Here is a 115,343-nt window from a genome sequence, read left to right on the forward strand (position 1 = left end):
CGACGGCGCATGCATGGCGGATTACGCTGCGCTAATCCGCCCTACGTGATTCCGATGTGTTGCTGGCGATGGCGTCCTTCGGCAGCTTTAGCAGCAAGGCCAGTAGCGACGCCAATTCGGCGCGCATGTCGCGGCGGTCGACGATCATGTCGATGGCGCCGCGTTCGAGCAGGAATTCCGAACGCTGATAGCCCTCCGGCAGTGTGACCCCCAAGGTGCTTTTGATGACGCGCGCGCCGGTGAACGCGATCAGCGCCTTCGGTTCGGCGATCACCAGGTCGCCCAGGAAGCAGAACGAGGCTGATATGCCACCCGACGTGGGATCGGTCAGCACCGATACGAAGGGCAGCTTTTTCTCCGCCAGCCTGGCCAGCATGGCTGTGGTTTTCGCCATCTGCATCAACGACAGCAAGCCTTCCTGCATGCGCGCGCCGCCGCTGGCGGTGATGCAGACGAATGGCACATGCTGGTCGATGGCGGCCTGCACGCCGCGCACGAAGCGCTCACCGACCACCGATCCCATCGAGCCGCCCATGAAGTCGAATTCGAAGCACGCCACCACCACCGGCACCGACAGGACAGCGCCGCCGATGACGATGATCGCGTCGGTCTCGCCGGTCGCTTCCATCGCCGCTTGCAGGCGCGCCGGATAGCTTTTGCTGCCTTTGAACTTGAGCATGTCGACCGTAAGCACTTCCTGGCCGATCTCGTGACGGCCGCCTGCGTCGAGCAGGGCGTCGAGACGGGCGCGCGCGCGAATACGCAGATGGTGGCTGCATTTGGGGCAGACGTGCAGGTTGGTTTCGAGGTCGGCGCGGTACAACACCGCCTCGCACGCGGGACACTTGATCCACAGGCCGGCCGGTATCGATTGGCGCGGTTCGGCGCCGTTGCGGTTGAACCGCGGGGGCAGCAGTTTTTCGATCCAGCTCATGGCATCCTTGATAGTGTCGGAGATGCCGGAATCGTAAAGCCTGACGTTACGTCAGGATCAAGCGGAATCTTTGTCGTCGCTGTCGCCGCGCGGGTGCAGGCTGGCCCACAGGTGGGCGGCGGCCATCGTTCGGTGGGGCGCGTAGCGGGCCAGAATTTGTTCGGTGCGCGGCATGTCCGGTTTCGTTTCTTCACCCAGCAGCTGCTGCAGCGCGGCGCGGATGGCGACGTCGCCGTGCAGCGAGCAGTCGGCGTGGCCGTAGCCGCGCAGCAGGCCGTAATTGACCGTCCAGGGCCCGATGCCTTTGACGGCCAGCAGCGCCGCCGAGATCTGTTCGATGCTGTTGGTGGGCGTGACGTCCAGCAGTAGTTCGCCGCTGGCGACCAGGTTCGCCAGCCGCAGCAAGGTCTCCGCCTTGGCGCGCGAGAACTTGCGGCTGGTAAGATCGTCGATGCCCAGTTTTACCGCGTCGGCCGCCTCCGGGTAGCACCACAAGCCGCTGCTGTGCTGGCGGCCGGCCTGCAAAATGAACGTGCGGCGCAGCGAGATGGCGAACGACAGGTTGATTTGCTGGCCGATGATGGCCCAGGTCAGCGTTTCGAACACGGTGGCCGATTGCACGATGCGCAGGCCCGGCTGCGCCACGGTCAAGGGGCCGAACATGTCGTCCTTTGCGGCGAAGGCGCAAAATGGTTCCGGATCGATGCGCAGCCCGAGGATGCTGAGCGCCGCTTCGCGCACGCGTTGTTGCGAGGCTTTGGACAGTTTGCCGTCGGTGTGCACCGTGCAGCTGGCGCTGGTGGGCGCCAACGCAATGTCCAGCACCACCGGCACGCCGTCCAGCACTACGCCTTTGCGCAGGCGCGTGTCGCTGACTTCTTCGGCGACGCTTTCGGTGTCGCGGCTGTGGAAGGCCAGTACGTCATGCAGGCGGTAGTTGGCCGGCAGGTCCAGTGTGAAGCTTTTCATACGGGTTTGGTTTTGCGCAGTGGGCCGAAGTTGGGACGGAAGCCTGTGACCAGCGCCGTGCCGGCGATGACGATGGCGGCGCCGGCGATGGTGTACCAGCCGACGGTCTCGCCGAGGAACAGCGTGCCCCACAAAATGCCGAACAACGGGCTAAGGAAGGTCACCGTCAACGCCGACGACGGGCCGACATCCTGGATCAGGCGGAAGTAGATCAGGTAGGCGATACCGCTGCACAGCACACCGAGCGCGATCACTGCGCCCATGATGCCGACGGTCGGCTCGCCCGGCGCCGGGAAGAAAGGCACAATCGGCAGCACCAGCAGCGTGGAGGCCCACATCGAGCCGTGCGCGTTGGACAGCGGCTCGACGTCCTTGACCGATTTGGCGTAATTGCTGGCGATGCCGTAGTTGAAGGAGGCGAACAGCACGGCGGCGATCGCGAGGCCGGCGCCGGGTTTGGTACTGATATGGTCGAAGCCGACCAGCAGCGCGACGCCGCACGCACCCAGCACAAGGCCGAGCATGACTTTGCCGCCGACCATCTGGCGGGTGAGCACGGCGGCGATCAGGGTGCCCCAAAGCGGCGTGGTGGCGTTCAGCACCGCCAGCAGGGAGGCCGACAGCGTGCGGGCGGCGAAGGCGAACATCAGGAACGGTAGCGCGGAGTTGAACAGGCCGAGGATGAGGTAGTGCTTCCAATGCTTGCGCAGGTCGAGCGGCTTTTTCAGCACGACCGCGATCACCGCCAGGAAAAGGGAGGCGAACAGCACGCGGTATTCGATCAGGACGGCGGCGCCCAGCACCGGGGCGGCGATCCGCATGAACAGGAAGGAGCCGCCCCAGATGGCGGCCAGGAAGATCAGGCGGAGGAGGTTGGCGGTGCTCATGCAGTTTTGATTGGTTGTTTGGTAGATGTTCGTAGGGCGGATTAGCGCGCAGCGCGTAATCCGCCATGAGCCGCCGATGACGCATGCATGGCGGATTACGCTACGCTAATCCGCCCTACGTGTTTCCGTCTCTCCGCTTCTTGCTTTTGAATTTATACCGCGCCGGTGTCGACCGCACACACCGTGTCGCCCGGCGCCACCGGCGAGGCGGCGTGCGGAATCAGCATCGTCGTCGGCACGCCGTTTTTGATCGCCGTCAGCTCCGCCAGAATCGAGATGGCGATCTCCGACGGCGTTTTGCTGCCGATGTACAGTCCTATCGGCCCGTGCAGGCGCGCCAGCTGTTCCGGCGTCAGGTCGAATTCCAGCAGCCGCTCGCGGCGCTTGCTGTTGTTCAGGCGCGAGCCGATTGCGCCGACGTAGAACGCGTCCGACTTCAACGCCTCCATCAGCGCCAGGTCATCCAGCTTGGGGTCGTGCGTCAGCGCCACCACGGCGCTGCGGTGGTCCAGCTTCATCGACAGCACGATATCGTCGGGCATGTCGTGCACCAGCTGCACGCCGTCGACGTGCCAGCCGGCGCGATATTCCTCGCGCGGGTCGCAGACGATGACGTGGTAGTCCATCGCGGTGGCGATTTGCGCCAGGAAGCGCGAGAGCTGTCCGGCGCCGATGATCAGCAGCCGCCAGCGCGGCCCGTGCAAGGTGACCATGGCCCGCTCGCTCACCTGCATCTGGGCGCCCGCCGCCGCCTTCGACAACTCGACGTCGCCGGTTTGCAGATCGAGCCGGCGCTGCACCAGTTCGTGCTGGTCGAGACGTTCCAGCAGCTCGGCGACGCGGCTGCGCTCCGACAGCGGTTCGATCGACAGTTCGATGGTGCCGCCGCAGGGCAGGCCGAAACGGTGCGCCTCGTCGGCGGTGATGCCGTAGCTGACGATTTCGGGCAAGGTGCGGCTGATGCCCTCGTCGCGCACGCGCGCGATCAGGTCATCCTCGATGCAGCCCCCCGAGACGGAGCCGATCACCGTGCCATCTTCGCAGATGGCCAGGGTGGCGCCGACCGGACGGGGACTCGAGCCCCAGGTCTTGATGACGGTGATAAGTTCGCAGCGGCGCCCGGAGGCGATCCACGCGGCGCTGGTTTTGAGTACTTCGAGATCGATGCTGTCCATGGATGGAATATACTACGGCTCTCCAAAGCTTGCAGGAACTGCCATGACCGACCACAAGGAAGACGACGGCTCACCCAAATTCGGCCGCCTGCTGATCGTGCTGATTATCGCCGTGGTGTTCTGCGGCGGCCTGACCTGGCTGATGGGTACCGTGTTCCCGGATTTCCCGAATTTCCGCTAAAGCCTGCGCGAAGTTAGCGCTTGCACACCCTCGTAAGCGCCTTTTCGAACGGGCTGCCCGGCGCTACTTCCTCGGGGCTGAATTTCTCGTAGATATAGTTTTCGACCGGTTCGCCCCTGCCCATCGTCTCGGGATAGAACACTTGCGACAGCATCACCGCCGTGCGGTCCTCGCAGGAATACAGGTGCTGCGCCTTGACCGAGCGGTAAGGCTTGCCCTCCGGCGTCTGCTGCGCCTTGGTGTAGGAGTGCAGCGACCACACCTTGCGGGTCTTGTCTTTTTTGACGACCTTGGTGCTGTCGATGTAGAAGACGTTGCCCGGGCCGGAACTGACTTTGCGCCATTGCGCCGCCTGGGCCCCGCCCGATACGGCCATCGACATCAGCAGGACCGCCACCAATGCCGGTTTTTTCATCGGGATCACGGCACCAGCGGCTTCTTGGCCGCCTGCTTGCCCTTGATTTCGGCGACGGTCTTGTCGATCGCGGCCAGGCGGTAGTTGATGCCGGGGTGGTTGGCGGTATAGCCGTTCAGCACCGAAGCCGGATACTGGCTGGCCAGCCGCTGCCAGAAGGCGCGCGCCTGCGCGGTGCTGTAGCCGGCCCGCGCCACCATATACAGCGACAGCGAATCGGCCGCCGCGTCCAGCTCCTGCGGCATCGGCTTGATGCCGGCGCTGCCGATCAGCATCGACAGGTCCGGCCGCACCGCGACCAGGTTGTCGATGATGCTGCCGACCGTGTAGGCCGACCGCGTTTTGGCGGCGTGGCCCAGCACATTGTGCGCGATGTCCTTGGCCAGCACATAGGCGATGGCTTCGTCGGTCTGCGCGAAGTTGACCATGCCGCGCGTGATCATGACGCGCTGGCCGTCCGAGTAGGCGTTGATATTGTCCGAATTGCCGATGTCGATCTTGAAGGCGCAGGCGCGCGTGACCGGCACCCTGAGCGCCTGGTTGCTGCCTTTGCGTTCGACGATCAGATTGAGCGACTGGTTGTTGGCGACCAGCGGTCCCAGCACGCCTGCCGCCTCGGTCTCGGCGTGTTGGCCGGTGGGCAGGCTTTTGCCTTCGGCCGCCAGCAGCACGTCGCCCTTGCGCAGGCCCACGCGCGCGGCGCCGCTGCCGGCCAGCACGCTGGCCACTTCCAGGCGGTCGCCGTAGTTCAGCACCGCCTGCGCGGCGTCGACGAATTCGCCGGAGTACGAGTATTTGTTCTTGGCGGTGAAGCCGAGCAGGTTGCGGGCCTGGTTGCGGCACAGGTCCGCGTTGTTGATCAACAGCGGACCGGCGATGCGGTACAGCCGGTCCTGCAACGCGACCATTTGTCCCAGTGCCTGGCGTGCCGCCGCCATTTTGGCGGTGACCACCGGCGCGCCTTCGTCGACGGTGCGCGCGACCACCGGACCCTGTTCGGGTTCGGCCGTCCTGGAGGTGAAGGTCGAACAGGCCGACAGCAGCAGCGCCGTGGCCAGCAGGGATATAGTGGCGAATTTCTTCGAATTGTTTTGCTGGACCATCCCTAGTCTCCGTATTTTTTTAGTGTTTTCCGGTGCTTCCAAAACCGCCGGCACCGCGTTCGCTGGTGTCGAATTCTTCGACGACGTTGAAACCGACTTGCAGGACCGGAACGATGATCAGCTGCGCCAGGCGCTCCATCGGGTTCAGGGTGAAGGCGCTGTTGCCCCTGTTCCATGTCGAGATCATCAACTGGCCCTGGTAATCGGAATCGATCAAGCCTACCAGATTCCCCAGTACGATGCCGTTCTTGTGGCCCATGCCGCTGCGCGGCAGGATCATGGCGGCGTAGCCCGGATCGGCGACGTGGATCGCCAGGCCGGTCGGGATCAGCACGGTCTGGCCGGCTTCGATGGTGATCGGCGCGTCGATGCAGGCGCGCAGATCGAGGCCGGCGGAACCCGGGGTGGCGTAGGCCGGCAACTGGTCTTTCATGCGCGGGTCGAGGATTTTGACGTCGATGTTTTTCATGCGTTTTGCTCTATTTTTTGCTCTATTATTTTGCGAACAGCGAGTGCTGCGAGATGCGTTTGGAGATTTCGGAAATCAGCTGGCGCGCCAGGGTCAGTTTGTCGGCGCGCGGCAGGATGGTGTGGCCGTTCTCGTCGAACAGGATGATGGTGTTGTCGTCCTGACCGAAGGTGTGGTGGCCGATGTTCCCGACCAGCAGGGGGATGCCTTTTTTCTCGCGCTTGTCGGCGCCGAACTGGATCAGGTTTTCCGATTCGGCGGCGAAGCCGACGCAGTACGGATGGCCGGCCAGCGAGGTGCGGGCGGCGACGGTGGCGAGGATGTCCGGGTTCTGTTCGAACTTCAGGTCCGGCACCGAGCCGTCCGGATTCTTCTTCAGTTTCTGTTCGCTCGAATTGGACACGCGCCAGTCGGCGACGGCCGCCACGGCGATGAAGATATGCTGGTGGTCGACGTTGGCCAGCACGGCGTCGTGCATCTGCACCGCGCTTTGGACGTTGATGCGCTGGACGCCGAACGGCGCCGGCAGCGCGGTCGGGCCGGACACCAGCACCACTTCGGCGCCGGCTTCACGCGCCGCGCGCGCCACCGCGTAACCCATCTTCCCGGACGACAGATTGGTGATGCCACGCACCGGGTCGATCGGCTCGAAGGTCGGGCCGGCGGTGATCAGGATGCGTTTGCCGGCCAGGACTTTCGGCTGGAACGACGCGATCAATTCTTCCAGCAGCTGCGCCGGTTCCAGCATGCGGCCCATGCCCACTTCGCCGCAGGCCTGGTCGCCGGCGGCAGGGCCGAAGATGACGATGCCGTCGTCCTCCAGCTGCCTTGTGTTGCGCTGGGTGGCGGGGTTCTGCCACATTTCCACGTTCATCGCCGGCGCCACCAGCAGCGGCACGCGGCGCGGGCGCGCCAGGCACATGGTCGACAGCAGGTCGTCGCAGACGCCGTGCGCCAATTTATACATAAAGTCGGCCGAGCAGGGCGCGATCAGGATCGCGTCGGCGTCGCGGGTGACGTCGATGTGGGCCATGTTGTTGTCCACGCGCGGGTCCCACTGGCTGCTGAATACCTTGTTGCCCGACAGGGCCTGCATTGTGACGGCGGTGATGAAGTGGGTCGCGGCGTCGGTCATCACCACTTGCACCGAGGCGCCGGCCTTGGTCAGCGCGCGGCACAGTTCCGCCGCCTTGTAGCAGGCCACGCCCCCGGACAGGCCAAGGACGATTTTTTTACCAGTCAATTCCATGATGCCGCTCTCCCGCTTATTTGTTCACGCGCCGCAGTTCGTCGAGGATGAACAGCGCCGCGCCGATGCAGATGGCCGCGTCGGCGATATTAAACGCCGGGAAGTGGCCCCAGCCGGCCCAGTGGAAATCGAGGAAGTCGATCACGTGGCCGTACAGCAGGCGGTCGATGACGTTGCCGATCGCGCCGCCGAGCACCAGCGACAGCGCCCAGGAGAACATGCGTTGCCCACCGTGTTTTTTCAACAGGTAGATGATGTAGACGGCGGCGGCGATGCCGATGCCGGTAAAGAAATAGCGCTGCCAACCGCCGGCGTTGTGCAGGAAGCTGAAGGCCGCGCCCTTGTTATAGGCCAGCACCAGGTTGAAGAACGAGGTGACGAATTTTTCCTCGCCCAGCTGGAAGGTCCGGGTAATGGTGATCTTGGTCAGCTGATCGACCAGCATGATGATGAAGGCGATGCCGAGCCAAGGGATCAAACTGGAGGACGACTTGGTCGGGAAGATTTTTTTAGTGGCCATAAAATATCAGAGAGGTTCGTGGCGACGGCGCCGCCGATTTCTTGTGAAAATCGGCGGCCCCAATATTAAGCGAACTTGCGTTTTTCGCCCGCACCAAACAGATTGCTGTGGCAACGGCCGCAGAGCGTCGGATGGTCCGCGTGCGCGCCGACGTCGGCACGGTAGTGCCAGCAGCGTTCGCACTTCTCGGCCGTGGAGGCGGCCACTTCGACCGCTTCATCGGCTTCGGCGCCCACTTCGACGGCTTGCGCCAGCGACGTGATGAAGACGAATTTGAGGTCGTCCTCCAGGCTCGCCAGCAGCTTGTACTTGTCGCCGGCGGCCTTGATGGTCAGCTCGGCCTGCAGCGACGAACCGATCGCGCCCGAAGTGCGCAAATCTTCTAGCTGCTTGGTCACGTCGGTGCGCACCGCGCGCAACGTGGTGTACTTGGCGAGCAGCGCGTCGGCGTCCGCCAGTTCCGGCAACTGCCACCAGGTTTGCGTGAAGATGGTCTCGTCGCTGGCCTTGAACGCTTCCTCGCCGGCGAAGATCGCCCACGCCTCTTCGGCGGTGAACGACAGCGCCGGCGCCATCACGCGCAGCAGGCTTTGCGTGATGTGCCACAGCGCGGTCTGCGCCGAGCGGCGCGCGGGCGAGCCGACGGCCGACGTGTACAGGCGGTCCTTGAGGATGTCGAGGTAGAAGCCGCCCAGGTCCTCGGAGCAGTAGTTTTGCAGCTTGGAGTAGACCGGCTGGAACTCGTACTGTTCGTAGTGGGCTTCCATCTCCTTCTGCAGCGCGGCCATGTTGGCGATCGCGTAGCGGTCGATTTCCAGCAGCTCGGCCACCGGCACGGCGTCGCGCGCGTGGTCGAAGTCCGAGATGTTCGCCAGCAGGAAGCGCAGCGTGTTGCGGATGCGGCGATAGGCTTCGGTCACGCGCTTGAGGATCTCGTCGGAGATCGACAGCTCGCCGGTGTAGTCGGTCGAGGCGATCCACAGGCGCAGGATGTCGGCGCCGAGCGTGTCGGAGATTTTTTGCGGCGCCAGCGTGTTCCCCAGCGACTTGGACATCTTCTTGCCTTCGCCGTCGACGGTGAAGCCGTGCGTCAGCAGGGCTTTGTACGGCGGCGTGCCGTTCAACATCGAGGATGTCAACAGCGACGAGTGGAACCAGCCGCGGTGTTGGTCCGAGCCTTCCAGATACAGGTCGGCAGGGAAGGCCGACTGCTCCTTGTGCGAGCCGCGCAGCACGGTCTGGTGGGTGGTGCCGGAATCGAACCAGACGTCGAGCGTGTCCTTGTTCTTGGCGTAGACGGCCGCTTCGTCGCCGATCAGGTCTTTCAGGTCGAGCGCCAGCCAGGCGTCGATGCCGCCTTTTTCGATCAGTTGGGCCACTTGCTCGAGCAGCTCCGGCGTGCGCGGATGCAGCGCGCCGGTTTCCTTGTGCACCACGAAGGCCATCGGCACGCCCCATTGACGCTGGCGCGACAAGGTCCAGTCGGGACGGTTGGCGATCATGCCGTGCAGGCGCGCCTGGCCCCAGTCCGGGAAGAATTTGGTCTCGGCGATGCCTTTGAGCGCGGTTTCGCGCAGCGTGGCGCCGCCGTCCTTCGGCTTGACGTCCATGCCGGCGAACCATTGCGAGGTGGCGCGGTAGATCACCGGCTTCTTGTGGCGCCAGCAGTGCATGTAGCTGTGGTCGAACATCTTCAGTTCGAACAGGGCGCCGGCGGCCGTCAGCGCGGCGCAGATCGGCTTGGAGGCGTCCCAGATGCTCATGCCGCCGAACAGCGGCAAGGTCGACACGTAGTTACCGTCGCCCATGACCGGGGTCAGGATCTGGTCGTCCTTCAGGCCGTGCGCTTTGCACGAGATAAAGTCGTCGACGCCGTAGGCCGGCGCCGAGTGCACCACGCCGGTGCCGCTGTCGGCGGTCACGTAGTCGGCCAGGTACATCGGCGACAGGCGGTCGTAGAACGGGTCCGACGCGTGCAGCGGGTGGCGGAAGCTGATGCCTTCGAGCGCAGCGCCCAGGCAGGTGCCGATGGTGACGCCTTCGAGCTTATAGCGGGCCAGGCACGATTCGACCAGGTCCTGGGCCAGGATCAGCAGCAAGGGCTGGCCATCGCGCTCGGTTTTCACCAGCGCGTAGGTGATCTCCGGATTGACGTTGAGCGCCTGGTTGGACGGGATGGTCCATGGCGTGGTGGTCCAGATCACGACGAAGCCGTTCTCGGTCGGCAGGCTATCGAGGCTGAAGGCTTTGGCCAGCTTGTCGAATTCGGCGAACTTGAAGCCGACGTCGATGGCCGGGTCGCGCTTGTTTTCGTATTCGATTTCCGCCTCGGCTAACGCCGAGCCGCAATCGAAGCACCAGTTGACCGGCTTCAGGCCGCGGTAGACGTAGCCCTTGTCGAGCATTTTGCCCAAGGCGCGCAGTTCGTCGGCCTCGTTCGAGAAGTTCATCGTCAGGTAAGGGTTGTTCCATTCACCCAGCACGCCCAGGCGGATGAAGTCCTTGCGCTGGCGGTCGACCTGTTCGAGCGCGTAGGCGCGGGCCTTGGTCAGCACGTCGGCGGTCGGCAGGTTTTTGCCATACAGTTTTTCGATCTGGATTTCGATCGGCATGCCGTGGCAATCCCAGCCCGGCACGTAGGGTGCGTCGAAACCGGCCAGCGAGCGCGATTTGACCACCATGTCCTTGAGGATCTTGTTGACGGCGTGGCCGAGGTGGATGTCGCCGTTGGCGTACGGCGGACCGTCGTGCAGGATGAATTTCGGACGGCCGGCGGCGGCCTTGCGCACGCGCTCGTAAATTTTCTTTTCCTGCCATTGCTGCACCCAGCCCGGCTCGCGCTTGGCCATGTCGCCGCGCATCGGGAACGGGGTTTCGGTCATGTTGACCGGATATTTGCTTTCAGGCTTCTTTGGGGCTTTGCTTTTATCGGACATGTTTTTTCTTCAGTGATGTATGCGGGAATTCTGGATAGCCGGCGCGCGTAGCTGATCGCGCGCTCAAATTCGGTCGGTGGCGTTGGTCGCGCTGATGAGGTCGCCGGCCGCGCCGGTGGTGGCGCCATCCCTTTGCGCGAAGTAGGCGCGGGCGATGTCGGCGTCGCGGTGGATGGCGGCCGTCAGGGTTGGCAGGTCGACGTATTTTTCCTCGTCGCGGATCTTTTGCAGGAATTCGACCCGCACCTGCTTGCCGTAGCAGCCCTGGTTGAAGTCGAACACGTGCACTTCCAGCAGCACACGGCCGCTGTCGTCGACGGTCGGGCGTACGCCCAGGCTGGCGACGGCCGGCAACGGCTGCTCGGCCAGGCCGTGCACCTGCACGATGAAGATGCCGGACAGCGCGGGCCGGTGCGGCACGCGCAGGTTGAGGGTGGGGAAGCCGAGGGTGCGGCCCAGCTTCTGGCCATGGATCACATGGCCGGAGATGGCGTACGGATGGCCCAGCAGCGCCTCGGCGTGGCGGAAGTCGCCCTCGGCCAGCGCGGCGCGCACGGCCGACGACGAGATGCGCGTCGTGCCGTTCATCACCGTCGGCAGGGTCTCGACGTGGAAGCCGTATTGTTTGCCCGCCTCCAGCAGCATGTCGACGTTGCCGGCGCGGCGCGCGCCGTAGCAGAAGTCGTCGCCGACCATCAGCCATTTGACGTGCAAGCCCTCGACCAGCACCTTTTCGGTGAATTCCTGGGGCGTGAGGGCGGCGAACGGCGCCGAGAAGTGCTCGACGATGACGCGGTCGATGCCGTTGTCGGACAGCGATTGCAGCTTGTCGCGCAGGTTGGCGATGCGCGGCGGCGCCTTGGACGGGTCGCCGGCCTTGTTGGCGAAGAATTCGCGCGGATGCGGCTCGAAGGTCATCACCGCCGCTTCCAGGCCGAGGCCGGTCGCGGCGCCGCGCACGCGCGCCAGCAACGCCTGGTGGCCGAGGTGGACACCGTCAAAGTTGCCGATCGTAAGCGCGCACGGCGCGCGCGCCGCTGCGTTGGGGAGACCTCGAAATACCTTCATGGGAATCTGGGGGAACTATCGCTAAATGGAGGATTATACGGTTTGTTTCGGCGATGCACACTGTTAACCCCTCGTGCGGTTGCCGCGACGCGGGCTGCGCCGCTTAGGGGTCGTACCCCGAGGGGTACGACCCCGCCTGGCAGTGCGGGTCTGCGGGCCAAAAAAAAGCGCCGCCTGCCGGAGCAGACAGCGCTTTCAGGATCAAACGCGGCCGAATTAAGCGGCTTTGTTCAGGCCCAGGGTCCAGTAGCGGGCCAGGTCGGCGGTGCCGTCCGTGCCTTTGACCGATTTCAAGGTCGACAACGCGGCCGATTTCTTGCCGGCGATCGATTGCGCGATACCGTAGTGCAGCTTGATGGCTTCCGGATTGCGGCCGGTGCCCAGCTTGACGGCTTGTTCCATCAGCGGCAGGCCCTTGTCGGCCTTGCCGGCGGAAACCAGCGCGTAGCCCATGTTGGCCAGCGCGTCGGCGTCCTTGTTCTTGACGGCTTCGGCTTCGTTGGCGGCCTGCTTGGCGTCGAACTCGGCCTGGGTCTTGGCGGCCAGGTCTTTCAGGCGCTGGTGGCGGGCGGCGTCGGAACCGGTGCCCAGCGCGCCTTTTTTGTAGCCTTCGTTGATGATCTTGATCGCTTCGGCCGGGTTACCCGCCTGCAGCGCCAATTGGCTCATCTCCATGTATTCCGACGGCTTGGTCAGCAGGCCGTTGGCCAGGCGCAGGCGCAGCACGTCCAGCGACAGGGTCGACGAGAAGCCAGGCTTGGCTTGTACGCGTTGCAGCAGGTCGGCCCAGGTTTGCGGCTTCGGATAGCTGGCGGCCATGCGTTCCAGCGTCTGCACGTAGCCGGCCTTGTCGTTCTGCTTGAGCTGGATGTTGGCCAGCATGCCCAGTTGGGCTTCGTTCAGGTTCTTCGACGCTTGCAGTTCCTTGGCGGCCTCGGTGTACTTGCCGCTGATGTAGTAGGTCTGGATCAGCAGTTCGTGCATGGCGCCGTCGTTCGGATTGTCTTTCAGCGCGCGCTGGATCCAGGTGATGGCTTTCGGGTAATCCTTGATGCGGTAGTAGATACCGGCCAATGCCTGGGTGAATTTCGGTTGTTCGGCGGCGGACAGCTTGCCCGAGTTGATCACGCTCTCGAAGGCGCGCGCGGCGGTGTCGTAATCGCCAGCGGAAGCGGCGGCCGAGGCGCGGGTGCGTTCGATCAGATAGGTCTCGTTGGCGCTTTTATTGCCGACCGAATCGGTTTCCTTCAGTTTTGCTACTGCTTCTTTGTTCTTTCCTGCCGCAGCCAGTTTCTGTGCTTCCTGCAATGGTTTGCCGATTTCAGCGCGCACCGCTTCGGCAGCGTAGGCGACCGACGAAAAACCTGCAATAGGAGCTGCTGCTGTAAAACCAATAGCGGCCATTACCAGGCCGAGATGAGCGAGACGAAACTTGGTCATGGGTAAGTTTTCTTTCTTCAAAATGCGAAATAGGCAGGAATGGTCCTGCCTATCGTTGAACATAGAACTGATTTATTGGAACTGTTCGTTGCCGACCAGGCCAATTTTGGTCACGCCGAGACGCTGTGCGGCAGCCATGACGCCTGCCACGGCCTTGTATTCGACCAGCTTGTTCGGACGCAGATGCACCTCCGGCTGATCGGGTTGGGCCGCGACATCGGTCAGTTTCGCTTCCAGGGCGCTGCGGTCGGGAACGACCACGTTATCCCACAGAATCGTACCGTCGAAGTCCACGTCGATCGTGATGACCACTGGGTCCTTGGTCGGTGGCGGCGGGGTGCCGACCGGCATGTTCAAGTTGACCGAGTGGTTGGCTTTCGGAATCGTAATGATCATCATGATAATCAGCACCAGCATCACGTCGATGAGGGGCGTCATATTCATTTCCATCATTGGTTCCGGATCCGCGCCTGCGGATGGGGAGCCGACATTCATACTCATGATGTTTCCTTTTTAGAAGGGCAGGCCGTATTCCGGCCTGCGATGCACTAACGGGGATTAACCCTTATCAGGCGGTTCGGTGATGAAACCGACCTTCTGAATACCAGCGCGCTGGGTAGTGTAAATAACCTTGCCGATCGATTCGTAGCGTGTTTCTTGGTCACCACGAACGTGCACTTCCGGCTGCGGCACTTTCACTGCTTCCACCTTCAGATTGTCGAACAACTCATTCGCGTCGCGCATCTTCTTCTGGTTCCAGTAGATGTCGCCATCTTTGCTCACAACGATGTTGACATCTTCCGGCTTGGTCTGAATAACCTGGTTGGTTTCCTCTGGCAGCTTGATCTTGATCAGCTTCAGAACAACCGGGCTCGTGATCAGGAAGATAATCAGCAGAACCAACATGATGTCCACGAGGGGCGTCGTGTTGATCTCTGACATGACTTGGTCTTCTTCTCCGCTATCGGAGCCTACGGACATCGACATGATTAATTATCCAATCTTTTTAGCGCCAGCCAGACGGCCGGCTTCGCTGGTGGACATCGCGCCGGAGATCAGCACCGAGTGCACGTCAGCCGAGAACGAACGGACATCTTCCATTGCTGCCTTGTTACGACGCACCAGCCAGTTGTAACCCAGAACGGCTGGAACGGCGACGAACAGACCGAAAGCGGTCATGATCAGCGCTTCACCGACTGGACCTGCAACCTTGTCGATCGATGCGTTACCCGACATGCCGATGGCGATCAGTGCATTGTAAATACCCCAAACGGTACCGAACAGACCGATGAACGGCGAGGTCGAACCGACGGTTGCCAGGAACGACAGGCCATCTTGCAGACGCGACTGAACTTTGTCGACAGCGCGCTGGATCGACATCGTCACCCAGGTCGACAGGTCGATTTGTTCCAGCAGGGCGCCGTCGTGGTGCACGGTGGCCTTGGTGCCGGTTTCAGCGATGAAGCGGAATGGCGAGCCTTCTTTCAGGGCAGCCGAACCAGCAGCGATCGACGAAGCTTTCCAGAACTTGGCCGAGGTTTCTTTCGACTGTTTGAAGATCTTGGCTTGGTCGATCAGCTTGGTGATGATGATGTACCACGAACCCATCGACATGATCGTCAGGATGATCAGGGTGGCGCGCGAAACGAAACCTGCATCCCACACTGCCTTGAAGCCGTATGGGTTTTCCACTTCTTCATGGCCGCCGGCGGCTGCCGGTGCGGCCGCTGGCGCTGCTGCGTCGGCTGCTGGAGCAGCAGCTGCGTCAGCTGCTGGTGCTGGTGCTGCTGCCGCATCCGCTGGAGCGGCTGCTGGAGCCGAAGCTGCCGAGGCTGGCGCGTCAGCGAAAGCTGGGGCGCTTACCAGGGCGGTGGCTGCGGTCACGGAAAACAGCACTGCGGCCAGTACAGCGGACAAACGGGTATTCTTAAACATGCTTCCTCCAAATTGATAAAATAATCAGATCGCTGAATGTATGACAACGAAACTTACTAAGTGAGACGTAACAGCTGCCTCGGTTTTTACTCCAGCGTCCAGACGTATTGCATCTGCATCCACGCTTCCGTCGGTTTCCCGTCGGTCAGACCCGGTTTGAAACGGCATTTGCTGATGCCGCTAACCGCTGCCTTGTCCAGATCCCTAAAACCACTCGATTTGACGACTTTGGAGTCGGCAACGCGGCCGTCGGCGGCAATCAGGAACGACAACGTGACCGTTCCCGTTTCTTCGTTACGCAGCGACGACTTCGGCCATTCCGGCTTGGCGCAAGTGCTGAAGTCGGCTACGGCGGCGACGTTGACCGCCTTCGCTGGGCCTGGTGTCGGCGGCGCCGGTGGTGCCGGCGGCGCTTTTTGCAGGTCGGTCGTTGGCGGCTTCACGTTGGTCGCGTTAGCGATTACGTTCTGCTGCGGTGGCGGCTGCTGCACGTTCACCTCGACTGGCGGGATGAATGGTGGCGGGGGAGCCTTCATCTCTGGCGGAGGTGGCGGTGGTGGGAGTTCCTTTGGTGGAGGAGGTGCTACTTCCTCGATGATCTTTGTCTCCACTGGGGCGATCATCTTTGCCACCAGGCGGGTTCCCAGGCCCGTTATGATTCCATAAGCAACCAGGACGTGCAACAAAACGACAATGGTAATGCCTGTAAAGTTCTTCCCGGTGCTTTTCTCGTTGTGCGTGAAATTCATGCCTGCTTTCTCCAATACCAACTCTTTTTGTTGCTACTAAACCCCAAAATGGCGACATAAAACAACAGCCGCATCCGGGACGTCGGCGAATTATACATACGAATTCTTGATTTTACATAGAATTTTCATCCCTAAAACCGGTTAAATTTCATAGGGTTTTCCTATGTGATAGCGCTCACTTTGCACCAAATTGGTTCGCCGGGCAAGCGTGCGCGGCGCAGAATTGGGGCATTACGGGCTACCACGTTACTTAGTTTTCCCTTAAGCGCAATCACGGAATATTATCAGCGTAATTTTACTACCAACAGTTGATAATTTGGCCGCGAATGTTTCGTTCACGAAATTGTTGCGGCAGGTAATTTCAAAAAACATGCAAAAACCTGTTGACTTCCGGATCGCGCCATGCATTCACCAAAAAAAACCGGGGCCAGAGCACCGCCCCTGACCCCGACTTAGACCTTGCAAGAGCCGTGCCTGAAGCCGCACGGCTGTTCGCGACAGCACTATATATATGTTGGTCAACCTCCCCGGGCGCGTTTCTCCCGTTTGACCTCCATCGTGCTGACCACTTCGCCGTTCGGCGCCACCGTTTCCAGATGGACGTCGAAGCCCCACAAGCGCGCCACATGTTTCAGCACCTCGCCGGCCTGCTGGTTCAGCGGACGGCGCTGGAACTGCGTATGGCGCAGGGTCAGGGCCCGGTCGTCGCGTGTATTGACGGACCAGACCTGGATGTTGGGCTCGCGGTTGCCGAGATTATATTGTTCCGCCAGCTGCTGGCGCACGTAACGATAGCCGAGGTCGTCATGGATGGCGGAGATCGCCAGCTTCTCGTTGTTGTCGTCGTCGAGCACGGCAAAGAAGTGGAACTCGCGGATCAGCTTGGGCGACAGGTACTGGGCGATGAAGCTCTCGTCCTTGAAGTTGCGCATGGCGAAGTCCAGGGTCTTGCGCCAGTCGCTGCCGGCGATGTCGGGGAACCATTCGCGGTCCTCGGCGGTCGGATTCTCGCAGATGCGGCGGATGTCCGTCATCATCGCGAAGCCGAGCGCGTACGGGTTGATGCCGCTGTAATAAGGACTGTTGACGGGCGGCTGGTAGACCACGTTGGTATGGCTCTTGAGGAACTCCATCATGAAGCCGTCGGCAACCACGCCCTCGTCGTACAACTGGTTGAGGATGGTGTAGTGCCAGAACGTGGCCCAGCCCTCGTTCATCACCTGGGTCTGGCGCTGCGGGTAGAAGTACTGGCTGATCTTGCGCACGATGCGCACCATCTCGCGCTGCCAGGGCTCCAGCAGCGGCGCGTATTTCTCAATGAAGTACAGCAGGTTTTCCTCCGGCTCGGGCGGGAAGCGCGGCGCGGCCTTCTCGGCCTCTTCCTCCTCGCGGCGCGGCAGGGTGCGCCACAGGTCGTTGATCTGCGATTGCACGTAGGCCTCGCGTTCCTTCTGCCGCGCCCTTTCCTCCATCATCGACAGCTTGGCCGGGCGCTTGTAGCGGTCGACGCCGTAGTTCTGGATCGCGTGGCAGGAGTCGAGCAAGGTCTCGACGGCGTCGATGCCGTGGCGCTGCTCGCACTCGGCGATGTAATTCTTGGCGAACACCATGTAGTCGACGATGGCTTCGGCGTCGGTCCAGGTGCGGAACAGGTAATTACCCTTGAAGAAGGAGTTGTGGCCGTAGGCCGCGTGCGCGATCACCAGCGCCTGCATGGTCAGGCTGTTCTCCTCCATTAAATAGGCGATGCACGGATCGGAGTTGATGACGATCTCGTACGCCAGGCCCATCTGGCCGCGCTTGTAGCCTTTCTCGGTCGACAGGAAGTGCTTGCCGAACGACCAGTGGTTGTACGACACCGGCATGCCGACCGAGGTGTAGGCGTCCATCATCTGTTCGGCGGTGATGATTTCGAGCTGGTTGGGATAGGTGTCGAGGCCGAAGTTCTCGGCGACCCGGCGGATTTCCTGGTGGGCCTGCTCGATCAGTTCGAACGTCCACTCGGACTGTTCGGGCAGGGCGCGCGGATGGCGCGGCTTGGGGGAGGGCTGGTGCGTCATGTCGTTCATGGGGCGCTCGCTAGGTGCGCGGCCGGGCGGCCGCCTATTTCGGCTGTTTCTTGAACAGTTCGCGGAACACCGGATAGATATCGGCCGGCGTGACTATTTTCTGCATGGCGAAGTTGGCGTGGTGGTCCGGAATCTGCGAGTACTGCTCCCACAGGTTTTGCGGCGGGCCGTCGGTGATCTCGACATAGGTGTAGTACTGCACCTTGGGCATGATGGTGTTGATCAACAGCTGGCGGCACAGCACCGAGTCGTTGTCCCAGTTGTCGCCGTCCGAGGCTTGCGCCACGTAGCTGTTCCAGGCGCCGGCGCCGTAGCGCTCCTCGATGATCTTGTCGAGCAGGTGCAGCGCCGACGACACCACCGTGCCGCCGGACTCGCGCGAGTGGAAGAATTCCTCCTCGTCCACCTCGGCCGCGGCCGTGTGGTGGCGGATGAAGACCACGTCGATCTTGTCGTAGGCGCGCTTGAGGAACAGGTACAGCAGGATGAAGAAGCGCTTGGCCGTGTCCTTGCGGGTCTCGTCCATCGAGCCGGAGACGTCCATGATGCAGAACATGACCGCCTGCGTCATCGGCTTGGGCACCTTGATGCGGTTGCTGTAGCGCAGGTCGAACGGGTCGATGAAGGGAATGGCCAGCAGCCGCGTGTGCAGGTGGTGAATCAGTTTCTTCAGCTCGACCACGTGGGGTGCGTCGAGCGGCTCGCCGTCGAGCAGCAGTTGCTCCAGTTCGGCCTCGGCTTCTTCCAGCCGCTTGCGCGAGTTGCCGCCGACGGCGATGCGCCGGCCCAGCGCGCCGCGCAGCGAGCGCAGCACGTGGATGTTGGACGGCGTGCCCGACATGTTGTAGCCGGCGCGCTGGTTCTTGAATTCGGTCGTCGCGGTCAGCTGCGTCTTGACCATGTGCGGCAGTTCCAGGTCCTCGAAGAAATAGTTCATGAACTCTTCGCGCGACAGCTCGAAGATGAAGTCATCCTCGGTCATCTGGTCGCTATTGCCGGCCTTGCCGCGCCCGGACCCGCCACCGCCCTTGGGCCGGTTGATCAGGTCGCCTTTCTGGTATTCCTGATTGCCCGGGTTGATGGTTTCCCACACGCCGCCGTGGGCGTGGCCGAAGGATGGCTCGCCCACGTCCTTGACGGGGATCGAGACTTTTTCGCCGTTTTCAATATCGGTGATGGAACGGCCCTTGATGGCCCGTCCCACCGCGTCCTTGATCTGCGACTTGTAGCGCCGCAAGAAGCGCTCGCGGTTGACCGCGGATTTGTTCTTGCCCTGCAAACGTCGATCGATGAGGTAAGTCAAAAGATGCCTCCTGCTGCGATGGGTCGGCGCCGCGCCGGCCGCCGCCGTGGCGGCGCGGCTGCGGCAATACTGCTTAAGAGGACTTCCTCACGCGCAAATACCATTCGCACAGCAAGCGGACCTGTTTGGCCGTATAGCCTTTTTCCACCATGCGCGCGACGAAGTCGGCGTGCTTGTTGGCGTCCTCGGCGCTGGCCTTGGCGTTGAACGAGATCACCGGCAGCAGTTCCTCCGTATTGGAGAACATCTTCTTCTCGATCACCGTGCGGAATTTCTCATAACTGGTCCAAGCGGGATTCTTGCCGCCATTATTGGCGCGCGCCCGCAGGCCGAAGTTGACGATCTCGTTGCGGAAATCCTTGGGGTTGGAAATGCCGGCCGGTTTCTCGATCTTCTCCAGTTCGTTGTTGAGCGACTCGCGGTCGAAGCTCTCGCCGGTGTCCGGATCGCGGTATTCCTGGTCCTGGATCCAGAAGTCGGCGAACGTGACGTAGCGGTCGAAGATGTTCTGGCCGTATTCGGAATAGCTTTCCAGGTAGGCGGTCTGGATTTCCTTGCCGATGAACTCGACGTACTTCTGCGCCAGGTGCTCTTTAATGTACGAGAAGTATTTCTGCTCGGTCTCGGGCGGGAACTGCTCGCGTTCGACCTGCTGCTCCAGCACATATAAGAGGTGGACCGGATTGGCCGCCACTTCGGTGTTGTCGAAGTTGAAGACCTTGGACAGGATCTTGAACGCGAAGCGCGTCGACAGCCCGTTCATGCCCTCGTCGACGCCGGCGTAGTCGACGTACTCATGCATGGACTTGGCCTTCGGATCGGTGTCCTTGAGGTTTTCGCCATCGTAGACCAGCATCTTGCTGAAGATACTGGAGTTCTCCGGGTCCTTCAGGCGCGACAGGATCGCGAACTGCGCCATCATCTTCAGGGTGCCGGGCGCGCACGGGGCCTGGTACAGCGACGAGTTGGCCACGAGCTTGTCGTAGATCTTGATCTCGTCGGTCACGCGCAGGCAGTACGGCACTTTGACGATGTAGATACGGTCAAGGAAGGCCTCGTTGTTGCGGTTGTTGCGGAAGGTTTTCCATTCCGACTCGTTCGAGTGCGCGAGGATGATGCCGTCGAACGGGATCGCGCCGAACCCTTCGGTGCCCTTGTAGTTGCCTTCCTGCGTGGCCGTCAATAATGGATGCAAGACCTTGATGGGCGCCTTGAACATCTCGACGAATTCCATCAAGCCCTGGTTGGCCAGGCACAGGCCGCCGGAGTAGCTGTAGGCATCCGGATCGTCCTGCGAATAATCCTCGAGCTTGCGGATGTCGACCTTGCCGACCAGCGAGGAGATGTCCTGGTTGTTTTCGTCGCCCGGCTCGGTCTTGGAGATGGCCACTTGTTTCAGCACGGAAGGGTAGCGCTTGACCACGCGGAACTGGTTGATGTCGCCGTTAAATTCGTGCAGGCGCTTGACGGCCCACGGGCTCGGGATGTTGCGCAGGTAGCGGCGCGGGATGCCGTAATCCTCTTCCAGCAGCACGCCGTCCTCTTCCTCGTTGAACAGGCCGAGCGGCGATTCGTTGACCGGCGAGCCTTTGAGGCAATAGAAGGGCACATGTTCCATCAGCGACTTGAGCTTTTCGGCGATCGACGATTTGCCGCCGCCAACCGGACCCAGCAGATAAAGGATCTGCTTGCGTTCCTCCAGGCCCTGCGCCGCGTGGCGGAAGTAGGAGACCACTTGCTCGATCACTTCCTCGGTGCCGTAGAACTCGCGGAACGCGGGATAGATCTTGATGACCTTGTTGGCAAAGATGCGGGACAGCCGGGTATCGTTGCGGGTGTCGACCAGGGTCGGTTCGCCGATGGCGGCCAACATGCGCTCGGGGGCGCTCGCGTAAGTGAGTCGATCTTTTTTGCAGAGTTCGAGATATTCCTTCATGGACATCTCTTCTTCCTTGGTCCGTTCGTACCGTGCGGCGTAGTTGTCAAAAATGGTCATTTGGGTGTCCTTTAATGTAAGCCTACTAGTCACGGGTCACCGGCAGTTGCGGCTGCCCTGGCCCTAATTTGTGCGTTCCCTTCTCTCTTATTTTTCTTGTCTCCAGCTTCCTTTGATGGCACGGATTGCCCGTGTCCTTGAGCTGGCTTTATTGCCGCTGGCTGCGTGCCGGTGGACGGCTTTTATGTGTTGGTCGTAATGCTTCTTACGTCTATGAAATTTATTATTGCTCTATTGCTGCAGGAAGTCAAAAGATATGTCGTAATATCGTTAATACTCTTTCGTAACATGCTGATTTTAAAGAATATTATTGCGCAATTTTTGAGATTTCCCGTGAGTTTTATGGCATTTTTTTCGCTCGTTTTTACCACACTAATGCCACAGTATCATGCCTGTGCGCGCCGTGCTGATCGCGCCTCATAATAGATAAATTTTGCCGCAAGTCGGCGCCCGCTGTCGCACCGCGCGAGCGGCCGCGATGAGCCCGACGCCGGGATAAGATAAGATAGCCAAATTACGTCCCCCCATCGTCACCGTATCAGGAAAAAGAACATGTTGAACCCCCAATTGCGCGCCGTTCTCGAGGGCATGCCCAAAGCCGAGCTGCATATCCACATCGAGGGCTCGCTGGAGCCGGAGCTGATCTTCGCGCTGGCCCAACGCAACAACGTCAGCTTGCCATACGCGTCGGTCGAGGACTTGCGCGCCGCCTATGCCTTCACCGATTTGCAATCGTTCCTCGATATTTACTACGCGGGCGCCAGCGTGCTGCTGCAAGAGCAGGACTTTTACGACATGACGGCCGCCTACCTGAAGCGCGCCGAGGCCGACAACGTGCGCCACACCGAGATCTTCTTCGATCCGCAGACGCACACGGCGCGCGGCGTGCCGATCAAGACCGTCATCGACGGCATCCACCGCGCTTGCCAGGACAGCCCGGTCAGCGCCACCCTGATCCTGAGTTTCCTGCGCCACCTGTCGGAGGAGGACGCCTTCGCCACCCTGGAGGAGGCGCTGCCGTACCGCGACAAATATATGGGCATCGGCCTCGATTCATCCGAGCTCGGCAATCCGCCGGAGAAGTTCGCCCGCGTGTTCGCGCGCTGCAAGGAGCTCGGCTTCCGCCTGGTCGCCCATGCCGGCGAGGAAGGCCCGCCGGCGTACATCGAAACGGCGCTCGACGTGCTCAAGGTCGAGCGCATCGACCACGGCGTACGCTGCCTCGACGACGCCGCGCTGACCCAGCGTCTGGCGCGCGAGCAGATCGCGCTGACGGTGTGTCCGTTGTCGAACGTCAAGCTGTGCGTGTTCCAGCACATGGGCCAGCACAACCTGCTCGAACTGCTCGACGCCGGCATCGTGGCGACCGTCAACTCCGACGATCCGGCCTATTTCGGCGGCTATATGAACGACAACTTCATCGCCACCTTCGAAGCCTTGCCGCTGGGGCTGTCCCACGCGCACCGGCTGGCGCGCAACGGCTTTGCCGCCGCCTTCCTGCCGCCGGAGGAGAAACAGCGGTTCCTCGACGAGGTGGATGCCTACTTCGCCTCAGTCGCTGTATAAGTAAACTGTAGGGCGGATTAGCGCAAAGCGCGTAATCGGCCGTGAGCCGCCGGCGGCGCATGGCCGATTACGCTGCGCTAATCCGCCCTACGTGACTCTGTGTGTCGCTGCGCCGGTTAAAAATGGAGATGTAATGTTCAAGCTTGCTCTGAAAATGACGGCGCGCGACTGGCGCGCCGGCCAGTTGCGCTTCCTGCTGATCGCGCTGACGGTGGCGGTGGCCGCGTTGTCGGCCACGGGCTTCTTCGTCGACCGCCTGCGTAGCGGCCTCGACCGGGATGCGCACCAGTTGCTCGGCGCCGACGTCGTCATCAGCGCCGACAATCCGGTGTTTCCGACGTGGCGCGCCGAGGCGCTGCGGCGCGGCCTGGTCGTGACCGACACCGTCACCTTCCCCAGCATGGCGCAGGCGGGCGAGGGCGAACAGTCGACCTCGATGCTGGCCTCGCTCAAGGCGGTCGGCCCCGGTTATCCGCTGCGCGGCAAGCTGAAGCTGACCACCGATCCGGCCCAGGCCGAGCAGAGCTATGGCACCCCGGCCGCCGATATTCCGGCGCCCGGCACCGTGTGGATCGACGCCGGCTTGCTGGGCAGCCTGAACACCAAGGTCGGCGACGCGCTTAAACTTGGCGACAAGACCTTCAAGATCGCGCAACTGATCGCGTCGGAGCCGGATCGCGGCGCCAACTTCCTGGCCTTCGCGCCGCGCGTGATGCTGGCGCTGCAGGATCTGCAGGCGACCGACCTGATCCAGCCCGGCTCGCGCGTGACCTACCGCCTGTTGCTGGCGGCGCCGGCCACGCTGGCCAACGGCCCGGCCGTCGCCGCGTCCTTCCAGAAATGGCTCGATGACAAGATCAAGGCCGACAACATCAAGGGCGTGCGGGTCGAGTCGCTGGAAAACGGCCGCCCGGAAATGCGCAATACCCTGGACCGCGCCGACCGCTTCCTGTCGCTGGTGGGCCTGCTGTCGGCGATGCTGGCCGCCGTGGCGGTGGCGATGGCCGCGCGCCGCTTCATGCAGCGCCATCTGGACGCTTGCGCCATGCTGCGCTGCCTGGGCCTGACGCAGAACCAGGTGACGGCGATGTACTTATATGAATTCCTGATGGTCGGCCTGGTCGGCAGCGCCATCGGCGTGGTCGTCGGTTTCGGCGCGCACTACGTGTTGCTGGAAGTATTGGGCAAGCTGGTCGCGGCCGATCTGCCGGGGCCGACGATCTATCCTGCGCTGCAGGGCCTGGCCATCGGCATGCTGCTGCTGGCCGCGTTCGCGCTGCCGCCTATCCTGCAATTGCGCAAGGTGCCGCACAACCGCGTGATCCGCCGCGAGCAGGACCCGCCGCAGGTGGCGGCGCTGGCCACCTACGGACTGGGCATGGGCGGCTTCGGCTTGCTGTTGCTGTGGCAGGCGGGCGAAGCCCAACTGGCGGCGTACACGGCGGCCGGCTTCCTCGGTGCCTTTGTGGTATTCGGGCTGGTGGCCTGGCTGGGGCTGAAGGCGCTCAAGCCGTTGCGCGGCGCCATCGACCATCAAAGCTGGCGCTTCGCCATCACCTCGCTGCAACGGCGTCCGGGCGCAACCATCGTGCAGGTGGTGTCGCTGGCGCTGGGCATGATGGCGCTGCTGGTGCTGACCGTGGTGCGCGAGGATTTGATGTTGGCCTGGCGCAACGCCACGCCGCCGGACGCGCCGAACCGCTTCATCATCAATATCCAGCCGGAACAACGCGAGCAGGTCGCCAAGCGGCTGGAAGCGGCCGGCGTCAGCTACGCGCCGCAGTATCCGATGATACGCGGCCGCCTGACGGCGGTGAACGGCCAGCCGATCACCGCCGAGACCTACACCGAGGACCGCGCGCGTGGCCTGGCCGACCGCGAGTTCAATCTGTCGACGATGGCGCAGATGCAGGCGGAGAACAAGATTAGCGCCGGCAAGTGGTTCGCCGACACGCCGGGCTCGGCCGAGGCGTCGGTGGAGGAGGGCATCGCCAAGACCTTGCGCTGGAAGCTCGGCGACAAGTTGCGCTTCGACATAGCCGGCGCGCCGGTGGACGTGACCATCACCAGTCTGCGCAAGCTGGAGTGGGGATCGATGCGGGTCAATTTCTTTGTGATTATCAACCCGGCGGCGATGAAGGAAGTGTCGCAGAGCTGGATCACGGCCTTCCACCTGCCGCCGCAGCAGGGCGGGGTGATGAACGCGCTGACACGCGATTTCCCCAATTTGACGATCGTCGATGTCGGCGGCTTGTTGCGCCAGGTGCAGTCGGTGCTGGACCAGGTGGTGACGGCGATCGAGTTCCTGTTCATCTTTACGTTGGCGTCCGGATTGCTGGTGCTGTACGCGGCGCTGATGGGATCGCAGGATGAGCGAACGCGCGAGTCCGGCCTGTTGCGGGCGCTGGGGGCCACGCGCAAGCAGTTGTCGCAGGCGCAGCTGATCGAGTTCTCGCTGGTTGGCGCGCTGTCGGGTGTGCTGGCGGCGACGGGCGCGGCGGCCATGGGGTGGGCGTTGGCGACGTATCAGTTCAAGTTCGCCTGGGCGTTCAGTCCGTCGGTGTGGCTGGTTGGGTTGGTGGCCGGCGCGGTGTGCGCCATCGCCGGTGGATGGCTGGGCTTGCGCAACGTGTTGCGCCAGCCGCCGTTGCAGACTTTGCGTGAGGCGTGATACGGGTGACAAGCGCCGATGGCCGTTCCCGTTGAGAATCCACGGATCCACGTAGGGCGGATTAGCGTAGCGTAATCGGCCATGGCCGAGCCGCCGTCAGCGTACACATGGCCGATTACGGCGTTCCGCCTAATCCGCCCTACGTGGAACCGTGGTAACTGGACGATTCCCCATCGTCGAGGATTTACGCGGCCACGCTTTCCTGCGCCGCGTGCTCCTTCAAAAACTGCGCATACGCATACGGCAGCTTGTCGAAATAATGCCCCGGTAAATCGAACAACGCCCAATAATACGTTTCGCTGCCCTGACACACCTGCGGCGCGGCACAATAACGGTGCCAACTGTCGCCGACCTGGCGCGAATACATCCCATCCCCCTCGGCATCCGAGAAAAACGGCAACACCCGCCGCGCCAGCAGCGCGTCGAGCAACGACGGCGGCGCGTCGCTGTCGCGGGCGATCTCGTATTGCGCGTACATGCCTTGCTCGGTCTCGATCATCATCAGCTTGGCCTTGCCATGCTTGTCGAGGAACAGGATGCCGGTCGGATTCGGGAAAATGTAGTGCTCGACAAATCCCATCGACGCCATCAAATGCTGCACCAGACCCGCCAGCACCGGGTCGCCCAGGAAATGGTAGTTATGCAGCAGCACCAGCTCGCGCAAGGTTTCCGATTTGTCGTCGAAATAGCTGCGCTGCAACGCGGCGATTTCCACTTCCAGGATATCGAGCGCGTGGTCGTCGCTCTTTTTGATGTAGCGGTCGATCAGGCCCCGGTTGAAGGCGCTGACGGCGATCTTTTCATCGGCCGTGCCGGTGAACAAAATCTTCTTGCACGGCAGGTGACTGACCGCCTCGCAAAATTCCAGCCCGTTCATTTGCGGCATCGAATAATCGATCACCAGCACCGATGGCGTGGAGAAGCGCCGGCGCTGCTCGCCGATGCGGTAGATGCGCTCCAGGTCGAGCGCGATGTTGCACTGGTCGCCGGTGAGGTTTTGCATGTCGAAGTTCACCTGCAGCAGCACGCCGTCGTCCGCTTCGCTTTGGCGCAGCCATTGCAGCGCGGCGGAGGTGTCGTGGAACGTTTTGCTCGCCAGCATGGGATCGAGCTGGAACGACAGGCTTTTGAGGAAGGAATCGCTGTCGTCGACGAGGACGGTCAGCGTGGGATGCGAGTAGACGGGCAGATGCATTGGATTTCACCTTGAAGTGGACAGCTGCTGGGGAAACTCCAGCACGAAGATGGCGTACGCGCTCTCGCGCGAGACGCAGCGTATGGTGGCGTTCCACGCTTCCATGATTTCCTGGCACAGCGCGAGGCCTATCCCTGCGCCGTTGTGCGGCGGGTAGGAGTAGAAGCGACGAAAAATCAGCGACATCTGCGGCGCCGGGACGCCGCAGCCGGTGTCGATGAACAGCAGGCGCGGCGGCTCGTGGGCGCCGTCGACGACGATGCGCACGCGGCCCTTGCCGGCGCGCTGCACCGCCTTGAGCGCGTTGCGCAGCAAATTGAGCAGGATCACCACCGACAGCTCGGCCTGGCCGGCGAAGCGGAAGTTGTGGCGCACCTCCAGCGTGACCATCTTTTGCTGGCCGGTGCTGGAGAACGGATAGCGCTTGAGCACCGCCTCGACCACCGTTTCCATCGACACCGTCTCGACCGGGCGCAGGTTTTGCCGCACCGCCGTGGCGCTGAGCAGGAACAGGTCGATCATGTGGTTCATGTGCCGCACCTCGAACTGAATGCGGGCCAGCGCGTCGATCGTGCCGAGCCGGTCGTCCGCCACCCGGCCGTTGATGTCCGAGAACAACCTGAGCAGGCCGCGCACGTTGGCGTCCACGCTGGTCAGCGGCGTGCGCAGCTCGTGGGCGACGGTGGCCAGGCCGGCGCCGAGCCCGGCCAGCTTTTCCTGCGCCAGCACATTGCGGCTGATCTTGGCCGCCGACAGCACGGCGATGGTGAACCAGTGCACCGGCAATTGCTGCAACACCGGCTTGCTGAGCAGGGTGGCGGTTTCACCCAGCGCGACGACGGCGACGCACGCCAGCGCGGTGCCGATCACGTAGGCCCGCAACGCCAGGCTGGTATCGAAGTGGAACAGCACGACCAGCCCGATCAGCAGCGATTCCCCCCACACACCCGAGGCGTGGTTCATTACGAACATGAAGGTGAAGAAGAAGGGAAAGATGTAGCTCAGCGCGACCAGCAGGTACAGCTCGAGCATGCGACGGGTGAACTGGCGCGCGAACAGGCCCAGCGCGCACAGCAGGATGCCGACCATGCGCAGCGGCAGGCTTTCGTATTCTTGCGGGAAAAAATGCTGCCAGATCACGTAGTACAGCGGCATGCCGACCGTGCCGATGCACGCGAGCAGCAGCACGCGCACGGTCGCATGGTCCTCACGGCCATGATAAAGCAGCAGCGACTGGACCACTCCGTGTTGCCAACGTTTCCAGCGTGCTTGCAGGGGATGCTTCATGGCCGATATGACGTGTATCAAGCTTGCATCATCGCCTGAAATTGAACCGAGCTCGGCCATATCAAATCACAAGTTGATTTGTATCAATCTCTCGCTCTTTATTTGCTGCAAGGTGCGACATGAGATTCACAAATAGCAACCTTTCAACTTCTAAGGAGAACAAGATGTCAAACGCTATCGCTGGTCACCGCACCCATTCCGATCCCGCTTCTTTCCGCGCCATCACGCTGTCCGCCGAGCAGGTGATGCCGGACTATGTCAACGCCCGCATGGACGAGCACTACGTCACCCGCATCGAGCAATTGCTGGGCGGCGAGCATCCGCACGCGTGGCAGCCGACGCCGCGCGGCGCCGTGTTTTTGGCCGGCAACGATTATCTGTGCCTGGGCGGGGAGCCGGCGCTGGTGGGGGCGCAGATCGCCGCGCTGCGCGACAGCCAGGGGGAAATGCTGATGTCGGCCGTGTATTTGCAGGAGGGCAGCGCCCAGCATCGGCTGGAGCGCAAGTTCGCCGCGTTGATGGGCGCGCAGGACGGCATCCTGGCGCAATCGGGCTGGGCCGCCAATGTCGGCCTGGTGCAGACCCTGGCCGCGCCCGGCATCCCGGTGTACCTCGACATGCAGGCCCACGCGTCCTTGTGGGAAGGCGTGCAATCGGCCGGGGCGACGCCGGTGTCCTTCCTGCACAATGACATGCAGCATCTGCGCAAGCAGCTGGCGCGCCATGGACGCGGGCTGATCGCCGTCGATGCGCTCTACAGCACCAACGGCAGCCTGGCGCCGTTGCGGGAACTGGTGGAGATCGCGGAGGAGTACGGCTGCCTGCTGATCGTCGACGAATCGCATTCGCTGGGCACGCACGGGCCGCGCGGCGCCGGGCTGGTGGCGGCGCAGGGGCTAAGCGAGCGCGTCCATTTCCGCACGGCGTCGCTGGCCAAGGCGTTCGCCGGGCGCGCCGGGTTCGTCACTTGTTCGAGCAAGTTCAAGGGGTACTTCCTGTCGGAATCGCGACCGGCCATTTTCAGCTCCTGTCTGCTGGGTCACGAGCTGGCGTGGTTCGACGCCGCCATCGATTTTGTCGCGGCCGCCGACGACCGCCGCGCCGCGCTGCACGCGAACTCGCTGGAGTTGCGCGAGGATTTGGGCGCGCTCGGCTACAACGTCAGCGAGGGCAGCGAGCAGATCATCGCGCTGGAGCCGGGCCCGGAGCCGAAGACGCTGGCGCTGCGCAAGCTGCTGGAGACGCACGGCATCTATGGCGCCATGTTCTGCGCGCCGGCCACGGCCAAGAACCGCTCTTTGGTGCGGCTGACGCTCAACTCTGGTCTGGACAGTTCGCAGCTGGCGCGCATCGTCCAGGCGTGCGAGGATATCCGCTCCCGGGTCGATCTGGAGAACTGGTCGTCGACGCGGCGCTTGAACCGTCTGGCGCTGGTGTAAGGCGCGTGTCGTTCCGCGTCGCCGCGCGGGCGGCGCGGTGCGCGCGTGGGGCGCGCTGTAAGCGATGGTGCGCTATCATGACGGCTATGACTGAACCACAAACCCTTTATGAAGTGATCGGCGGCGAATCGCGCGTGCGCGAGATGGTCGACCGTTTTTATGATCTGATGGAACTGGAGTCCGAGTTCGCGCTGCTGCGCGCGGCCCATCCGCCGACCCTGGACAACGCGCGCGAGCGTCTGTTCATGTTTCTCAGCGGCTGGATGGGCGGGCCGGACCTGTATATCGAGGCACATGGACATCCGCGCCTGCGGATGCGGCATATGCCGTTCGCCATCGGCACGCAGGAGCGCGACCAGTGGCTGCGCGCGATGGCGTGGGCGATGGAGGATGTCGGCATCGACGAGGCGCTGCGGGTGCGGCTGATGGAGTCGTTCTACCAGACCGCCGACTGGATGCGCAACAAGCCGGATTGATACGATGACCCAGACCGAATTTTTTGTCCTGCTGGCGGCGTTGGCCATGGTTTTGGTGATGCAGGTGGTAGTGCTGTTGCGCGGGCGCGCCGGCGGCGCCCAGGCCGACGCCGGCCTGGCCGAGCGCATCGAACGGGTCGAGCGCGAGGTGCGGATGCAGCTGCAAACGACGGCCCAAACCACGCACGCCGCCACGGTGCAGCAGTTCGAGGACATGCGCCGCCAGTTGCAGGCGCAAGGTCTGGTCGGACGCGAGGAGCAGAGCCGGGGCTTGAAGCAGTTCGCCGACAGCATGAACCAGGCGCTGGCCCGGCTGACCGAGTCGAACGCGGCGCGCATGCAGGAGGTGCGCGCAACTTTGGAAGCCAAGATCAAGGATCTGCAGGCCGACAACGGCGCCCGGCTCGAAGAGATGCGCAAGACCGTCGACGAGAAGCTGCACGCGACCCTGGAGACGCGGCTGACCGCCTCGTTCCAGCAGGTGTCCGAGCGGCTCGAGCGCGTCCACCAGGGATTGGGCGAGATGCAGCAGCTGGCGCTGGGCGTCGGCGATTTGAAGCGGGTGCTGACCAACGTCAAGACGCGCGGCACCTGGGGCGAGGTGCAGCTGGAGATGCTGCTCGAGCAGGTGCTGACGCCGGAGCAGTACGCGAAGAACGTCGAGACCATCGCCGGCAGCGGCGCGCGCGTCGAGTTCGCGCTCAAGTTGCCGGGCCAGGTGGAGGGCGGGGCGCCGGTGTGGATGCCGATCGACGCCAAGTTCCCCAAGGAGCAGTACGAACGATTGCTGGAAGCCGCCGACCGCGCGGACGCCGAGGGCGTGGCGCTGGCCGGGCGCGAGCTGGAACGGGCGGTGCGCGGCGAAGCCAAAACGATCTCCGAGAAATACGTGTCGCCGCCGCACACCACCGATTTCGCCATCCTGTTCCTGCCGACCGAGGGGCTGTACGCGGAAGTGATGCGCCGTCCGGGGCTGGCCGATGAGCTGCAGCGGCTGCACCGCATCAGCATCGCCGGGCCGTCGACGTTGTCGGCGCTGCTCAACAGCCTGCAGATGGGCTTCCGCACCCTGGCGCTGGAAAAGCGCTCGTCGGAGGTGTGGCAGGTGCTGGGCGCGGTGAAGACGGAGTTCGCCAAGTTCGGCGACGTGCTGGCGGCGACCAAGCTGACGTTGGAGCGCGCCGCCAAGAACATCGAATCGGCCGAGACCCGCAGCCGCCAGATGGCGCGCAAGCTCAAGACGGTGGAGGCGCTGCCGAGCGAGGCGGCGCAACTGCTGCTGGGGCCTGAACTGGATAAAACAGAAGTCGATACGGATTAAAAAACGGAGCCGATCATGCCAGGACGTAGCCTTGATTTTTCCACCGTCGGCATGCCGGCTGTCCAGCGCAACAAGATCGTCAGCGCGGCCGACGCGGTCGGCCTGATACGCGACGGCGACACCATCGCCACCGGCGGGTTTGTCGGCGTCGGTTTCGCCGAGAATATCGCGGTGGCGCTGGAGCGGCGCTTTCTGGCGCCGGCGTCCGAGGGCGGCGGCCACCCGCGCGACCTGACCCTGGTCTACGCGGCCGGGCAGGGCGACGGCAAGGATCGCGGTCTCAATCACCTGGCGCACGAGGGCATGCTCAAACGGGTCGTCGGCGGCCACTGGAGCCTGTTGCCCAAGCTGCAGCAGCTGGCCATCGGCGGCAAAATCGAAGCGTACAACCTGCCGCAAGGCGTCATCAGCCAGCTGTTTCGCGACACCGCCGCCGGCAAGCCGGGATTGCTCACGCACGTCGGCCTCGGGACGTTTGTCGATCCGCGCCACGGCGGCGGCAAGATCAACGACCGCACCACCGAGGAGCTGGTGGAGGTGGCGACCATGGGCGGCAACGAATACCTGTTCTACAAGGCGCAGCCGGTGCACGTGGGGATCATCCGCGGCACGACGGCCGACGCCAACGGCAACGTCACGATGGAGCGCGAGGCGCTGACCCTGGAGGCGCTGGCGATCGCGATGGCCGCGCACAATTCCGGCGGCATCGTCATCGTGCAGGTCGAGCGGATCGCCGAGCGCGGCACGCTCAACCCGCGCCAGGTCAAGATACCCGGCATCCTGGTCGACTGCGTGGTGGTGGCGGAAAAGCCCGAGTACCATATGCAGACCTTCGCCGAGCCTTACAGCCCGGCCTTCGCCGGCGAGCTGCGGGTGGCCTTGTCGGCGATGGCGCCGATGCCGCTGTCGGAGCGCAAGATCATCGCGCGCCGCGCGCTGATGGAGCTGCGGCCGAACAATGTCGTCAATCTCGGCATCGGCATGCCGGAGGGCGTGGCCAATGTCGCGGCGGAGGAGAAGCTGCTCGACCTGGTGACGTTGACGGCCGAACCGGGCGTGATCGGCGGCCTGCCGGCCGGCGGCTTGAACTTCGGGGCGGCCACCAACGCGGACGCCATCATCGACCAACCCTACCAGTTCGATTTCTACGACGGCGGCGGGCTCGATGTGGCCATCCTCGGCCTGGCGCAGGCGGACCGGCACGGCAACCTGAATGTCAGCAAATTCGGCAGCAAGCTGGCCGGCGCCGGAGGCTTCATCAACATCAGCCAGAATGCGCGCAAGGTGGTGTTCGTCGGCACCTTCACCGCCGACAAGGGACGCACGCGAAAATTCATCGATGAAGTCGAGCATCGCACCTATAGCGGCGAGTATGCCGCGCGGCGCGGCCAGGAAGCCTTGTTCGTCACCGAGCGGTGCGTGTTCAAGCTGGTGATCGACGGCGGCATGTCGGGGCTGGAGTTGATCGAGATCGCGCCCGGCGTCGACCTGGAGCGCGATATCCTGGCGCAGATGGATTTCAAGCCTGCGATCAGCGCGGATCTCAAGCTGATGGACGCGCGCATTTTCTGGCCGTTGCCGATGAACTGGCGGGTCGACTTCCTCGCGCAGCCGTTGGAGCAGCGGCTTATGTACGACGCGCAGCAGGAGCTGTTCTTTGTAAACTTCGAAGGTTTCGAGGTGAGCGACGCGGCGACCATCGAGCGTATTTGCGAGCTGGTGTCGGAGCGCCTGGCGCCGTTGGGACGCAGGGTGCCGGCGGTGATCAACTACGATAATTTCTCGATCGCGCCGGACTTGATGGACGAGTATGTGGAGGCGGTCGACCAGCTGGCGGAGCGCTATTACAGCAAGGTCACGCGCTACGCACACAGTACCTTCATGCGCGCCAGTTTGGGACGGGCGTTCCGCCGCATCGAGAAGGACGCGGCGTTGTTCGCCAATTCGGCCGAGGCGCTGTTGCGGTTAAGGCAGGAGGACGATAACGGAGATACGCGCGTATGAAATTCCGGATACACGTAGGGCGGATTAGGCGGAACGCCGTAATCGGCCATGTGCGAGCCGCCGACGGCGCATGCATGGCCGATTACGCTTCGCTAATCCGCCCTACGTGGTTCCGTGGTTACGCGATGGCCAATGGCCGGAATATCGAGGTTAAATCAAACCGTCGAACAAAATGACATCGACCATCTCGCCAACGGCGACACTGGCCTGCTCATGCCGCAACACGACGATGCAATTCGCCTCCGTCATCGAACTGAGAATGCCCGAACCCTGCGCTCCGGTGAGCCGCACCCGCGCCTCGCCATCGGCGCCTGTGGTCACGACACCGCGCTGGTACTCCGCGCGGCCGGGACGCTTGCGGATCGCTTCCGTGGCGCGCGCCCGCATCGTTTGCGGCATCGCCCGCGCCTCGTCCACGCCCATCATGCGCAACAGCGCCGGCCGCGCGAACATATAAAACGACACCATCACCGCCACCGGATTGCCGGGCAAGCCAAACAGCCACGCGGCGCCGTCGTCGGTCCGCACCTGGCCGAAGGCGAGCGGCCGGCCAGGCCGCATCGCCAGCTTCCAGAAGGCCACATCGCCAAGCAGCGCCATGATGTCGCGCGTGTAATCGGCCGCGCCCTCGGACACGCCGCCGGAGGTGATGATGGCGTCCGCATCCCGGCACGCCACGCGCAGCGCCGCTTGCAGCGCCGCCGGGTCGTCGCGCACGATGCCCAGGTCGACAACCTCGCAGCCCAGGCGCGTGAGCATCCCGAACAAGGTGTAGCGGTTGCTGTCGTAGACGCAGCCCGTATCGAGCGTGTCGCCCAGCGAGCGCAGTTCGTCGCCGGTGGAGAAGAACGCCACGCGCAGGCGGCGGCGCACCGTCACTTCGGCGATGCCGAGCGACGCCACCAGACCCAGGTCTGCGGGCCGCAGGATTTTTCCCTGCTCCAGCGCGACGCCGCCGGCTTTCAGATCTTCACCCGCGAAGCGGCGATTGGCGCCGGCGCGGATCGTGCCATGCGCGATGGTGACGCTCGATTCGCCGATTGCCGCCGCCAGTTCCTGCGGCAGCACGCTGTCGCAACCGGGCGGCATGGCGGCGCCGGTCATGATGCGAACGCATTCGCCGGGCGCCGCCTTTTGTTCGAACGGGCGGCCCGCATAGGCGGCGCCGATGACCTTCAGGGTGACCGGCCCGGAGCCCGCGTCGAGCGGCAGGTCGGCGCCGCGCAGCGCGTAGCCGTCCATCGCCGAGTTGTCGTAGGCGGGAACGTTGATCTGCGAGATGATGTCTTCGGCGAGAACGCGGTCCAGCGCGGAGCATAAAGCGACTTTTTCGGTCGCCGCGACCGGCGTTATGCGCTGCGCGATCAGCCGGCGCGCCTCGTCGACGGGCAGGGCGTCCGGGTCGCCTGTCACGCCCGCCGGGGATGCTGCGGGGGCGGATGTCGGGGCGGGCTTGGCTTGTTCGGGCTCGTGTCGCTTCAGGTCTTCCAAGGTATTGATATTGCGGAAGGCGGAGGCGTCGTCGAACATCACCTCTGCCACGCGCAGCGACTTGTGCCAGCCCTCCACGCGGCGCGCGCCGGTGGCGAGGTAGGCCTCCAGTTGCGGCAGCAGGCTGGCCTTGAGCAGGCTGAATACGGGATGCTGCTGGCGATAGGGGGCGCCGCCATCCTGTTCGTCCGTTTCCATGGTCACGGCGACGGCCAGGTCGGCGTCCTCCGTCTCCAGCGCGGCGTACAGGCGCGAGGCCAGGTCGGCCGGCAGGAAGGGCGAGTCGCACGGCGCCGTCAGCAGCAGCTCGGTGGCGCAGTAGTGCAAGCCCGCTTGCAGGCCGGCCAGCGGACCTTCGAAGCCGCTCATCCGATCGGGCATGACGACCGTGTCGGCGCCTGCGGCGGCCTGGTACTGCGGCAAATTGCGGTTGGCGTTGATGGCGACGGTGTCGACCTGCGGCGCCATGCGTTGCAGCACATGGGCGATCATGGTCGAGCCACGGAACGGTTGCAAGCCCTTGTCGACGCGGCCCATGCGGGTGCCGCGCCCACCCGCCAGTATCAGCCCGGTGATCTTGCTCTTCACTGAACTACCCTCCGATATAAGACATTTCGACCTTGTTGGCGCTGCGCGGCAGGCCGTCGGTATTGTTGGTGCGCAGTTCGGAATAGCGGTCGCCGCGCGCGCGCCACAGGTGCGCCAGCACGGTGCTGATTTCCGCGTCGCTGCGGCCCTCGCGCAGCAGCGCGCGCAGATCGTGGCCGCTGGTGGCGAACAGGCAGGTGTAGAGCTTGCCCTCGGTCGACAGGCGCGCGCGCGAGCAGTCCGCGCAAAAGGCCTGCGTGACGCTGGAGATCAAGCCGATCTCGCCGCCGCCGTCGCCGTCGTTGCCCACATAGCGCCAGCGCGAAGCCGTTTCGCCGGCGTAGTTGGCGGCGATCGGCTCGAGCGCCATCTCGGCCTGGATGCGGCGCACCACCTCGGCCGACGGGATCACCTCGTCCATCTTCCAGCCGTTGGAGGCGCCGACGTCCATGTATTCGATGAAGCGCAGGATGAACGGCGTGTTGCGGAAGTGGCGCGCCATCGGCAGGATCTGGTCGTCGTTCATGCCGCCCTTGACCACCATGTTGATCTTGATCGGGCCCAGGCCCACCTGGTGCGCCATGTCTATGCCCTTGAGCACATCGTCGACCGAGAAGTCGACATCGTTCATGCGCTGGAAGGTGGCGTTGTCGAGCGCGTCGAGCGACACGGTCACGCGTTGCAGGCCGGCGTCCTTGAGCGACTGCGCCTTGCGCGCCAGCAGCGAGGCGTTGGTGGTCAAGGTCAGGTCGAGCGGCTTGCCGTGGATGGTCTTGAGTTCTGCGAGCATGCCGATCAGGCGCTCGAGGTTCTTGCGCAGCAGCGGCTCGCCGCCGGTCAGGCGGATTTTTTCGACGCCGTGGGCGATGACGGTTTTGGCCAGCCGCGTGATCTCCTCGAACGACAGCAGGGAGGTATGCGGCAGGTACTGGTAATCGTTGTCGAACACCGCCTTCGGCATGCAATAGACGCAGCGGAAGTTACAACGGTCGGTCACGGAGATGCGCAGGTCGTGCAATGGCCGGGCCAACTGATCGCTCAGCAGGCCGGTCGGCGCTTCCAGGATCGCGGGAATGGCGGGCGCGCTGCGGCGCTGCTCGGCCATCATGATGATTTTTTCTGCCATGACTCTACAATATTGCTGTTTAAGAAATTGAATTACCGCCGAAGAAGCTACGATAGCACGATGGCGCCGGCCGGGTTTAGCGGCCATATCAAACAACGCGGAGAGGATGAAAAAAGGGAAGCGCGCGGCTTCCCTTTTTCGCTACGACATCACCGGGTTAGCGGCGGGTGTCGACTTGAACCAGCGGTTCGTCGGCTTGCGGTGGCAGTGGCTTGCGTTCGCGTGGAACGCGCACCGGGGCAGCTACCTTGGCGGCTGCCTCCTGCGCCGCGCGCAGCTTGGCCGGATCCGTGGCTGCCAGGGTCAGGCCGGCGGAGCCGAGCACTGCCTGCAGGTCGATCGGGGCGGCTGGAGCGGCGGCTGCCGGAGCTGGTGCCGGGACAGGCGCTGCCACCGGTGCCGGCGCCGGGGCTGGCACTGGTGCTGGAACAGGCGCGGCGGCGACTGGCTCGGCGACGACTGGCGCCTCAACAACTGGCGCTTCAACCGGGGCTTCGACCTTGGCTTCCACCGGGGCTTCGACCTTTGCTTCCACCGGCGCTTCGACCGGAGCAACCTCGGCTGCCACTGGCGCGGCGGCTTCGGCAACTGCCGGGGCTGGCGTTGGCTCGGCGACCGGGGCCGCGAAGGCGTCCTCGGTTTGAACCGGCGTCGCCGCTTCGACAGGCGCTTGGGCTTGCATCACCACGGTGCCGTCGAGCGAGGCGGCGACCGGTTCGGCGATTGGCGCCGATTCGATCACCGGCGCAGGGGCTGGCGCAGGGGCAGCAGCCGCCTCAACCACAGGCGCCGGCTCTGCCGCTTTGACTCCAATAACATGCTCGGTGGTGAACGACGCTTCGACCGGTGCCGGCGCGACGTCGACGACCTCTGCCACGACAGCCATCTCGGCAGCCGGAGCGACGCTGAAGCTCGGCGCTTTGTGCTCGCCGTGCTCGCCGGCTGCTTCGGTTTCCTGGCCGTCAACACCTTCGACGCCCTCGCCACCTTCGCGGTCGCGGCGATTGCGGTTGCGACCGCCACGACGACGACGGCGGCGCGGCTCTTCACCGTCGGCCGTCACTTCGTTCTCATCGCCCTCGGGACCGGCGTTCGGCGCGGTTTTCAGGATGCTGGTAGCGGCGTCGACACCGGTCAGCGGACCGGTCGATGCCAGGCCCGCGTTCAATGCCAGTTCTTCCACTTTGGCTTCGACCGGGGCCTTGTCGGCGCGCGGTTCGCGTGGTGGACGCGGGGTGCGCTCGGCACGCTCAGGACGCTCGGCGCGTTCAGGACGCTCGGCGCGCTCGCGCGGCGCCTGGCCTTCCGCAGCAACGGCGGCGTTCTCACGCGGCTCGCGCGGTTCGCGCGGCGGACGTGGTGGACGGGCAGGGCGGCCGGTGGCGTCGACCGGCTTGGCTTCGTCCGCTGCCGGACGGGCCGCGCCTGGTTCACGCTCTTCGCGCTCGCCACGGGCGCCTTTGCCGTTACGGCTGCGGCCGCGCGGGCCACGGGCGTTGCGGTCGCCACGGTCCGGCGACGGCGCCTTGACGACGATGGTCGGTTGCTGCGGTTGGGCGACCGGGGCAGGTTTCGGGCTCAGGAAGCTAAACAGCTTGGCGAAGAAACCTTGCTCGGCCGGTGCCGGCACGGGGGCCGGGGCAGGCGTGATGACGGTTTCGGCCGGCTTGCGCTCGACCAGCGGTGCCGGCTGGTCAGGGGTGATGGTCTTGACCATGGCTTCCTGGCGCGGCTTGGCTTCTTCCTTCTGGCGCTTGCTGTAGGCCATGTCGGTTTCGGCGGTCTCGGCCAGGGTGTAGCTGGCCTGGCTGTCTTCCAGACGCGGATCGTCGTGCTTGATGCGCTCGAGCTTGTAGTGCGGCGTGTCCAGATGCTTGTTCGGGATCAGGATCACGGCGATGCGGTGGCGGTTTTCGATCTTCAGCACTTCGCCGCGCTTTTCGTTCAGCAAGAAGGCGGCGACGTCCACGGGAACCTGCACGTGGATGGTGGCCGAGTTTTCCTTCATCGCCTCTTCCTGGATAATGCGCAGGACTTGCAGGGCCGACGATTCGGTGTCGCGGATGTGGCCGGTGCCGGAGCAGCGCGGGCACGTCACGTGCGAGCCTTCCGACAGCGACGGACGCAGGCGCTGACGCGACAGTTCCATCAGGCCGAAGCGGGAAATCTTGCCCATTTGAACGCGGGCGCGGTCGTGGTGCAACGCGTCCTTCAGGCGCTGTTCCACTTCGCGCTGGTTCTTGGCCACTTCCATGTCGATGAAGTCGATCACGATCAGGCCGCCCAAGTCGCGCAGGCGCAGCTGGCGGGCCACTTCTTCGGCCGCTTCGCAGTTGGTGTTGAAGGCGGTCGTCTCGATGTCCGAGCCGCGCGTGGCGCGGGCCGAGTTGACGTCGACCGACACCAGCGCTTCGGTGTGGTCGATGACGATGGCGCCGCCCGATGGCAGCGGCACGGTGCGCGAGTACGCCGTTTCAATCTGGTGTTCGATCTGGAAACGCGAGAACAGCGGCACGTCGTCGCTGTAACGTTTTACACGGTGCACCATGTCGGGCATCACGTGGCTCATGAACTGGTGCGCTTGTTCGTAGATATCGTCGGTATCGATCAGGATCTCGCCGATATCGGGCTGGAAGTAGTCGCGGATGGCGCGGATCACCAGCGACGATTCCTGGTAGATCAGGAACGCGCCGGAGGCCGACTTGCCGGCGCCTTCGATCGCGCGCCACAGTTGCATCAGGTAGTTCAAGTCCCACTGCAGCTCGTCGACGTTGCGGCCGATGCCGGCGGTGCGGGCGATGACCGACATGCCTGGCGGCAGGTCCAGCTTGTCCATGGTTTCGCGCAGTTCCTGGCGCTCTTCACCTTCGACACGGCGGGAAACGCCGCCACCGCGCGGGTTGTTCGGCATCAAGACCAGGTAACGGCCGGCCAGCGAGACGAAGGAGGTCAGGGCCGCGCCCTTGTTGCCGCGTTCTTCCTTTTCGACCTGGACCATGATTTCCTGGCCTTCGCGCAGCGCTTCCTTGACGGAAGCGGTGCGGACGTCGACACCTTCACGGAAATAAGTGCGGGCTACTTCTTTGAAAGGGAGGAAACCGTGGCGATCTTCGCCGTAACTGACGAAGCACGCTTCCAGCGATGGCTCGATGCGGGTGATCACGCCTTTGTAGATGTTGGACTTGCGCTGTTCGCGTCCGGCGGTTTCGATGTCGATATCGATCAGTTTCTGACCGTCGACAATCGCTACGCGCAGCTCTTCTTGCTGCGTAGCATTAAACAACATGCGTTTCATTTTTATTAACTCCGCGACCCGTAGGCCATCTCTATGCCGTTCGCCCTGGAGCGGAACGGCGAGGTACAGGGATATACGCGAGAATTAAGACGATTGCGGTGGGTATGCCCATCCTGTGCGGCGCAGCGACGCGGGCGGTGAGCCAGCATCGCGGCCGCAACTGGGCGCATGAGGTCGATCGACATGCCGAGTGCTCGCATCACCTGCAACTCTTCCATGCGGCCCGTAGGGGAGGCAGAGAAATGCAGGCGGTGAGCAACGTCGTTGAAAGCCAAATCCTGACCAGGCTTACGTACTACAAGTATTACAACTTCGATTTTACAACTTCGCGAAGTTGCAATGTAACCAGGCTGGTTTTAGCCTTCCGTCGCTTGCAGCAAAGCATGGGGTCTGGCGAAAACGGCAAGCGTTATCAACTTCATCAACCGGCCAGCCTGGCTCGAAACCAGGCTGGCCGGACTTTATCCTTACAATCCAATCATTTTAATTCTGCATCCATGCCGGCATCCGATTACAACAACGGTGCAACCTTGATTCCCGCATGGCTGGTGCGTATACATATTTTCCTCTGAATTTGCAATTTGGCGAGGCCAGTGGAGACGCCCCTGTGTAAAATGTGCTTTTATTCTTACACTTGCCGCAGTTCGAACCGCAGCGAAACAATTATATATTCAAAATGAAGGACTTAGAGAGATTTCTGGGAAGACAGAGCAAATGAAGATGCAAAATGATGTTGTTCCCCCTTCAACACCGCTGCCGCTGCAAGCACAATTCGTCACCATCACTGAAGAAGAAGCCGGTCAACGCATCGATAACTACTTGTTGCGTATTTGCAAAGGCGTGCCGAAAAGCCACGTTTACCGCATCCTGCGCTCGGGCGAAGTGCGCGTCAACAAGGGCCGTATCGACCAGCTGTACCGTCTCGTGCAGGGCGACGTGGTGCGCATTCCGCCGGTGCGCATCGCGGAAAAAGCCGACACCACGCACGTGCCCGCAGCCGAATTCAAGGTGATTTTCGAAGACAGCCACTTATTAGTGATCGACAAACCGGCCGGCGTGGCCGTCCACGGCGGCTCCGGCGTCTCGTTCGGCGTCATCGAACAGCTGCGCGCCTCGCGTCCGGACGCCAAGTTCCTCGAGCTGGTGCACCGGCTCGATCGCGACACGTCCGGGTTGCTGTTGCTGGCGAAGAAACGCTCGGCGCTGACCAACCTGCACGAGCAGATGCGCGATGGCCATACCGACAAACGCTACCTGACCATGGTCGCCGGCGACTGGAAAAACGCGCGCCAGCACGTCAAGCTGCCGCTGCACAAGTACACCACGGCCGACGGCGAGCGCCGCGTGGCGGTGCAGGCCGACGGCTTGCCGTCGCACACGGTGTTCTCGCTGCTGAAGAAGTTCAAGGATTTCGCGCTGCTGGAAGCCGAGCTGAAGACCGGCCGCACGCACCAGATCCGCGTTCACCTGTCATCGTCTGGCTTCGCCATCCTTGGTGACGACAAATACGGCGATTTTGCCTTGAACCGGGTGCTGCTGAAGGCCGACGCCACGCGCGGCGCGCTCAAGCGGATGTTTCTTCACGCCCATCAAATTACGTTCACCCACCCTGATTCCGGAAAAATCATGACGTTGAACGCGCCATTGGCCGCCGAATGTGAACGATTCTTGGTAAGCTTGGGAAAACCTCTTAACTAATCGCAAATATTCTAAGGAGCCGGCCGCGATCCGTGGCCGGAACACATGGCAAGAAAGCAATTTGATCTGATCGTCTTCGATTGGGATGGAACATTGATGGATTCCACCTCAACGATCGTGAAGTGTATACAGGCGGCGGCGCGGGATCTGTCCCTGCCGATCCCGCGCGACGATGTGGCCGCGCATGTCATCGGTCTCGGCCTGCACGAAGCGATGCAGGCGGTGCTGCCGGAGATCGATCCATCGTACTATCCGCGCATGGTGGAGCGTTATCGCTACCATTTCCTGTCGCGTGATCATGAGCTGGTGCTGTTCCCCGGCGTGCACGATATGCTGATGGAACTGTCCCAGAACGGTTATTTCCTGGCGGTAGCCACAGGCAAAAGCCGGGTCGGCTTGAACCGTGCCATGAACGACGTTAAGCTGTTGTCGATGTTCGATGCTACCCGTTGCGCCGACGAAACGTTCTCCAAGCCGCATCCGGCCATGTTGCAGGAGTTGACGCGGGAGTTAGGCCAGGATATGCGTCGTACGGTGATGATCGGTGATACTTCCCACGATTTGCTGATGGCAAACAACGCCGGCGCGGCCGGCATCGCGGTGCAATATGGCGCCCATCCGGTCGACCAGTTGGCGGCCTGCAATCCGCTGTATTCGGCGGCGACCGTGGCCGAACTGCATCAATGGTTGAGCGAGCACGCTTGATGAACGAAGAAATACTGGTTTGCGCGTCGGACACGGTGCTGGAGGGCGGCAAGGGCGTGCGCTTCGCCGTCACAGCCGGCGGCGCCGGCGGTACCGGATTCGTGGTCCGCTACGGCGGCAAGCCGTATGCCTACCTGAACCGCTGCGCCCACGTGCCGATCGAACTCGACTGGGCGGAGGGCGAGTTTTTCGAGTCCAGTGGCCTGTACCTGATGTGCTCCACCCATGGCGCGATCTATGTGCCGGAGAGCGGCTTGTGCGCCGGCGGCCCGTGCCGGGGCGGACGCCTGCGGCCGATCGGCGTGGTCGAACACGATGAGCGCATCTTCTGGCAACCCGACGACTACGTTCGCTCGCCCGTCCCCAAAACGCCTGAAAACCTCCAACCTAAGTAATCCATGAGCGATAACATCGACAGCCACCACACCCCACCGACGCCGGCGCAGCCGGTCACGCCGACCGTGCCCGCTTCCAACTGGGAGCGCGAAGTGCTGGAAAAACTGGTGTTCGCCACGCTGAAGGAACAAAAGTCGTCGCGCCGCTGGGGGATCTTCTTCAAGTTCGCCACCTTGCTGGTGATCGTCGTCGCCCTGAGCACCTACTTCGATTTCAGCTGGACCGGTTCCGAGGAAACGCTGGGCCGCCATACGGCGCTGATCGAAATCGACGGCGCCATCGAATCGGAAGGCAGCGGCGCCGCCTCGGTGGTGATCCCGGCGCTCAATAAGGCGTTTTCCGACTCCGGTTCGGTCGCCGTCGTCATGCACATCAACAGCCCGGGCGGCAGTCCGGTCCAGGCCGGCATGATCGTCGACGAGATGAACCGCTTGCGCAAGGGCTATCCCGGCAAGCCGCTGTACGTGGTGGTCGATGAGATCTGCGCCTCCGGCTGCTATTACATCGCCGCCGGCGCAGACCGCATCTACGTCAACAAGGCAAGCATCGTCGGTTCCATCGGCGTGCTGATGGACGGTTTCGGCTTCACCGGCTTCATGGACAAGGTCGGCGTCGAGCGCCGCCTGCTGACGGCCGGCGAGAACAAGGGGTTCATGGACCCGTTCACGCCGCTGACGGACAAGCATAAACAATATGCGCAGGCGATGCTCGACGAGATCCACCAGCAGTTCATCCAGGTGGTGCGCAACGGCCGCGGCAAGCGGCTCAAGGAAAGCCCGGAAATGTTCTCCGGCCTGTTCTGGACCGGCGCCAAGTCGATCGACATGGGCCTGGCCGACGCCCTGGGCACGGTCGACAGCGTCGCGCGCGATGTCATCCGCGCCGAAGACATCGTCGACTACACCCAGCATGAAGGCCTGCCCGAGCGCGTGCTGAAGAAATTCGGCGCGGCGATGGGCGCCGGCGCGATGAAATCGGCGGTGCAGACCGTGACGCCGAGCCTGCGCTGACGCGTTAGGCGCCATTGGCGTATTTCTGGCGGGGCGATAAACATTAACAATCCGGTCTTATTTCGGCTTGCATATCCGACTTGGTGGACTATAGTAAGGGGGTAGTTCTTTCCAAGGGAGGCCGATATAAACAGTTTATCTCGTTGTCAGCAGATCTTGATTCAGTGTGATTGAACTACTTAAACCGCATCATGGATGCGGATTTGAGAGAATTTCGATTCCTCGTCAGAGTCCTTTCATGGGACTGAAAACAGCGGCGCAATGCCGCTGTTTTCTATTGGGCGCAGCATGGCCGGGTCGACATCGGCCGGCGCGTCCGCCGCCGGGCCGCCGTCGCGCAGCGCGTGTCCGTCGCGCTCCTGTTCATGCCGCTCGGGATACGATTGCGCAAAGCCGCCGGCCTCCAGCCAGGCGAGAAAATGGGCCTGGCGCTGCTCGTGCCAGCGGGTCTGGACGCCGGTCACGGGGGCGCGGGCGGGGGCGCAGTTGCGGCAGCGGGCCAGCAGTAGTTCGGTTCGGTGCATGGCGGCCTGTTCCTGCGCCGCCGGGTTCGCGTTGCGTACGGTAGTCATGTTGTCGTCCTGCTGAGTATTTCCTAGTCCACTAGGCGGATTCCTAATGAGCTTTGAGTCTACCGATTCAATCTTTTCGGTACTTGATGTGGATCAATAAAATGGGGTGTCCAGGACATTGCAGTGTGGCGCGGCCGCTACCTTCCCGCTACCTTCCCGCGATTTGGCGCATCCTGTAAAATCCGGCCATGAGTAAATTATCCCTGGACCGCATCCTGCAATCGCAGGGCTATGGCACCCGCAAGTATTGCCGCTCCCTCATCGAGGATGGCGAAGTGAGCATCAATGGCGTGGTGCACGACAACTATAAAGCCGGCATCGAGACCGATGGCCTGGTGTTGACCATCTTCGACGAAGAGTGGGTATATCGCGAGCATTTGTACATCGCGCTGCACAAACCGGCCAATTTCGAGTGTTCGCGCAAGCCCAGCCACCATCCCGGCGTGCTGACCTTGCTGCCCGAGCAATTCACCTGGCGCGACGTGCAGCCGGTCGGCCGGCTCGACCACGATACCACCGGCATGCTGCTGATGTCGGACGATGGCCCGTTTATCCATGCACAATCGTCGCCGAAGCGGCACGTTCCGAAGATTTACCAGGCCACAACGCAAGAATCCGTCACCGATGAACTGGTGGCGCAATTGCTGGCCGGGGTGCAATTGCACGACGAACCGGCGCCGCTTGCGGCGCAAACCTGCGTCCGGCGCGGCGAGCATCTGCTGGAAATCGTGCTCGAGCAGGGCAAATACCACCAGGTCAAGCGCATGCTGGCCGCCGCCGGCAACCATTGCAGCGCGCTGCACCGCTCGGCCATCGGCGGCCTGACCCTGGAATCGCTCGGCATCGCCGAGGGCGATTGGTGCTATCTGACGGCCGAACAGCTGGCGCTGCTGGCGCCGTCGTTGGTTCCTGCTGCGGCGCCTGCCGCCGCGCCGGCGCCATGAAGCTTGCCACCTTGAAGGACGGCACCCGCGACGGCCAGTTGGCCGTCGTCTCGCGCGACCTCAAAACGGCGCAGCTGGCCGACGGCGTGGCGCGCAGCCTGCAGCGCGCGCTCGACGACTGGAGCTTCATCGCCCCGCAACTGGAGACGATCTACCAGGATCTGAACGATGGGCGGGCGCGCCGCGCTTTCGAGTTCGAGCCCGCAAACTGCATGGCGCCGTTGCCGCGCGCGTTCCAGTGGGCCGACGGTTCGGCCTACGTCAACCATGTCGAATTGGTGCGCAAGGCGCGCGGCGCCGACATGCCGGACGCGTTCTGGGACGAGCCGTTGATGTACCAGGGCGGCAGCGACGACCTGCTCGGCCCGACCGACGATATCGAACTGTTCCACGAGCAGTGGGGCATCGATTTCGAAGCGGAAGTGGCCGTCATCACCGACGATGTGCCCATGGGCGCGACGCCGGACCAGGCGCACCAGCGCATCCGCCTGCTGATGCTGGCCAACGACGTCTCGTTGCGCAACCTGATTCCGGCGGAACTGGCCAAGGGTTTCGGCTTTTTGCAAAGCAAGCCGGCCACCAGCTTCTCGCCGGTGGCGGTCACGCCGGACGAGCTCGACGATGCCTGGAAGGGCGGCAAGGTCCATCTGCCGCTGCGCTCGACGTGGAACGGCAAGCTGGTCGGCCAGCCGCACGCCGGCGTCGACATGGTGTTCAATTTCCCAAAACTGATCGCCCACCTGGCGGCGACCCGCAACGTGCGCGCGGGCTCCATCGTCGGCTCGGGCACGGTGTCCAACAAGGACGCCAAGCGGGGGTATTCCTGCATCGCCGAGCAACGCGCGCTGGAAATGATCGCCGGCGGCGAGCCGGTCACGCCGTTCATGGCCTTCGGCGACACCATCCGCATCGAGATGCTCAACAGCGACGGCAAGTCGGTGTTCGGCGCCATCGACCAGAAGGTCGTCCAGAAGACAAGCTAGTCAAACTGACAATTGCCGTGCGGAATCAGTGAGCAAGCACTGAAACACCGCCGTATTCGACCGATGGTCTTGCCCTGCCGCACTCGATAATGGCAACATCGAAATGAACCACGCGGCAGGCCGACATGTCAGAAGATAGCGACGCAGAAAAGACCGAACCCGCGTCAGCGAAGCGCCTCGAGCAGGCGCGCGAGGAAGGCGACGTTCCCCGATCGCGGGAAGTGGCCACGTTTACCGTGCTGATGGCCGCCGGCGCCGGCCTGTGGCTGACCGGCGACGGCCTGATACGACAACTCAATTCCGCCCTGGTGTCCGGACTGACCCTGACCCAAGAGCAAATCTTCAATCCGGACGTGCTGATCAACCGCATCCTGGTCGATGTGGTGCGGGTGATGATCGCCTGCCTGCCCCTGGGCGTGGCGGTGATGGTTGTCGCGCTGGCGTCGCCGCTGCTGGTGGGCGGCTGGCTGTTCAGCGGCAAGGCCTTCCTGCCCAAGTTCAGCAAGCTCAATCCCATCACCGGCATCGGCAATATGTTCTCCAAGAACGCCCTGGTCGAACTGTTCAAGGCCATCGCCAAGGCGCTGGTGGTCGGCGTGGTCGCCTACATGGTGGTGATGAAGCAGAAGGAAGCGGTGATCGGCCTGGCGGTCGAGCCGCTCAAGCTGGGCAGCGTGCACCTGCTGAATATGCTCGGCAGCAGCTTCCTGTTCATCGTCGGCGCGCTCGGCCTGATCGCCGCCATCGACGGGCCGTACCAGATGTGGCATTACGCCAATAAGCTGAAGATGACCCGCCAAGAGATGATCCAGGAATCGAAGGAGTCCGACGGCAACCCGCAAATCAAGGGCAAGATCCGCCAGCTGCAGCGCGAGATGGCCAAGCGCCGCATGATGGCAGACGTGCCGACCGCCGACGTGGTGGTGACCAACCCGACCCACTACGCGGTCGCGCTCAAGTACAGCGACGGCATGCGCGGCGCGCCGAAGGTGGTGGCCAAGGGCACCGACGAGGTGGCCGCCAAGATCCGCGAGATCGCCAAGGACAGCAAGGTCACCTTGCTCGAGGCGCCGGCGCTGGCGCGCGCGCTGTACAAGCACACCGAGATCGGCGACGAGATTCCCGAGCAGCTGTACGCGGCAGTGGCCGAGGTGCTGGCCTATGTCTTCCAGCTGCGCCTGTTCAGCAAAGGCGGCGGCGACCGTCCGGACGTGCCGAAGACCCTGGATGTGCCGCCCGAGCTCGATCCGCTGAACCCGGCCTATATCCCCAAGAATGGCAAGAAACCAGATTTGAATAACGGAGCTTCCGCATGAACGCAATGAGCAACATCAAACTGCCGCCATGGTTGCAGGGCATCGCCAACAGCAAGAACAAGTCGAGCCTGGCCGCGCCTATCCTGATCATCATGCTGCTGGGGATGATGGTGCTGCCGCTGCCGGCGTTCGTGCTCGACATCTTCTTCAGCTTTAACATCGCGCTGTCGGTGATCGTGCTGCTGACCAGCCTGTACACGGTCAAACCGCTCGACTTCATGGCCTTCCCGACCGTCCTGCTGGTGTCGACCATGTTGCGCCTGTCGCTGAACGTGGCCTCGACCCGCGTGGTGCTGACCGAGGGCCACACCGGTCCCGACGCCGCCGGCAAGGTGATCGAGGCCTTCGGCCACTTCCTGATCGGCGGTAACTACACGGTCGGCCTGGTGGTGTTCATCATTTTGACCATCATTAACTTCACCGTCGTCACCAAGGGCGCCGGCCGTATCGCCGAAGTGGGCGCCCGTTTCGCGCTGGACGCGATGCCGGGTAAACAAATGGCGATCGACGCCGACCTCAACGCCGGCCTGATCGGCGAAGCCGACGCCCGCAAGCGCCGCAGCGAAGTGTCGCAGGAAGCCGAATTCTACGGCGCGATGGACGGCGCCAGTAAATACGTGCGCGGCGATGCGATCGCCGGTATCCTGGTCACGGTGATCAACGTCATCGGCGGCCTGCTGGTCGGCGTGATCCAGCACGACCTGCCGTTCGGCGAGGCGATCAAGCTCTACACCCTGCTGGCCATCGGTGACGGCCTGGTGGCACAGATTCCGTCGCTGATCATCTCGGTGGCGGCCGGTATCGTGGTCTCGCGCGTGGCCAGCGACGAGGACATCGGCACCCAGATGGTGGGGCAGTTGTTCGCCAAGCCGCAGGTGCTGTACATCACCGCCGCCATCATCGGCGGCATGGGCATCATTCCTGGCATGCCGAATCTGGTGTTCCTGCTGCTGGCCGGCGTGCTGGCCGGCTCGGCCTACCTGATGACCAAGCGCGCCAAGGCCGGCGGCGGGTCGGCAGCCGAGGCTGCGGCTGCCGAGGCCGCCGAGCCGGCCGCCGCGCCCGAGCAAGAGGAAGCCAGCTGGCAGGACATCATGCCGGTCGATACCCTGGGCCTGGAAGTGGGCTACCGCCTGATTCCGCTGGTCGACAAGACCCAGGGCGGCGAGCTGCTCAAGCGTATCAAGGGCATCCGCAAGAAGTTCGCGCAGGAAGTCGGCTTCCTGGCGCCGCCGGTGCACATCCGGGACAACCTGGAACTCAAGCCTTCTGCCTACCGCATCACGCTCAAGGGCGTGGAGGTCGGTGCGGGCGAGGCCTTCAACGGACAATTCTTGGCGATCAATCCGGGCATGGCCAGCGGCACCCTGCAGGGCCTGGTGACCACCGATCCGGCCTTCGGCCTGCCGGCCACGTGGATCGACGCCGGCCTGCGCGATCAAGCGCAGGGCATGGGCTACACGGTCGTCGATGCCGGCACCGTGGTGGCCACCCATCTGAACCATTTGATCACGAGCCACGCGTCGGAGCTGCTGGGCCGCGCCGAGGTGCAGTCGCTGCTCGACCACCTGGGCAAGGAAGCGCCCAAGCTGGTGGAGGACCTGGTGCCGAAGATGGTGTCGCTGTCGACCTTGCAGAAGGTGCTGCAGAACCTGCTGATGGAAGGCGTGCACATCCGCGACATGCGCTCGGTGATCGAGACCCTGGCCGAGCACGCCGTGCACACGCAGGACCCGAACGACCTGACGGCGCTGGTGCGCATCTCGCTGGGCCGGGCCATCGTGCAGCAGCTGTTCCCGGGTGCGTCCGAGCTGTCGGTGATGACCTTGGATAACCGACTGGAGCGCTTGCTGATGCAGGCGCTGGCGGCCAGCGGGCCGGATGGCGCCGGCATCGAGCCGGGTCTGGCCGACACCATCGCCCAGCAGGCGCAACAAGCGGCGCAGCAGCAGGAGGCGCTGGGGCTGACGCCGGTGCTCTTGGTGCCGGGGCCGTTGCGGGCCTTGCTGTCGCGCTTCCTGCGCCGCGCCTTGCCGCAATTGAAGGTGCTGTCGCACGCCGAGATTCCGGAGACTAAAACCATCCGCGTGACCGCGCTGGTTGGGCAGCAGTAACGGCAACTGGCGCGGGATTGATCCCGTCGCGGTTGCGTCCGTGCGGCCGGCCTGGACTGGCCGCATGGATGATGATTTTTGGGTGCTGGTGCATTTGGAAGTGCAGGGGCGGCACGATAAGGATTCCGCCGAGCGAATTTTCATCTACAACTAGCGCGTTTACGACCGTTACCGGCGGCCGGTTGCCAGCCTGGCCCTGCTCACGGATGCCAGCAAGCGCTGGCGGCCCTGCGCCTTCTCCTACCAGCTGCTGGGCTGCGAGATGCGCATCGAGTTCCCCATCGTCAAGCTGCAGGACTACGCCGACCGTGTGGACGAATTGCTTATGCTGGACAACCCGTTCGCGCTGGTCACTGTGGCGCATTTGCTCACGCAAAAAACCAAGGGCAACGCGCATCGACGACGCATCGCCAAATGGCACTTGACCAAACAACTGTATCAGCGAAACTGGGATCGCCAGCGTATCATTAACCTGTATCGCGTGATCGATTGGATCATGTCGTTGCCGAAGGAACTAGATGCCCGATTGCATGAGGGCATCGTGCAATGGGAAAGGAGGAATGCCATGACTTATCTGTCTTCGATAGAACGTATCGGTATGGAAATCGGCATGAAAAAAGGGGAGGAGCTGGGGTGGCGGAAAGGGCTCGAAGAAGGGCGGCAAGCAGGGTGGCAAGAAGGCCGGAAAGAAGGCCGGAAAGAAGGCCGGAAAGAAGGGCGGCAAGAAGGGCGGCAAGAAGGGCGCCGCGAAGCGTTGCTCGAAATGTTGACGATTTTGCTAACCGAGCGTTTCGGTAAGCTCGACGCGATGAGTAGCGCTATTCTCACAGTCGCCGATGTCGACCAGCTAACGGCGTGGAGCAAAAACGTCCTCGCCGCCCGCAGTTTGTCCGAGGTGTTTGCTGATAAATAGGCAATCCCCACCGCCGAGGTGAAATGCGGCCCCTTTCCGCCCTTGTTCATCGGATCGTTTCCTAAGTGCATCGTCAATAATGGCACTGTCCGAGTAGAAAAGCGTCTCGTCCGGAAGACGCGCTACTCAAGCTACAGGAGTCGATGATGGCCAAACCTACCTCGCAAGCACGCGCCACCCAGTCCCTGGGGAGCCAGCCATGAACGTCAAAAAATTCAGCGCGCCGACTTCGCGCGAGGCGCTGCGCAAGGTGCGCGAATCGCTCGGCCCGGATGCCGTGATCCTGTCGAACCGCCAGTCCGACGGCGGCGTCGAAATCCTCGCGCTGGCCAACGACGACGCCGCGTCGCTGTCGTCGCCGGCGCCGCATTCGCCGATGGCCGAGCCGGCGCCATCGCTGGACCTGGGGCTCGGCCTCGGCCTGCCGTCCGGCCGCCTCGAACAGCGCATGGAACCACGCTTCGACAACCGCGCCGCCGAGATGCCGGCCGAGCCGGTGCGCCGCGTCGTCGCCTCCCCATCCTCCTACGCCAGCAAGACCGCCGCCGCCGCGGCAGCGCCATCGGCGCCGGCGCAGCCCCGCGCGCCGTCGCTCGACGTCGACCAGATCACCGCGATGGTCGCTTCGGCCGTCGCCAGCGCCAAGCAGAACGCCGCCGCCGAGATGCAAGTGATGATGGGCGAGATCCGCGCCATGCGCGGGATGATGGAAACCCAGTTGGCCGAAATCGCCTGGGGCAGCACGCAAGCGCGCGAACCGCAAAAGGCGGCCGTGCTGCGCGAAATGCTGGCCGCCGGTTTCTCGGCCAGCCTGGCGCGCTACCTGATCGAAAAACTGCCGGCCGACCGCGACGCCGCCGACAGCATGCGCTGGATTAAAACCGTCCTGACCCGCAACCTGTCGGCCATGGCCAACGAGGACGCGCTGATCGACCAGGGCGGCGTGTTCGCGCTGGTCGGCCCGACCGGCGTCGGCAAGACCACCAGCACCGCCAAGCTGGCCGCGCGCTGCGTGATGCGCCACGGCCCGGACAAGCTGGCGCTGATCACCACCGACGCCTATCGTATCGGCGCGCACGAACAGCTGCGCATCTACGGCAAGATCCTCGGCGTGATGGTGCACTCGGTGAAGGACGAAGCCGACCTGCGCATCGCCCTCAAGGAACTGCGCAACAAGCACACCGTGTTGATCGACACCGTCGGCGTGAGCCAGCGCGACCAGATGGTGACCGAACAGGTCTCGATGCTGCAAGGCGCCGGCTCCGACGTCAAGCGCCTGCTGTGCCTCAACGCCACCGCCACCCAGGAGACGCTCAACGAAGTGGTGCGCGCCTACCAGGGCAGCGGCCTGGCCGGCTGCATCATGACCAAGCTTGACGAGGCGGCGGCGATCGGCAACGTGCTCGATGTCGTCATTCGCCAAAAGCTCAACCTGTTCTACGTCTCGAACGGCCAGCGCGTGCCGGAAGACCTGCACCTGGCCGATCCGGCCTACCTGATCGACCGCGCCTTCAAATTGAAACGCGATGCCGTCAACACCCAATTCCTGGATGCCGAGCTGCCGATGATGATGTCCAACGCCACCAACGATATGTCCATGCGCGAGGTGCACCTTGGCTAATTTCGATTTCGACCAGGCGGAGGGACTGCGCCGCATGCTGGCGGGGCCCAAGCCCCGCATCGTCACCTTCCTGTCGGCCACGCCGCAGGACGACAAGGGCGCCATGCTGGTCAACCTGGGCGCCTCGCTGGCACGCGCCGGCAACGACGTGTTGATCATGGACGCCTGCGCCAGCGCGCATGGCGTGGCCACGCGCCTCGGCGTCGACGGCGGCGCCAGTTTGCTCGATGTCGCGCGCCAGGAATGCGCGATCAATCAGGTGATCCACCAGGTGCCGCAGGGTTTCGCTGTGGCGTCGATGACACGCGACGCCCTGCGCAGCGGTCCCGACGAAACGCGCCGCCTGGCCAAGGCTTTCGATGTGCTGGTCAAGCAGACCGGCATCGTCATCGTCGACGGTGAATTCGACGGCGAGGCTTTCCCGGTGCCGGTCATGGCCAGTTCCGAGATCGTGGTGCAGGTGTCGAACAGCGCCACTTCGATCAAGGCCGCCTACAGCATGATCAAGCGCCTGAACCAGGAACTGGGGCGCCGTCCGTTCGGAATTCTGGTCACCGGGGCTTCCGAATCCGAGGCAAAAGTGGTATACGATAATATGGCGCAAGCGGCAAGCCGCTACCTGGCCGTGAACCTGGTCTCCATGGGATCGGTGCCGGCCGATGAATACCTGCAGCGCGCCGCGCGGCTGGGTCGCGCGGTGGTCGACGCGTTTCCACTGGCCGGCGCCTCGGTCGCGTTCCGTCAACTGGCGGGGCGCTTCGCGCTGGCCGGTTCGCCTTCGGTCGCACGTTCACTGTGAGCGGAGGGCGGCGGAAAGGAGCGGCGTGGCGAAGATCTTGGCGCATAGCTAACTATCAATGAACTATCAATAAGAATATAAACATCAGGCTATGTACACGGTCAAAGGGAAAGCGGACAAGAATTCTTTGCTGACGGAGCATATGCCGTTGGTCAAGCGCCTTGCCCATCACATGAAGGCGAAACTGCCGCCCAGCGTCGAAGTCGACGATCTGGTGCAAGCCGGGATGATCGGCCTGCTCGACGCCATCAGCCGGTACGAGGAAACCCATGGCGCCCAGTTCGAGACCTATGCCGTGCTGCGCATCCGTGGCGCCATGCTCGACGAGCTGCGCAACAGCGACTGGCTGCCGCGCTCCATGCGCCAGAACATGCGCAAGATCGAAACGGCGATGAGCACCCTGCAGCAGCGCCTGGGCCATCCGCCGACCGAGTCGGAGGTGGCCAAGATGCTCAAGCTGTCGCTGGCCGATTACCAGGAAATGCTGTCCGACGGCGGCGGCCACCAGCTGGTGTACTACGAGGATTTCCACGACGACGACGGCAACGACAGCTTCCTCGACCGCTATTGCTCGGACGAGGAGAGCGACCCGCTGCGATCGCTGCTCGACGGCGACTTCCGCCAGTCCGTGATCGACGCCATCGACGCGCTGCCGCCGCGCGAAAAAATGCTGATGGGGCTGTACTATGAAGAGGAGCTCAACTTGAAAGAAATCGGCGCCGTGATGGGCGTATCGGAATCGCGCGTATCGCAATTGCATACGCAGGCCGTCGCGCGCCTGCGCGCCTCGCTCAGGGAGAAGTCGTGGACTGGGCCAGTGTAATCGGGGTGCTGCTGGCGCTGGCCGGCATCGCCGTCGGCCAGACGCTCGAGGGCGGCAAGCTGTCGTCGCTGCTGCAGCCGGCCGCCTTCGCCATCGTCGTCATCGGCACCTTCGGCGCCGTGCTGCTGCAGACCAAATTCCGCACCTTCGTGCGCGGCGTGAAGATGCTGCGGCTGGTGTTCGCGCCGCCCAAGGACACGCGCGCCGCGCTGGCGCGCGACATCAACGCCTGGAACCTGGCGGCGCGCCGCGACGGCCTGCTGTCGCTGGAGCGCTACATGCTCGCCTCCAAGGACAAGTTCAACACCAAGGGCCTGCGCCTGATCGTCGACGGCATCAATCCCGACAAGCTGCGCCACCTGCTCGACACCGAAATCACCGCCTACGAGACCGAGGAGCGCCAGGCGGTGCGGATCTGGGAATCGGCGGCCGGCTACTCGCCGACGATCGGCATTCTGGGCGCGGTGCTGGGGCTGATCCACGTGATGGAAAACCTGACCGATCCGAGTAAGCTCGGCGCCGGCATCGCCGTCGCTTTCGTCTCCACGATCTACGGCGTCGGCCTGGCCAACCTGTTCTTCTACCCGGTGGCCAACAAGCTCAAGGCCATCGTCACGCAGGCGGTGCACCAGCAGGAGATCGCCGCCGCCGTGTTCTACGACATCGCCACCGGCGACCACACACGCGTCATCGACGAGCGCATCGCCACCTTGCTGCGGGAGCACTGAGATGCATTACCAGTACCGGCGCGCGCGCAGGAAGTTCGACGAGGAAGTCGAGAACCACGAGCGCTGGCTGATTTCCTACTCCGACTTCATCACACTGCTGTTCGCGTTCTTCGTCGTGATGTACGCCATCTCCTCGGTCAACATCGGCAAGTACAAGGTGTTCTCCGACGCCCTGGGCGACGCCTTCGGCGGCGCCGGTTCGGCCGAACCGATCAACACGCAGGTGCAGAATCTTCCCATTCCCAATCCGGGCCTGAAGCGCCGCACCGAAATGCTGCGCAAGGAAAAAGAGCAGATGACCAAGCTGGCGCAGGACTTGTTGTCCACCCTGGCGCCGCTGGTCAAGGAGGGCAAGGTGCGGGTGACCCAGAACAGCCGCGGCGTCAGCGTCGAGATCAACGCCAGCGTGCTGTTCGATCCGGCCGAGGCGCGGTTGACTGCCGATTCGGTCGAGGCCTTGCGCGCGGTCGCCGCGCTGCTCAAGGACGACAGCCACAACGTGCAGGTCGAGGGCCACACCGACAATCTGCCGATCAGCACTTCGCTGTACCCATCGAACTGGGAATTATCGGCGGTGCGCGCCAGCAGCGTGGTGCGCCTGTTCATCGACTCGGGCGTGGCGCCGCAACGGCTCACGGCTGTCGGCTTCAGCTCCAACGTGCCGGTGGCGCCCAACGACGACCCGATCGGCCGCGCGCGCAACCGCCGCGTCGCCGTCACCATCCTGTCGGGCATCCCCGACACGGTCACCGAATTGCCAACGACGCCGGTGCCAGCCCCGGTGGCGACCCCGGCCCCAACTCCGGCCCCGGCGCAATAATTTTCCGAAACACGTAGGGCGGATTAGCGAAGCGTAATCCGCCATGCCCGCGTCAACGCAGCGCACGCAGCGCCAATCAAGGCGCGCCGAAGAAAAAACGTACTAAGGGAAAGTATCAGCCCGCCAAAAAGCCCCGGCTACGCGGAATCGTGCTCGACATCCCGCTGGCGCTATAGAAGTTATTCGCGCCGGAAGATAGCGGCTGCAACGCCTGCAACGCGCCCTGGGTATGGCCCATCTGCTTATTGATCAGCATCCCGTTGATGCGGTTCAATTCCTTCGCCTCGCGCGTATGCTCGAGCAGCAGCTTCCACGACTGGGCGATTTGCTCGTCGGCGCTGGCGGCGATCCACGCCTCCATGCCCGATTCCTGGGCCGGAAAACCGGCCTTGCCCAAGGCCCGGTGGCGCTGGGCCGACAACAAGGTCATCTGCGCGATGAGCGCGGTTTTTTTCGCCGTGACGGCCGGCAGGCCGTCGATTTCCGCCGTCACCAGCAATTGCTGCTCCTGCTTGAGCAGCTCCAGCAGCGTAGCCATGATCTGCTCTTCTTCGCGCAGATTGTTGAGCGGGGTGACGGTTGACATGGCCTATCCTAACGTTTTCGTGAGTGCAGCAGATCCTTGACTGTATCCAGCAAGCCATCCGCTACTTTTTCCGAGTTGACCTGGAACTGGCCGTCGGCGATGGCCAGCTTGATGCGCTCGACTTTTTTGGTGTCGAACACGCCGCTGCTGCCGCCGGCCGCGCTGGCCGCCATGGCCTGGCCCTGGGGCGACAGGCGCACACTTTCCGAGCTGGTGGCGGTCGGCGCCGGCGCGGCCTTGTCGGCGCCGCGCGAGGCTGGCGCGGAAGGCGCGTTCGACGCCGGCAAGCCGGTCGTGTTCTTTAATGTATCGTTGATTTTCACAGCATCATCCTTCTCTGGTTGGAGCATAAAGCCCCGGGCTCTGAGTAATTAACGGCGCCGGCTTGAAAAACTTTAGCCTCGCGCGTCGTCAGAACCCTGCGTTCGATCAAAACGCCACCTCCACCAGTCCGCCTACCTTGGCGATTCCGGTGATTTGTTGCCCACCGGAAGTTTTTACCTGTACCACCTGGCCGTCGCCCGCCGTCCCCATGGCGCGCGCCTCGGCCGACACGCTGAAACCGGAACCGCTCGACACCAGCCGCACCAGTTGACCGGATTGCACCACCGGCTTGGTGCGCAGGGTATCGATCCGCATCGGCGTGCCTGGCGGCAGGGAACTGTTGCTGCTGCGGCCGACCACCTGGCTGATGTCGGTGGCTATACCTGCTGGCAACATTGTCAAATCGCCCTTAAGCATCACCAACTGGCCCGCCTCGATGGCCTGGCCCTGCGCCAGCGGCGCGGCGCTGGCGACGTACTCGCCGATGACGGTCACGCTCGCTTGAATATATACCGTCCAGGCCGACGGTGTCGCACAGCGCACGCCGACAGTGGTCTTGCCCCAGGCGCGCGCGCCAGGCATGAAGAACGCTTGCGGCGCCGGGCAGGGTGCCAGGCTCATGCGCGGGTCGATGGCGCCCACAGCGACCGTCACCTGGCCCGGCAGGCCGCCGGTCTGCACCTGCAGGAACTCTTCCACGGTGCGCTTGAGGGCGGCGCGGTCGTGATAAGCGGCCTGGCGCGGTTGAGCTTGCTGGGCTTGTGCGCTTGCGGACGTTGCCGACAACAGGGCGATGGCGCCCGCTGCTGCGAGCTCGATGGTGGTTTGTGTGAGGCGTGATGTCATGGCGTAGGTTTCCCCTTCAATGTTGCCATCATAGTCTGGCGGGCCCGACTTGAAACCTTGAATAGCGCGGAAAAGCGGGTGCTTCTCTGTCGATGGTTCACTGGAGCAACTCCGTATGATGAATCCTGTCATAACAAGTTCGTCCACTGTTTGGGCGGTATCCGGAGGTTGTCATGCTTGGTAAACTCGACGCTTACATGAGCTTTAACGAAGCCGCGCTGAGCCTGCGCTCGCAGCGGCAGACGGTCTTGGCGTCCAACATCGCCAACGCCGATACGCCCAATTACAAGGCCCGCGACGTTGATTTCGGCAGCGCGCTCAAGGCCGCGCTGGACAAGGCCAGCCCGGGCGCGAACGCCGCGCTCAAGACCACGGCCACCAAGCATTTCCCCAACCCCCAGCAAACAGGTGGCACGCTGGCCGACGGTACGCCGTTGTTGTACCGCGGCGTGGTGCAGGGCGCCGTCGACGGCAACACGGTCGACATGGACGTCGAGCGCAACCAGTTTGCCGACAACGCCATCCGCTACGAGGTCGGCGTCACCATGATCAACGCCCAGATCAAAGGGATGATGGCGGCGATCCAGTCAGGGAACTAATCATGTCACTATTTAAAATCTTCGATGTCTCCGGTTCGGCCATGAGCGCGCAGGCGCAGCGTCTCAACGTGGTCGCCTCCAACCTGGCCAACGCCGACAGCGCCACCAGCGCCAGCGGCGAGGCCTACCGTGCCCGCCAGGTGGTGTTCGAGGCCACGCCGACGGCCAATGGCGATTCGACCGGCGTGCGCGTGCGCAAGGTGGTCGAGGACCAGTCGCCGATGAAGCAGATGTACGACCCCAAGCATCCGATGGCCGACGACAAGGGCTACGTCACCATGCCCAACGTGAACGTGGTCGACGAGATGGTCAACATGTTGTCGGCGTCGCGCTCGTACCAGACCAACGTCGAGACGATGAACGCGGCCAAGTCGCTGCTGGCGAAAACGCTGACCATCGGTCAGAACTAACAAGATCAATAAGAGAGTCCACCATGGCCACTAGCGGCATCATCGATACGCCCAAGGCGTCGACGTTCAACACCGTCAACACCGGCAACAGCAACAGCGCGGCGGCGAGCAACGACATCGGCGCCGACCAGGACAAGTTCATGAAGCTGCTGATCACGCAGCTGAAGAACCAGGATCCGCTCAACCCGATGGACAACGCCGCCATGACCAGCCAGCTGGCCCAGCTGTCGACGGTGACCGGCATCAACAAGGTCAACGCCACGCTCGAATCGCTGCGCACCGACCAGGCCAGCGCGCAGTCGATGAACGCGGTCAGCCTGATCGGCAAGGGCGTGCTGGTGGCGGGCAAGGGCATCGAACTGAGCACCAGTACCGACGCGGCCGGCGTCAAGACCAGCAGCAGCGTGTTCGGCGTCGACCTGGCCTCGCCGGCCGAGACGGTCGACATCAGCATCATGGACAAGACCGGCAAGGTGGTGCGCACGATGTCGATGAAAAACGCCGACGTCGGCACCTACCCGATCACCTGGGACGGCACCATGGACGACAAGGCGGCGGCGCCGGCTGGCAGCTACACCTTCAGCGTCAAGGCCGTCACGAATGGCAAGACGCTCGGCGACGCCAGCCAGCTGCAACTGGCGGCCGTCGCCAGCGTGTCGACCGGCGCCGGTGGCGTCAAATTGAATACCTCGCTTGGCCATTTCACGATGGCTGAAATCAAGGAAGTTTTGTAAGTCTCACACCATAGGGGAATACCATGTTCCAACAAGGACTGAGCGGCCTGAACGCCGCATCCAAATCGCTGGACGTCATCGGCAACAACATCGCCAATGCCAGCACGGTGGGCTTCAAGAGTTCGCAAGCCCAGTTTGCGGACCTGTACGCCAACTCGCTCAACGGCGTCTCCGGCAACAACCCGGGTATCGGTGTGACGACGGCCAAACTGGCCCAGCAATTCACGCAGGGTAATATCGAGACCAGCAACAACCCGCTGGACGTGTCGATCAACGGCGGCGGCTTCTTCCGCCTGGTGGTCAACGGCGCGGTGCAGTACTCGCGCAACGGCCAGTTCCACGAAGACAACACCCATACCCTGGTCAACGCCCAGGGCGCGCAGCTGACCGGTTACCTGTCGAACACGGCCGGCGTGATCCAGCTAGGCGCCCCGGTGCCGCTGACCCTGGACAAGTCCGACCTGACGCCGGTGCAGACTACCAAGGCCAACTTTCAGATGAACCTGAGCTCGGCCGAGAAGGTGCCGAAAGAGACGCCATTTAATGCGAACGACCCTAACTCATATAACAAGCAGACCGTGCTCAACGTGTACGACAGCCTGGGCACGTCGCACATCATGACCACGTACTACGTCAAGACCGACGCCAACACCTGGGACGTGTACGCATCGGCCGACAACAAGGAAGTTGTGTCAGCCGGTGTGGCGGCGGCGATCAATAGCGACCAGCAAACGGTCGACGCCCGTCTCGCCTACAACGAGGCGGTGCGGGCCACCCCGCCGGACCCTGCCGTCATCAGCGCCGCCGCCTTCGCCTACGCCACGGCGGCCCACGCAGCGATGACCACTGCGGCTAGCACGGCGCCTGCCGCCGCCACCCCGGAGCAACTGGCCGCGCTGGACGCCGCGCTCGCCACGCTCGACGTGGGCACCCCTGGTTCGATTGTCGACATGTCGCCCGACGAGATCGCCGCCAAGCTGGCCGCCGCCATCACCGTGCCGGCCGTCAAGGCCGGCACCCTGGTGTTCGACAGGAACGGCGCGCTCAGCCCCGGTGCCATGGCCGCCTTGTTGCCAACGCCGCAGACGCTGCCGTTCTCGATCAGCCTGCCGATCTTCCCGGACACCGGTGCGCAGCAGCCGATGGTGGTCAGCACGACGTTCGACAAGACCACCCAATACGGCAGCGTGACCAACGACCTGGGCTCGACCCAGGACGGTTACTCGGCCGGTTCGTGGCAGCGTTACGCGATCGATGAGAACGGCGTGATTCTGGGCCAGTACAGCAACGGCAAGTCGCGCGCCATGGGCCAGATCGCCATGGCTAACTTCGCCAGCGTCGACGGCCTGACCCCGCTGGGCAACAACGCCTGGGCGGAAAGCTCGAACTCGGGTCCTCCACAAGTGGGCGTGCCCAACGCCGGCTCGATGGGTTCGCTGCGCGCCAGCTCGGTGGAAACCTCGAACGTCGACCTGACGGCCGAACTGGTCAACATGATCACCGCGCAGCGCGTCTACCAGGCCAACGCGCAGACGATCAAGACCCAGGACGGCATCATGCAGACCCTGGTCAATCTGCGGTAAGAATGAAGGAGTAAGCCATGGACCGTCTGATCTACACCGCGATGACCGGGGCGCGGCACGTGCTGGAGCAACAAGCCACCACGTCCAACAACCTGGCCAACGTCAACACCACCGGCTTTCGCGCGCAGCTCGACAGCTTCCGCGCCGTGCCGGTGGTGTCCGAGGGCTTGCAAACGCGCGCCTTCGTGGTCGATTCGACGGTCGGCGCCGACATGCGCGCCGGGCCGATCCAGACCACCGGCCGTCCGCTCGACATCGCCATCCGCGACCAGGGCTGGATCGCCGTGCAGTCGCCGGACGGCTCCGAGGCCTACACCCGCAACGGCAGCCTGAAGGTCAGCGAAAACGGCCTGCTGCAAACGGCCGGCGGCCAGACCCTGATCGGCGACGGCGGCCCGATCGCCATTCCGCCGGACGTGACGGTGATGATCGCCGGCGACGGCACCGTCAGCACCGTCTCGACCGACTACCAGCCGGGCCCGTCCAACACCCTGGGCCGCATCAAGCTGGTCAATCCGGACCCCAAGGGCCTGGTGCGCGGCAACGACGGCCTGTTCCGCCAGAAGGACGGCACGCCGGCGCAGAACGATCCGCTGGTGCGCGTGGTGGACGGCGCGGTCGAGGGCAGCAACGTCAATCCGGTCGATTCCATGGTCAATATGATCAGTCTGGCAAGGCAGTTCGAGATGCAAATGAGCCTGTTGAAGAACGCCGAGAATAACGCCGCAAAAGCCACCCAGATCCTCGCTTTGGGTTGATCACCTCTCCCGCATAATGGTGGTGTGGGATGAGTAGCTGTCGCTTCTGGCCGCTCCCATCCATGCTACGGGAGAAGGAAAATGATACGTTCACTTTGGATCGCCAAGACGGGCATGGAAGCGCAGCAGACCGCGCTCGACGTCACATCCAACAATCTGGCCAACGTCAGCACCAACGGGTTTAAAAAGTCGCGCGCCGTCTTCGAAGACCTGCTGTACCAGAACATCCGCCAGCCCGGCGGTCAATCGTCGCAACAGACCAATCTTCCATCCGGCATGCAGCTCGGTACCGGTGTGCGTCCCGTCGCGATCGAGCGCGTCCACACCCAGGGCAATCCCCAGTCGACCGGCAATGACAAGGACCTGATGGTCAACGGCAACGGCTTCTTCAACGTGCTGCTGCCCGACGGCACCACCGCCTACACGCGCGACGGCTCCTTCCAGCGCGACAACAACGGCCAAATGGTCACCTCCAGCGGCTTCGTGCTGCAGCCGGCCATCACCATCCCGATCACCGCCCAAAGCATCACTGTCGGCCGCGACGGCACCGTCTCGGTGACCTTGCCGGGCCAGATCGCGCCGCAGCAGATCGGCAGCATCCAGTTGTCGACCTTCATCAACCCGACCGGGCTGGAGTCGAAGGGCGAAAACCTGTACGTCGAGACCGGCGCGTCGGGCAATCCGCAGACCAACACCCCGGGCACCAACGGCACCGGCGTGATCCTGCAAGGCTTTGTCGAAACCTCCAACGTCAACGTGGTCGAGGAGATGGTCAACATGATCCAGAACCAGCGCGCCTACGAAATCAATTCCAAGGCCATCACCACGTCCGACCAGATGCTGGCCAAGCTGGCGCAGCTGTAAGGGGAGGACCATGAAACACGCTATCGCCATCATCTTCTCCGCCGCCGCCCTGGGCGGTTGCATGACGACCCCGACGTCGATCGTCAACTCGCCGATGTCGGCCCGTCCGCTCAACGCCGAGCAGCTGGCCGCCAAGCCCAACAACGGCGCCATCTACCAGGGCTCCGCCTTCCGCCCGATCTTCGAGGACCGCCGCGCGCGCCAGGTGGGCGACGTGCTGACCCTGGTCATCACCGAACGCACCACCGCCAACAAGGCCGGCACCAGCTCGGGCAACAAGACCGGCGGCGTCAGCGTGGCCATGCCCAAGCCGCTGCAGTCGACCTTCGGCAATCCGCTGGCCGTGTCCAACGAGAGCAGTTATTCCGACGGCGACAACCAGACCGCCAGCAACGCCTTCACCGGCACCATGGGCGTGACGGTGGTCGAGGTGCTCTCCAACGGCAACCTGATCGTCGCCGGCGAGAAGCAAGTGGCGATGAACAAGGGCGTCGAATTCATCCGCTTCTCCGGCATGATCAATCCCGACAACATCGCCACCGGCAACACCGTGGCCTCGACCGCCGTGGCCGACGCCAAGGTCGAATACCGCACCAGCAGCCAGGTCGACCGCGCGGAAATGGCCTCGATGGCCTCGCGCTTCTTCCAAAGCCTGCTGCCGTTCTGAGGCCGATGATGAAAACTACCGACCTGATTTACGGCCCGCGCCGCCTCGCCAAAGTGTGCAAGCTGGTGGCGATCGTCCTCGCGTTCACCTTGCTCGCCTCGCTGGTGCAGAACGCCAACGCCGAGCGCCTCCGCGACCTGGCCAGCATCGCCGGCGTGCGCCAGAATCAGTTGATCGGCTACGGCATCGTCGTCGGCCTCGACGGCAGCGGCGACCAGACCACGCAGACCCCATTCACGGTGCAAAGCGTGGTGTCGATGCTGCAGCAACTGGGCGTGAACCTGCCGCAGGGCACGCAGCTGCAATTGAAGAACGTCGCCGCCGTCATGGTCACCGCCTCGCTGCCGCCGTTCGCGCAGCCGGGCCAGACCCTGGACATCACGGTCTCGTCGATGGGCAACGCCAAGAGCCTGCGCGGCGGCACCTTGCTGATGACGCCGCTGAAGGGCGCCGACGGCCAGGTCTACGGCATGGCGCAGGGTAATGTGCTGGTGGGCGGCGTCGGCATCGCCGCCGGTGGCGCCGGCGGCAGCTCGCTGACCGTCAACCACCTTAGCGTGGGCAAGATTTCCGCCGGTGCAACGGTCGAACGCGCCGTCGCCTCCAGCCTGGGCGAGGGCAACCAGATCAAGCTGGAACTCAACACCGCCGACTTCGCCACCGCCAGCCGCGTGGTCGAGGCCATCAACGAAAAATACGGCGCCGGCATCGCCTATGCACTCGACAGCCGTGTGATCCGCGTGCAGTCGCCCAGCGGCAGCGACCAGCGCGTGACCTTCATCGGCACCTTGCAGGACATGCAAGTCAATCCGGCCGAGCAGCCCGCCAAGGTCATCATGAACGCGCGCACCGGCTCGGTGGTGATGAACCGCGCCGTGACGCTCGAAACGTGCGCCATTTCCCACGGGAATATGTCAGTCTCGGTAACAGCCGATCCGCAGGTGAGCCAGCCCAACGCGCTGGCCGGCGGCCGCACCGTCGTCACGCCCAACCAGACCGTCGATATCAAAAAGGATAGCGGCAAGGTCATGATGGTCAAAGGCGGCGCCTCCCTGGCCGAGGTGGTCAAGGCGCTCAACGCCATCGGCGCCACGCCGCAGGACCTGCTGTCGATCCTGCAGGCCATGAAAGCCGCCGGCTCGTTGCGCGCCGAGCTGGAAATTATTTAAGCGGAGTTCGCCATGACCAGTCCCAAGACCTCCAACGACCTCAGCAGTAAATTTGCCCTCGACATCAAGGACATGGGCGCGCTGCGCCAGTCGGCCAAGGCCGGCGGCGCCGAGTCGCTGAAAACCGCCTCCACCCAGTTCGAGGCGATGTTCGTCAACATGATGATGAAGAGCATGCGCGACGCCTCGCCGCAGGACGGCATGATGAACAGCGAGCAGACCAAGATGTTCACCACCATGCTGGACCAGCAGACCAGCCAGAATATCGCCAAGAAGGGCATCGGCCTGTCCGACGTGCTGATCCGCCAGTTGACCAAGACCGCCGACGCCAAGGCGCTGGCCATCGGCGGCGCCGGCGATAGCGCCAACGGCGCCAATGCCGGCAGCTTCAGCGGCGTGGCCAGCCTGATGGACGCAAAGCTGCAAAAGGCCATCGCGGCGGCCGGCGGCGCCGGTGCGGCGAATGTTGCGCCCAAGGCGGGATCGGTCGACGACAACAGCGCCGTGCCCGCCACGGTGATCGGCAACCGCGGTTCGCAGGCGCCGCACGTGCGCAGCTTCCAGGAAAAACTGTCGTCCCACGCCGAGGAGGCCAGCCTGGCCACCGGCATCCCCGCCAAGTTCATGCTGGGCCAGGCGGCGCTCGAGAGCGGTTGGGGCAAGCGCGAGATCAAGGGCCGCGACGGCACCAACAGTCACAACCTGTTCGGCATCAAGGCCGGCGCCGGCTGGACCGGCAAGACCGTCGACGCCACCACCACCGAGTACGTCAACGGCAAGGCCCAGACCCGGGTCGAGAAATTCCGCGCCTACGACAGCTATGCCGACAGCTTCAAGGATTACGCGAAATTGTTGTCGAATAATCCACGCTACGAGAAGGTGCTTGCCAGCGCCGGCGACGCCAGCAGCTTCGCCCAGGGCCTGCAGAAGGCCGGCTACGCCACCGACCCGCATTATGCGGCCAAATTGACCAGCATTATCAAGCGCTCGCTGGCCGGCTGACCGGTGACGGCCCGGCGCTCAAGCGGGTTATTCAAGTTTCCAGGCGCGCCGCCGTTAACAATAACAACATAGAGTAAAAACATCATGAGTCTTCTCAGCATCGGCAAAAGCGGTCTGTTGGCAGCGCAGGTGGGGCTGGCGACCACCGGCAACAACATCACCAACGCTGGCGTGACCGGTTACAGCCGTCAGGTGGCGATCCAGGCCGACACGCCGACGCAGGACAAGGGCTTCGGGTTCGTCGGCACCGGCACCGAGGTGGCGGCCGTGCGCCGGTACTACGACAACTTCCTCGCCACCCAGCTGCGCAACGCCGAGTCGAACCAGGCCTCGCTCGATGTGTATAACAAGCAGATCAGCCAGATCGACAACCTGCTGGCCGATCCGACCGCCGGCTTGTCGCCGGCGATGCAGGACTTCTTCAACGGCGTCCAGGATGCCACCTCCAATCCGGCCTCGGCCGCGTCGCGCCAGGCCATGCTGTCGAGCGCCGAGTCGCTGGCGGCGCGCTTCCAGGGCATGAGCGCGCGCCTGACGGAGATCGCCTCGGGCGTCAACGGCCAGATCGTCTCGAACGTCGGCGAGATCAATTCCTTCGCCCGCCAGATCGCCGAACTCAACAATACTATCGCGGGGCTGACCACCGACGGCAAGGCGCCCAACGATCTGCTGGACCACCGCGACGCGCTGCTGACCGAGCTGAACAAGCTGGTCAAGACCAGCGTGATCCCGGGCGACAACAACACGCTGACCGTGCAGATGGGCACCGGCCAGCCGCTGGTGGTCGGCAACAAGGCCTTCACCCTGGGCACCTCGACCTCGCCGACCGACGTCTCGCGCGTCACGGTCGGCTACCTGGCCGACAACGGCGGTTTCAGCCCGCTGCCGGACCGGGTGCTGACAGGCGGCCAGCTAGGCGGTTTGCTGGAGTTCCGTAATGGCGCCATGGACCGCGCGCAAAATTCGCTGGGCCAGGTGGCGGCCGCCATCGCCGTCACCTTCAACGCCCAGCACGAGCTGGGCCAGGACCAGAACGGCGCCCTCGGCACCGCCTTCTTCGGCCCGATCAACGCCTACGTCGGCGCCAATACGAACAATCTGCCCACCAGCACCGCCGATGTCACGGCCGTGGTCAAGGACGCCAGCGCCTTGACGGCGAGCGACTACAGCGTCGACTTCGACGGCACCAACTTCAGCGTCAAGCGCCTGAGCGACGGCCAGGTCACGCAGATCAACCCGTTCCCGCAGACCGAGCCGCAGGTGATCGACGGTGTGGCCTACACCATCACCGGCACGCCGGCCGCCAACGACAACTTCCTGGTGCGCCCGACCTACAACGCCGCCAAGGATTTCGACGTCCTTGTCGAGGACCGCACCAAGATCGCGCTGGCCGCGCCGATCGCCACGGCCGCGCCGACCACCAACGCCGGCAACGCCAAGATCACGGCCGGCACCGTCGACGCCAACTACCTGACGCCGGGCAACGCGCTGACGGCGCCGGTGACCTTGACCTTCGACAAGGCCACCAATACTTTGTCGGGCTTCCCGGCCGCGCAGGACGTGACGGTGACGGTCAATGGCGTGGCCACAGTGTATCCGGCCGGCACGCCGACCATTCCGTACACCGACGGCGCGTCGATCAGCTTTGGCGGCGTCAACCTCGCCATCAGCGGCACCCCGGCCAACCTGGATAAATTCACGGTCGGCCCCAATACCAGCGGCGTGGGTGACGGCCGCAACGGCGCCTTGCTGGCGGCGCTGCAGACCAAGAACACGATGGACAACGGCAACGCCAACTTCCAGACCACCTACGCGCAGATGGTCAACTATGTGGGCAACAAGGCGCGCGAGGCGCAGATCGGCGGCGCCGCCGCCGACGCCGCCGTGGCCCAGGCCACCAACGCCCAGCAAAGCGTGTCCGGCGTGAATCTGGATGAGGAGGCGGCGAATCTGTTACGCTACCAGCAGGCCTATCAGGCTTCGGGCAAGGTGATGCAGGTGGCCAGCCAGCTGTTCGATACGCTTTTGAGTTTGGGTAATTGAGCTAGTGAATAATATTAACGAGGTGGCATCATGATCATGCGCATCAGTTCCAAGACCATCTACGACGTCGGCGTCGGGCAGATCAGCTCGCTGCAGTCGGCGCTCGCGCGCACCCAGTCGCAGTTGTCCACCGGGCGCAAGAACCTGACCGCCGCCGACGATCCGATCGCCACCGCGCGCGCGCTGGAAGTGACGCAGTCGCAGGGCATCAACACCCAGCTGGTGACCAACCGCGCCAACGCCAAGAGCATGCTGTCGCTGGAAACGGTGGCGCTGCATAGCTCGGGCACGATCATGCAGGACATCAAGACGCTGCTGGTCAACGCCGGCAACGGCAGCATGGCCCAAAAAGACCGCGAATCGCTGGCGGTCGAACTCGAGGGCCGGCTGCAGGATCTGCTGGGCCAGGCCAACAGCTCGGACGGGGTCGGCGGCTACGTGTTCTCCGGCTACAAATCGACCACCTTGCCGTTCACGCAAACGGCGACCGGCGCCGCCTACCAGGGCGACCAGGGACAGCGCTCGCTGCAGGTGGGCTCGACGCGCACCTTGCCGATCAGCGACTCGGGCGCGTCCGTGTATGAGAACAACGCCACCGGCAACGGCACCTTCGTCACCGGCGCCGCGCCCGGCAATTTCGATCGCGGCGGCAGCGGCATCATCAGCGGCGGCTCGGTCAAGGACGCCACCCAGTTGACCGGCAACCGCTACCAGATCGATTTCCAGGTGGTGCCGGCCACGCCCGGCGTGCCCAAGGTGACCACCTACACCGTCACCGACCTGACCTTGAACCAGCCGGTGCCGGCCACGCCGGTGCCGGCCGTTCCGCAGCCCTATGTCAGCGGACAAAACATCACCTTCGACGGCTTGCAGTTCGATATCAAGGGCGATCCGGCCGATCTCGACAGCTTCAGCGTCGAGCCCAGCACCAAGCAATCGGTGTTCACCACCGTCACCGACATCATCAGCGCGTTGCGCGCGCCCGGCGACGGCCCGGCCGGCCAGGCCAGCCTGACCAACAAGCTCAACCAGGCGCACCTGAACGTCGACAACGCCTACGACAACATGCTGTCGATCGAGTCGGCGGTCGGTTCGCGCCTCAAGGAGCTCGACTACCTCGACAGCTCGGGCGACGACCTGAATCTGCAATACGCGACCACCTTGTCCGGCCTGCAGGACGTCGACGTGGTCAAGGCGATCTCGTTGTTCACGCAGCAGCAGACCAACCTGGACGCGGCGCAGAAGTCGTTCAAGACCATGGCCGGGCTGTCGCTGTTTAATTACATCACTTAGTTACATCACCTAATCGTATCCCAGGTCCGCGACTGGCACCGCCAGCGGCGCGGCTGGCGAGCGTCCCAGCACCCGGTTGATGGTGCGGCCGAGTACGCGGATATCGTTGTCGAAGCCGCCGTGGCTGGCGTGCTCGGTGCGCGTCGCCGACACCCTGATGCGGTCGCTCGTCACCTCGCAGGCGGCCGCGCCGTCGGCCTGCGGCGGCAGCGCCGCCACCCACGCGCGCCACGCCTTCACTTGCGGCCAGTCGGCCGGCTTCCACAGATCGTCGTCGTGCTGGTTGGCGCCACGGTATAGCAGGCGCTGCAGGCCCGCCAGCGGCGTCTTGCGCAGGTTCTCGAAGCCCCGGCTCACCAGATACAGCAGCGACTTGCCGTACGGCCCGACCGTGTCGGCGCGCTCGCTCACGTCCGACAGCAGATGCAGCCAGAAGCGGTCGGCGGCGACGAACTTGTCGGCCACCCGGGCCTGGTAGTGGCGCGCCGCGAAGTCGAGCGAACAGGCCGGCGCGTACAGCGTCACCGACGCGACCGGCACGCCGGAGGCCTGGCACAGGTCCAGCAGGTGGCCGTGCACGAAGGCGCCGGCCGAATGGCCCACCAGGTGCAGCTCCAGCCCCGGGTGGGCGGCGCGCAGCCGCACCAGCGCGGCGGCCAGCAGGTGCAGCGCGCCGCCGGTCAGCGCCGCCTCGGCGGCGTTGGCCTTCATTTCGTTCCACGACCATCTGATGTTGTGGGCGGCCGCCTCCAGCAGCTTGTCCCGGGCCTCGGCCACCAGGCCGCCGGCCGGGCCGCCGAACAGGCCCTGGCCGGGCGCGATGCCGAGCGCGTCGTCCAGCGCGCCGGCCACCGTGTCGAGAATGCCGGTGCGCCAGGTGTAGAACAGCGGATAGACGCCGTTGGCCTGGAAGTAGGGCCCCATGACGCGGATGCGTTGGATCGCGTCGTTCTCGGCGTTGAGGCCGCCGTGCGCGTAGATGACGATTTTCTGGCTGGCGGCGCCGGCGCCGCGCAGCCAGCGGTCGATGTTGTCCAGCGCCACCCGCTCGACCAGGTCCTCGGCGCGGCCGATGTCGGGACGGCCGATGCGCACAGCGCCGTTGTTGCCGGCCACCAGCGCGTGCTCGTAGGCGGCCTCGGTGGTCCATGGGTGGGCCGCCGCTGCGGCCGCGCCGGCCTGGGGACGGACTTCGCCGGACACCAGCGAGTGGCCGATGCGCCGCGCGCGCGACGGCGGCAGCGCCTGTTCCGCCTGCGGCACGCCCAGCGCGGCGACCCAGGCGTCGGTGCCGTTGGCGAGCCAGTCGGGGTAGCCCAGCACGGCGAAGCCGCCCGCGCCCCAGTCCGTGCCCCAGGAATTCTGCACCACGAAGCCGCGCTCGTTGTAGCCGACCAGCGCGACAGCGTGGCCGCCGGTCGTTGCGGCGCCTTCGCGCCAGGCGATGTCGGGCAGGCCGGCGTGGCCCTTGGCCGGCGCCTGTGGCGGGCTGGCGTCGAGCGCCCAGCCGTCGTGTACGGCGGCCGACACGTAGATGGCGCCGATCTCGTGGATGGCCGCCTGCATGTCGGTCACCGAGGCGCTGTCGACCCGGTAATAGGTGCCCAGCGGGCGCGCCAGCGCGTCGCGCGCCCAGTCGGCGGCGGGGCGGTAGGCCCTGGCGCCGGCGGCGTGCACGCTGCGGGTCCACAGCGCGCCGGCGCAGCTGCCATGCTTGTTCCAGCCCTTCATGGCGCCACGGCAGCTCGAGCCGTCGTAATCCTCGCCCGGCCATTCGTCGTAGAAGCGCGCCAGGTCGTACAGCATGTGCGGGCTGACGCCGGTGAAATCCTTTTTGTTTTTCGCGTTCGTCCACAGCAGGAAATTGACGGTGGCCGCCAAGCCGTAGCCGGTGCAGGCGCCATCCTTTCGCTGATCCAGCACCAGGCCCTGCTTGATATAAGCCGGCAGCAGCTTGCGCAGCGCGGCGTCGTCGGGCCAGCGCGGCGGCAGCGAGGCGATCGGCGGCGCGTAGGGACGGTCGCGCAGGTCGAGCCGGTCAGGGCGCGCGTCCAGTTGGACGGTTTTGGCGCCGATCTTGATATTTCGCGTGGGCATGCTGGTCGACCGGTTGAGGTATCGACGCTAGTCTACGAAGGAATCAACGTTGTGTAAATGACCAATTCTACGGGGCCCGCCCAACCCCCGCGTGGTTTGCCGAGATGCCTGCGTCAACGCTTAAGGGTCGGACCCGATGGGTCCGACCCTGTTTGGCTTTGCGGGTCGGCTGGCGCCGCCTTACTTCGCGGCCAGCATGCCCGGTTGAGCCGGCTTGCGGAACCACTCGTCGGTGTGGGCCGTGGCGCCGCCGCTCAAGCCGGTGCTTGCCTGGTACTGCCTCATCTGCTCGCCCAGGGCGGCGACGCTGCCGCCCAGCGCACTTGCCGTCATGTCGGCCGGCATCGTCAACTGGCCGCCCGCGGTGTCCACCGTGGCCTGCGCCTGCGCGTAGCCGCCCAGCGCCTGTGCCAGCGCGCTTACCTGGGTGCCAACCCCGGCGCCCGCCTGGGTCGAGCGCTCGGCCCGGAACCAGACGTCGGCCACCTGGTGGACGCCGCCGTCGGCGGTGGTGAAGCTGGAGCGAAGCCCGATCCAGTTGCCGTTGTCCAGCTCGCTGGCCTTGGTGGCGCCGACGTTCATGCCGGTGATGCCCAGCGCACCCAATGTCCGCAATTCGCCGCTCTGGCTGATGCCGTCCGCGTTGGCGTCCACCCACACGCGCAGGTCGCCGAACTGCGCGTCCTTTGCGTCGACGACGCCGTCGCCGTTGGCGTCGATGTCGGCCAGCGCGGCGAAGCCGTCGCGCGCCTTGCCGCCGCCGCCGGTCGATGTGCCGGTGCTGGTTCCGAACAGCTCGCCGCCGTCGTTGATCGTGCCGTCATGGTTGCGGTCCAGCGCGAGCAGGCCGTCGCCCTGGCCGACCCAGCCGGTGGCGACCTGCTGGCCGTCGGCGTGCAGGTCGAAGCGCACGCCGGCCTCCAGCGCCAGAGTGCGCACGCCGTTGCCGTCGAGATCGAGGATGAGCGGGCTGGTCAGCAATGCCGCGCGCTGCTCGTCGCTCAGCGCGGCGAGCTGGTCTGCGGTGAACGCCCCGGCCTGCGTCATCGTGAAGGCCGACAGCTCGGCCACCGTCAGCGCGGCGACCTGGTCGGACGTCAGCGCGGCGATCTGGATCGCCTTGAGCGAGCGCACCTGCGCCGTGGTGAACGCGGCGACCTGTTGCGCGCTCATGTTGGCGATGGTGGCGCCCGACAGCGCGGCCACCTGCGCCGTCCGCAGCGCGACGATGTCGTTGGCGTCGAGCATCTGGATCTGGTCCGAGTTCAGCGCGTTGAACACCGACGCGTTCAGCGCCACCACCTGCGGCGCCTCCAGGGTCGCCATCTGGCCGGTGGTCAGGCCCAGCGCCTGCGCCGCGCCCAGCGCGGCCAATTGGTTGGTGCGCAGGTTGCCGATCATCTCGGCGCCCAGGCCGGCGATCTGGGCCGACGTGAAGCCGGTCATCTGGCCGGCGGTGAAGGTGTTCAGCGAGCTGAGCGAACCGAGCTGGGTAGTGGTCAGGCCGCGCACCTTGGTCACGTCCAGCCCGGCCAAGGTGCGCGTCGTCAGCGCCGTGAACTGCTCGATCGTGAGCGCGCCGAGCTGGCTGGTTTTGAGCGAGCTCAGTTGCGCCGAGTTCAGGCCGGCGACCGCCGCCACGTTCAGCGCGCCGATTTGTAGCGTGCTCAGCGCCACCAGATTCAGGCCGGGCAACTGCCGGGTGCTCACCGCGCCCAGCTGGCCGGCGGTCAGTTGCGCCACCTGGGTCAGGGTCATCCCGTTGAGCTGCGCCGAACGCAACGTGGCGAAGTGCTCGCCATCGATGGCGCCGATCTGCTGCGTGGTCAGCGCCGCCACCTGGGCGCCGTTGAACGCGCCCAAGGTGCGCAGGCTGTTGATCTGGCCGGTCGACAGCGCGCCGATGTCGGCCACGCTGATCGCTTCGATCTGCGAGGTGTTCAGGGTGGCCACCTGCGCCAGGGTCAGCGCGGCGATCTGCGGCCGGGTCAGGGCGTCGACCTGGGCGTCGCTGAGCGCGCCGATGTCCTCGATCTCGATGCTGGCGATCTGGTCGGTGCTGAGCCCTGCCAGCGCGGTCAGGTTGATGGCGCGCACCTGGGCCGTGCTGAGCGCCGCCAACTGGTCGGTGGTGATGCCGCGCATCTGCGTGAGCGTCAGCGCGCCGACCTGTGCGGCACGCAACGTGGCGAGCTGGTCCATACCGAACGCGACCAGCTGGTCCGTGGTCAGCGCGCTGACCTGGGCGGTGGTGAAGGGCGACAAGGTCGTCAGGCCGGCCAGTTGTTCGTTCGACACCGCCTTCATCTGGGCCGCCGTCAGCGACGCCAGTTCGGCCGTCGACAGCACACCGAACTGGTCGACGCTCAACTGCGAAATTTGCAGGGTCGTCAGGGTCGAGAACTGGGTGGTGCGCAAGCCCGACAGGTCCTCGATCTCCATCGCGGCGATCTGCTCGCCCGACAGGCCGCGCAGCGCGGCGGTGCCCAGCGCGCGCCACTGGTTGACCGACAGCGCCTGGATCTGGTGGGTGGTGAGCGCCTGCACCTGTTTGCTGGTGAGCGCGCCCACCTGCCTGCTGCTGAGCGCGGCCAACTGGGTGTCGTTGAGCGCCTGGATGCGGTCGGTGCTCAGCGCCGCCACCTGGGCCGTGTTGAGCGAGCCGATCACATCGAGCAGCGCGAACTGCTCCGGCGTCAGGTACGCCAGCTGGGCCGGGCTGAGCGCGGCCACCTGGGCGGCGGTCAGCGCCAGCAACTGGCTGCTGGTCATGCTGCTGACCTCGGCCGAGGTGAGCGCGCGGATCTGGGCGGTCTTGAGCGCGGCCAGGTCGAGCGGCTCGAGCGCGGTGAACTGGTCGATGCTGAGCGAGGCGATGGCCCTGGTCGACAGCGCGGCTGCCTGCCCCGGGCTCAGATTAATGATCTGGTCGACGCTCAGCGCGCGCACCTGGTTGACCGTCAGCGCGCTGAGCGCGCCGGTGGTGATGGCGCCGATCTGGTCGAGGCTGAGGGCGGCGATCTGCGCGGTCGCCAGCGACATCAGCTGCGTCGAGCGCAGCGCGGCGATGTCGCCCAGCTCGATCGCGACGATTTGCTCGGCGGTGAGCGCGGCCAGCGCGCGCGTGGTCAGCGCCAGCAGTTCGGCGGTGGTGAGCGCGACGATCTGGTCGGTCGTCAGCAGCGCCGCCTGGGTGTTGCTCAGCGCGGCGATCTGCGCGGTGCGCAGGGTGGCGATCTGGTCGGGCAGCAGCGCCTGCAGCTGGTCGCCGGTCAGCGCCCGCACCTGGACCGTGGTCAGCGCGCGGATGTTGGTCAGCGCGCGCAACTGGTCGGCGCTCAGCGCGTTCAGCTGTTGCAACTTGAGGCTGGCCACTTCCTGGCTCGTCAGCGCGCCGATCTGGTCGGCGGTGAAGGCCAGCAGTTGGTCGGTCGAGAGCGCCTGTATCTGCGCCGTCTTCATGCCCGGGATGTCGGCCGCCTCGATGGCGGCGATCTGCTCGGGGGTGAGGGCGCGCACGGCCGCCAGGCTCAGCGCGCCGACCTGGGCCGCGCTCAGCGCGACCAGCTGCTCGGCGCTGAACACGGCGATCTGCTCGGTCTGCAGCGCGCCGATCTGGCGCGAGTTGAGCAGTTCGAGGTCGGACGCCGTCAGCGCGGCGATGCGCGCCAGCGACATGGCGGCGATCTGCGCCGTCGTGTAGTCGGCCAGGTTGCCCAGCGCCGCGGCCTGCTCGGGCGTCATCGCGCCCAGCTGGGTTTGCGAGAAGGCGGCGATGTCGGCGCTGCTGAGCGCGTGCAACTGGTCCAGGGTCAGCGCGACGATCTGGTCGGTCGTGAGCGAGCGCAACTGCGCGGTGGTGAACGCGGCCAGGTCCTCGACCTCGATCTGCGCGATCAGGGTCGGGTCCAGGCGCGACAGCAGGGCGGTGGCGATGGCGCGGATCTGCCCGGTCGACAGGGTGATCAGCTGGGCGGCGGTCAGGCCGCCGGCCTGGTTTTTCGTCAGCGCGGCCAGCTGGCGCGTGCCCAGGGTGGCGAAGCGCTCGGCCGTCATCGCGCCGAGCTGGTCCGTGCTGAGGGCGGCGATCTGCACGCTCGTCAGCGGTTTCAGGCTCGACAGCGCGGCCAGCTGGTCGGCCGTCAGGTAGCCGATCTGGCGCGTGGTCAGCGCCGAGATTTCCGTGCTGGTGAGGGCGTTGTACTGGTCGGCCGACAGCGCCGCCAGCTGGTCGCTGCCCAGCACGACGAGCTGGCTGGTCTTGAGCGCGGCCAGGTCGTCGCCGGCCAGCGCGGCGATCTGGTCGGTGGTCAGCGCGGCGATGGCCGCGTTCGACAGAGCCCGTATTTGCGCGGTGGTCAGCGCCGGAATCTGGTCGGTGGTGAAGAACTGGATCTGGCTGGTGGTGAACGCGGCGATCTGGGCGGTGCGCAGCGCGGCGAACTGCTCCGGCGTGAGCGCAAGGATCTGGTCGCTCGACAGGCCGGCCACCTGGCGCGTGCTCAGGCTGGCCAGGCTGCCCAGCGCGGCGAACTGCGCGTTGGAGAGCACGGCGATCTGGCGGGTCGTCAGCGCGCCGATCTCCTGGCTGGTCATGCTGGCCAGTTGCACCAGGGTCAGCGCGGAGACCTGGTCGGTCGTCAGCGCGGCGACCTGGTCGGTCCTGAGCACGACGATGTCGGCCAGTTCGATAGCGGCGATCTGGTCGGTCGTCAAGGCCGCCAGCGCGGCCGTGGACAGCCCGCGCACCTGGCGCGTCTCAAGCGCGACGATCTGGTTGGTGCTGATCGCCTGCAGCTGGGCGCTGGCCAGCGCGTTGAGCTGGCGCGTGCTCAGGGTGGTGATCTGGCCCAGGCCAAGGCTGTCGATCTGGGTGCTGGTCAAGGCCCGGATCTGCAAGGTGGTCAACGGCGCCAGCGAGGCCAGGCTGCCCAGTTGGGCGGTCGAGAGCGCGGCGATCTGCGCGCTCTTGAGGCTGGCCATGGCGCGCGTGCTCAGCGCGGCGAACTGGCCGGCGGTGAGCGCGGCCAGCTGATCGCTGTTGAGGATGGTGATCTGGTTGGTGCCGAGCGCGGCGATGTCGACCGCCTCGATCGCGGCCACCTGGTCGGTCGACAGCGCGGCCAGGGTGGCGGCGTTGAGGCTGCGCACTTGCCCCGTGCTCAGCGCGACGATCTGGTCGGTCGTCAGCGCGCCCACCTGGACGCTGGTCAGGCCGGCGATCTGGTTGGTGCGCAGGGTGGTGATCTTGTCGAGCGCCAGGCTGGCGATCTGGTCGGTGGTCAGCGCGGCGATCTGGCGGCTCGTCAGCGGCGCCAGGTTGGCGAGGCTGGCCACCTGGTCGGTCGTGAGCGCGGCGATCTGGCGCGTGGTCAAGGCGGCGATGTGCTGCGTGCTCAATGTGGCGAACTGGGTGTTGGTCAGCCGGCCCAGCTGGTCGGTGGTCAGCGCGGCGATCTGGCGCGTCGACAGCGCCAGCACGTCGGCCAGCTCGATGGCCGGTACCTGGTCGGAGTTCAGCGCCGCGATCTGGGCCGAGCCCAGCGCGCGGATCTGCGCGGTGGTCAGCGCCACCACGGCGTTGGTGGTCAAGGCGCCGATCTGGTCGGTCGTGAGGGCGGCGATCTGGCGCGTCGTCAGGCTGGCCAGGATGCCCAGCGACAGCGAGGCGATCTGGTTGGTGGTGAGCGCGGCGATGGAGGCCGTCGAGAAGCTCGCCAGCGACGACAGCGCGCCGATCTGGTCGGTGGTGAGGGCGGCCTTTTGCTCGGCCGTCAGTGCGGCGATCTCCTGGGTCGTCAGCACGGTGATCTGGTTGGTCGTCAACGACGCCACTTGGTCGGTCGACAGCGCGGCCACTTGCCGCGTCGACAGGCTGGCCAGCACCGCGTAGCTGAGCGCGACGATCTGGTCGGTGGTCAGCAGGCCGATGTTGGCGGTGGACACGCCGCGCACCTGGGCGGTGGCCAGGCCGGCGATCTGGTCGGTGGTCAGCGCGATCAGCTGGTCGCTGTTGAGGGCGGCGATCTGGTTCGAGCGCAAGGTGCGCAGGTCGGCCAGGTTCAGGTGCGACAGCTGGTCGGTGCTGAAGGCGCCCAGTTGGCGGGTCGACAGCGCGGCCAGGGTGGCCAGCGCGTCAATCTGGGCGTCGTCCAGGCTGGCGATCTGGGCGGCCGTCAGCGCGGCCACCTCGGCCGTCGTGAGCGCGCGCAACTGGCGGCTGCTCAGCGCGTCGAGCTGGTCGCTGCCCAGCGCGGTGATCTGGCGCGTGCTCAGCGCGATGATCTCGTCGAGGCGCAGCGCGGCGATGCGGTCCGTGCCGAGCGCGGCGATACGGTCGGTGCCCAGCGCGCGCAGTTGCGCCGTCGTCATCGCCTGCACCTGGTCGCTAGTCATGGCGGCGGCCTGATCGACGCTGAGCGCGGCGATCTGGGTCGTTTGCAGCGAGGCGAAGTCGGCCGTGCCCATCTGGGCAATCTGGTCGGTCGTCAGGGACGCCATCTGGCGCGAGGTCAGCGGCGTGAGCGCGCTCAAGGCGGCGATCTGGTCGCTGTTGAGCACGGCCAACTGCTCGGCGTCGAGCGCGCGGATGCCCGCCGTGCCCAGCACGGCCAGCTGGGCGGTGGTCAGCGCGACGATCTGGGCGGTGCCCAGGCGCGCCAGTTGCGCCGTGCGCAGCGCGCGGAAATCGCGCGTTTCGATGGCGGCGATGGCGTCGGTGGTGAGCGCGGCGATGGCGTCGGTGCTCAGCGCCACCAGTTGCGCGCTGTTGAGCGCGACGATCTGGTCGGTGGTGAGCGCGGCCGACTGGTCGCTGTCGAGCGCGCCGAACTGGCGGGTGGCCAGCGCGCTGAAGTCCTGCGTCGTGATGCTGGCGACCTGGGCGGTCGTGAGCGCGCGCACCTGGCGCGTGGAGAGCGCGGCGATGAAGCGCAGCGCGTCGATCTGGTCGGTGGACAGCGCGACGATCTGGTCGGCCGACAGCGCGACGGTGCCGGCGGTGTCGAGCGCGGCGACCTGGGCGGTGCCCAGCGCGGCGATCTGGTCGCTGGTGAGCTGGTTGATCTGGTCGGTGTCGAGGCCGGCGATATCGCGCGTTTCGATGGCAGCGATCTGGTCGGTCGAGAGCGCGGCCATCGTCGCCGAGCCCAGGCCGCGCAGTTGCGCGGCGCTCAGCGCAACGATCTGGTCGGTTGTCAGCGATTGCGCCTGTTCCAGCGACAGCGCGCGCAGCTGGCCGCTGGTGAGCGTGCCGACGTGGCGCGTCGTCAGCGACGCCAGCTGGCCGGTGGTGACGCCGGTGATCTGGGCGCTCGACAGCATGGACAGGGTCGACAGCGCGTTGACCTGGTCGCTCGTGAGCACGCCGATCTGGTCGGTGTCGAGGGCGGCGACGGCGGCGCTGGCGAGCGCGCCGAACTGGTCGGAATTGAGGGCGACGATCTGGTCGGTCGACAGGCGCGCCACCTGCGTCGATTGCAGCGCGGCGATGTCGCGCGTTTCGATCTGGCCGATCTGGGCGCTGGTGAGCGCGTTGAGCATGGCGGTGGACAGGCCGCGGTACTGGGCGGCGGTCAGGTCGATGATCTGGGTGGCCGTCAGCGCCTGGACCTGTTCGGGGGTCAGCGCCGCCAGCTGGGTGCTGGTCAGGCCGACCAGGTCGCGCGTTTCCAAGGAAACGATCTGGTCGGTGGTGAGCGCCGTCATCTGCAAGGTGCCCAGCGGCGCCAGGCTCTTGAGCGCGGCGATCTGGTCGGTGCTGAGCACGGCGAGCTGCTCGGGCAACAGCGCGGCCAGGTTGTCGCTGCTGAGCGCGACCATCTGGTCGGTGGTCAGCGCGGCCAATTGGTCGTTGTTGAATACGCGGATCTGGCCGCTGGTGAGCCGCGCGACGTCGCGCGTTTCCAGCGCGGCCACCTGGTTGGTGGTCAACTGGGCGAGCATGGCGGTGGTCAGCGCCATGACCTGGGCGGTGGTCAGACCGGCGACCTGGTCGGTGGTGAGCGCTTGCACCTGCTCGGGCAGCAGCGCGGCCAGCTGCGCGCTGCTCAGCAAGGAGACGGTCCTGGTCGTCAGTGCGACGAGCTGGTCGGTAGTCAGCGCGGCCATCTGCGCCGAGTTCAGCGGCGCCAACGACGCCAGCGCGACGATCTGGTCGGTCGTGAGCACCGGCAATTGGTCGATGGTCAGGGCGGCGACGGCGTTGCTGCGCAGCGCGTGCACCTGGTCGGTGGTGAGGCCGGCGAGCTGTTCGCCGTTGAGCAGGGCGATCTGGGCGCTGCTCATCCAGACCAGGTCGCGCGTTTCGATTGCGGCGATCTGGTCGCTGGTGAGCACGGCCAGCGAGGCCGTGGCCAGGGCGCTGACCTGCAAGGTGCTCAGGCCGGCGATCTGGTCGGTGGAGACCAGCGCCAGTTGTTCGGCCGTCAAGGCGTTGATTTGCTGCGTGGACAGGCGCGCCATAGCGGCCGTCGCCAGCGAGGTCAGCTGGTCGACGCCCAGCGCCCGGATGGCGCCGGTGCTCAGCGCCACCAGCTGGCGCGTGACCAGCGCGTTGAGCTGGTCGGTGGTCAGGTAGGAGACCTGGTTGGAGCCGAGCGTGGCGATCTGCAGGGTTTGCAGCGCGCGCAGGTCGTCGGTCTCGAGCGCGGCGACCTGCAGGTGGTTGAGGGTGTTGAGCTGGCGGCTGGTGAGTGCGGTCATCTCGCGCGTGCTCAGCGCGACGAGCTGGTCGGTGCTCAGCAGGGCGATCTGGCCGGTGGTGAAGGCGGCCACCTGGGGCAGCGACAGCGCCGGCACCTGGTCGGTGGTCATGCCGGCGAGGCCGTCGGCGGTGAGGGCCCCCAGTTGGCGCGTGCCGATGGCGCGCAGTTGGTCGGTGTTCAGCACGCTGAACTGGTCCGAGCTGAACGCTGCGATGTCTTCGGCCGTCAGGCTGGCGATGCGCGCGGTCGACAGACTGGCGATCACCTCTGTTGTCATGCCTGTAATAATCGAAGTCATTGCTGGGTCTCCCGGGGAGCTTCCATGATACGCACTAAATTGCCACATGGAAACCAATTACTGCCGAACGACGATTGAACTTCGCTATGGCGCCGAGCCCGGTTGTCGAACCGGCACGTTTGCCGGGGCGACGGGAGGGGGCCGCTGGGACCAGGTGCGCGGCATCAGCCGCGCCCGTTCAATGCCATCCAAAAAGAGGTTCTGTACCGGCGTCGCCAGGTACGGCAGTGTCATGGCGACCACCAGCAAACCCACACCTAAAGTGATCGGAAAACCGATGCCAAACAAATTCAAGGCCGGCGCCGCGCGCGTCAAAATCCCGAGCGCGACGTTGGTGATCAACAACGCCGCCACGATCGGCAGCGACAGCTGGACACCGGTGCTGAAGATCCGTCCGCCCCAGTCGGCCAACTGCTTGAAGCCGCCGCTGTAGATCGGTGCGGCCGACACCGGCAACGACGAAAAACTCTCCACCAGCGCCGACAGCAGCACCAGGTGGGCGTTGACGGACAGGAAACCCAGGGTGGCCACCAGCGCCAGGAACTGGCTGATCGCCGACGAGCGCCCCTGCGTGTTCGGATCGAAGAACGTCGCGAAGCCCAGGCCCATCGTCAGGCTGGAGATTTCCCCCGCCATCTCGACCGCGGCGAAGATGATGCGGATGCTGAAACCCATCGCCAGCCCGATCAGCATCTCCTGCGCCAGGATCAGCAGCCCGGCCAGCGACATCGGATCGGTCGCCGGCAGCGCCGGCACGGCCGGCGCCACGATCGCCGCCAGCATCACCCCCAGCATCACCTTGACGCTGGCCGGCACCGCCTTGTTGCCGAACAGCGGGGCGGCCGCCAGCAGGCCGAGGATGCGCGTGAGCGGCCACAGCAATCCTGCGATCCACATGTTGATATCGGCACTGGCGATGGTAATCATGAGGGTTTGTTAGGGTTTGTTACCAAGCGTTACATTTCCCTCTGGAACTAATGGCATTTAGCCAACAAGGTTGGGAATGCCGCTGAACACCTCGCGCATATAGTCGAGCATGACCGACAACATCCACGGGCCGGCCACGACCAGCGCGACGAAGATGCCGACCAGTTTGGGGATGAACGACAGGGTCGCCTCGTTGATCTGCGTGGCCGCCTGGAAGATGCTGACGATCAGGCCGATGATCAGCGCCACCAGCAGCATCGGCGCGGCGATCATCAGCGTGACCTCCATCGCGTGGCGGCCCAGGGTCATGACGCTTTCGGGTGTCATCGCGGCCTCCTAGTAGAAACTTTGCGCCAGCGAGCCGAGCAGCAACTGCCAGCCGTCGACCAGCACGAACAGCATCAGCTTGAACGGCAGCGAGATGACCGCCGGCGACATCATCATCATCCCCATCGACATCAGCACCGACGCCACCACCATGTCGATGATCAGGAAGGGGATGAAGATGGCGAAGCCGATCTGGAACGCGGTCTTCAGTTCGCTGGTAACGAACGCCGGCACCAGGATGCGCAGCGGCACGTCCTCGGGCCCCTGCAGCGCCGGGCTGCGCGAGAGCTTGACGAACAGCGCGAGGTCGGCCTGGCGGGTCTGTTTCATCATGAATGCCTTGAGCGGCGCGGCGCCCTTGTCCATGGCGTCGGTCATGGTGATCTTGTTTTCCTGCAGCGGCAGATAGGCCTCGTTGTAGATCTTGTCGAAGGTCGGTCCCATGACGAACAAGGTCAGGAACAGCGCCAGGCCGACAATGACCTGGTTCGGCGGCGCCGACTGCGTGCCCAGCGCCTGGCGCAGCAGCGACAGCACGATGATGATGCGGGTGAAACAAGTCATCAACAACAACGCTGCCGGGATGAACGACAGCGCCGTCATCAACAGCATGGTCTGCAGCGGCAGGGTGTAGTTGGTGCCGCCGCCCGGCGCCGGCGTGGCGTTCAGCGCCGGGATGCCGATGTTCGATTGGGCCGCCGCCAGCAGCGGCAGCGCCAGCGCGCCGGCCAGCAGCAGCGCTTTGAGCGCGCGCGACTTGGCGCCAGGCTGATTATTTCGCATTGCGCTTGTCGATCGTTTGTTTGAACCACTCGGCGAAGTTGGCCGTCTGCAGGGTGGCCGGCACCGCTTCGGCGTTTTCCTGGCGCGGCATCGTCGCCAGCGCGTTCATGCGGCCCGGCGAGGCGCCCACGACGATCCATTGATCGCCCACCTCGACCACCAGGATGCGCTCGCGCGTGCCCAGGCTCAGCGAGCCGACCAGCTTGACGGTGCCGCCGGCGCCGCCCAGGTTCTTGGGACCGAAGCGCTTGAGGAACCAGGCGCCGCCCACCAGCAACGCCAGCACGAACAGCAGCGCGAAGGTGGTTTGCATCAGGCTGCCGGCGCCCGGAGCCGCCGGCGGCGGCGTCGGAATCGTCATTGCCAGCGGGCCGGGCGGGGTGGTCGCCGGTGTCGCCGCCGGCGCCGTCGTGGCCGGGGCGGTCGGGGCGGTGGTGGCGGTGGTAGCGGGTTCGGCGGCGGCCGGGACGACCGGCGTCACGGTGGGGGCCGGTGTGGCCGCGGCCGGTGCGGAAGTGGCCGCCTTGTCGGCGGCCGGCGCGGCGGTGGTCTGCGCCATCGCGGGCGCGGCGGCCAGGGCCGCCGCGAGGATCAGGGAGAAGGTTGGTCCGTGCTTCATTTATTCAGTTTTCGGATACGTTCGGATGGCGTGATGATGTCGGTCAGGCGGATACCGAACTTGTCGTTGACCACCACCACCTCGCCCTGGGCGATCAGGCAGCCGTTGACCAGCACGTCCATCGGCTCGCCGGCCATGCCGTCGAGCTCGACCACTGAGCCCTGCGCCAGTTGCAGCAGGTTCTTGATGGCGATCTTGGTGCGGCCCAGTTCGACCGTCAGCTGGACCGGAATGTCGAGGATGAAGTCGATGTCGTTGTGGGTCTCGGTCTTGCTCGGCGTGCCGGAGAAGTCCTTGAAGACGGCCGCGCTGGCGGCCTGCTGCGCTTGCTGCGCCTGCAGGGCTTCCGCTTCAGCCTGGGCTTGTTCGGCGATCGCGGCGCCCCAAGGGTCGTCCATGCTTTGATCGTCGTCTTGATTATCCGACATGTTTCTCTCCTGTGTTGCGGTTACCGGCGGCCAACGCCGCGGTCTTATTTATTTAAGGTTATCGGCATTGGCGAGCAATTTCTCGACCTTCAACGCGTATTGTCCGTTCATCACGCCGTAGCTGCAGTCCATCACGGGCACGCCGTCGACGGTGGCCGAGATCAGCTCCGGGATCGTCAGCGGGATGATGTCGCCCACCCGCATGTTGAGGATCTCGTCGAAATTGACCTTGGCCGTGCCCAGCGAGGCGACCACCTCGACCTCGGCGATCTGGATTTGCTGCGTCATCAGGCGGATCCAGCGCTTGTCGACTTCCAGCGCCTCGCCCTGCAGGCTCGACGTGAGCGAATCGCGGATCGGCTCGATCATCGAATACGGCATGCAAAAGTGGATCTGGCCGGAGACCGATCCCAGCTCCACGGTGAAGGTCGACGCCACCACCACCTCGTTCGGGGTGGCGATGTTGGCGAACTGCGTGTTCATTTCCGAGCGGATGTACTCGAACTCGACCGGATAAACCGGCTCCCACGACTTGGTGTAGGCCTCGAACACGATATCGAGGATGCGCAGGATGATGCGCTGCTCGGTCTGCGTGAAGTCGCGGCCCTCGACGCGGGTGTGGAAGCGGCCGTCGCCGCCGAACAGGTTGTCCACCAGCAGGAACACCAGGCCCGGATCGAACACCATCAGCGCCGTGCCGCGCAGCGGCTTCATGTGTACCAGATTCAGGTTGGTCGGCACCACCAGGTTGCGGATGAATTCGCTGTACTTGGAGACCCGCACCGAGCCCACAGAGACCTCGGCGCTGCGGCGCAGGAAGTTGAACAGGCCCACGCGCAGCAGGCGCGCGAAGCGCTCGTTGATAATCTCCAGGGTCGGCATCCGGCCGCGGACGATGCGTTCCTGCGTGGCCAGGTTGTAGGTCCGTACGCCGGCCACGTCCTCTTGCTGCTGGGCGTCGTCCTGGTCGCCGTTGACGCCCTTCAGAAGGGCATCGACTTCTTCCTGGGAGAGAAAATTATCGGCCATGGTGGATTACTTACCTGTCAACTGCTGCTTACTGGATGATAAACGACGTGAACAGCACATCGATGATGTCCTGCTTGTCGCCGCGATGTTCGAACGGTTCCGACAACTGCTCGGTGATTTCCTTGGACAGTTGGACCTTGCCCTCGGGCGTGTTGATGTCGGCGGCTTTTTTGCTCGACAGTAGCAGCAACACGCGGTTGCGCACCTTGGCCATATTCTTCTTGAGGTTGTCCGCCTCTTCCAGGCTGCCCACCTCCAGCGTGAACGCCAGTTGCAAATACTGGTCGGTGCCGGCTTCACCGGGCTGCAGGTTGACGGTGAACGGCTCGACCGGAATGTACTCCGACGGTCCGGCCTTTTTTGCCGACTTTTTCTTGACCGGCTTCTCGTCTTCCTCGTGCGCCTCTTCCTTGCCGTGCATGAAGAACCAGGCCGCGCCGCCGCCGGCCGCGCCGAGCAACAGCACCACCGCGACGATGATGATGATCAGTTTTTTGCTGCCGCCGCCCGCAGGCGCTTCAACTTTCTGATCAGCTTTCACTTTTGGATTCGCTTTCAAAATTACCCTTGCCTTTGCCCGTATGGGACGAATGGATCATTTCGCCATTATGTCATTATCGGTTGTGCCTGCGCGGTTGGAAATGCCGAAAAGAACGGTGATCCAGTGGCTGCTTGACGCTTCCATAGTTGAACCGACAACAAAACCGGGAGGGCCGCGTTGCCGTTTCCGGCACGCCGCCCGCCGCCCGCCGCCGTTCAGGCGAAGGTGTCGACCGCGCCTGCCGGCACGCGCCGCGCCGGGGGGCCGGCGCGCGCGGCGTCGCCGCCGTCGTCGCCACGGCCGGCAAGACCGCTGCCGCCGGCGCGTCCGCCGCGCTGGCCGTTGTTATCGTTTTGCATAGACGTGGCTTGCTGGTTGAAACCGTTGTTCTGGTCCGACATTCCGGCCGAGACCGTCGCGCTGCCGAGCTGGATGCCGGCCTCGCTCATCATTTCGCGCAGCTTCGGCAGCGCCGCCTCGAGCGCCTGGCGCACTTCCGGCTGGGCCGAGCTGAAGGCGGCGGTGGCCTGGTCCTTGTTCACGCTCAGCACGACCTGCAGCGGACCGAGGTCCGGCGGATTCAATTCCATGGTGGCGCTTTGTTCGCCGCCTGCGGCCATGAAGATGACTTTCTGGCCCAGCTGCTGGTCCCATGCCTGGGTGCCGACGCGGCTGGTGAGCTTGTCCGTCGGCGCGGCGACGGCCGCCTTGGCGGTCTCCAGCGCCGCCTGCGCGGTCGGCGCGATGGCGGCCGTCGCCGTCTCGCTCGGCACAGGCAAAGATTCGGCACTTGCGGCACTGGCGGCGCCGGCACGCGGCGCGGCGGCGGCCAGCGCGGCGTCCGATTGATGTTGCTGGGCTTGCTGTGACTGGGTCAGTTGCTGCTGGAAGTCGGCGGCCGGCGCGGCCTTGCCGGTGGCGGCCGCGTCGGCGGTGGTCGCCGTCGTGTCTTTCAATACGGCGGTGGCGTCGGCCTTGTCGTCCACGCTGGCCGCACCCGGGACATTGGTGGTGGCGGTGAGGTTGGACAAGGCGCTGGCAGGTACCGGGGTCAGCTTGCCGGCCGCGTTGGCGGCATCGGCGGCGGCCTTGGCTCCTGCTGCGGCCGCTGCGGCGTCGGCCACCGCCTGCGCTGTGGCGCCGGCGTTGGTCAGCGCGGCCTTGAAGTCGGCGGCGGCGTCGGCGCCGGCGCCGGCCTTGGCGGCCAGCAGGGCGGCGTCGTCGAGCGCGGCGGTGTCGGCGGCGGTGAGTGTCGGATCGGCATCGGCGGCGGTATCGGCGCCGATGGCGGCATCGGCTGCTTTGGCGGCGGCCAGTTCGGCGGCGAGGGCGGCCGCTTCGGCGGCAAGCGCGGCGGCGCTGGCGCCGGTGTTGCCGCCTATCGCGGCCGAGGCATCGTTGCCGGCCCTGGCGGCCGGGGCGGGCGGTTGATTGAACGCCGCCACCAGTGCCAGCATATCGGCCACCGGATCGGCCGACTTGGCGGCCTCGGCGTCGCTGGTCGCGCTGTCGCTGGCGCCATCGGTGCCGCTGTCGGCAGTGCTGGTTTTAGCGGGAGCGGTCGGCGCGGCAGCCGTTGTCGTTTCACCGCGCACGGCCGACTGCGCGGCTTTGTCGGCCGCGTCGGCTTGCTGGTTCTGTGGCTGCGCCGGTTTGGCCGGCACGGTTGGTTTCGGCGCCGACGGGCGCGACGCCGGCGCCGGGCGGTCCGGCGTCTTGGCGATCATATTCGTGTTGTTGGCCTGGCGTTGATCCATCTCGCGCGACAGCGCCTTCTTGAACGCGTTGTTGTCGCCGCCCGCGCCCAGGTTCAGGTTGGCCTTGGGTGCCGAGACCGCGTTGGCGTTCAGCGTCGGAAGTTGGAGATTGGTGGTTTGCATGATCGCGCCGTGTCGGTAGGGTTCGGGTCAACGCTTGTAATAAGCTTGTCGTGCTGCGTGTTCGTCCATCTGCTTCTGGTCGCGCTTGTTTTCCAGCTTGAGCGCCTCGGCGTCCGCCCGCTCGTTGAGGGTGGAGTAGGACATGCGCTTGCGCTCTGCGGTCTGCCACGCGGCTTTTTCCTGGTCGGCGCGGTATTCGGCGTGCCGTATCATCTCCAGCTGGCCCTTGACGGCCACGTCCAGCTTCTCCATGAAGGCCTGGAAATTGCGGTAGGCCATGGGCGTGATGCCGGCCGCCTGCGCCTCCTCGAAGCGTTTGACGTACTCGTCGCGGTAGCCGACCAGCATCTGGTGCTTTTGCGTGGCTTCGTCCACCGCTTTCAGGGACGCGCCGAGCCGCTTGGCCGCATCGTCGGTTTCCCGGCGGGCCAGGTCGATCAATGTTTCAAGTTGCGCTTTGGATGCCATAGTGAATCAATTATAGGTGGCGGCGTACCGCGTCCATCAGTCGAACAGAGAGGTAAGTTGGCCCAAACTCTCGTCCATGGTGACCCGTTCGGTGATTTGTTGCTGAAGAAAGTTTTCTATCCGATCGTGCAGCACGATAGCCTGGTCCAATACCGGGTCGGTGCCGGGCGCGTAGGCGCCCACGCTGATCAGGTCGCGGCTGCGCTCGTAGCGGGAAAACAACTGTTTCAGGTGGCGCGCGCGCTGCTGGTGCTCGTGCGTGGTGATCGAGTGCATGGCGCGGCTGATCGACTGTTCGATGTCGATGGCCGGGTAGTGGCCCGACTCGGCCAGGCGGCGGTTGAGCACGATGTGGCCGTCCAAAATTGCGCGCGCCGAATCGGCGATCGGGTCCTGTTGATCGTCGCCCTCGGTCAGCACGGTGTAGAAGGCGGTGATCGAGCCGCCGCCGACCTCGCCGTTGCCGGCCCGTTCGACCAGCACCGGCAGCTTGGCGAACACCGACGGCGGATAGCCCTTGGTGGCCGGCGGTTCGCCGATGGCCAGTGCGATCTCCCGTTGCGCCATGGCGTAGCGGGTCAGCGAATCCATGATCAGCAGCACGTTCTGACCCTTGTCGCGGAAGTGCTCGGCGATGGCGGTGGCGTAGGCCGCGCCTTGCAGGCGCATCAGCGGCGGCGTGTCGGCCGGGGCGGCCACGACGACAGAGCGGGCCAGGCCCTCGGGCCCGAGAATCTGCTCGATGAATTCTTTTACCTCGCGTCCGCGTTCGCCGATCAGGCCGACGACGATGACGTCGGCCTCGGTGTAGCGCGCCATCATGCCCAGCAGGACGGATTTACCGACGCCGGAGCCCGCGAACAGGCCCATGCGCTGGCCGCGTCCGACGGTGAGCATGGCGTTGATCGAGCGCACGCCGACGTCGAGCGTGTCGACGATGGGCGCGCGGCCGAGCGGGTTGGCGGGTCGGGTGTTGATCGGCGCGCTGTCGGAGGCGTTGAGCGGGCCGAGGTTGTCGAGCACGCGGCCGGCGCCGTCGAGCACGCGGCCCAGCAACTCCGGCCCGACCGGCAGGTGGCGCGCGCGGTCGCTGGGACGGCGGCGCGGATGGGCCACGGTGCCCGGTTTCGGAATCGCCGGTTCGACCGGGAACACGCGGGTGCCGGGCACCACGCCCTCGACATCGCTTTGCGGCATCAGGAACAATCGGTCGCCCTCGAAGCCGACCACTTCCGCCTCGATCTTGCCGCCGCCGGGCAGCGGCACGGTGCAGGCGGCGCCGACGGCCAGGCGCAGGCCGACCGCCTCCATGACCAGGCCGGCGACGCGGGTGACGCGGCCGGAGATCTGCATCGGTTCGACGAAGCCGACCAGCGCGCCGCAGTCGCCAAGGTAAGACTTCCAGCGGCCGGCGTGCGGGCTGGGGGCTTGGGCGTCGTCGGGTTTTTTGTCGCGGGCGGCGTTCATGTCAGTCCAGCCAATCCACTTCCTTGCCCAGCGCATGGCTCAGGCGTTGCCAGCGCGCGGCGGCGGTGGCGTCGATCTGGTTGCTGGCGGTATCGACCTTGCAGCCGCCGCGACCGACGTTTGTATCCTCGATCACGCGCCAGCCGCCCTTGTCGAGCTCCTCGCCGATGGCGGCGCGCACGCTGACGGCGTCGTCCGGATGCAGGTGCAACTGCGCCGGCTGTTGCAGCGCCGGCAGGTAATCGATGGCGTCGCGCACGATCGGCAAGATCAATTCCGGCTTGACCTGCAGCGCGTTCTTGAGCATGCCCTTGGCCAGTTGCAGCGCCAGGTCCAGCACGTCGTTGGCGATCAGCTGGTCGGCGTCGCGCAGCGCGCCGCTGAAGCCGTCGGCCAGCGCGCGCATCTGTTGCAGTTCTTCCTTAGTGGCGATTTCGCCGGCGGCAAGGGCGTCGGCGTGGCCGGCCGCGCGGCCTTCTTCGTAGCCGGATTGGCGCGCTTCTTCACGGATGTTTTCGAGTTCTTCGACGGTGGGGTATTCGAGCGGCGGCGGCAGCGGAGGGCCGATCTCGACCAGTTCCTGCTGCTCCAACAGCGCCTCGTGCACGCGCTGCTCGGCCTCGACGCGGGCGTGCTCGGCGTTGCGTTCGCGCTGCTCGGCGTCGCGCAGCGCCACCACGCTCGGGCGCTCGTCGCCGAACGAGCGCATCTCCCAGCGCTGGAATGCGGTTTGCTGCTCTTTGGGCAAATTAGACAAACGAATCCTCGCCTTTGCCGCCTAACACGATCTGGCCTTCGTCGGCCAGGCGGCGCACGATCTGCAAAATCTGCTTCTGCTGGGTTTCCACTTCGGACAGGCGCACCGGGCCTTTCGATTCCAGGTCTTCGCGCATCATCTCGCTGGCGCGCGCCGACATGTTCTTGAAGATCTTGTCGCGCAATTCCTGCGACGCGCCCTTGAGTGCGATGATCAGCATCTCCGACTGCACTTCGCGCAGCAGCAATTGGATGCCACGGTCGTCGATATCGATCAGGTTGTCGAACACGAACATCTCGTCCATGATCTTCTGCGCCATGTCGTTGTCGTAGTTCTTGATGTTGTCCATCACAGAACCTTCCTGCTCACCGCTCATAAAGTTGAGGATCTCGGCGGCCGTGCGCACGCCGCCCAGCGACGATTTCTTGATGTTTTCGTTACCGGACAACAGCTTGGTCAGCACGTCGTTCAGCTCGCGTAGCGCGGCCGGCTGCACGCCGTCCAGGGTGGCGATGCGCAGCACGGCGTCGTTGCGCAGGCGGTCGGTGAAGTGGCTCAAAATTTCGCACGCCTGGTCGCGCTCCAGGTGGACCAGGATGGTGGCGATGATCTGCGGGTGCTCGTTGCGGATCAGCTCGGCGACGGACTGCGAATCCATCCACTTCAGCGATTCGATGCCGGAGGCGTCCTTGCCGCCCAGGATGCGCGACAGCAGCACCGAGGCCTTGTCGTCGCCCAGCGCCTTGGTCAGCACCTGGCGGATGTACTCGTCCGAGTCGAGGCCGACCGTGGAGGCGGCCGCGACCATCTCGCGGAAGTTGTCCAGGGTGCCGACGACTTCCTCGTGCGGCACGTTCTTCATGGTCGCCATGGCCGCGCCGAGTTTGAGCACTTCGCGCGGGCCGAGGTATTTCATCACTTCGGCCGCTTCGCTCTCGCCCATCGCCAGCATCAGGATGGCGGCTTTTTGGAGTCCGGTATTCTCAGTCATTTGCGCCTATCCATTCCTTGATGACGTTGGCAACGATGCGTGGGTCCTCGACGGCGAGCTTCTTCGCCATCGCCAGATTTTCGCGGTAAGTCTTGACGGTGTTCTCTTCCATCTTGCGCAGTTCTTCCTCGGCGATGAGGGCCTCGTCGGGGCCTTCCTCGACGACTTCCTCCGGCTCTTCCGGCTCCGGCTCCGGCGCGTTGATCTCGTCGATCTTCTTGAAGACCGGACGCATCATCGGACGCACGATGCGCAGCACGATGTACAGCAGGATCAGCGCGGTGATCAGGAACTTGGCCAGGTCCTTGGCCATCGGCAGGTTGGCCGGATCGCGCCACCAGTCGAGCGCCGGCTCGAACGGACGGTCGACGCCGTCGAACGGCGAGTTGGCCACGCTGACGGCGTCGCCCCGGTCCTGGTTGTAACCCATCGCCTGCTTGACCAGATCGTTGATCTTGGCCATCTCTTCCGGAGTATAGGCTTTAATGGTGACTTTGCCGTCCTTGTCGACCAGGCGTTTGTAATTGACCACAACGGCCACCGTCATGCGGCGCAGGCCGCCCATGCCGCGCGTCTCGTAGCGCACGGTCTTGTCGACTTCGTAATTGGTAGTCGATTCCTTGTGTTTCGGTCCGGTTGCGTTGGCGTTGACGCCGCCCGGCGGCGTGCCCGGCGCCGGCGCGTTGGGGCCGTTGGCGACAGCCTGGTCGAGCGGTGCGGTGGCGGTGCCCGGCGGCTGGTTCGACAGCGCGCCCGGAATGCCGCCCGGATTGGCGTTGGCGTCGCCGCTGGTTTCGCTGCTTTGCTGGCTACGGATGGCCGACGCCGCCGGCGGCGAGTTCGGCTTGTAGGTTTCGGCGGCTTGTTCGACCTTGGAGAAATCGACGTCGGCGGTCGCCTCGGCGCGCACATTGCCCTCGCCGACGATGGGAACGATGATCGATTCGACTTGCTTGATGACCTGCAGCTGCATGTCCTTGACATACTTGAGCTGGGTTTCATCCATGTTCTTGGCGTTCAGGCCGCCACTGCCGTTCTTGTTCTGGTCCGAGATCAGGTTACCGGCCTGGTCGACCACGGTGACGTTGGCCGGCATCAGTTCCGGCACGCTGGAAGCGACCAGGTGGACGATGGCGGCGGTCTGGGCCGGGTCGAGCATGCGGTTCGGGTGCAGGGTCAGCAGGACCGAAGCGGTCGGCTTTTGCTGGTCGCGCACGAACACGGACGGCTTCGGCAGCGCCAGGTGGACGCGGGCGTTCTCGACGGCGGCCAAGGACTGGATCGAGCGCGCCAGCTCGCCTTCGAGCGCGCGCTGGTAGTTGACCTGTTCGAGGAACTGGGACACGCCCAGTTTCTGGTTTTCCATCAGCTCGAAGCCGACGTTGCCGCCCTTGGGCAAGCCTTGCGCGGCCAGTTTCAGGCGGGCGTCGTGGACTTGCTCGGTCGGCACCAGGATGGCGCCGCCGTTTTCCGAGAACTTGTGCTTGATGTTCAGCTTGTCCAGCTCGGCGGTGATGGCGCCGCCGTCGCGGTCGGTGAAATTGGAGAACAGCACGCCGTAATCGGGCGGTTTGTTCCACATGTACAGGCCGATGAGCACCGCCACGATCGCGGCGGCGGCCGCCGCGCGCATGAAGTTGCGGCCCATCGGGGTCCGGATAAAGGGCAGCCGTTCCGCACCGTCGTCGCCGGGTGCTGGCGGGGCTGCTGTGTCGTTGTCGATTGCTTCGGCTGCGGCCATGATGGTTGGGTTCCGGGTAACTGGGTCTGAAATGGGGGAGGGCAGAACAGATTATTGCTTGTCGTCCGGAAATTTAATGCTTGGAATAGAGCGCCCTTTACCGTCCTGCTCGTCCATGTGCTGTTGCGCCGGGCTTGGTATTCTGGCAGGACTGATAGAGCCGTTCCGTATTGTAACGCCGGGCTCGGCCATGTCGTCGAATTTGTTTCGCGACAGCAACAGATAGGAGTATTCAAATGAAAACAGGTGGCATCGACAGCAGCCAGATCCAGGCCATGATCGCCCAGTTGAAGGCGCACGCCACGCGCCCGAGCCTGACGCCGCCGGTGATCCAGACCGAGGCGCCGGCCGTACCGAAGGCGCAGTTCTCGGACGCCTTGGAAAAGTCGCTGGCGGCGGTCAACGCCAGCCAGGTCAAGGCGGCCGACATGGGCAAGCGCTTCGCCATGGGCGACGACAGCGTCAGCCTGTCGGACACGATGATCGCCATGCAAAAGGCCAGTATTAACTTCCAGGCAACGATTCAGGTGCGCAACAAGCTCGTATCGTCGTACCACGAAATCATGAATATGCAAGTCTAACCCCGTAACCCCGGGGTCAGGTCCGACATTCGGACATTGCGGAACTCTCTTGATGGTAAAAGGTTCGGCGTCCGACTTGGTTTGTCCGAATGTCGGACCTGACCCCGCTGTTGTTAGTCCCGACTACCACAATTTTGTTGTTATTCCTGGTGTCGGGCGCGTTGGTTGGAGAGATAAATGTTGTCGCGCTTGAGGGACTGGTCTTCCTGCACGGCTTTTACCCAGTCGGCGGTGCTAGCAACCGCCGCGAAGTTCGAATGGAACACCGTGCTGTAGACCCGGTGTATTTCCTCAGCACTGGCTTTGCCCGCCGCGTTTTTGTAGGGCAGCGAGCCGGTCGCATCGGCCAGAAACTCCACCGTCAGACCGTCGTGCGCCGCGTGGTAGATGGTCGCCGCGTCGCAGTTGTGCGTCATGTAGCCGGCGATCGTCAGGGTGTCGATCCGCTTGTCCTTCAGCCATTGCGCCAGGTCGGTGCCGGCGAACACGCTCGAGGCTTGCTTGTGGATGTGGTGGTCTGCGTGGCGGCCTGCCACGCCCGGGTGCAACTGCCACGCCGGGGAGCCGACGGCGAACACCGGGGACACGGCGGGCGCGTCGTGCTGGACCGTGATCACCGGGATCCCTGCCGCCGTGGCGCTGTCCATCGCCAAGGTGATATTGGGCAGCGAGGTCGACACTGGCGGGAACTCTATCGGCAACTGGCCTGTGAAATATTCGTTTTGCACGTCGATGACGAGCAGGGCGCGGCGCGGGGTGGTGGACATGGTGGATTCCTTTGGAGGTGGATGATGAGTCCATTGTCGATCCATCCGGCGCCCCCAGCCAGTGGCCCGAAGGCACCGTTGCGGTATAATCGGGCCATGAATACCACCGACCGGCCCATCAGCGTCGCCGTGATCGCCTACGACGGCATCACGCCTTTCCATCTGTCCGTGCCGTGCCTGGTGTTCGAAGCGGGCCAGGACATCGGGCAGGCGGGCTTCGACGTGCGTGTCTGCGCGGCCGACGGCACGCCGCTGCGCACCTCCGCCGGCTTCGCCATCGCCACCGACTACGACCTGCGCGCGCTCGACGACGCCGATATCGTCATCATGCCTTCGTGGCACAACGATTGCCGGGCCGCGCCGCCCGCGCTGCTGGAGGCCCTGCGTACGGCCCATGCGCGCGGCGCCCGCGTGGTGGGGCTGTGCCTGGGGGCGTTTCCGCTGGCCGAGGCAGGTCTGCTGGACGGCAAAACCGCGACCACCCACTGGCAATTCGCCGCCGCGCTGGCCGCGCGCCATCCGCGCATCGCCATCGATCCCGACGTGCTGTATGTCGATGCCGGCCAGGTGCTGACGTCGGCGGGTGTCGCCGCCGGCCTCGATTGCTGTTTGCATCTGCTGCGCCAGCTACGCGGCGCCGATGCCGCCAACCGCGTGGCCCGCCAACTGGTGATCGCGCCGCACCGGCAGGGCGGGCAGGCGCAGTTCATCGAACGGCCGTTGCCCGTGTCCAGCAGCGACGGCCGCTTCGCCGACGTGCTGGAGTGGGTCACGCAGCGTCTGGAGCAGCCCCACAGCATCGACGCGCTGGCGGAACGCGCCGCCATGAGCCGGCGCAACTTCACGCGCCATTTCCGGCAAGCCACCGGCACCTCGTTCAAGCAGTGGCTGCTGGGCCAGCGGCTGGCGCACGCGCAATGGATGCTCGAAAGCGGCGACGCGTCGATCGAGGTGGTGGCGCAGGAGGCGGGATTCGGTTCGGCGTTGTCGTTGCGACAGCATTTCCGCGCGGTGTTGCAGACGTCGCCGTCGGCCTACCGTGGTGCTTACCGCCGCTGACCCGCCGCCGACAGTGACTACATCATGCCCGCGATGCGGGCGTTGCGTTCGCGTTCGAGCTTGGTGATGTAGCGCTGCACGTAGGACAGGGTGCTGCGCTGGATGTTGACGAACTCGCAGCCGAGGCGGCGATTGGTCTTGTTGTTGAGCAGGGTCAGGTCGAGCGAGTTGCGCACCTGCAGCGCTGTGGTGACTTGCCCGATCTCCGGCAGGTCGATGCGGCAGTTCGGGTACTCTTTGCCGATGGCGTCGCCCAGGATCATTTTGTTGTCCAGGATGGCGATGCCGCCGCAGCTGATGTCGGCCAGCGGGAAGGTGGTGATGCCGCCCAGTTCCTCGGGCAGCGTGACGACCACACGCACCGGATTGGTCACCGGCGTGGCGATGCGGTAGTACTCGCGCCGCTGCAGGCGGATCAGGGTCGGGGGAATGGCGATCTTGAAGGCCGGATTGCCTTCGAACACGGTCGCTTCGACTCTTTCGGCAGCGAACAGGATGCGTACCTTGTCGAGCGTGGTTTCGAACGACAAGCCTTGCGCGGCCTGGATGCGCTTGTTTTGCTCGGGGTCGATCGAGGTGTCGAGCACGACCGTGTCGAGCTGGTCGTCGACGTCAAGGATGGAAGTGACGCAAACGTCGGACTCGCCCTGGATCAGCATGCGGATCAGCTGGTTTTTCTCACCGATGCCACGCAGCAGGGAGACGATCTCCTTGCGTGACTCGATTTCATAGTCATGCCAGTTTTCCAATTCGACATCCTGAAAGTGTGGATACATCTGGGCCGGCGTCAAATTTCGGTGAGTGGGAGGCTGGTGTCCGGCGCTTCGGGAAGCGGCAAACCGGACTTTTGCGCTGATTCAATATGATATAGCCATGCCAATAGTTCCGCAATCGTCCTATAGAGCGTGGGCGGAATTTGTTGATCTAAATCCACATCCATGAGCAAAGAAACAAGTTCCTTGGACTCGTGGATGAACACGCCAGCCTCCTTGGCGACGCCGATGATCTGCTCGGCCACCAGCCCGCGTCCCTTGGCCACGACCTTGGGCGCCGGGGCGCCATCCTGGTAGGCCAGGGCCACCGCCTGCTGCAACGGCCGGCGCGGGGTGTCATCCGCCATCGCCGCCTCCGCTATCCTGTGTGATCAGCAGCGACGACAGCGGCGCCCCGGCCGCCTCCATCGCCTGTTCCAGCCGGCCGGCGTGGATGCGCAGAGTGTCGGCGGCGTCGTCGCTGCCGGCCTGCACCTGGATGTGGACTTGGCCGCCGACCAGGGTGACCGAGGCCGACACCTCGCCCAGCAGCGGGAAGCGGAAGCGCACGCCGCTGCGCCAGATCTGTTCCTGCGTCTCGTCGCCCGCGCCACCGTCCTGCTTGTCTTTTTCGCGCTGTTCGCGGCGCACGTCCCACTGCATCGGCTGGCCCGGCCACGCCTCGCCCTGCCACTGCACGCGGCCCTGCTCGTGGGTGTGCAGTTGCTGGTTGATCATCTGGGCGGCCGTCAGGTCGGGGCCATTGGCGGCCGCGCGCGCGGCCGCCTGATCGCCGCCTTGCGCCATGCGTTGCATCTGCGGTTCGCGCATCAGATCGGGCAAGGTGCGCTCCCCCTTGACCCATTCCGTCACATGGGATTCGTAGAACAGGCCGCTCTTGGAGATGGTGTCCTGCAGCTTCTGCGCCAGCGCGTCGGTGGCCGGCAGGCTGTTGCCGAACAGCGCAGTCTTGCCGATCAGCGCCAGTTGCGCCACTTGGCCGCTTTGGGCCGTCGTCAGCACGGTGGTCAGCACGCGGGCGGTGTTGCTCAAGGTCGATTGTGGCGTGGTGTGGTCGAGTTCGGGCAGTTCGCTGGACGGTGTCAATGGCGCCTTGCCCAGCAAGGTGGCCGCCAGGCTCTGCGGCTTGACGGCGTCGGCGGGCAGCGGCGTGCCGGCGGCTGATGCGGCTGATGCCGCTTGTGCGGCGGCGGGCTGGCCGGCGGCGGCCGCTAGTGGGCGTCCCGCCGGTCCGGCCGCTGCGGCGTCGGCGGGTTTCCCCTGCGCTGCGGCGGCCTGGGCCGCCTCGGCACCGGGCCGTGCCACCGCCGGCTGCGTGCCTGGCTGGGCGGCGGGAGCGCCGGGCGCGACACCGGGGCGCGCCTGGCCGGGAAGGGCGTCCGGGTCGGCGGCGGCGCCGGTTTCAGCTTGGGCCGGCTGGCCGGGCACGGTGGCGGCCGGCGGACGGCCGGTGCCGGCGGGCTGGCCGGCCGCTTGCTGGGACGGCAGTGACGGCGAATATAGGGCTTCGCCGCCATCGGCGGCGGCGCCTTCGCTGTAGACCACGGCGGGGGAGGCGCCGGGGGTGCCCGTGCCGAGCTGGAAAGTCGGACGGGGGGAGGCGGTTAGCACCGTCAACGGCACTTGGTCGCCGACGTTGACGCCGGGCGGCAACATCATCCGCACCGCGTTGTCGGCCACCTTGACCAGCGAGCTGCCGTCGTTGAAGCGGGACATGACCTCGGCCGTCACCGACTTGCCCACCATGGTCTGCATGGCGCGCTGGAAGGCGACCTGGCGCTCGTCGCCGACGGCCGCGCCGGCGCCGATGCCGTCGGCCGGCCGGACGGGCATGACGGCGGCGTCAAAGCGCGGCAACATGACGCCGGCCTGCTTTAAACGCTGCCGTAGGCGCTAACCACGCGCCGTTCCGTGCCGGTCGAGTTGATCAGTTTGGACAATTGCTCCATCCACGGCATCGTCAGATCGCGGATCTGGCGGTCGGCGTTGAGCATCTGGCGTATCAGTTCGATCTTGCGTTCGCGTTCGGCGCCGCGCATCGGCGCCGGCGCCTCTTGCTCGCGCAGCGATTGTACGTGCACGGCCACGCGCTCCTCGAGCAACACCAGCATGTCCCAGTCGCTGCGGGTGGCGGCCTGCACCATCTGCTCGGTCAGGGCGGCCATGGCGGCGTACACGGATAAAATTTCTTGGCTCGTCATCATGGATCAGGCGCTCGCGAGGTTGGGTTGTTTGATGCCGGTGACGGCGGGGGTGTCGGCGATGGCGTTCCAGGCGTCGCGCAACTCGATGAGCAGACGCTGCACTTCCTCCACGATGGCCGGGTCGTTGTTGATGTTGGCCGTCAGCAGGCGTCCGCTCATGTACTCGTACAGTGAGTCGAGCCCCTCGGCGATCTCGCCGCCGGCCTTTTTGTCGAGCGCGGCGCGCAGGCCGCTGTCGATGATCATGATGGCCTTGGAGATCGATTTTCCCTTCTCGGCGATATTGCCACTGCGTATGCCGTTCAACGCCGTGTTCAGCGCCACCAGCGCGCCGTCGAACAGCATGACGATCAGCTTGTGGGGGCTGGCGGCCACAACGCCTGTTTCCATGCCGACTTTGGCATAGGCATGCACGCCAGTTTGTCGAGATCCGAACATATTCTGTCTCCTGTGAAGAAGTTCGCGTTAGCGGTTAGCCGACAAGGCCGCCAATTGTTGCGTCAAAAATGACGTCGTCGTGTTCATATTTGAAATGAGAACATCGAGCGACGAATACTGTTTGCGGTAGCGCGCCTCGATATCGACCAGGCGCACGCTGAAGGCATCGCGCTGCTTGGTGATGTCCTTGACCGTGTCGTTCAGGCCCTTGGTGCGGCTGTTGATCGCGCCGGTGGAGCCCAGGTAGCCGGCCGCCAATGTGTTGAGCTGGTAAGCGTAGCCCTGCGAAAAGCCGAAGCTGCCACGCAAGCCGATCGTGTCGCCGGCCACCGTCAGCTTCAACCCTTCGATCGGCGCGCCAGCCGCGCCGGTGAGTGTTTGGCCGTCGCCGGTGGCGGTATAGCCGCCGATGGTGCCCGCCACGTCCTTGCCGCCGACCGAGGTGGCGCCACCGAAGACGGCGGCGATGTCGCTGCCGGTCGCGTTCGCTACCGTGATATTGGATTTCGAGCCGTAGCGGGTCGATTCGAGTTTCAATTTGCCGTCGTCGCCGATGGTGGCAGCTACCGTGGCACCTGCCGTCGAGAACGCGCTCACCCCGTTGATCGACGACTGCAACATCGTGGCAAGCTGTGTCGGGTTGTAGGATCCGGCCGGGATGGTCACGGTGGCGGTGTTGGCCAGTGTGGCCGGCACCGTGTCGTTGAGCGTGATGGTCCAGGTGGTGTCCGCTTCGATCACGGTCTCGGCCGGCAGCGCGGCGGCGCCTTGCAATACCCCCTTTGTGGCCAGTTGGGTGATATTGACCGGATAGTCGCCCGCCTGCGTCTTGCCGGTGGAGCTGACAAACGTGACATCAGGATCGGTGCTGCGGCCGACGGCGGCGAACAGACCGGCGATGTCGTTATAGTTGCTGTTGATGGCCTTTTGCAGCTTGGCGTTGTCCAGCGCCAGCGTGCCGTCCTTCTGGAACGCGATACCGATTTGGCCCAGATTGGTCAGGCTCGAGCCTTGCAGTCCCGTGATCGAGCTGGACAACTGTTTCCGGATCGAGGCTTGCAAGTTGCGCAGCGTCGAGTCGCCCAGCAGCGGACCGCCGGTCTTGGTCTCGGGATTGTAGCCACCCAAGGTCGTGATCTGTGTGCTCAGTTCGTTGTACGCTTTGACGAAGCCGTTGACCGAATTGGTCAGCGAGGCGGTGTCCTTGCTCACGCTCAAGGTCGAACTGCCCACCTTGAGCACGTTGATCGACACGCCGGCGATGGCCCCGTCGATGCTGGTGCCGGCGCTGGTGATGGCGATACCGTTGACCGTGCCCTTGGTATCGGAGGCGGCGGCCTTCTGGCTGAGGTTTTGCACGCCGGCCGGGTCATAGCCGAGCAGGCTCACCAGCGCAGGGTCGGGCGGTTCGCCACCGGAGCCGGCCAGCGTGATTTTCATCGTCGAGCTCTGGCCGGTGGCGGTCGATTCCAGGACCAGGCGGTTGGGGGTGGCGTCGGGGCCGGTCGAACCGTCCTTGACGATGGTCGCCGTGACGCCAAATCCGCCCTTGTTGATGGCATCCATGATGCCCTGCAGCGTATTGTTGGAGCTGTCGATGACGATGTTGCCGCTGGTGCGGTCCGAGTCGGCCGCGAAGGTGCCGCCCATGTAGGCGCCGCCGGTGCCGGCCGTCAGTCCGGCGCCGGCCGGATTGGTGCCGCCCACGGTGATTGGGCTGCCATCGGCCGACACCAGGGTGATCGCCCCCACGGCGGTGATGTTCGAGCCGATGTTGGCCGCGCCACTGTTGCCTATGCCGCCCGTGACGGTGCCCGACACCGCTTCGGCGATGGCGATATTGCTGCCGTCGGCGTTGGTGAATTGCAAGGTGCCGTCGGCGGCGCTGCCGGTGTAGGTAATGTTGGCGTCGGCCAGCGCCCGCGCGGTGGCCGTGTTGCCGGCCAGCGCGGCGTCGATCGAGGCGGCAGTCACGCCCGCGCCGCCGGCCACGCCGTCGGCCTGGAGCGCGATCTCCACCCCGCCGACCGACAGCGAATAGGTGCCGCCGCCACTGGTGTTGACATTGCCGAAGCTCGAGGCGCCGGCGACACCGAACAGGGTGGCGCTGGTGACGGTAGCCGAGGCCTTGGCCGACACGCCGGTGGTGGTGCTCTTGGCGTTGATGGCGTCGGCCAGCAGGCGCGCGCTGCGCGTGGTGCCGTCGGTGGCGATGGCGGTGTTGTTGATGCTCAGCGCACCCGGGGTGAGACCGCCACTGCTCAGGCTGGCGCCAAGCGCGGTGCCGGTGATGCCGAAGGTGCCGCCACTGGCGGTGCCGAGCGAAAAGTTGATGGTGGTTTTGGCGCCCACGCCGATGGCGGCGGTGGTCGATTTATAGCCGCCCGAGGCCAGCGTCTGCGCTTGGGCGATCTGGGTGATGTTGACGCGGTACGAGCCCGCCTTGGCGGCGCTAGTCGCGCTGGCGGTGAATATCGACGGGTCGCCCGGGGCCGTGCTCATCGTTTGGAAGCCGCTTAGGGAGGACAGGCCCGACAGCGCGGACTGGAAGGTGCTCAAGGCGCTCGACAGGTTGCCGAAAGCCGACACCTGCCCCAGATAGCTGGCAGACTTCTTGTCGAACTGGGCCAGTGGCGCCGATTCCGCCACCATCAGTTTGCTAATGATGTCGTTGACGGGAAGAGCCGAGCCGATGCCGGGTGATGAGATAGCCACAATGCGCTCCTAAGTAAAGCAATAATATAAGACAATATCGGCAGAATCAAACCGGACTTGAGAGGGGAGATTACCGGCCTGTTCAGGCAAAGCGGGAAAAACAGGCGGCAGCGCCGCGTCGGCGGGCGCCAACCATGTCGGCGCGAGGGGGAATGCTGGACATTGCCTCTAGGAAGCATGCCTGAAAAAAAGAAAAAGCGGCGCGCGCTCGGCGCGGCCGCTTCATGCGGTTTGCTGGATCAGCAAGCCGGCTGTGCTGGATTTCGATTCCAGCGCCTTGGCAATTTCCAGCGCTTCCGGGGTCGGAATCTGGCGCAACACTTCCTTGGTGGTCTGGTCGATCACCTTGACGACGGTGCGCTTGCTGTCATTGTCGATGGAGAACTCCAGGCCTTGCGACTTGTCCTGGGACGCCTTGTTAAGCTGCGACACGGCCTCTTTGAGCTGCTCGGCGCTCGGCACGTTGGCCGGACCCTTGACGGCGCTGGCGGTTTCGACGGTGGTGGCCGGCGCGCGCGGGGCGCCCAGCGACGTTGCGGCATCGCTGGCGACGGCAGCGCGATCGGCTTGGCGGGCCGAAGTGGCGGAGCCTATGGTATCGATAGTCATGATACTTTCCTTTACGAAAAATCCCCGGCTGACGAAAATCAGCCGGGGAACCTAGTCAGAGCGACTGTACGACGTCAACTCATCCCCGGATCTTAACCACGCAGCAGCGACAGCACGCCGTTCGGCAGCGAGTTGGCCTGGGCCAGCATCGCGGTACCAGCCTGTTGCAGAATCTGACCACGGGTCAGGGTTGCCGTTTCCGCAGCGAAGTCGGTATCCTGAATCCGGCTACGCGAAGCGGACAGGTTTTCCGTCGTCGTGTTCAGGTTAGCGATGGTCGAGGCGAAACGGTTCTGGATCGCACCGAGCGCGGCGCGGTTGCTGTTGATCTGGTTCAGCGCCGAGTCGATCGTCGACAGAGCGGCGTTCGAACCGGCCACCGTGCTGACGTCGATCTTCGACACCGACTGCAGTTCCGAACCAGCCGACGTGGCAACGATGTCGGTGCCGGTCGAGGCCAAGGTGAAGCCGCTATCCGACGAGAACTTCAGGCTGCCGCCCACGGTCGCTTGCGCGCCATTGGTCGTAGCGCCGGCGCCGATCGTCGAGACGTTGCCTTCGACCGCAGCGGTTGCGCCGCTGGCTGGTTTGTCTGCGCCACGCAGCGATGCGCCGGACAGCGAATCGACATTGGTGCCCGAGACCACGTTGGTGTTGGTGATCTGAATGTCTGCGCCGGACGAGTTCGACAGTTGGACTTCCTTGAAACCAGTCGTCGCATTGGTCTTGATCGAGGCGCTGACGCCGGTGGTGCCGACTTGGGCGTTGATCGCCTGTGCCAGGGCCGACAGGTCGCCGCCTTTGACGTTGGCCGAGATGGTGACGGCGGTTGAATTGGCGTCGTTCTCGACCGAGTTGTCGCCACGCAGTTGGAACTGGATGGAACCGTCGGCGATCTTGGCGCCAGCGGCGCCGGCGATGGTGGCGGTGGTGCTTGCCTCGGCTTTGACGCCGCTCGAATTGGACAGCGCATTGACGCTGGCAGCAATCTTCTTGGCGCTTTGGCCGGCTTCGACTTTGACGACGGTGCTGGTGCCCGTGCCCGACGTGAACGTCATATCCTGCTGGGCGATCACGTTGGCGCCCGTGGTGGTCGATGCCGACGAGTTAGTGGCGGTGCCGTCCATGACCGATTTGAGCGTGTTGTTGCCGATATCGGTGGCGCGGGCCGATTGCACGCCAACGTTGATGGTTTGGTTGGCGTTGGCGCCGACTTGGAACTGAGCCGAGGTCAGCGAGCCGTCCAGCACGTTCTGGCCGTTGAACTGCGTGGTGTTGGCAACGCGGTCCAGCTCTTGCGACAGGGCCGATACTTCGTTCTGGATCGATTTGCGGTCGGAATCGGAGTTGGTGCCGTTGGCGGACTGGACAGCCAGTTCGCGGATACGTTGCAGCAGATCGCCAGCAGTGCTCAAGCCACCCTCGGCCGTTTGAGCCAGCGAGATACCGTCGTTGGCGTTACGCGCAGCCTGTTGGTTACCGCGAATCTGCGACGAGAAGCGCTCGGAAATGGCCAGACCGGCGGCATCGTCCTTGGCGCTGTTGATGCGCAGGCCGGAAGACAGACGTTGCAACGAGGTCGACAGGGACGCTTGCGAGGTGCTCAGGTTACGTTGCGAGTTCAGCGATGCGATGTTGCTATTGATGACTTGTGCCATGATGTTTCTCCAGATTACTTCGATTTGGGCTAGATGCTCATTTCACTTTGGTCTGTCTCCACGTTCCGAGACAATCAAACCGCTGTTGTAATGATTAACGGTTGCCCTATGGGAAGCTTTAGGGTGGGAAACAGCAGGATATTTTCATTTTCCACCCTCAAGTTCGTCCCGTGTGCCCGCTTAAACGACCGCGAAACCAGAATCTTTAGGGCCAAAATAATTATTTTTCACCCTGTTTTAGATGAAAAAAAACCCGGCGAAGGCCGGGCTGGAGGTTTTTTGACGGGCACCGCCGCCCGTTCGTGGTTGAATCAACCACTATTCTGCGGTCACCACCCGGTTCTTCCCGGTCTGTTTGGCAGTGTACATCGCTTTGTCGGCCCGCTTGACCAGTTCGGTCTGCTCCTCGTTGGGGCGGCGCAGCGCCACCCCGGCCGAGAACGTGATCAAGACCTTCTCGTTATCGTGCAGGAAGAAGTGCTTGGTCAGCTCGCGCTGCAGGCGGGTCATCGTGGTGGCGGCCGCCTCGACCGAGGTTTCGGGCATCAGGATCAGGAATTCCTCGCCGCCGAAGCGGGCGATCACGTCCATCGAACGCAGGGTGTCCTTGACGATCTTGACCAGGTGCTTCAACGCCGCGTCGCCGGCGATGTGGCCGTAGGTGTCGTTGAGCTTTTTAAAATCGTCCAGGTCGAGGATGGCGATGCACAGCGGCGTGCCGCGACGGTCGGCGCGGGCGGTTTCGCGCTCGAAGACGTCGTCCAGGCCACGGCGGTTGAGGCTGCCGGTCAGTTGGTCTTCGCGCACCAGTTCGCTCAAATGCTGCAGCTTGGCTTCGAGCGCGTGGATGCGCGTCTCGGCGTCCTGCACCTCCTGGCGCGCCAATACCATCTTGTCGCGCGCCTTGAGGGCTTCGCTCTGCACCAGGCGGGTTTCCTTGAGCACCTCGTCGAGGATGCTGTTGAGCTCGGAGATATTGTCGGCCTTGCTGATCTTTTCCGAATAGCCGCCGATTTTCTCGTGGAAGTCGCCGGTCGAGGCGGCGACCTGGCTCAGGCGGTCGATAAAGGTCATCATCATGTTCTTGACGGTGAGCTTGACGTCCGACAGGCTGTGCTTGAGCTGGCCCTGCTTATAGATGACTTCTTTGAGGCTGCGCGTGGCTTCCTCCAGCGCGCGCACGTCGAGCGGGCCGGCGATCAGGTTCTGCACCGATTCGATCTGGCCGCGCAGCCAGCTGTCGTCGTCGAGCAGCTCGCTGACGTTCTCCAGCAGCAGCTTGAACAGGCGCAGCAGCAATTCCTGCTGCTCGCCGCTGTCGCCGCCGCGCAGTTCGATCTGGAAGCACAATTGTTTCAGGCGCAGGCCGATCTCGGAGAGCGCCTCCTCGCTGTGGGCCAGCTTGGTGGCCGCGCCCAGCGATTCGGCCTCGGCCACGAGCACGGGCGCGCCGCTCAGCAGCGAGGCGACGGCGAAGGTCAGGGTGCGGCTCAGCAGGTCGCGCAGTACGCGGCTCTGGTCGTCGTCGGTGTCGACGCCGGCGATCTCGATGCCTTTTTTGGCGACGAAATGGCGCTCGACCAGCTGCGACAGCGTCTTGGCGTAGCCTTCCCAGTCGCGCGTCTTGACGGCGCGGTTGAAGCGGCGGCCGAAGTCGGCCAGGTCGCCAGTGTTTTCGGTCAGGCGGGTGGCGAACTGGCTCAGCACAGATTCCGGGCCGGGATCGACGCTGCCAAGCGGTGCCTGGGCGGCCGGGGTCGCGGCGGCGGCCGGCTCGGTGATGCCGGCGATCTCGTTATAGATATCCCGGTACGCTTCCGGCGTCGGCGCGATGCGCCGCACGGCCAGGCGCTTGAACGCCTCGCGCGCGATGTCGGCCGGATTCTGCTCGGGAGTGGATGGTTTGGACATATATGACACGCGGCCTTTTAAAAGGTTTTCTGATTACACCATGATAAGACCGTGTGCCGCATTACCATGCCCGGATAAGGGGGCGGAAGATGCCTTTCATCAGGGCATTAAATATGTGTAATCCGTCAACCATGCCTTGGTGCGCAGCCAGTGGTTCAGCTTATCGATCAGCCACTATCTTACCCGCGCCGCAGGGGCGACCGCGTCCGATTACTCGATCAGTTGGTTTTTGATCGCATAGTGCGTCAATTCGGCACTATTCTTCAGTTTCATCTTGACCAGCAGGCGCGCGCGGTATTCGCTCACGGTCTTGACCGACAGCGACAGTTCCTTGGCGATCATGCCCACCGTCTTGCCGGAGGCGATCATCGTCAGGGTCTGGTATTCGCGGTCCGACAGGGTGTCGTGGGGCGGCGCCTCGTGGTCCTCGCCGACGTGGTTGGCCAGCTCCTGCGCCAAGGCCGGGCTGATATATTTGAGGCCGCCGGCCACCTGGCGGATCGCCGTCACCAGCTCGCGCGGCGCGCTTTGTTTGGTCAGGTAGCCGGACGCGCCGGCCTTGAGCGAGCGGATCGCGTACTGGTCCTCTCGGTGCATCGACAGCATCAGCACCGCCAGCTCCGGCTTTTCCTTCTTGATCTGCTTGAGCACCTCGATGCCGCTGCGGTCCGGCATCGAAATGTCGAGCAGCATCACCTGGCACTCGGACTTGCGGAACAACTTGACGGCGTCGAGGCCGTTCTCGGCCTCGCCCGCCACCACGATGTCGCGCGTCTCCGCCAGGATTTGTTTCAAGCCCTCCCGCACGATGGCGTGGTCGTCGGCGATGAAGACCTTGATGATGGCTTTCTCTGTCATTATTGTTTTCTTTACGTTTGCGCGATGCCCGCTGTGACATTATTTCACAGTGGTAACGTTTTCTCCAGCTATTGTAGTGCCGGCCGCAGCCGCAATGAGCGTTTCGCGCGCGGTCTCTTGTTTAATCTTGATGGCAACAACAGTTCCGCCCCCGGCGGCGTGGCTCAGCGTCAACGTTCCGCCCAGGGCGCGGGCCCGTTCGGCCATGCCGCGCAGCCCGAACGAGGCCGCCTTGGCGCGGTCCGCCTGGCGGATGCCGCGGCCGTCGTCGGTGATTTTGAGCGACACGTGGTGCCGCAACCGCGCCAGCTTGACCGTCACCCGCGTGGCGTTGGCGTGCTTGGCGATGTTGGTCAGCGCCTCCTGGGCGATGCGGAACAGCGCCGTGGCCTGGTCGTTGTCGAGCGCGATGTCGCGCTGGTTGGCGCAGAAGGTGCTCGGCACCCCGGCCTGTTTTTCGAACTCCTTGACCTGCCATTCGAGCGCCGCCACCAGCCCAAGGTCGAGCAGGGCGGGGCGCAGGTCCAGCGAAATGCGGTGCACTGCGTCGATGGTGCGGTCGACCAGCGCGTCGACGTAGTCGGTTTTTTCGCGCAGCGCCGGATCGGCGTCGTCGAGGCGGGCCGCCAGCATGGCCAGCGCCATCTTGATCGCGGTCAGGTTGCCGCCCAGCTCATCGTGGATTTCGCGGGCGATGCGGGTGCGCTCCTGTTCCTTGACGCGGTCGGTGTGGGCGCTCAGCTCGGCCAGCCGGGCGCGCGACTGGCGCACTTCCATCTGCTCCAGTTTGCTTTCGGTGATGTTGGTCATCATGCCGTCCCAGCGCACGTCGCCGCCGGGCAGCGCGTGCGGCGTGGCGCGCAGGTTGATCCATTTGACGTCTTTCCAGGCGTCGACCCAGATGCGGCCCTCCCAGTTCCAGCTCCACATCGCCGACGCCGACGCCTGCATGGCGTCGCGGTAGGCGCGGCGGTCGTCGGGCAGGATCAGGTCGAGGAAGCGGCCGGGCTCGGCGTGCAGCTCGGGCGCCGTCACGCCCAGCAGGGCCAGGCAGCCGTCGCTCAGGTAGGGGAAGGAGACGGTGCCGTCGGCGTGCAACACGAACTGGTAGACCAGGCCGGGCGTGTTGGAGACGATGGCGTCAAAGCGGGCGCGCACCTCGGCCAGCTCGGCCGCCAGCGCTGCGCTGTCGTTGGGATTGTCGGATGGTGCGTTCATTGGTAGGCCGTCGATCATGGTGTCGGTGTAAGGCGCGTCAGCGCGCGCGGAAACGTTTTAGCAGGCGGCGGAAGCGCGCCGTCCAGCTGCCGGGCGCCGGCATGGGCAGGGCCTGCCGCCAGCGCCGGAACCTGGCCGCCACGGCATCGACCCGGCGCCAGGCGGCGGTGGCGCGCAGGGTTGCTATCCAGCGCTGCTTTAAATCCAGGAACCAGTGCAACAGCCGGGCGAACCAGAGGATGGTCAGCAGCACCGGCCGCGTGAGCAGGTACAGCCGCGCCACGGCCGCCGCGCCGATGATCTTGGCCGCGACGATGACGATCAAGCCGGTCAGCGCGTGGCCGTTTCCCATCGCCCACAGCGCCAGCAGCTTGACGGGAAACAGCAGCACCGCCGGCAGCGCGAACAACACCAGCGCCGCGTACGGCCCAAGGCGGCAGATCCACGCCTCGAGCCGGTGCAGCGGCGGCCACGCGGTCAGTCTTGCCATCAAGCGCGCGCCAAGCGTCCACAGCCAGTCTTCCAGCAGCAGCAACACGGCGGCGAGATACACCAGCGGCGCGAACAGTCTGCGTGCGTATCGTCGGAAGGGTTTCATTGTTTGTTATGTTGTTCCTCTGACAGCATGATACGTGAAAGCATCGCCGGCGCGGGGAATGTCGTCACGCGTGCGGTGCGGCGGGGCGTGGCGGGGGTGACAGGGGTTACAATGACCCGCATGAATAAAGCATTTGTCAAAGAATCGGACGGGGACGACGACGAGGAAGCCGCCGCGCTGGCGCTGGCCATCCCGGCCGGGTCGAAGAACTACATCACGCCGGCGGGCTATCAGCGCATCAAGGATGAGCTGCTGCAGCTGATCGACGTCGACCGGCCGGAGGTGGTGCGCATCGTGCACTGGGCGGCGTCGAACGGCGACCGCTCCGAGAACGGCGACTATATCTACGGCAAGCGGCGCCTGCGCGAGATCGACCGGCGCATCCGTTTCCTCACCAAGCGCATGGATTCGGCGGCCATCGTCGACCCCAGCGTGCACCATGGCAGCGACCAGATCTTCTTCGGCGCCACGGTCACCTATTGCAACCAGAACGACGAGACGCGCACGATCACCATCGTCGGCATCGACGAGCTCGATCCACTGAATGGCAAGATCAGCTGGGTGGCGCCGGTGGCGCGCGCGCTGACCAAGGCGCGCGAGGGGGATGTCATCACCTTCCAGGCGCCGCATGGGGTGGAGGAGCTTGAGATTATGGAGGTGAGTTATCCGGCGCCCACTGCTGATTAGATTGCAGGCCAAATTCATAGTCATTTCAATAGCATTGCGATCGGTGGAATCGGCCAAGCTGGCCCCGGCTACCCTGTTTTATCGATACCATGTGGCGTCGGCGTCAGCTTTCGACTAGTCGTTGTTGTCCTGTGGAAGCAAGCGGCTGGAAAGCCGCTACAATGCCAAAATGAACATGGCAATTGTTAAAAATTCGCACCACATGCATCACGAGGGGGCGCTTGGGATCGCCCGCCAAGTGGTCAGGCGCGGGCTGGCGGTGGTGGCGATGCTGGCGCTGTTCTGCTCCCCGCTGCACGCGGCCGTGGTCGATTCTTATACGATAGACTACAACTTCAGCCGGCCCAATTACCGAGACCGTTATACCTTGCAGGTGTTGCGGGCGGCGTTGCAGGCCTCCAGCGCCAAATACGGCCCATACGAGCTCAGCATTTCCCCGCTGGTCATGGAGCGCGACCGCCTAATGCTGGAAATGGTCCGGGGCGAGTTGGTGAACCTGAGCGCGCAAATCTCGTCGCTGGAATGGGAGCGCAAGCTGATACCCATCCGGATTCCGATCGACAAGGGACTGTCCAGCTACCGGATCTCGCTGATCGACGGCCGCCGCCAGGCGCAGTTCAGCGCGATCACCAGTTTGTCGCAGTTGAAGGCTTTATCGATGGGCGCAGGGCGACAATGGAGCTCGACGGCGGTTTTCAGCATCGCCGGCTTCGATGTAGTGCATGGCAACTCGACCGATGGCTTGCATAGCATGCTGGCGGCGAACCGGTTCGTCCATTTCCCGCGCGGGGTGGAGGAGGTGGTCTACGAGCACGAGGGCCATGTGGCGGCGTTCCCGGCGCTGGCCATCGAAAGCGGGATGGCCATTTATATGCCGTTGCCGCGCTATTTCTTTGTCGCGCCGGGCCACCAGCGACTGGCGCAGCGGCTGGAATACGGCCTGCATTTGCTCATCAATAATGGCAGCTTCGACAAGATGTTTCACCAAGCCTACGATGGCGTGATCGAGAAAGTGGCGCTGCGCAAACGCCGCGTCTTCAAGGTGGACAACCCCCTGCTGTCGCCGGAGACGCCGCTGGCCCACAAGGCGTATTGGTACGACCCGTTCCCTCACAAGTAAGCCGCACCGGATGAGGTCGCGTATTACGCTGAGGACAGCAGGCGGAAGCCGCTACAATGGGATGATGAATACGACGATTGTCAGGAACGGGGAGGGCGGCGGCGCGGCCGCGAGGGTCCGCCGCCTGATCGCGGGCGCGCTGGCGGCGCTGGCGCTGTTGGGAGCGGTGCTGCCGGCGCGCGCGCTCGATTCCTACCGTGCTGATTTTGTCTTCAACAACCCCGATTTCCGCGACCGGTACGCGCTCGGCGTATTGAGGGCGGCGCTCGAGGCGTCCACGGAGAAGTACGGCCCGTTCGAGCTGACCTTCTCGCCGCTGATCATGGAGCGGGACCGTTTGATGCAGGAAATGGCCAAGGGCGGCATGGTCAACCTGACCGCGCAAGTCACCTCCGAAGAGTGGGAGCGCAAGCTGGTCCCGATCCGCATTCCCATCGACAAGGGGTTTTCAGGCTACCGCATCTTCCTGATCGACGGCCGCCGTCAGGCACGGTTCAGCGCAGTGGCCGGGTTGCCGCAGTTGAAGGAGCTGGCGATGGGGTCCGGCCGGCAGTGGAGCTCGACCCCGGTGCTTCTGCAAAACGGTTTCAAGGTCATGACCGGGGCGTCGGTGCACAACCTGCAGGCGATGCTGGCGGCCGAGCGCTTCTTGTTTTTCCCGCGCTCGGTGGAGGAGGCGGTCTATGAGCGCGAGGCGTACGCGCCGGCGTTCCCGACGCTGGCCATCGAGGAGGAACTGGCGTTGTATATGCCGCTGGCGCGTTATTTCTTTGTCGCGCCGGGCGAGCGGAGGCTGGCCGAGCGGCTCGAATACGGCATGCGGGCGCTGAGCGCCGATGGTCGCCTGGACCGGTTGTTTCACCAGGCTTACGACGGGTTGATCGAGAAGGTCGGCTTGCGCAAGCGGCGCATTTTCAGGCTGGAGAATCCGTTGCTCCCGCCGCAGACGCCGCTGGCCAACAAGGCGTATTGGTACGATCCGTTGGTGGCGAAATAATTCGTGTGGCGCATTGATGAAACCCCGCCAACTTTAGCGATACGCTTGCGTCACCACTTAGGGGTCGTACCCGTAGGGGTACGACCCCGTATGGCCCTGCGGGTTCGCCCTGTTTGATAAAAGTCACACTAGTTCATCCACCGGGCTGATACCTTTGCTGGGTTAAACCTGCAGGGAGACCTACATGCCACGTCGCCATCGACTGGTACTGCCCGGGGTGCCGCTTCACGTCATCCAGCGCGGCCATGATCGGCAGCCGTGCTTCCTCGTCGACGATGACTACCGGAAGTTTTTGAACTGGCTAGAACTGCATTCTCGCGCCACTCAAGCCAAGGTCCACGCCTATGTTTTGATGACGAATCATGTGCACCTTCTGCTTTCGGTCATCGACGTCAAATCACTTGCGTGTCTGATGAAATCGACTACGCAAGACTATTCCCAGTATTTCAACCATCGCTACCGACGTTGCGGCGCGGTATGGCAGGGGCGATATAAGAGTTGCGTCGTGCAGACGGAGGAGTATTTTCTTGCGTGCCAGCGATATATTGAATTGAATCCGGTGCGCGCGGGTATGGTTGACTATCCGGGAAATTATCGGTGGTCGAGTTATCGCTGCAATGCTGAAGGGCGGGACGACAGAATCGTGACGCCGCACCAGTTGTATCGACGATTGGGCATGGCGCCGGCGGCGCGCCGCCAAGCATACCTTGGTCTGTTCAGGGAGAAAATGACCGAATTGGCGATCGGACCGATACGGTCCGCCATCAATGCTGAGGAAACGTTGTAAGTCAAACCCGTCAGCTTATTGTGATACGCGTGCGCCACCGCTTAGGGGTCGTACCCCAAGGGGTACGACCCCACTTTGCAGTGCGGGTTAGAACCTAGCTGCGCTCGCGCAGGATGCGGTTGACGCCCACCACGCGGCGCACGTTGCGCAGCAGCCCCGCCAGGTGCACGCGGTCCTTGACCTGGATCGTGAAGCGCAACTGGTGCAGCACGTGTTCCTTGTCCTCGTCCATGCCGACGTAGGTGATGTTGGCGTCGGACTCGCCGATCTCCGCCGCGACGCGCGCGAGGATGCCTTTTTCGTTGTTGATCAACAGCTTGATGCGGCTGTCGAAACGACGGTTCAATTCCGCGCCCCACTTGACGGCGATCCAGCGGTCCGGTTCCTTGATTTTCTGGCGCTTGGCCAAGGTGCAGTCGTTGGTGTGCACCAGCAGGCCCTGGTCGCGGCGCAGCTGGCCGACGATCGAGTCGCCCGGGATCGGCAGGCAGCACGGCGCCAATTGCACCGACACGCCCTCGCTGCCGCAGATCGTCACCGGATCGAGTTCGGCGGCGCTGTTGTGGTCCACCGGCGCGCTGGCCGATTCGCCGCCGCGCAGGCCGAAGATGTGGCGCGCCACCAGCGCGGCCATGCGCTTGCCGATGCCGATGTCGGCATACAGTTCGTCGAGCGACTTGGCGCTCGATTCGTTGAGCAGCCGGTCGATCAGGTGGTCTTCCAGGTCGGCGCTCATGCCCAGCGACGTCAGCGCCTGCGACAGCAGCTGCTGGCCGAGCGTGATCGATTCCGGCAGGTTGATGGTGCGCAGATGGTGGCGGATCGCCGACCGCGCCTTGCCGGTGCGGACGAACGACAGCCACGTCGGACTGGGGCGCGACGACGAGTCGGTGACGATTTCGACGATGTCGCCGTTGCGCAGTTCCGTGCGCAGCGAGGCCGGCTCGTTGTTGATGTTGACCGCGATCGTGTGGTCGCCGATGCCGGTGTGGATCGAGTACGCGAAGTCGATCGGCGTGGCGCCGCGCGGCAGCGCGATGATCTTCGACTTCGGCGTGAACACGTACACCGAATCGGGGAACAGGTCGACCTTGACGTGTTCGAGGAATTCGGCCGAGTCGCCCGTCTGCTGCTGGATGTCGAGCAGCGACTGCAGCCACGCGTGCGTGCGCTGCTGCAGGTCCGACAGGTTCGATTCGCCGTTCTTGTACAGCCAATGCGCGGCCACGCCCGATTCGGCGGTGCGGTGCATTTCCTGGGTGCGGATCTGGAACTCGACCGGCGTGCCGTATGGGCCGATCAGGGTCGTGTGCAGCGACTGATAGCCGTTCAACTTGCGGATCGCGATGTAGTCCTTGAACTTGCCCGGCATCGGCTTGTACAGCGAGTGCAGGGTGCCCAGCGCGACATAGCAGTTCGGGAAGCTGTCGACCACCACGCGGAAGCCGTAGACGTCGAGCACCTGCGAGAACGACAGGTGCTTGCTGCGCATTTTCTTGTAGATGCCGTACAGGGTTTTTTCGCGGCCGTAGACCTCCGCCTCGATGTCGGCGATCTGCAACGTCGTCTTGACCGAGTCGAGGATCTTCGACACCACTTCGCGGCGGTTGCCGCGCGCCGCCTTCACGGCCTTGGCCAGGGTGCGGTAGCGCAGCGGATACAGATGCGAGAACGACAAGTCCTGCAGCTCGCGGTAGATGTTGTTCAGGCCGAGGCGGTGCGCGATGGGCACGTACACTTCCATCGTCTCGCTGGAGATGCGCGCCTTCTTGGCCGGCGCCATGACCTCCATCGTGCGCATATTGTGCAGACGGTCGGCCAGTTTGATGAGGATGACGCGCACGTCCGACGCCATCGCCAGCAGCATCTTGCGGAAGTTCTCCGCCTGCGCCTCGATCTGGCTTTGGAACTCGATTTTTTCCAGCTTCGACAGGCCGTCGACGAGGTTCGCGACCGGCGCGCCGAAGCGCTCGATCAACTCGTCCTTTTTGACGTCCTGGTCTTCCATCACGTCGTGCAGCAGCGCGGCCATGATGGCTTGCGCGTCGAGCTTCCAGTCGGCGCAGATCTCGGCCACGGCGATCGGATGCGAGATGTACGGCTCGCCCGATTTGCGCACCTGCCCGAGGTGCATCTCGTCCGAGAAACGGTACGCTTCCTTGACCTTTTTGAGGTCGGCGGGTGTCATGTACTCGGCCAGTTTTTCGGTCAGGTGCGTGACGGATGCGACGCCGGCGGTCAGGGTGGGCGTGGCCAGGGGCGACGAGGAAATCACTGGTTGAACGGGGGCTGGTGCGGAGGAGGCGATGGTGGAGACAGTGCTGTCGCCCGCGTTGGCGCCCGACGTGGCTGCGGCCGGCGCTTTGGCCGGCTGCTTGCCCGGTTGCTTGGACCGGGGCTTGCCGCTTAATGTCGGATCGGCGGGGATCAGATTCATACGTGTGCGTTCCGTCGTCATGAGAATGTCAATGTAAATACTACCTGATGGCGTGCGCTATTGCTCAACCGCTGCTCAATTGCTGCCAACGCGCATCATTCACATTGTTCGGGAACGCGGGCCCAACTTACATTGGGACCTTTTTCAACATTTCCAGACCGACCTTGCCGGCGGCGATTTCGCGCAGCGCGACGACGGTCGGCTTGTCCTTGGCTTCCACTTTCGGGGTGTGGCCTTGCAGCAGTTGGCGGGCGCGGTAGGTCGCGGCCAGGGTCAGCTGGAAACGGTTTGGAATGGTTTTGAGACAATCTTCAATAGTAATACGGGCCATCTTAACTCCTAAAATCTTGTGTATTTATTCAGCGTGGATACCCAATTGGGCAAATAGCGAGGTGTTGCGTGCCGCTTGTTGCGCAAACCGGCAACGGGCCGCTCTGACAATCGCCGTCAATTCAGACAGGGCGACCGCGAATTCTTCATTGATAATAGCATACTCGAACTCGGGAGCGTGGGCGATTTCGCCGCCGGCCGCCAGCAGTCTGCGCGTGATCACGTGGGCCTCGTCGGTGGCGCGTTTTTTGAGCCGCTGTTCGAGCGCGTCGATCGACGGCGGCAGGATGAAAATGCCGGCCGCCTGCGGGAACTGCTTCTTGACCTGCCGCGCGCCCTGCCAGTCGATTTCGAGCAGGATGTCGGTGCCGGTTTTCATCTGCTGTTCGACCATGATGCGCGAGGTGCCATAGTAGTTACCGTGCACTTCGGCCCACTCCAGGAACTCGCCGGCGTCGGCGCGCGCGACGAAATCCTCGGCGTTGGTGAAGTAGTATTCCTTGCCGTGGGTTTCACCCGGACGCGGCGCGCGCGTGGTGGTCGAAATCGACAGTTTGATCGTCGGTTCCTGCGCCAGCAGCGCGTTGACCAGCGTCGACTTGCCGGCGCCCGATGGCGCCACCACCATGAACAGGCTGCCGGCGAATGCGTTGGATGAGCTCATGTGTGTAACTTTCAAATGCGTTTCAAATGCGGTTCAAATACTTGTTCGGGCAGCGCCCAAAGACGTATTTTACCAAGAGCAACGCTCGGCATTCAATTCGGCTTTCAATTTGCGTTCAATCGTGTCGCGTTCACAGCAGTCCGATCAAGTGCTGGGCGGCGGCGGGGGCACGTTCCTTGGCCCCGTTGATGAAGTAGACGAACACCGCGCGCGCCTTGCCGGCGGCTTTGGCCGATGACGGCGGCGGCTCCACATACGGCAGCTCCGGCGGCAGCGCGCCGGCTTGCCATTGCTGCGCGACCGCCGCCCATTTCTTCAGCGCCGGCTTGGTGTAGCCGGTCACTTGTTCGCTCTGCGCGTTCATCAAGCGGGCGTAAACGAAATCGCTGGTGACGTCGGCGAAGGAGGGGAATTTGGGCGAGTCGGTGAACACGCTGGCGACCTTGTACTTGCGCGCCAGCTTGACGTAGTCGGCGCACATGAAGCTGTCGTGGCGGGTGTCGAGCACGTGGCGCAGCTTGCGCGTTCCCAGTTTGGTCGGCAGCAGTTTGAAGAAAGCTTCCAGGTCGTCCGGATCGAACTGCTTGGTCGGCGCCAGTTGCCACAGCAGGGGACCGAGCTTGTCGCCCAGTTCCGCCAGGCCGCTGCCGATGAAGCGCTCGATCGATTCGCCCGCCTCGCCCAGTACCTTGCGGTTGGTGGCGTAGCGGCTGGCCTTGACGGAGAAGATGAAATCGTCCGGCGTTTGCGCGTTCCACGAGGCGAAGTGTTCGGGCTTGGCGGTACGGTAGAAGGTGCCGTTGATCTCGATGCTGGTGACGTGCCGGCTGGCGTATTCGAGCGCCTTCTTTTGCGGCACGTCTTTGGGATAAAACGTCTCGCGCCACGGCGCGAAATCCCAGCCGCCTATGCCTACCCGGAGTGTCGATTTTGCGTTCGATGCGGCCATGCGTGCTCCTCGAAAGTCGTTGCGAGATCGTGGCCGGAATCGGTGCCGCGCCGACTAAGGTCAGCGCTCCTCGACGATGGCCACGCCCCAGGGCTTGAGCTCCAGCGCCTGGCCGCGCTTCACCGCGCGTCCCGACAGCAGCTCCGTGCCGTTGGCGTAGGTGTAGCTGACGCGCTGCGGCTTGGCCGAATAGTTTAGCAAGTAACGCACCCGGTTGCCGTTCTGTAGCGTGCCGCCACGGACGATGAGCGGGTAGCGCGCCTGCGGCAGCGCGATGCCCGCGCGTTCCACCTGCTCGGCCACGATCTTGCCGATTACCGCGTCGGTCGGCATGAAGCCGACGTACGTTACCTCGCCGCTGCCGTAGCTGTTGCGCGTGACGGCGGCGTAGTTCGGCCATGATGGATGCTTGTAGCGCGCCAGCACTTTGGCGGTGGTCGGCGTCAGGAACTCCATCCACCAGCGCGCCTGATTGTCCTGCTTGCCGACCTTGAACGGATCGCCGTCCAGGGTCACATCCGCCGGATTGGTGAACTGGCTGTAGCGCACACCCGCCGCCTCGCTGATGGCCCCCGGCTGCACCGCGTAGCGCACCTTGGTGTTCTCGTCGGAGAAGCCGCTGCGGAAGGTGTAGAGCACGCGTCCGCCCGCCTTGGCGTAGTCGTTCAGTTTGGCGATCTCGGCGCCGCTGGCCGCGTACAGCGACGGCACCACGATCAACTTATAGTCCGACAGCGCGGCGGTGGAC

General features: G+C 64.4%; 100 protein-coding genes and 1 pseudogene (1 of these 101 cut by a window edge). 39 read left to right on the top strand and 62 right to left on the bottom strand.

Going from position 1 to position 115,343, the window contains the following annotated elements; all coding sequences use genetic code 11:
- Nucleotides 1-31: 31 nt before the first annotated feature.
- The 4 genes from accD to NHH88_08375 form a co-directional block, all read right to left on the bottom strand.
- Nucleotides 32-934 carry an acetyl-CoA carboxylase, carboxyltransferase subunit beta gene (gene accD, locus NHH88_08360; protein ID USX15777.1) on the bottom strand — a complete coding sequence of 301 codons (903 nt, stop codon included), beginning with the start codon at nucleotides 932-934 and terminating at the stop codon, nucleotides 32-34.
- A gap of 57 nt (nucleotides 935-991) precedes the next feature.
- Complete coding sequence (locus NHH88_08365) at nucleotides 992-1,903, bottom strand: DNA-3-methyladenine glycosylase 2 (protein USX15778.1); 912 nt, start codon at nucleotides 1,901-1,903, stop codon at nucleotides 992-994.
- The gene (locus tag NHH88_08370) at nucleotides 1,900-2,790 is read right to left on the bottom strand and encodes a DMT family transporter (protein USX15779.1); all 891 of its coding nucleotides are present in this window, start codon (nucleotides 2,788-2,790) and stop codon (nucleotides 1,900-1,902) included. Before NHH88_08370 ends, NHH88_08365 begins: the two co-directional genes overlap by 4 nt.
- Nucleotides 2,791-2,942: 152 nt before the next feature.
- A complete protein-coding gene (locus NHH88_08375; GenBank protein ID USX15780.1) occupies nucleotides 2,943-3,965 on the bottom strand; it encodes an XdhC family protein in 1,023 nt (340 codons plus the stop codon).
- Between the two features lie 43 nt (nucleotides 3,966-4,008).
- Between NHH88_08375 and NHH88_08380 the strand changes: the two genes are divergently transcribed.
- The gene (locus tag NHH88_08380) at nucleotides 4,009-4,146 is read left to right on the top strand and encodes a hypothetical protein (protein ID USX15781.1); all 138 of its coding nucleotides are present in this window, start codon (nucleotides 4,009-4,011) and stop codon (nucleotides 4,144-4,146) included.
- Between the two features lie 13 nt (nucleotides 4,147-4,159).
- Here NHH88_08380 and NHH88_08385 read toward each other — a convergent pair whose 3' ends face one another.
- From NHH88_08385 to NHH88_08455, 15 genes are all read right to left on the bottom strand, one after another.
- Nucleotides 4,160-4,561: a hypothetical protein gene (locus NHH88_08385; GenBank protein USX15782.1), complete on the bottom strand. Its 402-nt coding sequence runs from the start codon at nucleotides 4,559-4,561 to the stop codon at nucleotides 4,160-4,162.
- A 5-nt stretch (nucleotides 4,562-4,566) separates the two neighbouring features.
- Entirely contained in the window at nucleotides 4,567-5,664 is a 1,098-nt protein-coding gene (locus NHH88_08390; GenBank protein USX15783.1) for a M48 family metalloprotease, read from the bottom strand.
- A 19-nt stretch (nucleotides 5,665-5,683) separates the two neighbouring features.
- Nucleotides 5,684-6,133, bottom strand: a complete 450-nt coding sequence (gene dut, locus NHH88_08395) for a dUTP diphosphatase (protein ID USX15784.1) — start codon at nucleotides 6,131-6,133, stop codon at nucleotides 5,684-5,686.
- A 25-nt stretch (nucleotides 6,134-6,158) separates the two neighbouring features.
- Nucleotides 6,159-7,382: a bifunctional phosphopantothenoylcysteine decarboxylase/phosphopantothenate--cysteine ligase CoaBC gene (coaBC, locus tag NHH88_08400; GenBank protein ID USX15785.1), complete on the bottom strand. Its 1,224-nt coding sequence runs from the start codon at nucleotides 7,380-7,382 to the stop codon at nucleotides 6,159-6,161.
- A gap of 16 nt (nucleotides 7,383-7,398) precedes the next feature.
- Nucleotides 7,399-7,902, bottom strand: coding sequence for a signal peptidase II (gene lspA, locus NHH88_08405; protein USX15786.1), 504 nt, complete (start codon nucleotides 7,900-7,902; stop codon nucleotides 7,399-7,401).
- A 65-nt stretch (nucleotides 7,903-7,967) separates the two neighbouring features.
- Nucleotides 7,968-10,838 (bottom strand): isoleucine--tRNA ligase, encoded by a 2,871-nt coding sequence (ileS, locus tag NHH88_08410; GenBank protein USX15787.1) that lies wholly within the window; start codon nucleotides 10,836-10,838, stop codon nucleotides 7,968-7,970.
- Between the two features lie 63 nt (nucleotides 10,839-10,901).
- Nucleotides 10,902-11,906 (bottom strand): bifunctional riboflavin kinase/FAD synthetase, encoded by a 1,005-nt coding sequence (locus NHH88_08415; protein ID USX15788.1) that lies wholly within the window; start codon nucleotides 11,904-11,906, stop codon nucleotides 10,902-10,904.
- Nucleotides 11,907-12,122: 216 nt separating this feature from the next.
- Nucleotides 12,123-13,346, bottom strand: a complete 1,224-nt coding sequence (locus NHH88_08420; protein USX15789.1) for a tetratricopeptide repeat protein — start codon at nucleotides 13,344-13,346, stop codon at nucleotides 12,123-12,125.
- Between the two features lie 72 nt (nucleotides 13,347-13,418).
- A complete protein-coding gene (locus tag NHH88_08425; protein ID USX15790.1) occupies nucleotides 13,419-13,847 on the bottom strand; it encodes a biopolymer transporter ExbD in 429 nt (142 codons plus the stop codon).
- Nucleotides 13,848-13,904: 57 nt separating this feature from the next.
- On the bottom strand, nucleotides 13,905-14,333 hold the full coding sequence (locus NHH88_08430) for a biopolymer transporter ExbD (protein USX15791.1): 429 nt from the start codon (nucleotides 14,331-14,333) through the stop codon (nucleotides 13,905-13,907).
- 6 nt (nucleotides 14,334-14,339) lie between these two features.
- Nucleotides 14,340-15,281 (bottom strand): MotA/TolQ/ExbB proton channel family protein, encoded by a 942-nt coding sequence (locus NHH88_08435; GenBank protein ID USX15792.1) that lies wholly within the window; start codon nucleotides 15,279-15,281, stop codon nucleotides 14,340-14,342.
- 86 nt (nucleotides 15,282-15,367) lie between these two features.
- Complete coding sequence (locus NHH88_08440; protein USX15793.1) at nucleotides 15,368-16,030, bottom strand: energy transducer TonB; 663 nt, start codon at nucleotides 16,028-16,030, stop codon at nucleotides 15,368-15,370.
- A 518-nt stretch (nucleotides 16,031-16,548) separates the two neighbouring features.
- Nucleotides 16,549-18,099 carry a SpoVR family protein gene (locus tag NHH88_08445; GenBank protein USX15794.1) on the bottom strand — a complete coding sequence of 517 codons (1,551 nt, stop codon included), beginning with the start codon at nucleotides 18,097-18,099 and terminating at the stop codon, nucleotides 16,549-16,551.
- 34 nt (nucleotides 18,100-18,133) lie between these two features.
- Nucleotides 18,134-19,402 carry a YeaH/YhbH family protein gene (locus tag NHH88_08450; protein USX15795.1) on the bottom strand — a complete coding sequence of 423 codons (1,269 nt, stop codon included), beginning with the start codon at nucleotides 19,400-19,402 and terminating at the stop codon, nucleotides 18,134-18,136.
- A 73-nt stretch (nucleotides 19,403-19,475) separates the two neighbouring features.
- Nucleotides 19,476-21,398: a PrkA family serine protein kinase gene (locus NHH88_08455; GenBank protein ID USX15796.1), complete on the bottom strand. Its 1,923-nt coding sequence runs from the start codon at nucleotides 21,396-21,398 to the stop codon at nucleotides 19,476-19,478.
- Nucleotides 21,399-21,950: 552 nt separating this feature from the next.
- Here NHH88_08455 and NHH88_08460 point away from each other — a divergent pair.
- Both NHH88_08460 and NHH88_08465 read left to right on the top strand, forming a co-directional pair.
- Nucleotides 21,951-22,964: an adenosine deaminase gene (locus NHH88_08460; GenBank protein ID USX15797.1), complete on the top strand. Its 1,014-nt coding sequence runs from the start codon at nucleotides 21,951-21,953 to the stop codon at nucleotides 22,962-22,964.
- 133 nt (nucleotides 22,965-23,097) lie between these two features.
- On the top strand, nucleotides 23,098-25,635 hold the full coding sequence (locus NHH88_08465) for an FtsX-like permease family protein (protein ID USX15798.1): 2,538 nt from the start codon (nucleotides 23,098-23,100) through the stop codon (nucleotides 25,633-25,635).
- 184 nt (nucleotides 25,636-25,819) lie between these two features.
- Here the strand turns inward: NHH88_08465 and NHH88_08470 are convergent, their stop codons facing one another.
- Both NHH88_08470 and NHH88_08475 read right to left on the bottom strand, forming a co-directional pair.
- Entirely contained in the window at nucleotides 25,820-26,830 is a 1,011-nt protein-coding gene (locus tag NHH88_08470) for a hypothetical protein (protein USX15799.1), read from the bottom strand.
- 6 nt (nucleotides 26,831-26,836) lie between these two features.
- The gene (locus NHH88_08475) at nucleotides 26,837-28,117 is read right to left on the bottom strand and encodes a HAMP domain-containing histidine kinase (protein ID USX15800.1); all 1,281 of its coding nucleotides are present in this window, start codon (nucleotides 28,115-28,117) and stop codon (nucleotides 26,837-26,839) included.
- A 164-nt stretch (nucleotides 28,118-28,281) separates the two neighbouring features.
- Between NHH88_08475 and cqsA the strand changes: the two genes are divergently transcribed.
- From cqsA to NHH88_08495, 4 genes are all read left to right on the top strand, one after another.
- A complete protein-coding gene (gene cqsA / locus NHH88_08480; GenBank protein USX15801.1) occupies nucleotides 28,282-29,556 on the top strand; it encodes a quorum-sensing autoinducer CAI-1 synthase in 1,275 nt (424 codons plus the stop codon).
- 77 nt (nucleotides 29,557-29,633) lie between these two features.
- Nucleotides 29,634-30,032 (top strand): group II truncated hemoglobin, encoded by a 399-nt coding sequence (locus tag NHH88_08485; protein ID USX15802.1) that lies wholly within the window; start codon nucleotides 29,634-29,636, stop codon nucleotides 30,030-30,032.
- A 4-nt stretch (nucleotides 30,033-30,036) separates the two neighbouring features.
- Nucleotides 30,037-31,353, top strand: coding sequence for a DNA recombination protein RmuC (rmuC, locus tag NHH88_08490; protein USX15803.1), 1,317 nt, complete (start codon nucleotides 30,037-30,039; stop codon nucleotides 31,351-31,353).
- A gap of 15 nt (nucleotides 31,354-31,368) precedes the next feature.
- Complete coding sequence (locus NHH88_08495) at nucleotides 31,369-33,357, top strand: acyl CoA:acetate/3-ketoacid CoA transferase (protein USX15804.1); 1,989 nt, start codon at nucleotides 31,369-31,371, stop codon at nucleotides 33,355-33,357.
- A 150-nt stretch (nucleotides 33,358-33,507) separates the two neighbouring features.
- On the opposite strand, the gene mobA is transcribed toward NHH88_08495, so the two are convergent.
- The 3 genes from mobA to NHH88_08510 form a co-directional block, all read right to left on the bottom strand.
- A complete protein-coding gene (gene mobA, locus NHH88_08500; GenBank protein ID USX17297.1) occupies nucleotides 33,508-35,385 on the bottom strand; it encodes a molybdenum cofactor guanylyltransferase in 1,878 nt (625 codons plus the stop codon).
- A 55-nt stretch (nucleotides 35,386-35,440) separates the two neighbouring features.
- Complete coding sequence (moaA, locus tag NHH88_08505) at nucleotides 35,441-36,562, bottom strand: GTP 3',8-cyclase MoaA (GenBank protein ID USX15805.1); 1,122 nt, start codon at nucleotides 36,560-36,562, stop codon at nucleotides 35,441-35,443.
- 157 nt (nucleotides 36,563-36,719) lie between these two features.
- On the bottom strand, nucleotides 36,720-39,857 hold the full coding sequence (locus tag NHH88_08510; protein USX15806.1) for an Rne/Rng family ribonuclease: 3,138 nt from the start codon (nucleotides 39,855-39,857) through the stop codon (nucleotides 36,720-36,722).
- Nucleotides 39,858-39,955: 98 nt separating this feature from the next.
- On the opposite strand from NHH88_08510, the gene NHH88_08515 reads away from it, so the two are divergent.
- The 5 genes from NHH88_08515 (at nucleotide 39,956) to NHH88_08535 (ending at nucleotide 43,666) form a co-directional block, all read left to right on the top strand.
- The gene (locus tag NHH88_08515) at nucleotides 39,956-40,429 is read left to right on the top strand and encodes a hypothetical protein (protein ID USX15807.1); all 474 of its coding nucleotides are present in this window, start codon (nucleotides 39,956-39,958) and stop codon (nucleotides 40,427-40,429) included.
- Between the two features lie 142 nt (nucleotides 40,430-40,571).
- A complete protein-coding gene (locus NHH88_08520; protein ID USX15808.1) occupies nucleotides 40,572-41,555 on the top strand; it encodes an RluA family pseudouridine synthase in 984 nt (327 codons plus the stop codon).
- 45 nt (nucleotides 41,556-41,600) lie between these two features.
- Nucleotides 41,601-42,260: an HAD-IIIA family hydrolase gene (locus tag NHH88_08525; protein ID USX15809.1), complete on the top strand. Its 660-nt coding sequence runs from the start codon at nucleotides 41,601-41,603 to the stop codon at nucleotides 42,258-42,260.
- Complete coding sequence (locus NHH88_08530) at nucleotides 42,260-42,655, top strand: Rieske 2Fe-2S domain-containing protein (protein ID USX15810.1); 396 nt, start codon at nucleotides 42,260-42,262, stop codon at nucleotides 42,653-42,655. Before NHH88_08525 ends, NHH88_08530 begins: the two co-directional genes overlap by 1 nt.
- Nucleotides 42,656-42,658: 3 nt before the next feature.
- Nucleotides 42,659-43,666 (top strand): S49 family peptidase, encoded by a 1,008-nt coding sequence (locus NHH88_08535; GenBank protein USX15811.1) that lies wholly within the window; start codon nucleotides 42,659-42,661, stop codon nucleotides 43,664-43,666.
- A 236-nt stretch (nucleotides 43,667-43,902) separates the two neighbouring features.
- Here the strand turns inward: NHH88_08535 and NHH88_08540 are convergent, their stop codons facing one another.
- Nucleotides 43,903-44,238 carry a hypothetical protein gene (locus NHH88_08540; protein ID USX15812.1) on the bottom strand — a complete coding sequence of 112 codons (336 nt, stop codon included), beginning with the start codon at nucleotides 44,236-44,238 and terminating at the stop codon, nucleotides 43,903-43,905.
- A 188-nt stretch (nucleotides 44,239-44,426) separates the two neighbouring features.
- On the opposite strand from NHH88_08540, the gene NHH88_08545 reads away from it, so the two are divergent.
- The 10 genes from NHH88_08545 (at nucleotide 44,427) to motD (ending at nucleotide 55,299) form a co-directional block, all read left to right on the top strand.
- Nucleotides 44,427-45,182: a 16S rRNA pseudouridine(516) synthase gene (locus tag NHH88_08545; protein ID USX15813.1), complete on the top strand. Its 756-nt coding sequence runs from the start codon at nucleotides 44,427-44,429 to the stop codon at nucleotides 45,180-45,182.
- Nucleotides 45,179-46,165 (top strand): fumarylacetoacetate hydrolase family protein, encoded by a 987-nt coding sequence (locus NHH88_08550; protein ID USX15814.1) that lies wholly within the window; start codon nucleotides 45,179-45,181, stop codon nucleotides 46,163-46,165. Before NHH88_08545 ends, NHH88_08550 begins: the two co-directional genes overlap by 4 nt.
- 125 nt (nucleotides 46,166-46,290) lie before the next feature.
- Nucleotides 46,291-47,481, top strand: coding sequence for a flagellar biosynthesis protein FlhB (gene flhB, locus NHH88_08555; GenBank protein USX15815.1), 1,191 nt, complete (start codon nucleotides 46,291-46,293; stop codon nucleotides 47,479-47,481).
- 5 nt (nucleotides 47,482-47,486) lie between these two features.
- Nucleotides 47,487-49,595: a flagellar biosynthesis protein FlhA gene (flhA, locus tag NHH88_08560; GenBank protein USX17298.1), complete on the top strand. Its 2,109-nt coding sequence runs from the start codon at nucleotides 47,487-47,489 to the stop codon at nucleotides 49,593-49,595.
- A 262-nt stretch (nucleotides 49,596-49,857) separates the two neighbouring features.
- On the top strand, nucleotides 49,858-50,508 hold the full coding sequence (locus NHH88_08565; GenBank protein USX15816.1) for a hypothetical protein: 651 nt from the start codon (nucleotides 49,858-49,860) through the stop codon (nucleotides 50,506-50,508).
- A 199-nt stretch (nucleotides 50,509-50,707) separates the two neighbouring features.
- Complete coding sequence (gene flhF, locus NHH88_08570; GenBank protein USX15817.1) at nucleotides 50,708-52,129, top strand: flagellar biosynthesis protein FlhF; 1,422 nt, start codon at nucleotides 50,708-50,710, stop codon at nucleotides 52,127-52,129.
- A complete protein-coding gene (locus NHH88_08575) occupies nucleotides 52,122-52,928 on the top strand; it encodes an antiactivator of flagellar biosynthesis FleN protein (protein ID USX15818.1) in 807 nt (268 codons plus the stop codon). The genes flhF and NHH88_08575 overlap by 8 nt, the downstream gene beginning before the upstream one ends.
- Before the next feature lie 91 nt (nucleotides 52,929-53,019).
- Nucleotides 53,020-53,751 carry an RNA polymerase sigma factor FliA gene (locus tag NHH88_08580; protein USX15819.1) on the top strand — a complete coding sequence of 244 codons (732 nt, stop codon included), beginning with the start codon at nucleotides 53,020-53,022 and terminating at the stop codon, nucleotides 53,749-53,751.
- Nucleotides 53,733-54,479: a flagellar motor protein gene (locus tag NHH88_08585; GenBank protein ID USX15820.1), complete on the top strand. Its 747-nt coding sequence runs from the start codon at nucleotides 53,733-53,735 to the stop codon at nucleotides 54,477-54,479. Before NHH88_08580 ends, NHH88_08585 begins: the two co-directional genes overlap by 19 nt.
- Before the next feature lies 1 nt (nucleotide 54,480).
- A complete protein-coding gene (gene motD / locus NHH88_08590; protein ID USX15821.1) occupies nucleotides 54,481-55,299 on the top strand; it encodes a flagellar motor protein MotD in 819 nt (272 codons plus the stop codon).
- A gap of 115 nt (nucleotides 55,300-55,414) precedes the next feature.
- On the opposite strand, the gene NHH88_08595 is transcribed toward motD, so the two are convergent.
- From NHH88_08595 to flgA, 3 genes are all read right to left on the bottom strand, one after another.
- Nucleotides 55,415-55,885 carry a flagellar protein FlgN gene (locus NHH88_08595; protein USX15822.1) on the bottom strand — a complete coding sequence of 157 codons (471 nt, stop codon included), beginning with the start codon at nucleotides 55,883-55,885 and terminating at the stop codon, nucleotides 55,415-55,417.
- Nucleotides 55,886-55,893: 8 nt separating this feature from the next.
- Nucleotides 55,894-56,208, bottom strand: a complete 315-nt coding sequence (gene flgM / locus NHH88_08600) for a flagellar biosynthesis anti-sigma factor FlgM (protein ID USX15823.1) — start codon at nucleotides 56,206-56,208, stop codon at nucleotides 55,894-55,896.
- A 106-nt stretch (nucleotides 56,209-56,314) separates the two neighbouring features.
- Complete coding sequence (gene flgA, locus NHH88_08605; GenBank protein USX15824.1) at nucleotides 56,315-57,055, bottom strand: flagellar basal body P-ring formation chaperone FlgA; 741 nt, start codon at nucleotides 57,053-57,055, stop codon at nucleotides 56,315-56,317.
- Between the two features lie 173 nt (nucleotides 57,056-57,228).
- Here flgA and flgB point away from each other — a divergent pair, with 173 nt between their 5' ends.
- From flgB to flgL, 11 genes are all read left to right on the top strand, one after another.
- Nucleotides 57,229-57,654 (top strand): flagellar basal body rod protein FlgB, encoded by a 426-nt coding sequence (gene flgB / locus NHH88_08610; GenBank protein ID USX15825.1) that lies wholly within the window; start codon nucleotides 57,229-57,231, stop codon nucleotides 57,652-57,654.
- Between the two features lie 2 nt (nucleotides 57,655-57,656).
- Nucleotides 57,657-58,064: a flagellar basal body rod protein FlgC gene (flgC, locus tag NHH88_08615; GenBank protein USX15826.1), complete on the top strand. Its 408-nt coding sequence runs from the start codon at nucleotides 57,657-57,659 to the stop codon at nucleotides 58,062-58,064.
- Nucleotides 58,065-58,087: 23 nt separating this feature from the next.
- On the top strand, nucleotides 58,088-58,798 hold the full coding sequence (locus NHH88_08620; GenBank protein ID USX15827.1) for a flagellar hook assembly protein FlgD: 711 nt from the start codon (nucleotides 58,088-58,090) through the stop codon (nucleotides 58,796-58,798).
- Between the two features lie 23 nt (nucleotides 58,799-58,821).
- Nucleotides 58,822-60,381: a flagellar hook protein FlgE gene (locus tag NHH88_08625; protein USX15828.1), complete on the top strand. Its 1,560-nt coding sequence runs from the start codon at nucleotides 58,822-58,824 to the stop codon at nucleotides 60,379-60,381.
- A gap of 17 nt (nucleotides 60,382-60,398) precedes the next feature.
- The gene (flgF, locus tag NHH88_08630) at nucleotides 60,399-61,139 is read left to right on the top strand and encodes a flagellar basal-body rod protein FlgF (GenBank protein USX15829.1); all 741 of its coding nucleotides are present in this window, start codon (nucleotides 60,399-60,401) and stop codon (nucleotides 61,137-61,139) included.
- Nucleotides 61,140-61,220: 81 nt separating this feature from the next.
- Nucleotides 61,221-62,003, top strand: a complete 783-nt coding sequence (gene flgG / locus NHH88_08635; GenBank protein ID USX15830.1) for a flagellar basal-body rod protein FlgG — start codon at nucleotides 61,221-61,223, stop codon at nucleotides 62,001-62,003.
- Between the two features lie 10 nt (nucleotides 62,004-62,013).
- The gene (locus tag NHH88_08640; protein USX15831.1) at nucleotides 62,014-62,670 is read left to right on the top strand and encodes a flagellar basal body L-ring protein FlgH; all 657 of its coding nucleotides are present in this window, start codon (nucleotides 62,014-62,016) and stop codon (nucleotides 62,668-62,670) included.
- A gap of 5 nt (nucleotides 62,671-62,675) precedes the next feature.
- Nucleotides 62,676-63,839 carry a flagellar basal body P-ring protein FlgI gene (locus NHH88_08645; protein USX15832.1) on the top strand — a complete coding sequence of 388 codons (1,164 nt, stop codon included), beginning with the start codon at nucleotides 62,676-62,678 and terminating at the stop codon, nucleotides 63,837-63,839.
- A 12-nt stretch (nucleotides 63,840-63,851) separates the two neighbouring features.
- A complete protein-coding gene (flgJ, locus tag NHH88_08650; GenBank protein ID USX15833.1) occupies nucleotides 63,852-64,841 on the top strand; it encodes a flagellar assembly peptidoglycan hydrolase FlgJ in 990 nt (329 codons plus the stop codon).
- Between the two features lie 84 nt (nucleotides 64,842-64,925).
- The gene (gene flgK / locus NHH88_08655) at nucleotides 64,926-66,884 is read left to right on the top strand and encodes a flagellar hook-associated protein FlgK (GenBank protein USX15834.1); all 1,959 of its coding nucleotides are present in this window, start codon (nucleotides 64,926-64,928) and stop codon (nucleotides 66,882-66,884) included.
- Nucleotides 66,885-66,914: 30 nt separating this feature from the next.
- Complete coding sequence (gene flgL, locus NHH88_08660; GenBank protein USX15835.1) at nucleotides 66,915-68,177, top strand: flagellar hook-associated protein FlgL; 1,263 nt, start codon at nucleotides 66,915-66,917, stop codon at nucleotides 68,175-68,177.
- Between the two features lie 9 nt (nucleotides 68,178-68,186).
- Here flgL and NHH88_08665 read toward each other — a convergent pair whose 3' ends face one another.
- From NHH88_08665 to fliF, 16 genes and pseudogenes are all read right to left on the bottom strand, one after another.
- Nucleotides 68,187-70,274: a C1 family peptidase gene (locus NHH88_08665; GenBank protein USX15836.1), complete on the bottom strand. Its 2,088-nt coding sequence runs from the start codon at nucleotides 70,272-70,274 to the stop codon at nucleotides 68,187-68,189.
- A 180-nt stretch (nucleotides 70,275-70,454) separates the two neighbouring features.
- Entirely contained in the window at nucleotides 70,455-79,277 is an 8,823-nt protein-coding gene (locus NHH88_08670) for an iron-regulated protein frpC (GenBank protein ID USX15837.1), read from the bottom strand.
- 84 nt (nucleotides 79,278-79,361) lie between these two features.
- Nucleotides 79,362-80,204 (bottom strand): flagellar biosynthetic protein FliR, encoded by an 843-nt coding sequence (gene fliR / locus NHH88_08675; protein ID USX15838.1) that lies wholly within the window; start codon nucleotides 80,202-80,204, stop codon nucleotides 79,362-79,364.
- Between the two features lie 57 nt (nucleotides 80,205-80,261).
- Nucleotides 80,262-80,531, bottom strand: a complete 270-nt coding sequence (fliQ, locus tag NHH88_08680; GenBank protein USX15839.1) for a flagellar biosynthesis protein FliQ — start codon at nucleotides 80,529-80,531, stop codon at nucleotides 80,262-80,264.
- A gap of 9 nt (nucleotides 80,532-80,540) precedes the next feature.
- Complete coding sequence (fliP, locus tag NHH88_08685) at nucleotides 80,541-81,314, bottom strand: flagellar type III secretion system pore protein FliP (GenBank protein ID USX15840.1); 774 nt, start codon at nucleotides 81,312-81,314, stop codon at nucleotides 80,541-80,543.
- Nucleotides 81,304-81,933 carry a flagellar biosynthetic protein FliO gene (gene fliO, locus NHH88_08690; GenBank protein ID USX15841.1) on the bottom strand — a complete coding sequence of 210 codons (630 nt, stop codon included), beginning with the start codon at nucleotides 81,931-81,933 and terminating at the stop codon, nucleotides 81,304-81,306. Before fliO ends, fliP begins: the two co-directional genes overlap by 11 nt.
- Nucleotides 81,930-82,361, bottom strand: coding sequence for a flagellar motor switch protein FliN (fliN, locus tag NHH88_08695; protein USX15842.1), 432 nt, complete (start codon nucleotides 82,359-82,361; stop codon nucleotides 81,930-81,932). Before fliN ends, fliO begins: the two co-directional genes overlap by 4 nt.
- Before the next feature lie 48 nt (nucleotides 82,362-82,409).
- Entirely contained in the window at nucleotides 82,410-83,390 is a 981-nt protein-coding gene (gene fliM / locus NHH88_08700) for a flagellar motor switch protein FliM (protein USX15843.1), read from the bottom strand.
- A gap of 28 nt (nucleotides 83,391-83,418) precedes the next feature.
- Nucleotides 83,419-83,931, bottom strand: coding sequence for a flagellar basal body-associated protein FliL (gene fliL, locus NHH88_08705; GenBank protein ID USX15844.1), 513 nt, complete (start codon nucleotides 83,929-83,931; stop codon nucleotides 83,419-83,421).
- A 215-nt stretch (nucleotides 83,932-84,146) separates the two neighbouring features.
- The gene (locus NHH88_08710; GenBank protein USX17299.1) at nucleotides 84,147-84,521 is read right to left on the bottom strand and encodes a flagellar hook-length control protein FliK; all 375 of its coding nucleotides are present in this window, start codon (nucleotides 84,519-84,521) and stop codon (nucleotides 84,147-84,149) included.
- A 620-nt stretch (nucleotides 84,522-85,141) separates the two neighbouring features.
- Nucleotides 85,142-85,300, bottom strand: a pseudogene (locus tag NHH88_08715) (hemagglutinin).
- Nucleotides 85,301-85,838: 538 nt separating this feature from the next.
- Nucleotides 85,839-86,279 (bottom strand): flagellar export protein FliJ, encoded by a 441-nt coding sequence (gene fliJ, locus NHH88_08720; GenBank protein ID USX15845.1) that lies wholly within the window; start codon nucleotides 86,277-86,279, stop codon nucleotides 85,839-85,841.
- A 36-nt stretch (nucleotides 86,280-86,315) separates the two neighbouring features.
- Nucleotides 86,316-87,746, bottom strand: a complete 1,431-nt coding sequence (gene fliI / locus NHH88_08725; protein USX15846.1) for a flagellar protein export ATPase FliI — start codon at nucleotides 87,744-87,746, stop codon at nucleotides 86,316-86,318.
- A 1-nt stretch (nucleotide 87,747) separates the two neighbouring features.
- Nucleotides 87,748-88,503, bottom strand: coding sequence for a flagellar assembly protein FliH (locus NHH88_08730; protein USX15847.1), 756 nt, complete (start codon nucleotides 88,501-88,503; stop codon nucleotides 87,748-87,750).
- The gene (fliG, locus tag NHH88_08735) at nucleotides 88,496-89,494 is read right to left on the bottom strand and encodes a flagellar motor switch protein FliG (GenBank protein USX15848.1); all 999 of its coding nucleotides are present in this window, start codon (nucleotides 89,492-89,494) and stop codon (nucleotides 88,496-88,498) included. Before fliG ends, NHH88_08730 begins: the two co-directional genes overlap by 8 nt.
- Nucleotides 89,487-91,235: a flagellar M-ring protein FliF gene (fliF, locus tag NHH88_08740; GenBank protein ID USX15849.1), complete on the bottom strand. Its 1,749-nt coding sequence runs from the start codon at nucleotides 91,233-91,235 to the stop codon at nucleotides 89,487-89,489. Before fliF ends, fliG begins: the two co-directional genes overlap by 8 nt.
- A gap of 236 nt (nucleotides 91,236-91,471) precedes the next feature.
- Between fliF and fliE the strand changes: the two genes are divergently transcribed.
- A complete protein-coding gene (gene fliE, locus NHH88_08745; protein ID USX15850.1) occupies nucleotides 91,472-91,816 on the top strand; it encodes a flagellar hook-basal body complex protein FliE in 345 nt (114 codons plus the stop codon).
- 140 nt (nucleotides 91,817-91,956) lie between these two features.
- On the opposite strand, the gene NHH88_08750 is transcribed toward fliE, so the two are convergent.
- The gene (locus NHH88_08750) at nucleotides 91,957-92,583 is read right to left on the bottom strand and encodes a cysteine hydrolase (GenBank protein USX15851.1); all 627 of its coding nucleotides are present in this window, start codon (nucleotides 92,581-92,583) and stop codon (nucleotides 91,957-91,959) included.
- Between the two features lie 96 nt (nucleotides 92,584-92,679).
- Between NHH88_08750 and NHH88_08755 the strand changes: the two genes are divergently transcribed.
- Nucleotides 92,680-93,642 carry a helix-turn-helix domain-containing protein gene (locus NHH88_08755; protein USX15852.1) on the top strand — a complete coding sequence of 321 codons (963 nt, stop codon included), beginning with the start codon at nucleotides 92,680-92,682 and terminating at the stop codon, nucleotides 93,640-93,642.
- A gap of 17 nt (nucleotides 93,643-93,659) precedes the next feature.
- Here the strand turns inward: NHH88_08755 and NHH88_08760 are convergent, their stop codons facing one another.
- The 12 genes from NHH88_08760 to NHH88_08815 form a co-directional block, all read right to left on the bottom strand.
- On the bottom strand, nucleotides 93,660-94,418 hold the full coding sequence (locus tag NHH88_08760; GenBank protein USX15853.1) for a flagellar brake protein: 759 nt from the start codon (nucleotides 94,416-94,418) through the stop codon (nucleotides 93,660-93,662).
- 11 nt (nucleotides 94,419-94,429) lie between these two features.
- Nucleotides 94,430-94,762: an EscU/YscU/HrcU family type III secretion system export apparatus switch protein gene (locus NHH88_08765; GenBank protein USX15854.1), complete on the bottom strand. Its 333-nt coding sequence runs from the start codon at nucleotides 94,760-94,762 to the stop codon at nucleotides 94,430-94,432.
- A complete protein-coding gene (locus NHH88_08770) occupies nucleotides 94,752-96,275 on the bottom strand; it encodes a flagellar hook-length control protein FliK (GenBank protein ID USX15855.1) in 1,524 nt (507 codons plus the stop codon). Before NHH88_08770 ends, NHH88_08765 begins: the two co-directional genes overlap by 11 nt.
- 14 nt (nucleotides 96,276-96,289) lie before the next feature.
- Nucleotides 96,290-96,619: a flagellar protein FliT gene (locus tag NHH88_08775; GenBank protein USX15856.1), complete on the bottom strand. Its 330-nt coding sequence runs from the start codon at nucleotides 96,617-96,619 to the stop codon at nucleotides 96,290-96,292.
- Nucleotides 96,620-96,622: 3 nt separating this feature from the next.
- Nucleotides 96,623-97,057, bottom strand: a complete 435-nt coding sequence (fliS, locus tag NHH88_08780; GenBank protein ID USX15857.1) for a flagellar export chaperone FliS — start codon at nucleotides 97,055-97,057, stop codon at nucleotides 96,623-96,625.
- Nucleotides 97,058-97,084: 27 nt separating this feature from the next.
- A complete protein-coding gene (gene fliD / locus NHH88_08785) occupies nucleotides 97,085-99,772 on the bottom strand; it encodes a flagellar filament capping protein FliD (protein USX15858.1) in 2,688 nt (895 codons plus the stop codon).
- A 222-nt stretch (nucleotides 99,773-99,994) separates the two neighbouring features.
- Nucleotides 99,995-100,381, bottom strand: coding sequence for a flagellar protein FlaG (locus tag NHH88_08790; GenBank protein USX15859.1), 387 nt, complete (start codon nucleotides 100,379-100,381; stop codon nucleotides 99,995-99,997).
- A gap of 92 nt (nucleotides 100,382-100,473) precedes the next feature.
- Entirely contained in the window at nucleotides 100,474-102,039 is a 1,566-nt protein-coding gene (locus NHH88_08795; protein ID USX15860.1) for a flagellin, read from the bottom strand.
- Between the two features lie 318 nt (nucleotides 102,040-102,357).
- Nucleotides 102,358-103,950 carry a diguanylate cyclase gene (locus NHH88_08800; protein ID USX15861.1) on the bottom strand — a complete coding sequence of 531 codons (1,593 nt, stop codon included), beginning with the start codon at nucleotides 103,948-103,950 and terminating at the stop codon, nucleotides 102,358-102,360.
- Nucleotides 103,951-104,160: 210 nt separating this feature from the next.
- Complete coding sequence (locus tag NHH88_08805; protein ID USX15862.1) at nucleotides 104,161-104,808, bottom strand: response regulator transcription factor; 648 nt, start codon at nucleotides 104,806-104,808, stop codon at nucleotides 104,161-104,163.
- A gap of 39 nt (nucleotides 104,809-104,847) precedes the next feature.
- Nucleotides 104,848-106,026: a histidine kinase gene (locus NHH88_08810; GenBank protein ID USX15863.1), complete on the bottom strand. Its 1,179-nt coding sequence runs from the start codon at nucleotides 106,024-106,026 to the stop codon at nucleotides 104,848-104,850.
- A 37-nt stretch (nucleotides 106,027-106,063) separates the two neighbouring features.
- Complete coding sequence (locus tag NHH88_08815; protein ID USX15864.1) at nucleotides 106,064-106,624, bottom strand: hypothetical protein; 561 nt, start codon at nucleotides 106,622-106,624, stop codon at nucleotides 106,064-106,066.
- A gap of 120 nt (nucleotides 106,625-106,744) precedes the next feature.
- On the opposite strand from NHH88_08815, the gene greB reads away from it, so the two are divergent.
- The 4 genes from greB to NHH88_08835 all read left to right on the top strand — a co-directional run bounded on the left by greB (nucleotide 106,745) and on the right by NHH88_08835 (nucleotide 110,215).
- A complete protein-coding gene (gene greB / locus NHH88_08820) occupies nucleotides 106,745-107,311 on the top strand; it encodes a transcription elongation factor GreB (GenBank protein ID USX15865.1) in 567 nt (188 codons plus the stop codon).
- 175 nt (nucleotides 107,312-107,486) lie between these two features.
- The gene (locus NHH88_08825; GenBank protein USX15866.1) at nucleotides 107,487-108,431 is read left to right on the top strand and encodes a hypothetical protein; all 945 of its coding nucleotides are present in this window, start codon (nucleotides 107,487-107,489) and stop codon (nucleotides 108,429-108,431) included.
- Nucleotides 108,432-108,495: 64 nt separating this feature from the next.
- Nucleotides 108,496-109,428: a hypothetical protein gene (locus tag NHH88_08830; protein ID USX15867.1), complete on the top strand. Its 933-nt coding sequence runs from the start codon at nucleotides 108,496-108,498 to the stop codon at nucleotides 109,426-109,428.
- A 184-nt stretch (nucleotides 109,429-109,612) separates the two neighbouring features.
- Complete coding sequence (locus tag NHH88_08835; GenBank protein USX15868.1) at nucleotides 109,613-110,215, top strand: transposase; 603 nt, start codon at nucleotides 109,613-109,615, stop codon at nucleotides 110,213-110,215.
- 94 nt (nucleotides 110,216-110,309) lie between these two features.
- Here the strand turns inward: NHH88_08835 and NHH88_08840 are convergent, their stop codons facing one another.
- The 5 genes from NHH88_08840 to NHH88_08860 all read right to left on the bottom strand — a co-directional run.
- The gene (locus NHH88_08840; GenBank protein USX15869.1) at nucleotides 110,310-112,652 is read right to left on the bottom strand and encodes a bifunctional (p)ppGpp synthetase/guanosine-3',5'-bis(diphosphate) 3'-pyrophosphohydrolase; all 2,343 of its coding nucleotides are present in this window, start codon (nucleotides 112,650-112,652) and stop codon (nucleotides 110,310-110,312) included.
- 127 nt (nucleotides 112,653-112,779) lie between these two features.
- Entirely contained in the window at nucleotides 112,780-112,983 is a 204-nt protein-coding gene (gene rpoZ / locus NHH88_08845) for a DNA-directed RNA polymerase subunit omega (GenBank protein ID USX15870.1), read from the bottom strand.
- A gap of 24 nt (nucleotides 112,984-113,007) precedes the next feature.
- Nucleotides 113,008-113,646 carry a guanylate kinase gene (gene gmk, locus NHH88_08850; GenBank protein ID USX15871.1) on the bottom strand — a complete coding sequence of 213 codons (639 nt, stop codon included), beginning with the start codon at nucleotides 113,644-113,646 and terminating at the stop codon, nucleotides 113,008-113,010.
- A 130-nt stretch (nucleotides 113,647-113,776) separates the two neighbouring features.
- Nucleotides 113,777-114,595, bottom strand: coding sequence for a DUF72 domain-containing protein (locus NHH88_08855; GenBank protein ID USX15872.1), 819 nt, complete (start codon nucleotides 114,593-114,595; stop codon nucleotides 113,777-113,779).
- A gap of 60 nt (nucleotides 114,596-114,655) precedes the next feature.
- A protein-coding gene (locus NHH88_08860; GenBank protein ID USX15873.1) for a beta-galactosidase crosses the window boundary here: on the bottom strand, nucleotides 114,656-115,343 show its end. It continues 1,415 nt past the right edge of the window; only the last 688 of its 2,103 coding nucleotides appear in the window; its start codon lies off the right edge, out of view; the stop codon is at nucleotides 114,656-114,658.

This window comes from Oxalobacteraceae bacterium OTU3CAMAD1 (assembly GCA_024123915.1).
Classification (GTDB): domain Bacteria; phylum Pseudomonadota; class Gammaproteobacteria; order Burkholderiales; family Burkholderiaceae_D; genus Rugamonas.

Bases quoted from the DNA above. Each gene is read 5' to 3' on its own strand.
- accD (USX15777.1), bottom strand. From the start codon at position 934: ATGAGCTGGATCGAAAAACTGCTGCCCCCGCGGTTCAACCGCAACGGC.
- NHH88_08365 (USX15778.1), bottom strand. From the start codon at position 1,903: ATGAAAAGCTTCACACTGGACCTGCCGGCCAACTACCGCCTGCATGAC.
- NHH88_08370 (USX15779.1), bottom strand. From the start codon at position 2,790: ATGAGCACCGCCAACCTCCTCCGCCTGATCTTCCTGGCCGCCATCTGG.
- NHH88_08375 (USX15780.1), bottom strand. From the start codon at position 3,965: ATGGACAGCATCGATCTCGAAGTACTCAAAACCAGCGCCGCGTGGATC.
- NHH88_08380 (USX15781.1), top strand. From the start codon at position 4,009: ATGACCGACCACAAGGAAGACGACGGCTCACCCAAATTCGGCCGCCTG.
- NHH88_08385 (USX15782.1), bottom strand. From the start codon at position 4,561: ATGAAAAAACCGGCATTGGTGGCGGTCCTGCTGATGTCGATGGCCGTA.
- NHH88_08390 (USX15783.1), bottom strand. From the start codon at position 5,664: ATGGTCCAGCAAAACAATTCGAAGAAATTCGCCACTATATCCCTGCTG.
- dut (USX15784.1), bottom strand. From the start codon at position 6,133: ATGAAAAACATCGACGTCAAAATCCTCGACCCGCGCATGAAAGACCAG.
- coaBC (USX15785.1), bottom strand. From the start codon at position 7,382: ATGGAATTGACTGGTAAAAAAATCGTCCTTGGCCTGTCCGGGGGCGTG.
- lspA (USX15786.1), bottom strand. From the start codon at position 7,902: ATGGCCACTAAAAAAATCTTCCCGACCAAGTCGTCCTCCAGTTTGATC.
- ileS (USX15787.1), bottom strand. From the start codon at position 10,838: ATGTCCGATAAAAGCAAAGCCCCAAAGAAGCCTGAAAGCAAATATCCG.
- NHH88_08415 (USX15788.1), bottom strand. From the start codon at position 11,906: ATGAAGGTATTTCGAGGTCTCCCCAACGCAGCGGCGCGCGCGCCGTGC.
- NHH88_08420 (USX15789.1), bottom strand. From the start codon at position 13,346: ATGACCAAGTTTCGTCTCGCTCATCTCGGCCTGGTAATGGCCGCTATT.
- NHH88_08425 (USX15790.1), bottom strand. From the start codon at position 13,847: ATGAGTATGAATGTCGGCTCCCCATCCGCAGGCGCGGATCCGGAACCA.
- NHH88_08430 (USX15791.1), bottom strand. From the start codon at position 14,333: ATGTCGATGTCCGTAGGCTCCGATAGCGGAGAAGAAGACCAAGTCATG.
- NHH88_08435 (USX15792.1), bottom strand. From the start codon at position 15,281: ATGTTTAAGAATACCCGTTTGTCCGCTGTACTGGCCGCAGTGCTGTTT.
- NHH88_08440 (USX15793.1), bottom strand. From the start codon at position 16,030: ATGAATTTCACGCACAACGAGAAAAGCACCGGGAAGAACTTTACAGGC.
- NHH88_08445 (USX15794.1), bottom strand. From the start codon at position 18,099: ATGAACGACATGACGCACCAGCCCTCCCCCAAGCCGCGCCATCCGCGC.
- NHH88_08455 (USX15796.1), bottom strand. From the start codon at position 21,398: ATGACCATTTTTGACAACTACGCCGCACGGTACGAACGGACCAAGGAA.
- NHH88_08460 (USX15797.1), top strand. From the start codon at position 21,951: ATGTTGAACCCCCAATTGCGCGCCGTTCTCGAGGGCATGCCCAAAGCC.
- NHH88_08465 (USX15798.1), top strand. From the start codon at position 23,098: ATGTTCAAGCTTGCTCTGAAAATGACGGCGCGCGACTGGCGCGCCGGC.
- NHH88_08470 (USX15799.1), bottom strand. From the start codon at position 26,830: ATGCATCTGCCCGTCTACTCGCATCCCACGCTGACCGTCCTCGTCGAC.
- NHH88_08475 (USX15800.1), bottom strand. From the start codon at position 28,117: ATGAAGCATCCCCTGCAAGCACGCTGGAAACGTTGGCAACACGGAGTG.
- cqsA (USX15801.1), top strand. From the start codon at position 28,282: ATGTCAAACGCTATCGCTGGTCACCGCACCCATTCCGATCCCGCTTCT.
- NHH88_08485 (USX15802.1), top strand. From the start codon at position 29,634: ATGACGGCTATGACTGAACCACAAACCCTTTATGAAGTGATCGGCGGC.
- rmuC (USX15803.1), top strand. From the start codon at position 30,037: ATGACCCAGACCGAATTTTTTGTCCTGCTGGCGGCGTTGGCCATGGTT.
- NHH88_08495 (USX15804.1), top strand. From the start codon at position 31,369: ATGCCAGGACGTAGCCTTGATTTTTCCACCGTCGGCATGCCGGCTGTC.
- mobA (USX17297.1), bottom strand. From the start codon at position 35,385: ATGGGCCGCGTCGACAAGGGCTTGCAACCGTTCCGTGGCTCGACCATG.
- moaA (USX15805.1), bottom strand. From the start codon at position 36,562: ATGGCAGAAAAAATCATCATGATGGCCGAGCAGCGCCGCAGCGCGCCC.
- NHH88_08510 (USX15806.1), bottom strand. From the start codon at position 39,857: ATGAAACGCATGTTGTTTAATGCTACGCAGCAAGAAGAGCTGCGCGTA.
- NHH88_08520 (USX15808.1), top strand. From the start codon at position 40,572: ATGAAGATGCAAAATGATGTTGTTCCCCCTTCAACACCGCTGCCGCTG.
- NHH88_08525 (USX15809.1), top strand. From the start codon at position 41,601: ATGGCAAGAAAGCAATTTGATCTGATCGTCTTCGATTGGGATGGAACA.
- NHH88_08530 (USX15810.1), top strand. From the start codon at position 42,260: ATGAACGAAGAAATACTGGTTTGCGCGTCGGACACGGTGCTGGAGGGC.
- NHH88_08535 (USX15811.1), top strand. From the start codon at position 42,659: ATGAGCGATAACATCGACAGCCACCACACCCCACCGACGCCGGCGCAG.
- NHH88_08540 (USX15812.1), bottom strand. From the start codon at position 44,238: ATGACTACCGTACGCAACGCGAACCCGGCGGCGCAGGAACAGGCCGCC.
- NHH88_08545 (USX15813.1), top strand. From the start codon at position 44,427: ATGAGTAAATTATCCCTGGACCGCATCCTGCAATCGCAGGGCTATGGC.
- NHH88_08550 (USX15814.1), top strand. From the start codon at position 45,179: ATGAAGCTTGCCACCTTGAAGGACGGCACCCGCGACGGCCAGTTGGCC.
- flhB (USX15815.1), top strand. From the start codon at position 46,291: ATGTCAGAAGATAGCGACGCAGAAAAGACCGAACCCGCGTCAGCGAAG.
- flhA (USX17298.1), top strand. From the start codon at position 47,487: ATGAGCAACATCAAACTGCCGCCATGGTTGCAGGGCATCGCCAACAGC.
- NHH88_08565 (USX15816.1), top strand. From the start codon at position 49,858: ATGCGCATCGAGTTCCCCATCGTCAAGCTGCAGGACTACGCCGACCGT.
- flhF (USX15817.1), top strand. From the start codon at position 50,708: ATGAACGTCAAAAAATTCAGCGCGCCGACTTCGCGCGAGGCGCTGCGC.
- NHH88_08580 (USX15819.1), top strand. From the start codon at position 53,020: ATGTACACGGTCAAAGGGAAAGCGGACAAGAATTCTTTGCTGACGGAG.
- motD (USX15821.1), top strand. From the start codon at position 54,481: ATGCATTACCAGTACCGGCGCGCGCGCAGGAAGTTCGACGAGGAAGTC.
- NHH88_08595 (USX15822.1), bottom strand. From the start codon at position 55,885: ATGTCAACCGTCACCCCGCTCAACAATCTGCGCGAAGAAGAGCAGATC.
- flgA (USX15824.1), bottom strand. From the start codon at position 57,055: ATGACATCACGCCTCACACAAACCACCATCGAGCTCGCAGCAGCGGGC.
- flgB (USX15825.1), top strand. From the start codon at position 57,229: ATGCTTGGTAAACTCGACGCTTACATGAGCTTTAACGAAGCCGCGCTG.
- flgC (USX15826.1), top strand. From the start codon at position 57,657: ATGTCACTATTTAAAATCTTCGATGTCTCCGGTTCGGCCATGAGCGCG.
- NHH88_08620 (USX15827.1), top strand. From the start codon at position 58,088: ATGGCCACTAGCGGCATCATCGATACGCCCAAGGCGTCGACGTTCAAC.
- NHH88_08625 (USX15828.1), top strand. From the start codon at position 58,822: ATGTTCCAACAAGGACTGAGCGGCCTGAACGCCGCATCCAAATCGCTG.
- flgF (USX15829.1), top strand. From the start codon at position 60,399: ATGGACCGTCTGATCTACACCGCGATGACCGGGGCGCGGCACGTGCTG.
- flgG (USX15830.1), top strand. From the start codon at position 61,221: ATGATACGTTCACTTTGGATCGCCAAGACGGGCATGGAAGCGCAGCAG.
- NHH88_08640 (USX15831.1), top strand. From the start codon at position 62,014: ATGAAACACGCTATCGCCATCATCTTCTCCGCCGCCGCCCTGGGCGGT.
- NHH88_08645 (USX15832.1), top strand. From the start codon at position 62,676: ATGATGAAAACTACCGACCTGATTTACGGCCCGCGCCGCCTCGCCAAA.
- flgJ (USX15833.1), top strand. From the start codon at position 63,852: ATGACCAGTCCCAAGACCTCCAACGACCTCAGCAGTAAATTTGCCCTC.
- flgK (USX15834.1), top strand. From the start codon at position 64,926: ATGAGTCTTCTCAGCATCGGCAAAAGCGGTCTGTTGGCAGCGCAGGTG.
- flgL (USX15835.1), top strand. From the start codon at position 66,915: ATGATCATGCGCATCAGTTCCAAGACCATCTACGACGTCGGCGTCGGG.
- NHH88_08665 (USX15836.1), bottom strand. From the start codon at position 70,274: ATGCCCACGCGAAATATCAAGATCGGCGCCAAAACCGTCCAACTGGAC.
- NHH88_08670 (USX15837.1), bottom strand. From the start codon at position 79,277: ATGACTTCGATTATTACAGGCATGACAACAGAGGTGATCGCCAGTCTG.
- fliR (USX15838.1), bottom strand. From the start codon at position 80,204: ATGATTACCATCGCCAGTGCCGATATCAACATGTGGATCGCAGGATTG.
- fliQ (USX15839.1), bottom strand. From the start codon at position 80,531: ATGACACCCGAAAGCGTCATGACCCTGGGCCGCCACGCGATGGAGGTC.
- fliP (USX15840.1), bottom strand. From the start codon at position 81,314: ATGCGAAATAATCAGCCTGGCGCCAAGTCGCGCGCGCTCAAAGCGCTG.
- fliO (USX15841.1), bottom strand. From the start codon at position 81,933: ATGAAGCACGGACCAACCTTCTCCCTGATCCTCGCGGCGGCCCTGGCC.
- fliN (USX15842.1), bottom strand. From the start codon at position 82,361: ATGTCGGATAATCAAGACGACGATCAAAGCATGGACGACCCTTGGGGC.
- fliM (USX15843.1), bottom strand. From the start codon at position 83,390: ATGGCCGATAATTTTCTCTCCCAGGAAGAAGTCGATGCCCTTCTGAAG.
- NHH88_08710 (USX17299.1), bottom strand. From the start codon at position 84,521: ATGGAATTGAATCCGCCGGACCTCGGTCCGCTGCAGGTCGTGCTGAGC.
- fliJ (USX15845.1), bottom strand. From the start codon at position 86,279: ATGGCATCCAAAGCGCAACTTGAAACATTGATCGACCTGGCCCGCCGG.
- fliI (USX15846.1), bottom strand. From the start codon at position 87,746: ATGAACGCCGCCCGCGACAAAAAACCCGACGACGCCCAAGCCCCCAGC.
- fliG (USX15848.1), bottom strand. From the start codon at position 89,494: ATGACTGAGAATACCGGACTCCAAAAAGCCGCCATCCTGATGCTGGCG.
- fliF (USX15849.1), bottom strand. From the start codon at position 91,235: ATGGCCGCAGCCGAAGCAATCGACAACGACACAGCAGCCCCGCCAGCA.
- fliE (USX15850.1), top strand. From the start codon at position 91,472: ATGAAAACAGGTGGCATCGACAGCAGCCAGATCCAGGCCATGATCGCC.
- NHH88_08750 (USX15851.1), bottom strand. From the start codon at position 92,583: ATGTCCACCACCCCGCGCCGCGCCCTGCTCGTCATCGACGTGCAAAAC.
- NHH88_08755 (USX15852.1), top strand. From the start codon at position 92,680: ATGAATACCACCGACCGGCCCATCAGCGTCGCCGTGATCGCCTACGAC.
- NHH88_08760 (USX15853.1), bottom strand. From the start codon at position 94,418: ATGTATCCACACTTTCAGGATGTCGAATTGGAAAACTGGCATGACTAT.
- NHH88_08765 (USX15854.1), bottom strand. From the start codon at position 94,762: ATGGCGGATGACACCCCGCGCCGGCCGTTGCAGCAGGCGGTGGCCCTG.
- NHH88_08770 (USX15855.1), bottom strand. From the start codon at position 96,275: ATGTTGCCGCGCTTTGACGCCGCCGTCATGCCCGTCCGGCCGGCCGAC.
- NHH88_08775 (USX15856.1), bottom strand. From the start codon at position 96,619: ATGATGACGAGCCAAGAAATTTTATCCGTGTACGCCGCCATGGCCGCC.
- fliS (USX15857.1), bottom strand. From the start codon at position 97,057: ATGTTCGGATCTCGACAAACTGGCGTGCATGCCTATGCCAAAGTCGGC.
- NHH88_08790 (USX15859.1), bottom strand. From the start codon at position 100,381: ATGACTATCGATACCATAGGCTCCGCCACTTCGGCCCGCCAAGCCGAT.
- NHH88_08795 (USX15860.1), bottom strand. From the start codon at position 102,039: ATGGCACAAGTCATCAATAGCAACATCGCATCGCTGAACTCGCAACGT.
- NHH88_08800 (USX15861.1), bottom strand. From the start codon at position 103,950: ATGTCCAAACCATCCACTCCCGAGCAGAATCCGGCCGACATCGCGCGC.
- NHH88_08805 (USX15862.1), bottom strand. From the start codon at position 104,808: ATGACAGAGAAAGCCATCATCAAGGTCTTCATCGCCGACGACCACGCC.
- NHH88_08810 (USX15863.1), bottom strand. From the start codon at position 106,026: ATGAACGCACCATCCGACAATCCCAACGACAGCGCAGCGCTGGCGGCC.
- NHH88_08815 (USX15864.1), bottom strand. From the start codon at position 106,624: ATGAAACCCTTCCGACGATACGCACGCAGACTGTTCGCGCCGCTGGTG.
- greB (USX15865.1), top strand. From the start codon at position 106,745: ATGAATAAAGCATTTGTCAAAGAATCGGACGGGGACGACGACGAGGAA.
- NHH88_08825 (USX15866.1), top strand. From the start codon at position 107,487: ATGGCAATTGTTAAAAATTCGCACCACATGCATCACGAGGGGGCGCTT.
- NHH88_08830 (USX15867.1), top strand. From the start codon at position 108,496: ATGAATACGACGATTGTCAGGAACGGGGAGGGCGGCGGCGCGGCCGCG.
- NHH88_08835 (USX15868.1), top strand. From the start codon at position 109,613: ATGCCACGTCGCCATCGACTGGTACTGCCCGGGGTGCCGCTTCACGTC.
- NHH88_08840 (USX15869.1), bottom strand. From the start codon at position 112,652: ATGAATCTGATCCCCGCCGATCCGACATTAAGCGGCAAGCCCCGGTCC.
- rpoZ (USX15870.1), bottom strand. From the start codon at position 112,983: ATGGCCCGTATTACTATTGAAGATTGTCTCAAAACCATTCCAAACCGT.
- gmk (USX15871.1), bottom strand. From the start codon at position 113,646: ATGAGCTCATCCAACGCATTCGCCGGCAGCCTGTTCATGGTGGTGGCG.
- NHH88_08855 (USX15872.1), bottom strand. From the start codon at position 114,595: ATGGCCGCATCGAACGCAAAATCGACACTCCGGGTAGGCATAGGCGGC.